General features: G+C 39.9%; 106 protein-coding genes and 3 pseudogenes (1 of these 109 running past the window's edge). 63 read left to right on the top strand and 46 right to left on the bottom strand.

Features of this window, described 5'->3' with window-relative positions:
• The 7 genes and pseudogenes from ACIPUA_RS18505 to ACIPUA_RS18535 form a co-directional block, all read right to left on the bottom strand.
• Positions 1-387: pseudogene (locus ACIPUA_RS18505) on the bottom strand (IS1 family transposase); the annotation flags it as partial.
• A 215-nt stretch (positions 388-602) separates the two neighbouring features.
• Entirely contained in the window at positions 603-1,205 is a 603-nt protein-coding gene (locus ACIPUA_RS18510; protein ID WP_140183065.1) for a protein-methionine-sulfoxide reductase heme-binding subunit MsrQ, read from the bottom strand.
• Complete coding sequence (gene msrP, locus ACIPUA_RS18515) at positions 1,205-2,212, bottom strand: protein-methionine-sulfoxide reductase catalytic subunit MsrP (protein ID WP_070925334.1); 1,008 nt, start codon at positions 2,210-2,212, stop codon at positions 1,205-1,207. Before msrP ends, ACIPUA_RS18510 begins: the two co-directional genes overlap by 1 nt.
• 125 nt (positions 2,213-2,337) lie before the next feature.
• A complete protein-coding gene (locus ACIPUA_RS18520) occupies positions 2,338-3,705 on the bottom strand; it encodes a heavy metal sensor histidine kinase (RefSeq protein ID WP_281111465.1) in 1,368 nt (455 codons plus the stop codon).
• The gene (locus tag ACIPUA_RS18525) at positions 3,702-4,373 is read right to left on the bottom strand and encodes a heavy metal response regulator transcription factor (protein ID WP_281111464.1); all 672 of its coding nucleotides are present in this window, start codon (positions 4,371-4,373) and stop codon (positions 3,702-3,704) included. Before ACIPUA_RS18525 ends, ACIPUA_RS18520 begins: the two co-directional genes overlap by 4 nt.
• A gap of 149 nt (positions 4,374-4,522) precedes the next feature.
• Complete coding sequence (locus ACIPUA_RS18530; RefSeq protein ID WP_281111463.1) at positions 4,523-4,699, bottom strand: hypothetical protein; 177 nt, start codon at positions 4,697-4,699, stop codon at positions 4,523-4,525.
• A gap of 5 nt (positions 4,700-4,704) precedes the next feature.
• Positions 4,705-5,855, bottom strand: a protein-coding gene (locus tag ACIPUA_RS18535) for an IS3 family transposase (protein WP_423731166.1) whose coding sequence is annotated in 2 segments (ribosomal slippage) — positions 4,705-5,579 and positions 5,579-5,855 — 1,152 coding nt in all. Because the reading frame shifts where the segments join, the coding sequence is not laid out codon by codon here.
• A 115-nt stretch (positions 5,856-5,970) separates the two neighbouring features.
• Between ACIPUA_RS18535 and tnpA the strand changes: the two genes are divergently transcribed.
• The 3 genes from tnpA to tnpC are packed head-to-tail and all read left to right on the top strand — an operon-like array spanning position 5,971 to position 8,230.
• Entirely contained in the window at positions 5,971-6,291 is a 321-nt protein-coding gene (tnpA, locus tag ACIPUA_RS18540; protein ID WP_281111476.1) for an IS66 family insertion sequence element accessory protein TnpA, read from the top strand.
• On the top strand, positions 6,288-6,641 hold the full coding sequence (tnpB, locus tag ACIPUA_RS18545) for an IS66 family insertion sequence element accessory protein TnpB (RefSeq protein WP_281111477.1): 354 nt from the start codon (positions 6,288-6,290) through the stop codon (positions 6,639-6,641). Before tnpA ends, tnpB begins: the two co-directional genes overlap by 4 nt.
• 59 nt (positions 6,642-6,700) lie before the next feature.
• On the top strand, positions 6,701-8,230 hold the full coding sequence (gene tnpC / locus ACIPUA_RS18550) for an IS66 family transposase (protein WP_449060042.1): 1,530 nt from the start codon (positions 6,701-6,703) through the stop codon (positions 8,228-8,230).
• A gap of 163 nt (positions 8,231-8,393) precedes the next feature.
• On the opposite strand, the gene dcm is transcribed toward tnpC, so the two are convergent.
• From dcm to ACIPUA_RS18575, 5 genes are all read right to left on the bottom strand, one after another.
• Positions 8,394-9,668, bottom strand: coding sequence for a DNA (cytosine-5-)-methyltransferase (gene dcm / locus ACIPUA_RS18555; protein ID WP_281110701.1), 1,275 nt, complete (start codon positions 9,666-9,668; stop codon positions 8,394-8,396).
• Positions 9,669-9,745: 77 nt separating this feature from the next.
• Positions 9,746-10,468: an Eco47II family restriction endonuclease gene (locus tag ACIPUA_RS18560; protein WP_281110702.1), complete on the bottom strand. Its 723-nt coding sequence runs from the start codon at positions 10,466-10,468 to the stop codon at positions 9,746-9,748.
• A 783-nt stretch (positions 10,469-11,251) separates the two neighbouring features.
• Complete coding sequence (locus tag ACIPUA_RS18565) at positions 11,252-11,407, bottom strand: hypothetical protein (protein WP_281110703.1); 156 nt, start codon at positions 11,405-11,407, stop codon at positions 11,252-11,254.
• Positions 11,408-11,475: 68 nt separating this feature from the next.
• The gene (locus ACIPUA_RS18570) at positions 11,476-12,693 is read right to left on the bottom strand and encodes a hypothetical protein (protein WP_281110704.1); all 1,218 of its coding nucleotides are present in this window, start codon (positions 12,691-12,693) and stop codon (positions 11,476-11,478) included.
• 32 nt (positions 12,694-12,725) lie between these two features.
• Complete coding sequence (locus tag ACIPUA_RS18575; protein ID WP_281110705.1) at positions 12,726-12,950, bottom strand: helix-turn-helix domain-containing protein; 225 nt, start codon at positions 12,948-12,950, stop codon at positions 12,726-12,728.
• 189 nt (positions 12,951-13,139) lie between these two features.
• Between ACIPUA_RS18575 and ACIPUA_RS18580 the strand changes: the two genes are divergently transcribed.
• Positions 13,140-13,490, top strand: coding sequence for a DNA-binding protein (locus tag ACIPUA_RS18580; protein WP_281110706.1), 351 nt, complete (start codon positions 13,140-13,142; stop codon positions 13,488-13,490).
• A 25-nt stretch (positions 13,491-13,515) separates the two neighbouring features.
• Here the strand turns inward: ACIPUA_RS18580 and ACIPUA_RS18585 are convergent, their stop codons facing one another.
• Both ACIPUA_RS18585 and ACIPUA_RS18590 read right to left on the bottom strand, forming a co-directional pair.
• The gene (locus tag ACIPUA_RS18585; protein ID WP_281110707.1) at positions 13,516-13,779 is read right to left on the bottom strand and encodes a helix-turn-helix transcriptional regulator; all 264 of its coding nucleotides are present in this window, start codon (positions 13,777-13,779) and stop codon (positions 13,516-13,518) included.
• 229 nt (positions 13,780-14,008) lie between these two features.
• The gene (locus ACIPUA_RS18590; protein WP_281110708.1) at positions 14,009-14,608 is read right to left on the bottom strand and encodes an inovirus-type Gp2 protein; all 600 of its coding nucleotides are present in this window, start codon (positions 14,606-14,608) and stop codon (positions 14,009-14,011) included.
• A gap of 844 nt (positions 14,609-15,452) precedes the next feature.
• On the opposite strand from ACIPUA_RS18590, the gene ACIPUA_RS18595 reads away from it, so the two are divergent.
• The 4 genes from ACIPUA_RS18595 (at position 15,453) to ACIPUA_RS18610 (ending at position 18,981) form a co-directional block, all read left to right on the top strand.
• Positions 15,453-16,607 (top strand): hypothetical protein, encoded by a 1,155-nt coding sequence (locus tag ACIPUA_RS18595; RefSeq protein WP_281110709.1) that lies wholly within the window; start codon positions 15,453-15,455, stop codon positions 16,605-16,607.
• A 62-nt stretch (positions 16,608-16,669) separates the two neighbouring features.
• Positions 16,670-17,557: a GTPase family protein gene (locus tag ACIPUA_RS18600; protein ID WP_281110710.1), complete on the top strand. Its 888-nt coding sequence runs from the start codon at positions 16,670-16,672 to the stop codon at positions 17,555-17,557.
• Positions 17,558-17,625: 68 nt separating this feature from the next.
• Positions 17,626-18,054: an antirestriction protein gene (locus ACIPUA_RS18605; protein WP_281110711.1), complete on the top strand. Its 429-nt coding sequence runs from the start codon at positions 17,626-17,628 to the stop codon at positions 18,052-18,054.
• 90 nt (positions 18,055-18,144) lie between these two features.
• On the top strand, positions 18,145-18,981 hold the full coding sequence (locus ACIPUA_RS18610; protein WP_281110712.1) for a DUF932 domain-containing protein: 837 nt from the start codon (positions 18,145-18,147) through the stop codon (positions 18,979-18,981).
• Between the two features lie 142 nt (positions 18,982-19,123).
• Here the strand turns inward: ACIPUA_RS18610 and ACIPUA_RS18615 are convergent, their stop codons facing one another.
• Entirely contained in the window at positions 19,124-20,452 is a 1,329-nt protein-coding gene (locus tag ACIPUA_RS18615; protein ID WP_281110713.1) for a DUF726 domain-containing protein, read from the bottom strand.
• A 479-nt stretch (positions 20,453-20,931) separates the two neighbouring features.
• Between ACIPUA_RS18615 and ACIPUA_RS18620 the strand changes: the two genes are divergently transcribed.
• On the top strand, positions 20,932-21,813 hold the full coding sequence (locus ACIPUA_RS18620) for a toll/interleukin-1 receptor domain-containing protein (RefSeq protein ID WP_281110714.1): 882 nt from the start codon (positions 20,932-20,934) through the stop codon (positions 21,811-21,813).
• Positions 21,814-22,071: 258 nt separating this feature from the next.
• On the opposite strand, the pseudogene ACIPUA_RS18625 reads toward ACIPUA_RS18620, so the two are convergent.
• The 3 genes and pseudogenes from ACIPUA_RS18625 to ACIPUA_RS18635 all read right to left on the bottom strand — a co-directional run.
• Positions 22,072-22,226, bottom strand: a pseudogene (locus ACIPUA_RS18625) (IS3 family transposase); the annotation flags it as partial.
• Positions 22,227-22,458: 232 nt separating this feature from the next.
• The gene (locus ACIPUA_RS18630; protein ID WP_449059995.1) at positions 22,459-22,887 is read right to left on the bottom strand and encodes a FidL-like protein; all 429 of its coding nucleotides are present in this window, start codon (positions 22,885-22,887) and stop codon (positions 22,459-22,461) included.
• Positions 22,888-22,958: 71 nt separating this feature from the next.
• A complete protein-coding gene (locus tag ACIPUA_RS18635) occupies positions 22,959-23,780 on the bottom strand; it encodes a winged helix-turn-helix domain-containing protein (protein WP_129466555.1) in 822 nt (273 codons plus the stop codon).
• A 1,158-nt stretch (positions 23,781-24,938) separates the two neighbouring features.
• Between ACIPUA_RS18635 and ACIPUA_RS18640 the strand changes: the two genes are divergently transcribed.
• The 15 genes from ACIPUA_RS18640 (at position 24,939) to ACIPUA_RS18710 (ending at position 38,329) form a co-directional block, all read left to right on the top strand.
• A complete protein-coding gene (locus tag ACIPUA_RS18640) occupies positions 24,939-25,229 on the top strand; it encodes a helix-turn-helix domain-containing protein (RefSeq protein ID WP_048605919.1) in 291 nt (96 codons plus the stop codon).
• A gap of 136 nt (positions 25,230-25,365) precedes the next feature.
• Positions 25,366-25,935, top strand: coding sequence for a fimbrial protein (locus ACIPUA_RS18645; protein ID WP_048605920.1), 570 nt, complete (start codon positions 25,366-25,368; stop codon positions 25,933-25,935).
• A 132-nt stretch (positions 25,936-26,067) separates the two neighbouring features.
• Complete coding sequence (locus ACIPUA_RS18650) at positions 26,068-26,535, top strand: fimbrial protein (RefSeq protein ID WP_129466554.1); 468 nt, start codon at positions 26,068-26,070, stop codon at positions 26,533-26,535.
• 40 nt (positions 26,536-26,575) lie between these two features.
• A complete protein-coding gene (locus ACIPUA_RS18655; RefSeq protein ID WP_230233214.1) occupies positions 26,576-29,083 on the top strand; it encodes a fimbria/pilus outer membrane usher protein in 2,508 nt (835 codons plus the stop codon).
• A gap of 40 nt (positions 29,084-29,123) precedes the next feature.
• Complete coding sequence (locus ACIPUA_RS18660; RefSeq protein ID WP_042845648.1) at positions 29,124-29,864, top strand: fimbria/pilus periplasmic chaperone; 741 nt, start codon at positions 29,124-29,126, stop codon at positions 29,862-29,864.
• Between the two features lie 25 nt (positions 29,865-29,889).
• Positions 29,890-30,489, top strand: coding sequence for a fimbrial protein (locus tag ACIPUA_RS18665; protein ID WP_181468790.1), 600 nt, complete (start codon positions 29,890-29,892; stop codon positions 30,487-30,489).
• A 17-nt stretch (positions 30,490-30,506) separates the two neighbouring features.
• Positions 30,507-31,025, top strand: a complete 519-nt coding sequence (locus tag ACIPUA_RS18670) for a fimbrial protein (protein WP_042845646.1) — start codon at positions 30,507-30,509, stop codon at positions 31,023-31,025.
• Between the two features lie 41 nt (positions 31,026-31,066).
• Complete coding sequence (locus ACIPUA_RS18675; RefSeq protein ID WP_048605923.1) at positions 31,067-31,615, top strand: fimbrial protein; 549 nt, start codon at positions 31,067-31,069, stop codon at positions 31,613-31,615.
• A 10-nt stretch (positions 31,616-31,625) separates the two neighbouring features.
• Complete coding sequence (locus ACIPUA_RS18680; protein ID WP_181468789.1) at positions 31,626-32,153, top strand: fimbrial protein; 528 nt, start codon at positions 31,626-31,628, stop codon at positions 32,151-32,153.
• Positions 32,154-32,216: 63 nt separating this feature from the next.
• On the top strand, positions 32,217-32,729 hold the full coding sequence (locus ACIPUA_RS18685; protein ID WP_081363975.1) for a fimbrial protein: 513 nt from the start codon (positions 32,217-32,219) through the stop codon (positions 32,727-32,729).
• A 39-nt stretch (positions 32,730-32,768) separates the two neighbouring features.
• Positions 32,769-33,527 (top strand): hypothetical protein, encoded by a 759-nt coding sequence (locus ACIPUA_RS18690; RefSeq protein ID WP_042845642.1) that lies wholly within the window; start codon positions 32,769-32,771, stop codon positions 33,525-33,527.
• Between the two features lie 636 nt (positions 33,528-34,163).
• Positions 34,164-35,429: an S-methyl-5-thioribose kinase gene (mtnK, locus tag ACIPUA_RS18695; protein ID WP_042845640.1), complete on the top strand. Its 1,266-nt coding sequence runs from the start codon at positions 34,164-34,166 to the stop codon at positions 35,427-35,429.
• A 9-nt stretch (positions 35,430-35,438) separates the two neighbouring features.
• The gene (mtnA, locus tag ACIPUA_RS18700) at positions 35,439-36,539 is read left to right on the top strand and encodes an S-methyl-5-thioribose-1-phosphate isomerase (protein ID WP_048605932.1); all 1,101 of its coding nucleotides are present in this window, start codon (positions 35,439-35,441) and stop codon (positions 36,537-36,539) included.
• A gap of 43 nt (positions 36,540-36,582) precedes the next feature.
• Positions 36,583-37,230, top strand: coding sequence for an L-fuculose-phosphate aldolase (locus ACIPUA_RS18705; protein ID WP_042845637.1), 648 nt, complete (start codon positions 36,583-36,585; stop codon positions 37,228-37,230).
• A 94-nt stretch (positions 37,231-37,324) separates the two neighbouring features.
• Positions 37,325-38,329 carry a multidrug DMT transporter permease gene (locus ACIPUA_RS18710; protein WP_042845635.1) on the top strand — a complete coding sequence of 335 codons (1,005 nt, stop codon included), beginning with the start codon at positions 37,325-37,327 and terminating at the stop codon, positions 38,327-38,329.
• An 81-nt stretch (positions 38,330-38,410) separates the two neighbouring features.
• Here ACIPUA_RS18710 and ACIPUA_RS18715 read toward each other — a convergent pair whose 3' ends face one another.
• From ACIPUA_RS18715 to ACIPUA_RS18795, 17 genes are all read right to left on the bottom strand, one after another.
• Positions 38,411-39,415, bottom strand: coding sequence for a sugar-binding transcriptional regulator (locus ACIPUA_RS18715; RefSeq protein WP_042845634.1), 1,005 nt, complete (start codon positions 39,413-39,415; stop codon positions 38,411-38,413).
• A gap of 397 nt (positions 39,416-39,812) precedes the next feature.
• Complete coding sequence (locus ACIPUA_RS18720; RefSeq protein ID WP_131680053.1) at positions 39,813-41,456, bottom strand: thiamine pyrophosphate-binding protein; 1,644 nt, start codon at positions 41,454-41,456, stop codon at positions 39,813-39,815.
• Between the two features lie 41 nt (positions 41,457-41,497).
• The gene (locus ACIPUA_RS18725) at positions 41,498-42,967 is read right to left on the bottom strand and encodes an aldehyde dehydrogenase (RefSeq protein ID WP_042845632.1); all 1,470 of its coding nucleotides are present in this window, start codon (positions 42,965-42,967) and stop codon (positions 41,498-41,500) included.
• A 13-nt stretch (positions 42,968-42,980) separates the two neighbouring features.
• Positions 42,981-43,772: an aspartate dehydrogenase gene (locus ACIPUA_RS18730; protein WP_042845630.1), complete on the bottom strand. Its 792-nt coding sequence runs from the start codon at positions 43,770-43,772 to the stop codon at positions 42,981-42,983.
• A gap of 10 nt (positions 43,773-43,782) precedes the next feature.
• Positions 43,783-44,577 carry an SDR family oxidoreductase gene (locus ACIPUA_RS18735; RefSeq protein ID WP_042845628.1) on the bottom strand — a complete coding sequence of 265 codons (795 nt, stop codon included), beginning with the start codon at positions 44,575-44,577 and terminating at the stop codon, positions 43,783-43,785.
• A 10-nt stretch (positions 44,578-44,587) separates the two neighbouring features.
• Positions 44,588-45,427 carry an alpha/beta fold hydrolase gene (locus ACIPUA_RS18740; RefSeq protein ID WP_042845627.1) on the bottom strand — a complete coding sequence of 280 codons (840 nt, stop codon included), beginning with the start codon at positions 45,425-45,427 and terminating at the stop codon, positions 44,588-44,590.
• Between the two features lie 15 nt (positions 45,428-45,442).
• Entirely contained in the window at positions 45,443-45,955 is a 513-nt protein-coding gene (locus tag ACIPUA_RS18745) for a cupin domain-containing protein (RefSeq protein ID WP_042845626.1), read from the bottom strand.
• 24 nt (positions 45,956-45,979) lie between these two features.
• Positions 45,980-47,260: an MFS transporter gene (locus tag ACIPUA_RS18750; protein ID WP_048605944.1), complete on the bottom strand. Its 1,281-nt coding sequence runs from the start codon at positions 47,258-47,260 to the stop codon at positions 45,980-45,982.
• Positions 47,261-47,281: 21 nt separating this feature from the next.
• Positions 47,282-48,496 carry an NAD(P)/FAD-dependent oxidoreductase gene (locus ACIPUA_RS18755; protein WP_449059996.1) on the bottom strand — a complete coding sequence of 405 codons (1,215 nt, stop codon included), beginning with the start codon at positions 48,494-48,496 and terminating at the stop codon, positions 47,282-47,284.
• Positions 48,497-48,500: 4 nt separating this feature from the next.
• The gene (locus tag ACIPUA_RS18760) at positions 48,501-49,427 is read right to left on the bottom strand and encodes a VOC family protein (RefSeq protein ID WP_048605946.1); all 927 of its coding nucleotides are present in this window, start codon (positions 49,425-49,427) and stop codon (positions 48,501-48,503) included.
• Between the two features lie 110 nt (positions 49,428-49,537).
• On the bottom strand, positions 49,538-50,314 hold the full coding sequence (locus ACIPUA_RS18765) for an IclR family transcriptional regulator (protein ID WP_042845622.1): 777 nt from the start codon (positions 50,312-50,314) through the stop codon (positions 49,538-49,540).
• Positions 50,315-50,343: 29 nt separating this feature from the next.
• Entirely contained in the window at positions 50,344-51,099 is a 756-nt protein-coding gene (locus ACIPUA_RS18770) for an SDR family oxidoreductase (RefSeq protein WP_042845621.1), read from the bottom strand.
• Positions 51,092-52,132: an aromatic ring-hydroxylating oxygenase subunit alpha gene (locus ACIPUA_RS18775; protein ID WP_230233209.1), complete on the bottom strand. Its 1,041-nt coding sequence runs from the start codon at positions 52,130-52,132 to the stop codon at positions 51,092-51,094. The genes ACIPUA_RS18770 and ACIPUA_RS18775 overlap by 8 nt, the downstream gene beginning before the upstream one ends.
• A 58-nt stretch (positions 52,133-52,190) precedes the next feature.
• Positions 52,191-52,499 carry a recombinase-like helix-turn-helix domain-containing protein gene (locus tag ACIPUA_RS18780; RefSeq protein WP_042845619.1) on the bottom strand — a complete coding sequence of 103 codons (309 nt, stop codon included), beginning with the start codon at positions 52,497-52,499 and terminating at the stop codon, positions 52,191-52,193.
• A 2-nt stretch (positions 52,500-52,501) separates the two neighbouring features.
• Positions 52,502-52,816, bottom strand: coding sequence for a Rieske (2Fe-2S) protein (locus tag ACIPUA_RS18785; RefSeq protein ID WP_042845618.1), 315 nt, complete (start codon positions 52,814-52,816; stop codon positions 52,502-52,504).
• Between the two features lie 419 nt (positions 52,817-53,235).
• Positions 53,236-54,582 carry an MFS transporter gene (locus tag ACIPUA_RS18790; RefSeq protein WP_449059997.1) on the bottom strand — a complete coding sequence of 449 codons (1,347 nt, stop codon included), beginning with the start codon at positions 54,580-54,582 and terminating at the stop codon, positions 53,236-53,238.
• A gap of 72 nt (positions 54,583-54,654) precedes the next feature.
• Positions 54,655-55,533 (bottom strand): SMP-30/gluconolactonase/LRE family protein, encoded by an 879-nt coding sequence (locus tag ACIPUA_RS18795; RefSeq protein WP_048605952.1) that lies wholly within the window; start codon positions 55,531-55,533, stop codon positions 54,655-54,657.
• A gap of 556 nt (positions 55,534-56,089) precedes the next feature.
• Here ACIPUA_RS18795 and ACIPUA_RS18800 point away from each other — a divergent pair.
• The 4 genes from ACIPUA_RS18800 to dmsD are packed head-to-tail and all read left to right on the top strand — an operon-like array spanning position 56,090 to position 60,712.
• Positions 56,090-58,534 carry a DMSO/selenate family reductase complex A subunit gene (locus ACIPUA_RS18800; protein WP_042845937.1) on the top strand — a complete coding sequence of 815 codons (2,445 nt, stop codon included), beginning with the start codon at positions 56,090-56,092 and terminating at the stop codon, positions 58,532-58,534.
• A gap of 14 nt (positions 58,535-58,548) precedes the next feature.
• Positions 58,549-59,166, top strand: a complete 618-nt coding sequence (locus tag ACIPUA_RS18805; RefSeq protein WP_042845616.1) for a DMSO/selenate family reductase complex B subunit — start codon at positions 58,549-58,551, stop codon at positions 59,164-59,166.
• 1 nt (position 59,167) lies between these two features.
• Positions 59,168-60,019, top strand: a complete 852-nt coding sequence (locus ACIPUA_RS18810) for a DmsC/YnfH family molybdoenzyme membrane anchor subunit (protein WP_449059998.1) — start codon at positions 59,168-59,170, stop codon at positions 60,017-60,019.
• Between the two features lie 57 nt (positions 60,020-60,076).
• A complete protein-coding gene (gene dmsD / locus ACIPUA_RS18815) occupies positions 60,077-60,712 on the top strand; it encodes a Tat proofreading chaperone DmsD (RefSeq protein WP_042845935.1) in 636 nt (211 codons plus the stop codon).
• 61 nt (positions 60,713-60,773) lie between these two features.
• Here dmsD and ACIPUA_RS18820 read toward each other — a convergent pair whose 3' ends face one another.
• Positions 60,774-62,180 (bottom strand): cytochrome c peroxidase, encoded by a 1,407-nt coding sequence (locus ACIPUA_RS18820; protein ID WP_131680060.1) that lies wholly within the window; start codon positions 62,178-62,180, stop codon positions 60,774-60,776.
• Between the two features lie 595 nt (positions 62,181-62,775).
• On the opposite strand from ACIPUA_RS18820, the gene ACIPUA_RS18825 reads away from it, so the two are divergent.
• Positions 62,776-64,503, top strand: a complete 1,728-nt coding sequence (locus tag ACIPUA_RS18825; protein ID WP_042845613.1) for a lysophospholipid acyltransferase family protein — start codon at positions 62,776-62,778, stop codon at positions 64,501-64,503.
• A gap of 70 nt (positions 64,504-64,573) precedes the next feature.
• Here ACIPUA_RS18825 and ACIPUA_RS18830 read toward each other — a convergent pair whose 3' ends face one another.
• On the bottom strand, positions 64,574-65,842 hold the full coding sequence (locus ACIPUA_RS18830) for a cytosine permease (protein WP_042845612.1): 1,269 nt from the start codon (positions 65,840-65,842) through the stop codon (positions 64,574-64,576).
• Between the two features lie 702 nt (positions 65,843-66,544).
• Between ACIPUA_RS18830 and ACIPUA_RS18835 the strand changes: the two genes are divergently transcribed.
• The 3 genes from ACIPUA_RS18835 (at position 66,545) to ACIPUA_RS18845 (ending at position 69,936) form a co-directional block, all read left to right on the top strand.
• A complete protein-coding gene (locus ACIPUA_RS18835; protein WP_226619137.1) occupies positions 66,545-67,207 on the top strand; it encodes an ABC transporter ATP-binding protein in 663 nt (220 codons plus the stop codon).
• A gap of 62 nt (positions 67,208-67,269) precedes the next feature.
• On the top strand, positions 67,270-68,202 hold the full coding sequence (locus tag ACIPUA_RS18840; protein WP_370661197.1) for an ABC transporter substrate-binding protein: 933 nt from the start codon (positions 67,270-67,272) through the stop codon (positions 68,200-68,202).
• A gap of 72 nt (positions 68,203-68,274) precedes the next feature.
• On the top strand, positions 68,275-69,936 hold the full coding sequence (locus ACIPUA_RS18845) for an ABC transporter permease (RefSeq protein WP_166686578.1): 1,662 nt from the start codon (positions 68,275-68,277) through the stop codon (positions 69,934-69,936).
• A 57-nt stretch (positions 69,937-69,993) separates the two neighbouring features.
• Here the strand turns inward: ACIPUA_RS18845 and yghU are convergent, their stop codons facing one another.
• Positions 69,994-70,836, bottom strand: coding sequence for a glutathione-dependent disulfide-bond oxidoreductase (yghU, locus tag ACIPUA_RS18850; protein WP_042845605.1), 843 nt, complete (start codon positions 70,834-70,836; stop codon positions 69,994-69,996).
• Positions 70,837-71,322: 486 nt separating this feature from the next.
• On the opposite strand from yghU, the gene ACIPUA_RS18855 reads away from it, so the two are divergent.
• The 7 genes from ACIPUA_RS18855 (at position 71,323) to ACIPUA_RS18885 (ending at position 80,263) form a co-directional block, all read left to right on the top strand.
• Positions 71,323-72,840: a class I adenylate-forming enzyme family protein gene (locus ACIPUA_RS18855; RefSeq protein WP_042845604.1), complete on the top strand. Its 1,518-nt coding sequence runs from the start codon at positions 71,323-71,325 to the stop codon at positions 72,838-72,840.
• A gap of 69 nt (positions 72,841-72,909) precedes the next feature.
• Positions 72,910-74,478 carry an acyl CoA:acetate/3-ketoacid CoA transferase gene (locus tag ACIPUA_RS18860; RefSeq protein WP_042845603.1) on the top strand — a complete coding sequence of 523 codons (1,569 nt, stop codon included), beginning with the start codon at positions 72,910-72,912 and terminating at the stop codon, positions 74,476-74,478.
• Positions 74,479-74,504: 26 nt separating this feature from the next.
• Positions 74,505-75,242, top strand: a complete 738-nt coding sequence (gene fabG, locus ACIPUA_RS18865; RefSeq protein ID WP_048605961.1) for a 3-oxoacyl-ACP reductase FabG — start codon at positions 74,505-74,507, stop codon at positions 75,240-75,242.
• Between the two features lie 8 nt (positions 75,243-75,250).
• A complete protein-coding gene (locus ACIPUA_RS18870; protein ID WP_042845601.1) occupies positions 75,251-76,435 on the top strand; it encodes a thiolase family protein in 1,185 nt (394 codons plus the stop codon).
• A 121-nt stretch (positions 76,436-76,556) separates the two neighbouring features.
• Positions 76,557-77,897: an MFS transporter gene (locus ACIPUA_RS18875; protein ID WP_042845599.1), complete on the top strand. Its 1,341-nt coding sequence runs from the start codon at positions 76,557-76,559 to the stop codon at positions 77,895-77,897.
• A 33-nt stretch (positions 77,898-77,930) separates the two neighbouring features.
• Positions 77,931-79,094: a glycerate kinase gene (locus ACIPUA_RS18880; RefSeq protein WP_042845597.1), complete on the top strand. Its 1,164-nt coding sequence runs from the start codon at positions 77,931-77,933 to the stop codon at positions 79,092-79,094.
• A gap of 14 nt (positions 79,095-79,108) precedes the next feature.
• Positions 79,109-80,263: a CdaR family transcriptional regulator gene (locus tag ACIPUA_RS18885; protein ID WP_042845596.1), complete on the top strand. Its 1,155-nt coding sequence runs from the start codon at positions 79,109-79,111 to the stop codon at positions 80,261-80,263.
• A 12-nt stretch (positions 80,264-80,275) separates the two neighbouring features.
• Here the strand turns inward: ACIPUA_RS18885 and narL are convergent, their stop codons facing one another.
• Together narL and narX are read right to left on the bottom strand one after the other, a co-directional pair.
• Positions 80,276-80,932 carry a two-component system response regulator NarL gene (gene narL, locus ACIPUA_RS18890; protein ID WP_042845594.1) on the bottom strand — a complete coding sequence of 219 codons (657 nt, stop codon included), beginning with the start codon at positions 80,930-80,932 and terminating at the stop codon, positions 80,276-80,278.
• A 21-nt stretch (positions 80,933-80,953) separates the two neighbouring features.
• Entirely contained in the window at positions 80,954-82,681 is a 1,728-nt protein-coding gene (gene narX, locus ACIPUA_RS18895; RefSeq protein WP_449059999.1) for a nitrate/nitrite two-component system sensor histidine kinase NarX, read from the bottom strand.
• Between the two features lie 331 nt (positions 82,682-83,012).
• Here narX and ACIPUA_RS18900 point away from each other — a divergent pair, with 331 nt between their 5' ends.
• The 13 genes and pseudogenes from ACIPUA_RS18900 (at position 83,013) to ACIPUA_RS18960 (ending at position 99,905) form a co-directional block, all read left to right on the top strand.
• The gene (locus ACIPUA_RS18900; RefSeq protein ID WP_042845590.1) at positions 83,013-84,416 is read left to right on the top strand and encodes a NarK family nitrate/nitrite MFS transporter; all 1,404 of its coding nucleotides are present in this window, start codon (positions 83,013-83,015) and stop codon (positions 84,414-84,416) included.
• 69 nt (positions 84,417-84,485) lie between these two features.
• Entirely contained in the window at positions 84,486-88,247 is a 3,762-nt protein-coding gene (locus tag ACIPUA_RS18905) for a nitrate reductase subunit alpha (RefSeq protein WP_048605966.1), read from the top strand.
• Positions 88,247-89,788 (top strand): nitrate reductase subunit beta, encoded by a 1,542-nt coding sequence (gene narH, locus ACIPUA_RS18910; protein ID WP_048605968.1) that lies wholly within the window; start codon positions 88,247-88,249, stop codon positions 89,786-89,788. The genes ACIPUA_RS18905 and narH overlap by 1 nt, the downstream gene beginning before the upstream one ends.
• The gene (gene narJ / locus ACIPUA_RS18915) at positions 89,785-90,507 is read left to right on the top strand and encodes a nitrate reductase molybdenum cofactor assembly chaperone (protein ID WP_048605970.1); all 723 of its coding nucleotides are present in this window, start codon (positions 89,785-89,787) and stop codon (positions 90,505-90,507) included. Before narH ends, narJ begins: the two co-directional genes overlap by 4 nt.
• A complete protein-coding gene (narI, locus tag ACIPUA_RS18920; protein WP_042845582.1) occupies positions 90,504-91,181 on the top strand; it encodes a respiratory nitrate reductase subunit gamma in 678 nt (225 codons plus the stop codon). The genes narJ and narI overlap by 4 nt, the downstream gene beginning before the upstream one ends.
• A 308-nt stretch (positions 91,182-91,489) precedes the next feature.
• A complete protein-coding gene (locus ACIPUA_RS18925) occupies positions 91,490-91,675 on the top strand; it encodes a hypothetical protein (RefSeq protein ID WP_449060000.1) in 186 nt (61 codons plus the stop codon).
• Positions 91,676-91,687: 12 nt separating this feature from the next.
• Positions 91,688-92,449: pseudogene (locus ACIPUA_RS18930) on the top strand (D-2-hydroxyacid dehydrogenase); the annotation flags it as partial.
• Positions 92,450-92,479: 30 nt separating this feature from the next.
• Positions 92,480-93,289, top strand: a complete 810-nt coding sequence (locus ACIPUA_RS18935; RefSeq protein ID WP_004259316.1) for a class I fructose-bisphosphate aldolase — start codon at positions 92,480-92,482, stop codon at positions 93,287-93,289.
• A gap of 36 nt (positions 93,290-93,325) precedes the next feature.
• Positions 93,326-94,366 carry a zinc-dependent dehydrogenase gene (locus tag ACIPUA_RS18940; RefSeq protein ID WP_042845579.1) on the top strand — a complete coding sequence of 347 codons (1,041 nt, stop codon included), beginning with the start codon at positions 93,326-93,328 and terminating at the stop codon, positions 94,364-94,366.
• 20 nt (positions 94,367-94,386) lie between these two features.
• Positions 94,387-95,889, top strand: a complete 1,503-nt coding sequence (locus ACIPUA_RS18945; RefSeq protein ID WP_042845578.1) for a xylulokinase — start codon at positions 94,387-94,389, stop codon at positions 95,887-95,889.
• Positions 95,890-96,023: 134 nt separating this feature from the next.
• Positions 96,024-97,346: an MFS transporter gene (locus ACIPUA_RS18950; protein WP_449060001.1), complete on the top strand. Its 1,323-nt coding sequence runs from the start codon at positions 96,024-96,026 to the stop codon at positions 97,344-97,346.
• A gap of 80 nt (positions 97,347-97,426) precedes the next feature.
• On the top strand, positions 97,427-98,572 hold the full coding sequence (locus tag ACIPUA_RS18955) for a glycerate kinase (RefSeq protein ID WP_449060002.1): 1,146 nt from the start codon (positions 97,427-97,429) through the stop codon (positions 98,570-98,572).
• Positions 98,573-98,747: 175 nt separating this feature from the next.
• Entirely contained in the window at positions 98,748-99,905 is a 1,158-nt protein-coding gene (locus ACIPUA_RS18960) for a sugar diacid recognition domain-containing protein (RefSeq protein WP_449060003.1), read from the top strand.
• Between the two features lie 75 nt (positions 99,906-99,980).
• Here the strand turns inward: ACIPUA_RS18960 and ACIPUA_RS18965 are convergent, their stop codons facing one another.
• From ACIPUA_RS18965 to ACIPUA_RS18990, 6 genes are read right to left on the bottom strand one after another with little or no spacing between them, the layout of a single operon-like run.
• Entirely contained in the window at positions 99,981-100,631 is a 651-nt protein-coding gene (locus ACIPUA_RS18965; RefSeq protein ID WP_449060004.1) for a 3-oxoacid CoA-transferase subunit B, read from the bottom strand.
• Positions 100,631-101,287: an acetate CoA-transferase subunit alpha gene (gene atoD, locus ACIPUA_RS18970; protein WP_042845929.1), complete on the bottom strand. Its 657-nt coding sequence runs from the start codon at positions 101,285-101,287 to the stop codon at positions 100,631-100,633. Before atoD ends, ACIPUA_RS18965 begins: the two co-directional genes overlap by 1 nt.
• A gap of 13 nt (positions 101,288-101,300) precedes the next feature.
• Complete coding sequence (locus ACIPUA_RS18975) at positions 101,301-102,482, bottom strand: acetyl-CoA C-acetyltransferase (protein WP_042845570.1); 1,182 nt, start codon at positions 102,480-102,482, stop codon at positions 101,301-101,303.
• Positions 102,479-103,312 carry a BKACE family enzyme gene (locus ACIPUA_RS18980; RefSeq protein WP_395346753.1) on the bottom strand — a complete coding sequence of 278 codons (834 nt, stop codon included), beginning with the start codon at positions 103,310-103,312 and terminating at the stop codon, positions 102,479-102,481. Before ACIPUA_RS18980 ends, ACIPUA_RS18975 begins: the two co-directional genes overlap by 4 nt.
• A gap of 16 nt (positions 103,313-103,328) precedes the next feature.
• Positions 103,329-104,585, bottom strand: coding sequence for an MFS transporter (locus ACIPUA_RS18985; protein ID WP_449060005.1), 1,257 nt, complete (start codon positions 104,583-104,585; stop codon positions 103,329-103,331).
• A gap of 14 nt (positions 104,586-104,599) precedes the next feature.
• On the bottom strand, positions 104,600-105,373 hold the full coding sequence (locus tag ACIPUA_RS18990; protein WP_449060006.1) for a cyclase family protein: 774 nt from the start codon (positions 105,371-105,373) through the stop codon (positions 104,600-104,602).
• 320 nt (positions 105,374-105,693) lie between these two features.
• Between ACIPUA_RS18990 and ACIPUA_RS18995 the strand changes: the two genes are divergently transcribed.
• From ACIPUA_RS18995 to ACIPUA_RS19045, 11 genes are all read left to right on the top strand, one after another.
• Positions 105,694-106,374 (top strand): TetR/AcrR family transcriptional regulator, encoded by a 681-nt coding sequence (locus ACIPUA_RS18995; RefSeq protein ID WP_042845564.1) that lies wholly within the window; start codon positions 105,694-105,696, stop codon positions 106,372-106,374.
• Between the two features lie 1,262 nt (positions 106,375-107,636).
• Complete coding sequence (locus ACIPUA_RS19000; RefSeq protein ID WP_449060007.1) at positions 107,637-108,164, top strand: fimbrial protein; 528 nt, start codon at positions 107,637-107,639, stop codon at positions 108,162-108,164.
• Between the two features lie 79 nt (positions 108,165-108,243).
• Entirely contained in the window at positions 108,244-108,795 is a 552-nt protein-coding gene (locus ACIPUA_RS19005; RefSeq protein ID WP_048605971.1) for a fimbrial protein, read from the top strand.
• Positions 108,796-108,815: 20 nt separating this feature from the next.
• Positions 108,816-111,506: an outer membrane usher protein gene (locus ACIPUA_RS19010; RefSeq protein ID WP_071548645.1), complete on the top strand. Its 2,691-nt coding sequence runs from the start codon at positions 108,816-108,818 to the stop codon at positions 111,504-111,506.
• A 34-nt stretch (positions 111,507-111,540) separates the two neighbouring features.
• Entirely contained in the window at positions 111,541-112,293 is a 753-nt protein-coding gene (locus tag ACIPUA_RS19015) for a fimbria/pilus periplasmic chaperone (protein ID WP_449060008.1), read from the top strand.
• Between the two features lie 13 nt (positions 112,294-112,306).
• Complete coding sequence (locus tag ACIPUA_RS19020; RefSeq protein ID WP_071548644.1) at positions 112,307-112,888, top strand: fimbrial protein; 582 nt, start codon at positions 112,307-112,309, stop codon at positions 112,886-112,888.
• Positions 112,881-113,438, top strand: a complete 558-nt coding sequence (locus ACIPUA_RS19025) for a fimbrial protein (RefSeq protein ID WP_071548643.1) — start codon at positions 112,881-112,883, stop codon at positions 113,436-113,438. Before ACIPUA_RS19020 ends, ACIPUA_RS19025 begins: the two co-directional genes overlap by 8 nt.
• Positions 113,439-113,446: 8 nt before the next feature.
• A complete protein-coding gene (locus ACIPUA_RS19030; protein WP_181468784.1) occupies positions 113,447-113,935 on the top strand; it encodes a fimbrial protein in 489 nt (162 codons plus the stop codon).
• 2 nt (positions 113,936-113,937) lie between these two features.
• The gene (locus ACIPUA_RS19035; RefSeq protein WP_071548641.1) at positions 113,938-114,468 is read left to right on the top strand and encodes a fimbrial protein; all 531 of its coding nucleotides are present in this window, start codon (positions 113,938-113,940) and stop codon (positions 114,466-114,468) included.
• A 16-nt stretch (positions 114,469-114,484) separates the two neighbouring features.
• Positions 114,485-115,327, top strand: coding sequence for an MrpH family fimbial adhesin (locus ACIPUA_RS19040; protein ID WP_449060009.1), 843 nt, complete (start codon positions 114,485-114,487; stop codon positions 115,325-115,327).
• A 14-nt stretch (positions 115,328-115,341) separates the two neighbouring features.
• Positions 115,342-115,343, top strand: a 2-nt sliver of a protein-coding gene (locus ACIPUA_RS19045) for a helix-turn-helix domain-containing protein (protein ID WP_042845554.1). 271 nt of this gene lie beyond the right edge of the window; a 2-nt sliver of its 273-nt coding sequence is all that appears in the window; the start codon is cut by the window's right edge — 2 of its three bases fall inside, at positions 115,342-115,343; its stop codon lies off the right edge, out of view.

The raw sequence follows: 115,343 nt of genomic DNA on the forward strand, positions 1-115,343 counted from the left end.
GTTCCCAGGCATACCAAAGCCAGCGTTGTTGTTTCTTATTAGCCACAAAAGACCACTGTTCATCGACTTCACAAAGGAGTTCAATGTGCAAATTATCAAGCGGTAAAGACGTTACCTGCTTCGGCGAGAGTTTTTTAAAGTACGAACAACCGCATTAATGCTGATATGAAGGGCCCTAGCAGTATCACGAATACCGGCATTATTCATCGTGAGGTCGATAATTTTATCTTTAGTTCCGGGTTGGCAAGCACGATATTTATAATCGAGTTGGAAGCTTCGGCAGCAATCTTGGCAACGATAACGTTGATGACCAGTGCTACCTAATCCATGTTTTTTCACTGGGAGCGTTTGTTGACAAAATGGGCACCTTACATCGACTTTAGCCATGAATATTCTCCGATAAATTACCCTATATTACAGGTTAATCACCGGATTGAATACATGACCTAAATCTTAATGATTTTATTTTCATGTTGAATAAAGAGCTTAATAGAGATAATGGGTACTATCATTATTAAATTAGGCCATAAAACTTAACAAAAATAGTAATAAAAATCATTACTAAACACCTATACTTTCAAAAAATAACGCAATATCAATCGTTATTTATGCTTTACTATTAAATTTTTATATCGATAAGCAATGGCAGCCATAGTCAAAATAGCATATAAAATAGGCTCTGGCGTCATTGTTTTCATCGATAAAACATAGTGGAAAATAATCATTAATAATGTTGGATAAAGCAAATAATGGATCCTTTTCCACCACATCCCTAGTCGTGATCGAATACAGCCAAATGAACTTATCGCCATTATAAATAAGCTCAACCAACATACAGCGCCTATTACTAAATATAAATGTGAAAAAACTTCAGAGAAAAACAATGACAGATTATTCCAGCCAATCTCTAGTAATAAATAACTGCATAAATGCAATAGAGCCCAAACAAAACACCATAATCCAAGTAATTTACGTGTCTGAAAAAGCGTATTAAATCGCAAAAAATGAGCCAATATAGGGATCAGTGCAACCGTAATCAATAAGCGCAATGCAATGAGCCCTGTAAAATGTTGAATATCTTTCGTAGGTTCAGCTCCTAAAGCCTGACTATTTATTGCATAAACCAACCATAATAAAGGCAATAACGCCGCAGTATGAGCAATAACTTTAGTGATCAAAACAGCTGCACGATTTTCTGTCAGCATTAAAAATATCTCCGTAGATCCATCCCTTTATAGAGATCAGCGACCTGCTCACCATACCCATTGAACAATAATGTTGGCTGCCGATTTACTTGTCCAAAGCCACCTGAACCAATAAAACGTTCAGTTGCTTGAGACCAACGTGGGTGGTTTACCTGTGGATTTACATTTGCATAAAATCCATATTCACTTGGTGCAGAAAGATTCCATGTTGTTGGCGGAATATCGCTAGTTAAACGAATTTTTACAATTGATTTAATACCTTTGAATCCATATTTCCATGGCACAACCAGACGAATAGGAGCACCATTTTGATTTGGTAATGATTTTCCATACACTCCAGTTGCTAATAATGTCAGTGGATTCATCGCCTCATCAATGCGTAAGCCTTCAACATAAGGGTAATCTAATCCACCGCCAATAAAACGACTTTTTTGACCGGGCATTTCTTCGGGTGCATAACGTGTTTCAAACGCAACATACTTCGCATGACTTGTTGGCTCAGCAAGTGCTAATAACTTCGCTAATGGAAAACCAACCCAAGGGATCACCATCGACCAAGCCTCAACACAACGCATACGGTAAATACGTTCTTCTAAAGTGAATTTATTTTGAATATCATCTAGATTTAACGTCATTGGTCGGTTCACTTCTCCTTCAACAGTCACCGTCCATTCATCTGTTTTCATCGTATGTGCATATTCAGCAGGATCTGATTTATTCAATCCAAACTCATAGAAATTATTATAACCAGTCACTTTATCTTCTGGTGTCAATATCAAGGATGATTGATATTCTTCAGGTTGAATAAATGTTAAGACCTTTCTATCTACCTGCGGAACCGTAGATTTGTCATCACTAAACCATGAAAATAAATCCGCTTTAACTGCGGATGATAATGCAATTCCCGACACTCCAACCCCTAACAATTTAAGTAGTTTTCTACGTTTCATAAAAAATACAGATTCAGGGGTAATTTGTGACGAAGAAATTTTATCTCGTTTTTTCATGGTGCTCTCCATTACTCAAAAACATGGGCCGTGGTTTAAAAAGAAAACATGTTCTTTCTATATCATGCCTGTTATACCTGAAGAAAAAGAGAAAACACTGACATTAAGATGACAAATTTGTCATCTTAATCATTATCATAAGGAAAATTCAAAATGAGCGTACTTTGCCCTGCCTGATGCCTAAAAGCGACGCAGCCACCATGCAACTCAATAATCGCTTTAACAATTGATAGCCCTAACCCGCTACCTTCAGAAGTTCGTGAATTATCTCCTCGCCAAAAACGTGTAAAAATTTCTTCGCTATCTGGCAGCACTTCGCCATGATTCACAATACTAATAGATAGCGTATTGTGCTTTGCTGAGATATTAGTGATTACCTGAGTATGAGGCTGAGCATATTTAACTGCATTCGAAATGACATTTATTAATACTCGAACCAACAACACGCGATCTGCATTAAGACTTAGTTTTGATGGATGACATAACAAAACAATATTTTTTTCTTCAGCGTAAACAGAAAATAGCTCATAAACTTCATTAACCAGATCAAACAGCGGCAGTACTTCTCGTTTTAGTGCAATATTTCTATTTTCCGCACGAGCGATAAACAAAATACTTTGAATTATCTGTGCTAATTTATCTAACTCTTCAATATTACTGGCAATCACCGATTCATATTCACTAACACTGCGTGAGCGCTGAAGAACAATTTCATTTTGCACCCGAATAGCATTAATGGGTGTTCTAAGCTCATGAGCGAGATCATCAGCAAGCTGAGTTAACTTAACAAAATCTCCCTTCAATCTTGACCGCATAATGTTAAGTGATTCCCCGAGCTCTTTTAACTCCTTCGGAAGCAGTGCGATTTCGATTGAATGATTTAATGACTGAAGATCGGTATTGGCCGTTGTTTGACTAAGGAACTGTATATCACGTAGCCCTTTTTTAATTAACCAAAGACTTAATAGCCCCATTAAAATAATTGAGATCAATGAGATCACTAAACTTTGTGTCAAATACTTAGCTAACACACTATCACGATCCACTGATGCCTTAGCTAATACGATATTCAAACGCCCCATCGGTGCATCAATATTAAAATTTACGGCGGAAATAGGGATCCCTGAAGATGTTCGCCAATGAGAAATATTATTTGAATCAAGAGTCTCTAACTGTACTAATTTTAGATGGCCTGAAGTCAACATATCAGCATTTGTCGCAACAATGATCTGATTTTCAGCATTTTTTATTTGGATAATGTCTTGTCTCATATCCATCATGCGCTGGAAATACATAGGTAGTGTTTTGATATCTATACCGCTTGCGATCAACTTTGCCAATTGATCTGTACGATTGATAAGTAAGTTATAATCTCGCTCGATCAATTCATTTTTCAAGGAATGATAAAGTACCCAAGTCACCAATCCTGCATTGACAATCATAAGTAAAATAAAAGAAAGAATGAGCTGAAAGCGGAGTGATTTTTTCTTCATACACTTGGCCTATTACATCGATATCCCATACCACGGATGGTTTCTATTAATTTAACGTCATAATCATCATCAATTTTTTTTCTTAATCGCCTGATAGCAACATCAATGATATTTGTATCGCTTTCAAAATCGATTCCCCATACCTCACTCGCAATCAGCGTTCTTGGTAATATTTCATCAGTATGCAAGACAAAGAAAAGTAATAATGAATACTCTTGGCGAGTCAAAATAATCTTATTTCCTCCACGCTCAACATCATGGCGAGTAAGATCTATTTTTAAATCAGCTAATTCGATATGAGTCGAAGAATGTTGGTTAACTTTAAGTTGATTTTTAACCCTTGCTAATAATTCAGAAAAAGAAAAAGGTTTAACCAAATAATCATTAGCACCTAATTCAAGCCCTTTAACCCTGTCATCAACCGCATCCCTTGCCGTTAAACAAATTACAGGCACCGATTTAGAAGTACGTAATATTTTTAAAATATCCCAGCCATTCATCCCCGGTAGCATAATATCTAATATTACCAACTGATAATCGTTTTCAAGCGCAAAATAGAGGCCATCTCTGCCGTCTGATGCAATATCAACAACAAAACCCGCTTCTTCTAATCCTTTTTTAACCCAACTTTGGGTTTTAATATGATCTTCAATCAATAGTATCTTCATGCCACCCCCAAGTTACTGTGAACACTAATTTACCTGAAGAGCAAAAACGAAACTAACAACTTATCTTAAATTAATTAGATTCCCATTGCGAAACATAAGATATCGCCACTATTTGTAAATAGCAGCAAATAGCTCAGATGACATGTAAACTACCGAATAAATAACTCAATAAGACAAAAGTCATGTGCTGTTTGAGAACCAATAACGTATTGCAATGACTTTCCATCATTTTCAACCAATGCAGTTTCAAATAGCGTTAATTGGCGCTGCTCACCATTAACATAAAGATCAAGTTGATCCGTAGCATTAAAAATTGTTCTGCGCAACTAAATCAGGACACTTTTCTTAAGGAATTTTGTTCATACTCAATTGGGGGCAGATCACCGTTGGCAGTATGAAGCCTTTCTAGGTTGTAATAGCGCATATATGCGATAACATCTTCTTTCATCTGTTTCCGAGTCGGCTGTGGGATTTTCAGTACCCAATCGTGTTTTAAACTGCCAAAAAATCGTTCTACAACGGCGTTATCCCAACAGGCTCCAACATCACCCATGCTTGCCCTAATGCCATAGCTTGTTAGCAAGCGGCGATATCGCTTACTCGTATATTGAGAGCCTCTATCACTATGAAAGACTAAGCCGTTTTCGGGCTGGCGTAAGTTATACGCTTTCATCAAGGCTTTACTGACTAAATCTGCCGTCATTCGTTTATCGATGTGCCAACCCACAATACGGCGTGAGTATAAGTCCATCACGATGGCTAAATACATCCAGCCTTCCCCTGTTTTTAAATAGGTCACATCACCCGCCCACACTTCGTTAGGTGCGTGAGGATTAAAATTTTGATTGAGCAAATTATCGGCTACGGCATCACTGTGTTTGCGTTTTGTGGTGACTTTGTAAGCAACGCGCTGAGTGACGACTAGGCCAAGCTGAGCCATTAGCTTTTGAACGCCATAAGCACTCACGCTAAAGCCCTCTTTGCATAACCGTTTACGTAACGTTCTATAACCTAAGCTATTTCGACTCTGTTCAAAGATAGCTTTGGCTCTGCGGTACAGGCTAAGTTGTTCTGCGGTGATCAATTTTGCTGGGCGTTTAAGCCAAGAATAGTAGGCAGAACGACTTATTTTCATTAACTTGCAGAGCTTCAGCACGGGAAACTGTGAAGATAATTGCTTAATCGTTTTAAACGCTACTTGGTTTCCTTTAGCAGGAGGGCGCTGGCTTTTTTTAGGATCTCTTTCTCCATCCTAAGTTCTTTATTTTCTTTTCGAAGCCTTAATAGCTCAGCTCTCTCATCGGCATTCAAGCGGCTACCGGATTGTTCAGCGTCGAATTTTGCTTTCCAGTTATAAAGTAATTTATCGGTGATCCCTAATGAAGCTGCCGCTTTTGGGACGCTATAACCTTGTTCGGTGACTAATGCGACCGCTTCTTGCTTAAACTCAGTAGTATAAAACCTGTTTGTTCGTTTTTTCATTTAACACCTCAATAATTGGATTATATTCCATTATTGTAAGCGCGTCATAAACCCCACATTCTAATTAATCTCGGTACGTCCTAAGATCAACTCTCCAACCTCAAGGAGATTTGAAATGAGAAAGCGGCTCACCAACCAAGAATGGCAACGACTTATCGAGCAATCTGAATCGAGTTCGCTGCCAAAGCGCACATTTTGCAAGCTTAATGACCTTAACCCTTCTACGTTTTATGCCAAACGTCAACAGTTGTTGGGCACAGGGCAATCTCAAACAGGTGGCTTCATCAAAGCCGAAGTCGTTGAAAAAACAACACGCACCTCAATGACTCACGCTCCCGTTGCCAGCATGACACTCTTCATTAATCACGTTAAACTTAGCATTCCTCAGGAAACCCCTGCGGTTTACTTAGCTGAATTAATCGTGGCGCTGTCATGAACAGAATGTTGAGAGCCCCGAATGTTTACCTGTATCGGGAATTCGTGGATTTTAGAAAGTCCATCAATGGTCTGGCGGCCATTATTGAGGCTGAAACCGATTTACCCTTAGGCACAGGAGCGTTATTCCTGTTTACTAATAAACAGCGTGACAAAATCAAAGTGTTGTATTGGGACAAAACGGGCTTCGCCCTGTGGTATAAACGGCTGGAAAAAGCTAAATTCAAATGGCCTACTCAAGAGAAAAAACAGGTGTACATCCTGACTCAATTTGACTTAGATAGGCTGTTATCTGGCTTCACCATAATCGGCCATAAACCGATAAAAATAGACGGTTTTACAATGGGTTAATCACGATAAAAGTCAGTTATGCCAAGCCTTGGCGTGGTGTTTTTAGTATCATGAATGCCATGAAAAAGACGCCCGATATTAATCCAGAAAGCCAAAACATTGCCGAACTTCAAGCGATGGTGAAAACCTTAGTGTCGGAGAAAATGGCGTGGCAGCAAGAGCGCCAATCCCTCATTGAACAGTTCAAGCTTGCTCTTGAGCGTCAGTTCGCTAAACGCTCAGAAGCGTTGACGCCTTATAATGAAGCGCAAGGTGATCTCTTTAATGAGGCTGAATGGGAAGCCGCTAAAGAAGAGGACGTTGTGACGACCACGACGACGGTCACAAAACGCCGCGGTAAACGCCAACCGTTGCCTAAAAACTTACCGCGTGAAATCGTTGTTCTTGACCTTGATGAGCACGATAAGCAATGCCCTTGCTGTCAACATACGCTCCACAAAATCGGTGAAGACCGCAGTGAAAAGTTAGCGTTCACGCCCGCGGAATTAAAAGTGTTGGAATATGTACGCCCGAAATATGCTTGTCGTCAATGTGAACAAACCGCTGAGACAAGCCCTATTCACCAACAGCCTGCGCCAGAGAGTCTCATCCCGAAAAGCTTCGCCACCGAAAGCCTACTGACCAATATCATTCTGGGGAAATATCAGTATGCCCTTCCGCTGTATCGTCAGGAAACCTTGTTCACTCAATCGGGTATTGAGTTGTCGAGAACTACGATGGCAAGGTGGGTGATCCAGGTGAGCGAGAAGTTCAAACCTCTGTATAAAGCGCTGAAAACGCACTTGCTTGAGCAAGTAGTGGTTCAAGCCGATGAAACGCCGCTCAATGTGCTTAAGGAAGACAAGCAATGTTACATGTGGTTGTACTGCTCAGGAGCCGACTCCCCCGAAGCTACACGCTCAGACATGAAGAATATCGTCTTATTCGACTATCAAAATAGTCGCGCGAGAGCTTGTCCAGTGGGCTTCTTGGGTGATTACGCGGGCTATCTGCAAAGTGATGGCTACGGTGCTTATGATGGATTAACGCGAGTGAGCAATGTGGGTTGCTTCGCGCATGCACGTCGTAAGTTCATGGAGGCGAAGAAGCTTCAGGGTAAAGGTAAATCGGGTAAAGTCGACGTGGCATTAGCGAAAATCCAAAAGTTGTACGCCCTTGAATCTCGATTAAAATACGCTTCGGTAGAAGAACGTTGGTCTGAGAGGCAATCGAAAGCCAAACCGATGCTCGATGAACTTTATGACTGGTTAACCTCACAGAAAGTCATCGAATCGAGTCCGCTTGGTAAAGCCATCAAATACACCTTGGGTCAGTGGCCTAAGTTGATACGCTATGTTGAAGATGGGCATTTATCTATCGACAACAACCGTGCGGAACGCGCCATCAAATCGTTGGTCATTGGCAGAAAAAACTGGCTTTTTGCTAATAATGCACATGGTGCCGATGCCAGTGGGCTGCTGTACAGCATCATCGAGACAGCAAAAGCTAACGGGCTAATCCTCTACGATTACCTGGTGAAATGTATGAAAGAGCTGGCGAAGTCAGAGCCAGATATCAACTCACTTCTTCCCTGGAACTTCTTACATTAAAACTAAAGCGCTCCGTGGGATCATGGGGCGCTTACGTTCTACCTAAGAGACCTATCAGATCAAGTCTGAATTAATACACTTTAATGATTATGTTAAATATTCTAAGCTGGTGGCTTAATTTGAATAGCCACCTCAATATTATATTTTTGATGATAGCTAGAGTCTATGCAGAAAGAAGTGCTTGATCATGGAGAGCAATGGGTTCTTTCTGTTCTAAGTTATTAAGTGCGCGTACTAAAGAACGACCAATTGCATAAGATAAATTAACAGGCACAGCATTACCTATTTGCTTATATTTAGCCGTCATTGGCCCCGAAAACTCCCAATCGTCAGGGAACGTTTGGATGCGAGCATATTCTCTTACTGCTAATGGTCGTGTTTCTTCTGGGTGACAGCGTTCTGTCTGTTTTTGAGCAGGCGAACAAGTTAAGGTTAAACTCGGTTCATCCCAAGATAAACGCCTCGCCATACCTGTTTTTCCACCACCTAAATAATAACTTTTCTGCATGTATTCTTTCTGAAGTTCTTCAGGGAGGTCACGCCAATACCCTCCTTGAGGTACCAAAGATAAAATTTCTTGTTTTCTTTTAGGATATTTTTGACCATCTGATTTAGGTACATCTGTTGCAAATAGTTCACCTGCCTTCAATGCATCACGCATTGTCATGACTCTGTGGTAAGGCGAAGGCCAATAATATTCAATTGAATCAACTAAGTCTTTTCTAATCGCGACCAAAATGAGTCTTTCACGTTTTTGGGGTACTTGATAAAAAATAGCTTTCAGTACTTTAGGATCAACCAATGAGTAACCAATTTCATCAATTGTATTAGTTATTGTTTGTAAGGTTTTACCATCGTCGTGATTTAGTAAACCTCTAACATTTTCTGCTAATAAAATTTTAGGTTGTACCTCTTGAACCGCTCTTGCAAATTCAAAAAATAAAGTTCCTCTGGTATCCTCAAATCCCATTTTTTTCCCTGCATAAGAAAATGCCTGACAAGGAAAGCCCCCCGCCAAGACATCAACTTGACCTTTGTATTGAGAAAAATCGATACCAGAGACATCACCTTCGATAACATTCCAATCAGGTCTATTTAAACGAAGGGTATTACAAGCATGCTTGTCAATTTCATTTAACATGACAGCGGATAATCCAGCTTTTTCTAAACCTAAAGCCATACCACCTGCACCAGCAAAGAGCTCTAATACAGTAAACTTTTTAACTGGCTTAGTTTGCAATTCATTTTCCCAATTACTTTTATAAAGTGCTTGAATTTCTTCAAATTGCATAAGTTGCTCTTTTTCGTAGTAACGATAGTTATTATCAGGATTACGTTTAGATTTTAATTTTTTGCTTGAATCCCAACGCCGTAAAGTCTCTTTTGTAACACCTAAAAGGTCTGCAACTTCAGCGATAGAAAATTCATCTTGTAACATAATAGTGATTCCTGATAATCTTGATCATGGTTACAACTGTATATATAGTCATGTTAAATGTCAAACGTTGATCATGGTTATTTACCGTAGGCTTCAGTAAAATAGCTCATAAATAATTCGACATCAGGAATAGCAAAATCTTTTTGTCCATAATACTGTCGATAAACTATTTCGATAACTTTAGGTAATGCTTCATGTAATTCTTTTAAAGCATCCACTCTTCCCGTCACGATGTGATAAAAACTTGCACCATCAATACTTCTAATCAAAGGGTTTACAGGACACTTAGTGCCAGTTCCTTTATCTGATGGAATGAACGGCTCATTATAACGGACAGGTTTTCTAGGAATGATATTAACAAAATAAGCGGTAAAATCCTTAAATTGACTATGTTTAGGGGAAACTTGGTCATCTAATGATTTATACATTGCAGCAAGGTTACCACCTGTTACGGTATTATATTTATTCTTAGATTCTGCAATAATTTTCTTATCATAATTGACTAAATCTACAATTCCACCAGTACCTAAATCACTCCAACCATCAACATAACCTAATATTTTTTGATGGAATGTGCCCACATGATTTTGAATGGTTTTTTGACACTGCCTAGCCATTTCGGAATTTCGCCATTCTTCATGACTTTTGAAGTCAGAGGCTTCAAACAGAGCACCAAATGGATCAATAACATTTTTATTGAATGATTTTTCAGCATCTTGTCTTTTTTTTACGGCTTTATCTAAAAGGTATTTAACTTCTTTTATTAAATCTTCATCAGATATATATGCTAGAAAAGGCATTGTAGTTCTTCTCTGTAAATAATGAATGCGTTTAAATTAAGGTTATTGTGTAATGCATTGATTCAGTTGATTATATCTAGACTGTGAAGTCTAATTTATAACATACTAAATTTAAAAGAGAATAAGCATAACATACATGAATAGAATGAACATTAAGGAGTGTTTCTGTTGTGATGGATTGCATATATTTTTGCAAAACAAATAAGTACTTAACTAATAGCGAAACGTGTGTAGCGATGTAATGGACGTCCCTCTGCGTAAGTTTTGCCATACTTATGCTGATTTTATTCACAGAGGTACTACATCATGAACGAGATTAAAGTTAATGGATTTGAAGTCGGAATATCAGCAAAATACAGTTGAAGTATAGATAATTCGGGTAATATTGTTCATGATATTCCCCTATTCATTTATTACCATTCGAAAAGGGGCTGTTAACTGCATTTTTCAATAGTAACAGATTCACTAAACGTCAGATGCCTATTACCATGAATGGAGATCACCTAATAATGGGTCACATCCATGAAGATCGGGTAATAACATTCGCTTTTGTCGCCAATTTTGTTGTCACTCATCTTGGGTCAATTGGCAGTCAATCGGAGAATAAGTCGTCTGTTGCCTCCCGGCTTACAACAGACGGCTGCATAACATCCAGTCTGAATAAACATTGGTATTATATTGCCTATTTAAAGCAATATAACGCGACCAACCAAACAAGCAGTCCAATCACCCACCATTTAAAGATAGCAATACACTGCTTTTTAAAAAAACGTTTTAACATGGTTAGGCATCCCGAGCGATTAACAAGTACAATAGTCCTGCGAGTATCGGGTCAATAATAATCCCTAAAATAAACCAAGCCCAAAATGAACGTCCACCGCTTGAAGCAACTATTCCTAATAATAAAGCGAGCCCGATCCAAAGTAATATTAATGGCATTTTATTATCCTTTATTGAGTCAATTCGATATCAAGTCGTAAAGGGGATCATTCCCCGGTCGGTTATTTTTACTCAACACGCCACAGTGATTGTGCCTCCCTGTCGATTTGCTGAATAAATGTGTTGAGACCAGGTCGAATATATTCCTGATAGTAAGATTGAATGATATTGTCAAATTGGGGATCCCAATTGGCTTTGTAGGCGAAACGAAAACAATACGAAGGAGCAAAAGTCATAGTATTTCCATCCGTTGACGTAAAAATAAAATCACAACTTGCTACGGTAGGTTGCTGCTCTTTGATAATAGAAAAATCAATACGTTGTTCTAATTTTGTTAGCTGTGATTGTTGTTTTATTTCAGAGATACGTTGCTGGAATCGTTCTTTGAGTACAACATAACTGGCGTCTCGTTTATCCATTGCCTCGCGTGTACGTGTATATTTTGCGATATGCTCATGAATATCCGTCATTGCTAATTCATAAGGAACTTGCTTAAAAAATAGATTACTGAAAGCATAATTAATGCGTCTATTGATATTGCACGGAAATTTTTCACTAAAATCACTACAAATCACACCGTTGTTATCTTTGGTATCTAAGCCCGTATTATTACCAGCTAAAATCGTTAAGGCTTGTTGCTCAATGGATAGTAGCGTTTCGATTGTCTTTACAACGTAGGTATCTTTAGTTAAGTCAATTTCATCTGATTGATTTACCGGCATGCCGTAGGAATTTATTTGGATAATGTATTGTTTCTCTTCCGTGTCCTTAAAGAACTCTTTAGGCAGTTCGAAATCATGAATGGCTTTTGAGGTATCCTGCGTATTTCCTACTTTATAGTTGTTACGTAAGTACTGTAATAACTCATTTTTCAACTGGTTATATGTGATGGAAATACCACTATCAGACACCTCTTTTAATCCCTTATCGCCGTTTTCTAGATAAAATTTCGATAATTGAGCCTCTTTATTCTGTTCATTAAAATGATGTGCGTCATTACTAAGGCGCTCCCACGCCTGCTGCTCTGATTTGTTGATATTGCGTGTAATCAGCTGATTGGCAGCGTTAGGCGATATTTGGCAAGTATAGCGAACGATATCACGGTGGCGTTCATCGTTGACAGTCTCCCATTTTACCTTTTCACATACTGAACGGTGGTCAAGGGCATTACCGACCGTAATCGTATTATCATTGAATGTGACCATCTCTTTGACCTGTTGAATGTTGGTGTTATCACCACATCCTGCCAATAGTAGGTTAGCCGCTAAAAAAGTCATTTTTTTCATTTTTTGTATCGTCTTGTCTTATCAAGTAAGCATTACGCTTTTTTCATTTTTTGAGGATAACGAGAAGGCCATATTTCATGCGCAGGGACACCAATAGCATCAGCGATGATTTGTTCCGCGCGGGGATAAGGCGCTCTTAATGCATTACGTAAAGTCGATGCTGACAACCCCGCAGCAACAGATAACTGTGCCAATGAAAGCCCTTGCTTATGTAAGGCAGCAACAATATCGGCACGATGCCAATCTGTTTCTTGCATGGATAACTTTTCCTTTTCATTGAATTGTGAGAACCTAGCAGTTACACCAGAGTGTAACCGCATAGGGTAATTGTTCATGTTAGTTAATAGATTAGATCGAAACATGGATTCAATCAAATGTTATTTTACTTTAGTTAACACTCGACAATGCCAATGACCGTTATCCATGAATTAAGGTATTGAATGACAATGAAAATAAGTAAAGAATGGTTTCTCGCTAAAGAGCTTGTTCATATTCCGGGTTTTCCGACAACACCACAAGGGGTTAACAAACGAGCTCGTTTAGAGAATTGGAAGAAACGTGCTGTAGCAGTCCCTGGCGCTAGAGGCCGTTCATTTGAATATCACATCGATAATTTTTCAACGGAAATTCAAGCTGTACTTAATCAATCTGAGTTTCTTTCAAATAAGCAGGGATTAACGGTACAAGAACAGGAATGGTTAACCTTATTTCGTTCGTTATCTGAATCAGAGCAAGCTTCTCTGCTGTATACGCTAAGACGTAAAGGAATTGAGTGGTTGATAATACAACGTGAATGAGTCTAACGTTGCCACATTATTGCTATTAAGCAACTTGTTTTAGTTTTAAGTCGATAGGCGCTTCACCTCTTGATGCGCTGATTTGCTGATTCAGCCATTGTTCGACTTCACTTTTAAACCAGCGTGAGCTGCGTCCAAACTTAATGGGTTTGGGAAACTCACCTTTCTGTATCAGCTTATAAAACCATTTATCAGTTAACCCTGTGTATTGGGTGATAAATTTCATGTCAATGAGTGGGTTGGTTAACACTAAGTCATCTGTATGGTTAATTGAAGTATTACTGGTCATCGTTTGTTTCTCCTAAAAGTGAAAAGGAGAAGGATTCGAAAGGGTTAATGAATGCGGTATGAATCCTTCAAACGATAACGCGGGGCTGTAAATTATTTTTTCCCATTAGGTTTGTTTCAGTTGTTGAGCGTTCATCGTGCAAGCAACATTATAATACCAACATTCATGATCCCCCTTTAAAGCTCACGATAGCCATTCTACGAGGTTTAACTTATCTAACTGATATTCTCTACTCCGTTTGTTTAGAACGGGATGAGCGGCGTTTACGGTGACGAGAACGCCCTGTTGGTTTGTAGGATGATAACGTTGAGAGGGTGTAAACCGGTTTATCTCCCTTTTGTTCTGATTTGGCTAAATAATTCACTACGTATCGCATGTCTGCTCTACCTGCCTCATGACGATAATCCACAGGAAAACGAATTGATGCCTGATAGTCCTGTTTATCGGGGCAATGGTAGAGATAGCCTTCACCCTCAGTGATTATCTTCCAGAGTTGATTCATTCGTTCACAGAATGCCCATTTCTTACGATGCTGCTGACCATTCACATAAATGACTGCATGGGCATGTAACCCTCTATCTAGGCCATCTTCAATCACCCATGCATGACCAATGATGCCAGAGACCTCTGAGAGTCGTAACATGAGAAGGGTCATGTCTGTGGCTAATTGGTGAATATCGCCGTAGCGATAACGATCGGTTTTTTCTCGCCAATGGAAGTCGGTACGTATCATCAGTATTTTGGAATAGCGTTGAAATAAATCCGATTGATGTCGATACAATGCCTGTTGTAAATGTGGAATAGGGGTATAGCGAGATACTGAGTTCATCACGTTAGCTCCGTTGTTAAATAGGTTCAACGGATAAGTGCTAGCTGTAAATTTTTCAGTATCAGAATGGGATAAAGATTTTTTCTATATTCATTGTTGAGGCATCGTTAGGAAGAATACGCCCCTAGGTTGGTTTCTATTTTTAACCCTAAGGGGTGAGAGGGTTAACGTAACGGTTATTAGGGGCGTGGTTGATGGGGTGTTCAATGTTGAATTATTCACTTCGTGTATGCTCATTACTATGGCAATAATTCAATGGAGAATTTTGATAAGAAAATATGATTAAGTAATGCTAATGAGTTAATGCTTCTTTATAATAATATTAATAACCTAATCGTTTCATAAAATTGGTATTTTTATGTCTTCGTTTTTATGACTGAAATCCGAGCCTTTATTCTCATTTATAGCTACCAATTCATTATCTGAATACGGTAAACTGAGTTGTTGCTTACCATCATTTTATACGATTTTTCCTCATCAAGTATTTTTAACCTATCCAAGATTTTCTTTGCTGGAACTGATTGCTTTGCAATTCATATCTCAAGTCTAAGCATATCATGAAAGTAAGTGTCCCTTTTTTTAATGCTAAAAAAGTCATCGACCCTTGCGTAAAACCTCATGCACTATATTAGAAACCTAGTAATATTCAATGACACTCTAATATCCAATATCAATTTTGATGTATTTTACACCATGAAAATTAGATTTTAATACCATCATTATTTACATTATAAAACGTAAAAATCAATATTTATACCCATGAATATTTTCTGTGTATGTGATACCTTTTTAATCAGACAATAAAAAATACTGCTCAAAATAATAGTGATGAAGGATAGCGTTGATGACAAATGAACTTTTTAGTGATTTAAATTTTTTGGGGTTGGATTCCAGAGGGAGGGGGATAAAACGCCAAGAGTTTTCATTGGAAGAACTGAGTGATAGGTATTCATTCATCTCCTTTAATAAGTCAAATAAAACAGGGGAAAAATATATTATTCAGAATTTACAGGAGCAGTTTCAGAAGGAATTAAAAATCTCAAAATCATTAGAAGAATTGATGGAAATGAATGATAGACTCTCTGGTGGAGGAAACTCTGACCGCTATATTTTTAAAGCTTTGAGCAGCGACATACGAAAACAGGTGAAGCAACAATTAAGAATTAAACGATCTTGCTATGACAAACTGTATACCCATTATTGCCATGTCAAAAAAGAGAATAAAAAGGATACAATAATGATGTTGCCTGTACTGTTAGGGCTAGATGATGCTATTATTTTGGGGCGTTCCATCTACTTAAGCGATACACCAACGGCTTCGCTTAGTACGACGATAATACTTAGTGCTGTAAAAACATTAAATTCATCTTTCAATAAAATGCTCAGAAGACTAGGTAAGAGAAAAGCCTATAGTGTGTTCAAGGCATGTTCCCATGTTGTTTTACTCGGTGAAAGGAATATTCCTTTCCTACAGGTTATATTTTATTACACTGGTGATATTACAGATTACTTTATCCGTGATATGGCAAGAGAATGGTGTATAGTAAATGAATGTAATGTTTGGCTAGACTACGTTAGATTTGATAGCGAACTTTCCCCTGACTGGGATAATGAATATGATGAATTTTGCCGACAAGGTTATTACTCTGAAGGTCAAGAAAGGTATCAAATTGATGCTGCTATTCGCAATTTAATTCTCCCCTTCTCAAAAGAATATACTGACATATTCATCCCTAAAGAACAAAGCTCAAAGTACAGAAAACATACTAATTATCTTATAAAAAAAGTGACAGCGGGTAAGATTAAGATAGATCCTCACTTTGACGATAAAAAAAGGAAAAAGTTTGTCTGTAACATTAAAAATTCACCTCGCTATCATCTTTACTACCTTGAACAAGTGGCTAAACAGTTTACTAAAATCCCGACTGTAACGGGACCAACGTGTAAAAAATTCACTTATCAAAAAGGTTATATACCTAAAAAGTCTAATAAATCTTAAATACATATTACTTCCTTGAAATACAAAGGTATTTAGCCTTTAACCGACGAAAGGAAGTCATTATGAACAAGAACCAACCCTTTACAGCCTCACCGTTTGAGGCTGTGCTTGCTCCCCTCCCGACCACCATAAAACACCAACTACAACACAAACTCACTGAACTTATCCACTACTCGCCCAGCATTGGTTTAATGGGAAAAACAGGTGTCGGTAAATCCAGTCTGTGCAATGCCTTGTTCCAATCAACCTTATGCCGTGTCAGTGCTGTGAGTGGGTGTACCCGTTCAGCCCAGCGGTATACGCTTTCATTGTCAGGCCGTGATATTACCTTTATTGATTTTCCCGGTGTGGGGGAATCACGCGATTACGACAAAGAATATCAACAACTTTATCAGGCTGTGCTACCGGAGTTAGATTTTATTCTTTGGATCCTTAAAGCCGATGATAGAGCATGGTCAGCGGATGAAGCCTTCTATCAATACTTGGTCGAGCATTGTCATTACTCCCCTGAACGATTTCTCTTTGTTCTGAACCAAGCGGACAAAATAGAGCCTTGCCGAGAGTGGGATATCCACCAGCAACAGCCATCAGAGAAACAGCAGCAACATTTAGTGGAAAAAGTCAATCAGGTGCAACAAGCCTTTAATCCTATCCATCCTGTTGCGATCATTTCAGCTAATGAAAACTACCAGTTGGATAAATTGGCTGAAATATTAATAAATGCACTCCCCGCACAGGCAAGTAGTGCCATTGCAAGGCAATTGAAAACAGACTATTGCTCTGAAACGGTGATTTCTTCAGCTAAACAAGACTTTGGTCATACCGTCGGTGGCTTGATAGAAGAATTGATCGAGGTTTTACCTGTCCCAAAGCCCGTTAAGCAGGTCATGAATCACGTCAGAGAGCGGCTCGTTTCGGTGGCTGTTTCTTTCTGGCGGTGGTTATTCTAAATTTATTTACCTTATACAGACGCGAGCTTCGGCTCGCGTTTTTTGTTCCCACTATCAGGAATTGAATTATGCCTACATTACACCAAGCTTCACCTATCACATGCAAAACGGTTCCCTCATCTCGTCGTGATAACTTTTGGTATCAATATTTTCATACCGTACCGTTATGGATAAAGTTAGAAGGTCAGATATTTCATTTAATGGATACCTTTTGTGATGACTATCAAGGTGCATTCTGGGAGTTTTGTCAGTTATCCAATCAAGGGGCATTTATCTACCCTATGTTGGCAGAAAAGGAATTAACCCTGTTTAATCCACACAATGGGAATGAAGCCACCATGAGCCCTGAAGCTGCTGGGGTCGCTATTTGCTTGATTGTTTTCAGTCTTTGGTCATTTAAAACCGAAAGTGAAGTGATGGTTGAACGATTTTACCAGCTTCGTGACTATGCTATGCAACATGCTGAAAGTGCAGAAATATTTCATCTTATTGACTGAATGAATTCGTCCACTATCCCTAATGCTTCATCCCACCCGCCAAGCTATTAACTCATTCTATTGAACATTGATATCTAAAGGAAATTCATTATGACTCGTTTAGCTTCTCGCTTTGGTGCGGCGAATAGCATTCGTCGCGACCGCCCACTGACCATCGAAGAATTATTCCGTACTGTACCGAGTGTTTTCTCTGAAGAAAAACATGAATCCAGAAGTGGCCGATACACTTACATCCCAACCATTACTTTGCTTGATAGCTTACAAAAAGAAGGGTTTTATCCGTTCTTTGCCTGCCAGACTCGTGTACGTGATTCCAGTCGTCGAGAGCACACTAAGCATATGTTACGACTTCGACGCCATGACCAAATCACAGGTATTCAAGTACCTGAAATCATTCTTTTAAATAGCCATGATGGTTCAAGCAGTTATCAAATGTTACCGGGGTTATTTAGAGCAGTCTGCCAAAATGGTCTAGTGTGTGGAGATACCTTTGGTGAAGTGCGTGTGCCACACAAGGGCGATGTCGTTGGGAAGGTAATTGAAGGGGCTTATGAGGTGCTAGAAACGTTTGATGCGGTAGCTGAAAAACGTGAACAAATGCAATCAGTTATGTTACCGCCACCAGCACAGCAAGCCTTGGCGCATGCGGCTTTGACGTATCGTTTTGGTGAAGAACATCAACCTATTACCGAGGAACAAGTATTACAGCCTCGTCGCTGGGAAGATAAGAAAGATGATTTGTGGACGGTATACCAACGCTTGCAGGAGAATTTAATCAAAGGCGGATTATCGGGCAGAAATGCTAAAGGTAAACGCGCTCGCACGCGTTCAGTGAATGGCATTGATGGGGATATTAAATTGAATAAGGCACTGTGGGTGATGACAGAAAAGATGTATGAGTGTTTTTCTGGAAGAGAACGAATATAAAAGCTTAGCACATCGTTTTTCATAAAATGATGTGCTTGCTATCTATTTGCAGACTGAAATGTGATTAAACAATAAATAGTTATAGAGTTAAGATAATAATTAAATAACAGATGGTTATCTTAACTCTATAAGGTAGAAATATCTAAACGGTTGCGTGTATTTCCGTAATACGCTGATGGATCGTGGAGTAATTTTTTTTCCAATCAAAGTGAGAGTTGACGATATCGGAACAATCTACATTGATGATCTTTGTTGAATTGGTTTCTATAGGGCTATAGCCAATAGGATTACTTAATTTTAGATTTGCTGTCTGGTACATCCATTTCAAGATACCATCATTGGTAGAGTAGCAGTTGTATATTTTACCATTTACAAGGCTAGCTAAATTCTCCCAACTTGCAGAGTCATTACCGACAGCACCACCCAATAAATATATATTCTCAATGTGGATGTTATCTGAATTAAGCCGTTCACTATTGCTTTTTAATGATTCAAGAAGGTAATAAATCACTCTAGAGCCAAGTGAGTGTCCTGCAAAGTCATAATTTTTACTATTAGTTCGTGAAATAATGTCAGCGAGTAGTGCCCCCGTTTTTCCTGCTCTGTGCATTGACACATGCCAATCGTTCGCTAATGCGGTATAGCCAATGGAGGCGACACTCGCTAGCATGGCTAATCTTGCCGCGGCAATTTTTCCTCCTCTTGCTCCAATATTGCAAATTGCAGCTGCGATTTTATCTTTCTCGAAAGGATTCATTAAGGTCTTTCCTAATTTCTTATTGGTAGAGGAAGACCAATTGACACCGTACATTTTTGTATTTTTGTTTATTTTCTTTTGTTGTTCTATCCAGTCAGGGAAATTAATTTCTTCTTCCTGTAAAAAACCATTGATAAATAAAGTTTCTTTATTTTCAGTAGAATCATGTAATTTTCTTATTCTAAATGAGGAGTCTTCACTAATATATTTGTTCGTGATTGCACCACCTATAGTTCCCCCTAATGCTGCGCCACATGCAGTTATAATTAGCGTACCACCGGCTACAGAGCCACCAATAGCAGCAAGTGAAGCATTTGCTAGAGCGGCTCCACTTAAAGTAGAAATTAGCGTTCCAGTTCCCGCAGCTCCTAATACTCCAGTTGAGCCCAATGCAGAGGCAACAGCAACTGATGCCGTTCCTGCGGTAGCTACAGTTGCTGCTCCGACAGCTATCGCTGTTGCAGATATTTTCCCAACTTTGACTAAATTTATACTGTCTCTTTTTATGATTTCGTCATAGTCACTTATTTCATCTATTGAAATATTGAGCCTTTCGAATGAGCCAATAGTTCCATCGTGCTCGGCGCAAAATTCGTCATCCCAGCTTGCATATTGGCTAATCAAATTTGTAACAATATTTTTATCAACGTTATCTTTCTTGAGTTGCTCCTCAATTTCTTGTTTCTTCTGGTCTGATAGTTCACCTTTAGTCATACATTGACAGCCAATGCTTCTACATTCTAAAGTGAAGTTCTGACAATTCTCACAAACATAAACGTTTCTTCTTAGGTAATTCTTTTCTGTGATTTTTTGATTGCTTTTTTTAAAGCAATGAGAACAATATCGTTCCGATAGCATCGTCATTAATGAAGTCCTATAAAATAAATTTATCTGATTCTATCATTAGGAATATTTCATTATTTTTTTGATTGTAAAAAAATATTATCGAGTTCATATAAGTGGCATTACTAGTAGGCTACAGTATTTAAATAGTGGAATTGTTTGCTTCCTAAGTCTCGTTTTAACTTGTTGACTCAGTGTTGAGCATTGCTTTTGAGCAGTTATAATGCAAAATATCAGCAAGTGTTTTTTTAGGAGCTGACCACGTTTATGACTACTCTTGTATTCTCTTATTCACATGCTGATGAATTATTACGGAATGAGCTTGAAAGCATTTATCTCCTTTGAAACGGATGGGGAAAATAACTACATGGCATGATCGTCGTATAGTGCCCGGTCAAGAGTTTGAGCATCAGATCGATAAATATTTTTCTGAAGCAGATATCATTTTATTGCTTGTCAGTAGTGATTTCATTGCTTCAGATTACTGTTATCAAATAGAAATGCGTAACGCATTAGAACGCCACCATTGTGGAGAGGCCGTAGTGATTCCCGTGATCCTTAGAGAGTGTGCTTGGCATGAATTACCGTTTGGAAGCATTATGGCTGCTACCATCGATGGTAAGCCAATTACCAAGTTTGCTACTCATGATGAGGGGTATGTACAGGTTGTAAGTGCAGTTTCCCGCGCTATTGCAGAGATGGAAAAGGAAAAACCACAACTGAGTAAAAATATTCATTCCTTTGCTCATTCTGATCCTCAGACTATTGATACCATATTTACACCTCGTTCCAGTAATCTTTCTTTACCAAAAAAATTTACAGACCTAGATAAAGATAGAGCCCGTAGAGAAGGCTTCGAATATGTAGCTAAATACTTTGAAAATACACTCACTGAGCTAACGAAGCGGCATTCTGAAGTAGAGGTAGAGTTCCATCAGCCAGATGCAAATTCATTTACCTGTAGTGTGTATATTAACGGTCAAAAATCAGGACAATGTGGGATTTGGCGTGCGAGTTCTCATAATTTCGGAATAGGAGACATCTGTTTCAGCTATGATGGTGTAACTCTAAATAGTTTTAATGATAGCTTAAGTGTTAATGATAATGGTCAAACACTTGGTTTTTATAGTTTAATGGGGGGATATGGAAAGAATGAACTCCTTACAAACGAAGGTATGGCAGAGTACCTTTGGGATAAATTCTTTACTCCTATCCAACAGCGTTATCGTTAAATCAGCCCGTATCAGAGCTAAGGCTTTTGATACGGGTAGTCATTAAAGTTCATTGAGTATACATTTAAGTATACAAAAATTTATTTATAAATATATATCAAATAAAAACAATGCATTGCCTATTAAAAGCGAGTCCGGCCTTCGCACCATAAGAACATCAAGAGGCATCAATCGAGGTCTTTTTTGTATCTGAAATCCAGTGCTTGCAAGGCTTGTCCTTACTTTTGATGCTAAGATCAACTCAGATCGATTACCTGCATGCCCAATCATGTATCGGGTGATTTGGTGCTGAGTTTCAACAAAGCTTTGATAGCCTATTTATTATACCCATTCCGTTTTTAAGCACCTAAAACGCGTTTGATTGGCGCATTGTCCCAGCAATTGCCTTGTTGAAATAAACTTTGCTTTAACTGGTTAACTCATTTATCCATAGTAAATTTACTAGCACTTATAGCGTTAGTAGCTTTGAGTACGGAATAGCTCTGGTCAAGGGAAAAACTAGTCTCAAATTAAATTCTGCACTGAAATTACGTCGAGTTTGCATTGTCATATAGGTCACCTTGAACTAATAACACCTCTATTCAGGTAGCCAATTGACTATGACACTTCAGTCCGTATATCTTCTCTCAATATGCTTTATTGATATCAGATAGGAGGCAACTCGTTTTCTTTTTGTTCCCCACAAATAAAGTAAGGGCCAAATGCACTGGAAAAGAGATACCTTCCAGGGGAGATTTGATTAATCTTCGAGTAACTGGTTGTACCAAAAGAAAATGCTTTTAAATAGTGATTGAATACTTCATCACTCACATTATCATTTTTTGCCTTTCTCACTAATGTAATTTTCGTTTTGATATTATCGATTTCATCAATAGTCGAGTTAGTATAGTGAACGACTCTATTCACGGAATAGGTTTTATCCGTGGAAATTGAACCAACCAACTTTATATAGCCGCTATTATCCTTTTGATGGACGATCCTTAAGTCAATTTCATATCCAGCTTTAGGGTATAAGGGAGACTCAAAATTTGAGTTAATTTGTGCACTACAGTATTTGTTGTCCTCTACAGTCACAGAATAAAAAAATAGGCCAACTGACAATAATGCAATGACACAAAAAAATAGTAATTTTTCTCATTCTTAACCTACCAATTTATTCGAGTTGAAATACATATTTTATTATCTTCGCACTTAGTCAGTAGGGTTTGTTTTTCTACTTGAGCATTACTATGGTTACTGTAGTAATAAAAAATGGCACTGTTATTACATTGTAAATTAAACTCTTTTACATGTTTATCAATATCTTTTGAATTATTTTTATCGTCAAAATTACTGTTAAATGAATAAACAGGGCACGACCCTATTGTACTGACAAGGTACGTGTTAACTTTGTCAAAGCTTAATGCACCAAAAAATAAATTATACATTGAAGCCAGTGTTAAAATGACGCTTAAGCCAAGTATAATTTTCAATGAGAAATTACGCTTTAACGTATAACATACTCGGGGTTTAGCTATAACGGAAGATACCGCGACTTGATTATGTGTATTAAGCTCAATTAAAGGTAGTTTATCCCTTCCATCAAGTTTTTCTGTATCTCCTTTTTCTTCACTATGGCGAACAAGCTCGGTGTTACGTTGTGTAATAATGAGTTCTGAAGATAAAATAACACCTTTTTTAGGAATATTTAAAATTGCATTATCTATCTCAAGGTGCTGATAAAGTAGTTTTCGCAGAGCACTGATATATTGGTTTAATGTATTAATTGAGGCAGTCAAACCATGCTCATCCCAAACTTTTTTTAAAAGTTCTTCTCTTGGGATGATCATGTTATTATTTTCGACTAATACTCTGAAAATACGATTTAAAATAGGTGTAAGCTTGGCCACTTCGCTGTTTGAGCCTAGCTGAATTATCTCACCAGTTTCAGAATCATATTCTATACAATTGTTCAATATATATATCATTGTTTATAATTTTTACTCTGTTAAAAATGATTTTTAAGTTTATAAATTTCACTTACAGTCAGTCTGTTAATTATATTAAGCACTACCTCACGATTTTACAACACATTGATTTGTGGTTTTCTTAATCTAAAGCATGAATGATTGATTTAACAATTAATATGAATAACAACCAAATTATTACACGAAAATGGAGTGATGTCAGTTAGAAAGGAAGGTTTTCAAAGAGGTGAGCTAGCTGTTTAGTCTAAAAAAATAAATTTTTTAGACTTATAGTTTTAAGTTTTAATAAAGTTTGGTTTTTTAATTCGATTTATAAGAAGTACTTTTTTACACCTAGAATACTATAGTCATATGATCCTACTCTGGGGATAATTAAAATTTAATAAACAATGGGTTACCTGTTTTCCGTGTTTGTATCTACTTTGAGTTACACTAAATAATCCCCTCTACATTCCAACATTTCTGTTGAAATGATTCATTTATTCCATTTCCTTGTTTTCTTTAGACAGAAAGAACGAGTAAGTAAAATCACCTTTATAGATGAGCTTTGTTAGGCTTTAAAATTTAGCTACGGTACTAATATGACAGAAAAGCAAAAGTCTTATTTACCCCTTCAGTTTCTTTGTAGGTAGTCTTAAAACAAATATCTATTTTATCAACTAAAACTAAAGGTAATATTTATTCTATAGTGTAATTGTCATATTTTGACTATCTATATAAGTTATTTTAATAAAGTTATCATATATCTTTTATTGAATAACTGTAACAAATTGCAAGTATGATAGGTGAAGATATGAGTACTAAATATTAAATCTGACAATGTTAACGAAAACATAATTTATAACGTGATTAACTAAATTTATTCAACCTATTGATATATAAGATTATAATAACTTATAATTAATTTTAATAGGTTATAATATATATTTTTATATTTTTCAATAGGTCATACCTATCTAAAGGCTCGCTTTTCATTGCTTAAAACACTTTTACTCCAATATTGGATAAATCTATAGTAAGCGACATCAAATGAGTTGAGTTAAAAAATACTCCTCCGTTAAATGACTTATTATTATATTAGAATTTATTATTTAGAATCTGGCTATGGTTTTAAGCTAATCGATTATTGATTAAAATATATTTTTAGGAGACTTGGCTATGTTTGTAGAAAATGTAGATAAGATAAAAAGTGAAGTTAAATATATCAATGGATTAGATATTACAAAAGAAACAGGTAAGTTTTTAAAATCAGCTAGAATAGAAAAATGTTTGTCTGGTACTGAAGTTGGAAAATTATTATACCTGAGTCAACAGCAAGTTTCTCGTTATGAGAATGGGTTGTGTAATATATCGATCGATATGCTAAATAACTATTTGCATGCACTTGGCAAGGATTGGTCTGATTATTATTACTACGTTATTGCAAATAATTTTTCGAACAAAATTTAATTGTCTAATTTTAAAATTTATTTCCTTAATTAGAGTAATTAAGGGTTTTACTCATGCCTATAAATAGGTATGAGCTTAGTGTCAATGTTAATAATCATTCGGTTATTAATTTATTTTAATTTATATAGGTAAATATATGAAAAAGTTAGTTATCGCAACAATGGTTTTTGGTGCAATGAGTACGTCAGCATTAGCAGTTGATGCAGGTACTGGTAAAGTTCATTTCAGTGGTTCAATTATTACAGCGCCATGTTCAATTGCACCAGGTGATGAAAACCAAGAAGTACCATTAGGACAAATTTCTAATACAACACTTGAATCAGGTGGTATGTCTTCAGCTCAACCATTCGCAATTAAACTGGAAGGTTGTACTTTAAATGCAAAATATAAAGGTACAAATGAAGATGGTGAAGAAGTCGAATTAACTTACAATAATACTGTTAATGTAAAATTCACCGGTACTGAATGGGTTAATTCTGGTAATAATACTGGTTTAATTCAAATTACTGGTGATGGACAAGGTGCTGGTGTTAAATTAATGACAGTTTCAGGAAATAAAATTGACCTGAATAGCTCTACAACCCAAAACTTTGTTGCAGGCGATAATTCACTAAGATTCCAAGCTGCTTTGCAAGGTGTTTCAGGTGCACAAGTTAACCCAGGCAAATTTGAAGCAACTACAAACTTTGTTCTTTCTTATAACTAAGTTTCTGCAAAATATTAAGTGCTGACCTACTAGGAAAACACTAAATACTAAATAAAGGACATACCACCAATGATTGTTATCAGGAAAATCACGGGCTTCCTAATTTTATTAATTATAGGAGCCAATAACTCTTTGGCTGATAACAATACTATTATTGGTAAGGTAAATATGCAAGGAAGCATTTTAGAAACAGCATGTGCTATTTCAATGGACTCTTATGACCAATCAATAGATATGGGTGTAATTCCAATGAGTCTTATAAATCAATATGGTAATAGTCCAATAAAGTATTTTTCAATTAAATTAATTGGTTGCCATTTAGAAACGTTATCAGGAAAGCATTGGAATTATTTCACCTTAACATTCGATGGACCAGCCAAAAATAATTTGTTCGAATTATTTGGTCACGCAAAAGGAATATCATTGTCTCTAGAAGATGAAAAAGGAAATTTAATATATCCCAGTATTCCTCTTAAAGAACACTCAATAATACCTGGGGAATCAAACTTAAAATATGGTGTGAAGCTTATGAGAAATGGTTTATCTCTAAAGTCAGGTGGATATAGAACAACAATAAAATTTAAAGTTGATTATCACTGAAGATATTTGAAATTTATTTTTGGGTAGTCAGGAAATTAATATGCCTATTAAGCAAAATAAAATACGACAATATATATTAAAAGGCTTGATCATATCAATGCTCTATAGCAGTATGCTGACTACCACATTTGCTAGGGTAATTGAATTTAATACTGATGTATTAGATGTAGAAGATAGAAACAATATTGATTTAGAACAATTTAATCGTATTGGATTTATTATGCCTGGTACGTATAACTTGAAAATTAATATTAATGGTCATTCATTATCTGAAATGTCAGTTATATTTAATGAAAGTGAAACTTCAGATTCAGGTAGTGTGGCTTGCCTTTCCCCAGATATTGTCGAAAGATTAGGGTTAACAAAAGAAGCCTTAAATAAAGCATTATGGGAACAAGGTGGTCAATGCTTAAATTTAAATAGTTTAGATGGTATGTCTGTTGAAGGGGATCTATCTACCTCTTCACTTAATATTAATGTCCCTCAGGCCTATTTAGAACAAATTTATGAAAACTGGGACCCTCCTAGCCGTTGGGATCATGGTATTTCGGCTTTATTATTTGACTACAATATAAATGGAGCAATTAACGATTCGCTTGAACAAGATCAAACATCATCATCTTTAAGTGGGAATGGTGTAGCGGGTGTTAATTTAGGAGCATGGAGATTCCGTGGTGAATGGCAATCTCAAATCAATCGTACAACTGGAGAACAAAAAACAACTCAACATAATTTTGATTGGAATCGTATCTATGCTTATCGAGCGATAGCCGCTTTGCAAGCAAAATTAACTCTAGGTGAGGATTTTTTAAATTCAGGTGTATTTGATGCATTTAAGTTTATTGGGCTTGGATTGCAATCTGATTTGAACATGCTGCCGCCTAACTTACGTGGTTATGCACCAGAAATAGTTGGAACAGCAAAGACAAATGCCACAATTACTATACGTCAGCAAGGAAGAGTGATTTATGAAACACAGGTCGCTCAAGGCCCATTTCGTATTCAAAACCTCAGTGATGCAATTACAGGAAAAATGAATGTTACAGTTGCTGAGCAAGATGGGACCACACAAACATTTGATGTTGATACCGCCAGTCTGCCCTTTTTAACACGGCCAGGTCAGGTTCAATATAAATTTGCAACGGGAAAACCTATTGATAACCAAGGTCACCGTCAAGGCGTGAGCTTCGGTATGGGAGAATTTTCATGGGGAGTCAGTAATGGCTGGTCATTATTTGGTGGAATATTAGGTAGTCAAGACTATAAATCAACATCTATTGGTATTGGTCGTGACCTGTTGGTTTTTGGCGCGCTTTCATTTGATATCACGCAGTCTATTGCAAATATTCCTAACGATGGTTCGTTAAAAGGTAAATCTTATCGTCTGAATTATTCAAAGCGTTTTGAGGAATATAACAGTCAAATTAACTTTGCTGGTTATCGTTTTTCAGAACGAGATTTTATGAATATGAGTGATTTTTTAGATTTTCGAGTAACAGGTATGCGTTATGGCTCTAGCAAAGAATTATATACGTTATCAATTAATAAGAACTTTATTGAAAGTGGTCTTTCTTTGTACTTTAACTATAACCACCAAACCTATTGGGACCGACCAGCCAATGATTATTACAGCTTAATGCTATCAAAATATTTTGATATAGGCAGTTGGAAAAATATTAGTGCAACTGTTTCCGCAAATAGGCAGCAAACAGACTCAAAAAGTGACGATAGCATTTATTTTTCAGTCTCTATACCTTGGGGAAGCTCTGCAAGCCTCGGTTATTCGATGGATATAAGTCATGACAATGTTTCAAATAATGCATCCTATTTCGATACATTAACAGAAAGAATGAATTATCAATTTAACATCGGAAACAATCGTAAAGGCGCGACAACAAGTGGGTACTTTTCATATCAAGGAAATGATGCTTGGCTTTCTACTAACGTTAGCTATGCGATGAATCAGTATCGTGCCGCTGGGTTTAGTGCAAATGGCGGATTAACAATAACACCAGAAGGTGGGGCATTCCATGGTTCTAGCCTTGCAGGGGGAACTCGGCTCTTGGTTGATACAGATGGTGTTCCTGATATTCCTATTCGTGGCTCAGGTATTGCAGTTAAAACGAATTTATTTGGTAAAGCAGTCATTAGCGACATGAGTAATTACAACCGAAATAATATACAAATTGATTTAAATAACTTACCCGATAATGCAGATGCGCAGCAGTCAGTGCAACAAGCAACATTAACGGAAGGAGCCGTCGGTTATAGACACTTTGATGTGTTATCAGGATTAAAAGGTATGGTCGTTATCAGGTTAGAAGATGGGACATATCCCGCTTTTGGTTCCCAAGTTAAAAATAGTAAAGGGCAAAACACCGGTATTGTCGGCGACGAAGGGAATACCTATTTGAGTGGAATTAATGCCGATGAAGTAATGCGAGTAAATTTATCTTCTAACCAAGAATGTAAAATTGTTTTTCCCAAAAAGTTGGATGACTTATCGGGAGGGTTATTGGCACTTTGTGTTCGAGAAAATCACCAATAATCTAATGTCTAAATAAAGAAAAAGTAAAGGTATATAAATTATGAAATATAAATTATCCCACAGTTTATTAATAGGGCTATCCAGCATTTTATTGGCAAACATGTCTTTCGCTGGTGTTTCTTTAGATCGCACTCGCATTATTTTTGACGGTAATCAAAAATCTGTCACTTTAAATATAAACAATAATAATCCTGAGCTACCTTACTTAGCTCAAGGTTGGTTAGAAAACCAAACTGGTGAGAAAATTACTAAGCCATTAGTTGCGTTGCCACCAATTCAACGTTTAGAGCCTAGTAAATCTAGCCAAATTAAAATTGATTTAATGCCAACGATAAACGAGTTACCACAAGATAGAGAAAGCCTATTCTATTTTAACTTGCGCGAAGTGCCACCTAAAAGTGATAAAGATAATGTATTGCAAATTGCGTTACAAACGCGAATAAAATTATTTTATCGCCCAGCAGCTATCGTTCCAAAAGATGATGAAAAACCATGGCAAGAAAAAATCACATTAGAGAAATCAGGACATGAGGTCATTGTCAAAAATCCAACGGCATATTACGTCACAATTTTAAATGCATTTTCAGACAGATTAAAAACCGATCCAAATGATTTTGCTCCAATAATGATCGCACCATTTGGTAGCGAAAAATTAGGTGTAAGTACAAGTGTTTTAGGTAATAACCCCGTACTGATTTATATCAACGATTACGGTGGTAGACCTGAATTACATTTCCGCTGTCAAGAAATGAACTGTCAAGTAGAAGAACAGAAATCCTGATACTCTTTAAGAAAAGGAATATAAGATGAATGTCTTTCAAAAAAAATGGAATCCTGTTCTATTACTATTTTCTATATCGGGAATGACATTTGCAGAAAATCAATTTCCAATTAATCATTGGGATGTTGATGGGCAGCATGGGCAAGTGCATGTGAAAGGAATACTAACAGAAAGTCCGTGTCGTATTGCAATGCATTCAATGTATCAAGATATTGAAATTAGCGATTTAAAAACAGGAGATTTTCCCAGTATTCATTCTATGGGAAATGAGTATCCGTTTTATATTGAACTACTTGATTGCCTTGCAACACCCGTTAACATGCTAGATCCGTACTCTGGTAATATGACATGGAGTAATGACCAACCTGGGTTTTCAATAAGGTTCGTCACAACTAAAAGTGAAAATATGTCGAAGTATATCTCAATTAGAGGTATTGAAGGCTTAGGCTTAGTACTGAAAGATAAACAAGGAAATACTATTACTCTAGGGGAATATACAAAACCTAAATTAGTTCCACAAGGGCAAAGTATTTTAACTTACAGTGTGATTCCTGTTAGAACCTCGATGAATATGACGCCAGGTAAATTTTCATCGGTTATTAACTTCCAATTAAATTATGATTAACTCTGAGTAAAATTCATATGAAAGAGAGTATAAGTATTTTAATAATTTCGACACTAGTATCTATTTTGAGTATACAAATTCCATCTGCATTAGCAGCGAATTCTGTAAGGATTAATTTCAAAGGAAACTTAATTCAAAACCCACCTTGTGAAATTACAGGGTTAAATGGTAATGAAATTACTATTGACTTTCAAGATATGGTTATTAGAAATATAACTGGAATGAATTATATACAGGAGATTAAATATAAATTGACTTGTGATGCGCCAAATAATACAGGGCTTTCATTAAGTATAAAGGGGACTGCTGCTAGTTTTAATACAAATTTACTTACAACGAGCAATACAAATTTAGGTATTTCATTTTATAGTGGATCTACAAATTTATCTACAATTCGTGTAAATCTTGACCCTATAAAGTTTCCAAATAGCCGTCGAGACCCTATCTATGCTAATCCAGTAATTAATGCTAAAGCAGCTAATATTACAGCGGGTAGTTTTACTGCAACTGCAACGCTTTTAGCGGAGTATGAATAAGGTTAAAATTTATTATTCAGTGTATCTATAAAGGTTTTCCTATGATAAAAAAAGTTAACATTTTCGCTAAGATGATAAACTATTTCTTATTTATATTTTTAATATTAAATAGCCCTAATGTTTTTTCTAATAACTCTACGAGCTTATCATTTAAAGGAAATCTTATTGATACACCTCCATGCGATATTTATGGAACAGAAGGCATCAATAAACCAGTTAATATTCAATTTAGTAAGATAGCGATTCAACGTATTGATGGTAAACGGTTTCAAAAAAATTGGTCTTTAAATATTGACTGTGGAGCTAATTTAGGCAGTAACGTGTCTTTAGAGCTAAATTATATGGGGAACCCAGTATTATTTGATGAAAAAGCATTAGAAACTTCCCGAGCTGGTATAGGGATTCGTTTATATAACGCAACAGATAGTACCGTTATTGCTCCGAATGATAAGAAAAAACTTACTATGACAAATAATGGTAGATTACAGATTCCGCTATATTCTATACCCGTAAAAATAGCCAAGCCTATTACACCGATAATAGAAGGGAAATTTACAGCAACAGCAACAATTTCCATTAATTACCCATAAGGAAATTAATATGAAAAAAATAAACTCTGGCCTATTTTTGGGTTTTCTAATGATGCTATGCGCAGCCTCATTTGGAGATAATAATAATACAGTTCAGTATGAAGGCACGTTAATTTCATTACCTTGTACAATAGATGAGAGTACGCCAACTGTAGTTGAGTTTGGTGTTATTGTTGATAAACAGCTTTATTTACATGAAAAAACATCACTAAAACCATTTTCTATTATTTTACAAGATTGTGATGTATCTATTGCCAATACAATTTCACTATCAGTTCAGGGTACTGCTGGTAATGTAACTTCGGATGGCTATTTAATGCTAAATCCTAGTAGTACAGCGAAAGGTGTTGTCATAGGTTTAATGGATAGCTCTGGGAAAAAGATACCTATGAATTCAGTGTTATCTCCTATTGCCATTTCAAATGGAAAAATGGCGATTCAATTAAATGCCTTTGTTAAAATTGAAAGTCAAAATGAAACAAAAATAATACCTGGTGAGTTTACGGCTATGCTCTATTACACCTTGGATTTCAATTAATATACAAGTAAATTTTAAAAATGTCGTATTTTAATTCTAATGAAAGACCAATAGGTGATTTAAATGAATAAATCTAGAAAATGTAAAAGGGGATTTGTAAATGGTATAACATCCATACTTATATTTCTTGTTAATTTTAACGTTAATGCTGCAATATTTAATACGAATGTTAGTGTGATTGTTTTACAGCAGACTTGTGATATCACATCATCGATAAATCCAAATCAACCTATTACTATTGATTTTGGTGATATTTCTGTACCTAAAATTAATGGTTTAGAATATCAAAGGGAAATTCCTTTTAATTTAAATTGTTCTGATGGTGCAAATAACCCTGCATTAAAGCTACGAATAGTTGGGAGTGATGGCATATATTCCACAATGTTAGGGACAAGTAGAGATAATTTATCAATTATATTCCGATTTGGAAATAATATATTAAATTTAAATGGCTGGGCTAATTTTAATTACAGCTTAAGACCCAAGTTGACAGCCGCGCCTTTTACAATGAGCCATAGCACATTGACTGGCGGCTCGTTTACTGCAAGCGCCACTTTGGTGGTTGAATACCAATAATAATTAAATGGTTATTGAAAATTGAAGGTAATATTTATTATGCCAAAAGTTATTTTTATTCTTATTTTTTTATTTTCGGGCATCGCTCACGCTGAGCGTACGATGCTTTCAAACGTCAGTCAATCAGCCGCTTTATTAGTTACCGCTTCGTGGTTTACAACTGGAAGCAATAATCCTGCTGAAAATACAGTAATACCTTGTGCAGGTTCTCTATGTAGCTATGGTGTGGTTTTATACTATGAAAATGGAAGTGTTACGGATTTTAATGGTCGAAGTATACCTGTTACAGCAGGAATGACCTGGAAGATGGCGAATGATGCGTTTATTCGTCGATTTGGTGCAACAGGAATAGCAGCATGGCAATGGAATTGGCAACCAAGCCAATGGGATGTTTGTATAGGCGCAATCCCTGCAAGGCCTGGTGGATTAGGACTAGGGAGGCCTTTTTCAATTTATAGTTCCCCTTGTACACCAGTACCGCCTGTTAATGTTCAATGTAATGTAAATGGTGATGCTAATATTACACACGGTACTTTAAATGCTGGGCAAGTTAATGGGCATACAGCAGAAGCAACTATTCAACTAAGCTGTAATCGAGCCGCAACAGTTTCAATTGAAGTCCCATCTCCAGATATTGATTTAGGTGGCGGTGTAAAATCTCGTGTTAGTGTCACAAACGGTAGTCGTATTTCGGTTGCCAATTCAGTGGCCTTAAAAATTAAATCGGTATTAAGCGGCACAGCTCCAACAGCAGGACAGCATTCAGGTAGCACAGTAATTGTATTCAATATTGTTTAGTTTAGAGAAGAAAAACTATTTAGAAAATTGAATGCCATGCAAAACCAGCCCTACCTAAATATACCTACGATCCCCTCCTGATGAGGGGGGAATGTGAAATCCCTCATTAGGGAGGATGATGTATATCAGTACTTAATCATTTATTTTGGTGTGTATTTATGTAGCTAATGAATTTTCAATATGGGGAGATTTGTGGGTATAAAAATAATGACTAAAAATAGAGTATTTAAATAGCAAATACTCCGAATGAATATAGCTAAAAGCCCCTCTTTTTACTCTAATAATCTATATATACCTAGCCATGACCACCCCGCCTTAAAATCACATTCAGTTTTATCCTTAAAAATGAAGCGTTCGTAAATTAGATAAGAAATATTTAGCGCTCAATACTGAGAAAATTTAATCACTGTAGCAGTGAGGATTACCCTCTATATGGCTATACAAATGAACTGTATATAAAACATAAGATAATCATGCTTAGGGTGGTTTTTATCGTATTTAGGCTAAATATTACCTGTATCTCAATTTATCGGCTTTCAGAAAGTGAACATAGATCACATTAACTTTTACAATTGATAATGTATACTTTGCATATGTAAAGTGTAAGGCGATTAAACAACAGTAAGGGGATTTGTTATGTTGGACTCAATTCCAGCAGGCTACAAGCCGCTGACGTGTGAAACACTACCAATTTATTTAGCTTCCAAACTGACTTCGTCATGCGAGTTAGGTGGAGAGCCTAATCAATGGAAAGTAAATGAAGTTGGTGATGGTAATTTGAATATGGTGTTTCTTGTTGAAGGGACACAAAAAACAATTGTGGTAAAACAGGCACTACCATGGGTCAGGGCTGGAGGGGAAAGCTGGCCATTGTCCCTGACTCGAGCAGGTTTTGAATACAATATTTTATCTCAAGAAGCTCGCTGTGCAGGCCATGAATTAGTTCCTGAAGTCTATTTTTATGACCAAGAAATGGCACTGTTTGCGATGGAGTACCTTTCACCTCATATCATCCTGCGTAAAGAAGTGATGGCAGGTAAAAAATTCCCAAAACTTGCTGAAGATATTGGGACATTTATTGCCAAAACTCTTTTTTATACCTCAGATATCGGTATGAAGGCCGATCAGAAAAAAGCGCTGACCGCTCAATTCGCCCTGAATCATGAGCTTTGTAAAATTACTGAAGATCTGATCTTCACTGAGCCATATTTCAATGCCGAACGTAATAATTGGCTATCCCCTGAGCTAGACCAAGCAGTAGAAAAGATGTGGCAAGATAAAGAAATGATCCAAGTTGCCATGCGTTATAAATATAAATTTATGACTGAAGCACAATCATTGTTACATGGTGACTTGCATTTAGGCTCAGTAATGGTCACCGAGAGTGATACAAAAGTTATCGACCCTGAATTTGGATTTATGGGACCAATGGCGTTTGATATTGGTAACTATATTGGCAATTTACTGATGGCTTTCTTTTCTAGACCAGCATGGGATGAAAATCCATCAAGTCGTGTTGAATATCAAAACTGGTTACTTGACCAAGTCGATTCAACTTGGTCTGTTTTTGTTCGAGAATTCCGCCAATTATGGAATACAAAAACACAAGGGGACGCGTGGCCTTCAGAACTCTATCAACATGAACTCGGCCGCCAAGCTTTACAGGAAGCCCAAGACCAATTCTTTGCCACACTACTTGAAGATTCCTTAGTCAATGCGGGAATGGAAATGAACCGCCGCATAATTGGATTCGCAGGGGTGGCAGAGTTTAAACAAATTAAAGACATTGCTCTTCGTGCTGAATGCGAAAAACGCGCACTTACCATGGCTCGCGAGCTTATTGTCAATGCTAGTCTTTATAAAGAGATGGCTTCAGTTATCCAATTAGCTAAAAAACAGTAAGAGGAATTCATGAATATTGAAGGGAAACACTATCGTACAGTTTGGGTTTCTAAAGATGGAAAATCAGTAGAAATTATCGACCAAACTAAACTGCCTTTTAAATTTGAAGTACTCACGCTCGATTCCGCACAAAAAGTAGCAACTGCTATTCAAGAAATGTGGGTGCGTGGGGCGCCTTTGATTGGGGTTGTTGCTGCTTACGGAATGGCACTAGGTATGCAACAGGACCCGAGTGATAAAAATTTACAATCAAGTTATGACTTGTTAATCAAGACCCGACCTACTGCTATCAATTTAAAGTGGGCACTCGATAGAATGATGGAAAGCTTGAAGGATGCTCCTGAACAGACGCGTAGGGACATTGCTTGGGAGCTTGCCGGAAAACTGGCCGATGAAGATGTCGAGTTGTGTGAGCAAATTGGGCTCCATGGCGTAGAAATTATTCGGGAAATCGCGAGTAAAAAACCGGCAGGCAGTGTCGTAAATATATTGACTCACTGTAATGCAGGCTGGCTTGCCACGGTCGATTGGGGGACCGCACTTTCGCCAATTTATAAGGCTCATGAAGAAGGGATTCGTATTCATGTTTGGGTAGATGAAACTCGCCCGCGTAATCAAGGTGGCCTTACTGCATTTGAATTGGGTTCACACGGAGTTCCTCACACATTAATTGCTGATAATGCCGGTGGTCACCTGATGCAGCATGGCGAAGTGGACCTATGCATTGTTGGTACTGACCGAACCACAACGCAGGGGGATGTCTGTAATAAAATTGGAACATATCTAAAAGCGCTGGCGGCTTATGATAATCAAATTCCATTTTATGTTGCGCTCCCATCTCCAACTATCGACTGGACGCTTAAGGATGGGAAAACAATCCCCATAGAGCAACGCAATGGTGCTGAACAGTCACATGTATATGGGATCAACCCCGAGGGTGAACTAAGTTGGGTTAATACTGCGCCGGCAGGCACCACATGTGGTAATTACGCCTTTGATGTCACGCCTGCTAAATATATTACTGGATTGATCACGGAGCGTGGTGTTTGTGCAGCGAATGAACCTGCATTAACCAACATGTTCGCCGACCTAAAAAATTCGGTTATTTAATTGAGTGTGCATGGGGTATATGCACGCTTTCTAAGGAACTAAGATGGAAAGACTCAAATTAGCGGCAGATATTATCGTCACTTGCCAGGAAATGAATGCTTCTGGGTTGAATCAAGGGACGTCGGGTAATGTCAGCGTGAGGTATCTTGATGGAATGCTCATTACACCAAGTGGTATACCTTATTCGAAAATGACACCCGATATGATTGTTTTTGTTGATGGTCAGGGGGTATCAGAGTCTGGAAAAACACCATCAAGTGAATGGCTCTTTCATCTGGCTTGCTACCAAGCCAGACCTGAATTAAATGCGGTTATTCATACACATGCGGTGAACTGTACCGCGGTATCCATAATGAACCATGCGATCCCCGCAATTCATTATATGATAGCGGTGACAGGGACGGACCATATTCCTTGTATTCCATACCATACATTTGGTAGTGCTGAGCTTGCAAACAGTGTGTTTGAGGGAATCAAATCTAGCAAATCACTTTTGATGCAACACCACGGCATGATAGCGATGGAAACAACACTGGAAAAAGCGTTGTGGCTTGCTGGAGAAACAGAAACTCTAGCAGATCTCTACATCAAAATAGGCGGACTACACAGCAAAGTTCCCACTTTATCTAAAGAAGAAATGACAATAGTCATCGGTAAATTTAAAACGTACGGTTTAAAAACTGACGCTTAAATTCAACTTGTTCTCATCTATAGCAGCCATTTTATAAAATGGCTGCCAACCTCTACCTATAACGATTAATTATAATTATCCCAAGGAGTTATTCATGTTTATCGTGGAATCATATCCTATAGCAATAATTATGTGTTTTATCACGATGATTTGTTGGGGGTCATGGGCTAACACAACAAAACTAGTCAGTAATAAGAAATGGGAGTTCCCTCTCTTTTATTGGGACTATTCTCTCGGTGTTTTATTCTGTTCTCTATTATTTGCTTTTACTCTCGGGTCAATTGGTGAAGAAGGCCGTAGTTTTATTTCTGATATTCAGCAGGCGGATATCAATATTATCTTTCTTCCTATATTGGCAGGTATGATTTTTAATGTTTCAAATATTCTTCTTGTTGCTTCAATTAGTTTAGCTGGTATGGCTGTTGCATTCCCTGTCGGTGTTGGGCTTGCATTAGTTCTCGGTGTTATCACAACTTATATTGGTAGCCCTCAGGGGGACCCAACTATTTTGTTCTTAGGGGTTGCTTGTGTAGTCGCCGCAATCATCCTAACTGCGATTACTTACAGCCGTGTTACTCAATCATCGGATAAAAGTCGCCGTAATAAAGGCCTGATAACTGCTATTTTTGCCGGTATCATTATGGGGTCATTTTTCCGTTTCCTCGCTCAATCGATATCAGGTAATTTAAGTGAACCAGAAGCGGGGTTGATGACACCTTATTCTGCACTTGTATTATTTGCTTTAGGTTTGTTTTTATCTAACTTTGTCCTTAATACACTGGTAATGAAAAAACCAATCGTAGGAGAACCAGTTAAAGGGAAAATGTATTTCTCTGGTAGCTTAAGGGACCATCTCTGTGGTTGGTTGGGCGGAATCATCTGGTGTATTGGTTTAGGGCTGAGCCTAATCGCATCAGGGCAAGCAGGGTATGCAATATCCTATGGATTAGGGCAAGGAGCTACTATGATTGCCGTGATTTGGGGGGTATTTGTTTGGCGTGAATTCGCCAGCGCACCAGCTGGCACGAATAAGTTACTCTTAGCTATGTTTTTGCTGTATATCGCCGGTATTGTCCTTATCATAGCGGCAAATCAGTAAATATTTTGCCCCATTATGTCTATAGTGGGGTAAATATTCTTTTTTATTAGGTGGGCCGTAAAAAGTGCGGCACCTTGCTCTTTAGGATGGGGATGAATCAACGTTGGGCAGCTCGCAGGATAATAAAAACTCAGCTGTTCCTTCATCAACAATAAGGTCTGTGACATAGCCGCCGAGTAATGCCCCTAAGGTTGCAGCATAGCCGTTCTCGCCCCCAGCCAGAAATATTTTACGCTCAATTTGCCTTAATTGGGCAAGGCTTATTCCTAGTATCCGTTGGTCAACTTCAGCAATAACAGGTACTCCATTTTTGTCGTAGAACCGGCCACAAATGACGCCGACGGCCCCTGCATCTCGGTAGTTTTGCATTTCTTTTTTGCTTAGGACACCGACTTGAATTAACGGGTTTTCATCCAGTGCGCTTCCTACAACAAAGAAGGCTTTTGTGCAGTGAGTTAATACTTCAAAATTAGCACGAATGATGGGTTCAGCTTGTAATTCCATGGCTAACCTTGCACTGGAGACAACCGCTGGGACATGAAGAGAAGCCACTTTCCCTGACAGTTTAAACGCTATTTGTGACGACGATTCGAGGATTGTCAGGTCTGGCTGAGAAGGCATGGAACCTAGCATCTGGATCACGGTGACATTTTTACATGAATTTGGTGTCATCGTTTTGCTCATCTCATGGATGGTTCTTCCCCAAGCAACCCCAAGAACGTCATTGTTCTCGATAACTTGGTTTAAATACATCCCTCCAGCACGGGAAAGTCTGGAACGCATCAATTTTGAGTCTGTTCGTTTTCCGGCATGCTCGCCATCAGGCACAATGATAACTCGATACAAACCAAATTTATCACGAATACGTAAAGCGGCATCAATTGAGCCAAAGACATTGGTATCTAAATTGATCTGAACTAAACCATTTTCTCTAGCAGTTTGTAGATATTTGACGACGGTGACACGCGAAAGGCCCATTAGGGCAGCGACTTCAGTCTGGCTTTTGCCTTCCTGATAATATAGCCATGTTGCGTGTAATACAGGATCATCATTGAACAAGCTGCTGTTTACTTGCTCTTTACTCATTATTGTCTCCTGGCATCATTTGGAAAAGCCTAGTTTAAACTATAAGAATATTACAGCCAGTCTTTCTCAAGGTTGTTTGCTTTTTTGAGCGGGCAAATCATTATTGGGTTAATTCGTGAATAGAACAATAAAATTTAGAAACGATGCTTTGTATTATAAGGAAAAAATGGTGATGCCCTAACTTCTATTTAAATATAATTTCCACTATCCACTCTCAATGTAAAATACATAATAACCTAACAAATACTAACCTGTTGTCAGGAGCGGATTTTTTGCCATATTGAGCAAAATGTGGTGAATCAGCTAGGAAAGTAATTTGTATCAGACATAGGAGAGTTTTTTGTTTAATGGATTTGTAAAGCGCGACGGAGTGCCGCGCTCGATAAGAAGTTAGAGGTTAAAATAGTTTTTTCTGCGGGGGGCCCGAGAAATTCATTTTACCGATATGATTCATTAATACTTCAACGACAACTGGCCGCTTTAAAGCAACAGCTTGATGAAGTATAGGTTGGAATTCGCTGGGTTTATCTACCGTTAGGGCGGTGATCCCCATCGATTGTGCTAGTTGGCTAAATGATGGTGTTAATAACTCATTATAATATTGGCGACCTGAGAAATATTTTTCCTGAATACCACGCATGACACCATAACCTTGGTCATTCATGATTATCAACACAATCGGTAGTTGTTCTTGAGCCATAGTCGCAAGCTCACCGACCCCTAACATCAAGCCGCCATCCCCAACTAAGCCAATCACTGCGGTATTTGGGTTGGCTTTCGCACTACCAATGGCCATCGCAAGGCCTAAGCCAATGGCACCCGCTAAGGAATGAATATTGTGCATCGGCTGTGTAGCTTTTAATAAACGGCTGCCCCATAAGCTGCCTGATACAGTAATGTCCCGCACAAAAATACCATGTTCGGGTAAGGCTTGCTCGACAGCATCACTGAGTTCACTGTATGGCCCGCATTGTGCCCTTAATTGCTGTTCTGCCAACTGAACGGCTTGTTGTATTTGCTGTTTCCATGCAGAAGAAACTGGGCGGTTAGCTTGCTCAATTTTATCGGCAAGCGCATTAAGCAGGCCTTTACAATCCCCTGTGATATTGAGGTCGGCTAAGTAATTGCGGTTTGCCGCTAACGGGTTAATATCAATTTGGATGATGGGGTGAGGTAATGGTAATGACCAAGTTTTAGTCTCATTACTGCGTAACCGGGAGCCCGCGACCAGCGTCAAATCACATTCACGCATTAATGTCTCAATTGAGTCCGCATTATGAAAAGCACGCAGGCTGAACGGGTGATCATCCGATAAAATACCTCTTCCATGGGTACTGCTGATCACGGCGACACCTTGGTTAGCCAAGCGTTTAACGGCTTCTACCGCCTGCAATGCACCGCCACCGACCCACAATAATGGGCGCTGTGCATGCTGAAGTTTGTCCCAAATGGCTTCTATTTGTGATGAGCAAATTGCGGGCAAAGTTGGCACAGAAAGCGGGGCACTTAATAAGGACAATGGCACTTGGGCACTTTGAATATCAATGGGGATTTCAATCGAAACAGGGCCACACGGGGCGGTTTGCGCAACTTGGATTGCTTTATGCAGTGTCGCCACCGCTTGTTCTGGTGTATGTACACGGAATGCTTGTTTAGAGCTTGAACGCAAGAAACCCAGTTGATCCGCTGTTTCATGAATAAACCCTGCATCCATATCTAAATAGGCTTTTTCAACCTGCCCAGTAATGTGGAGCATTGGTGAACAAGCATTCATAGCTTCAATCATTGACCCCACTGCATTTCCTGCTCCAGCCCCCGTACTCGTTAGCGCGACACCTAAGCCACTAAAACGGCTGTGTGCATCGGCCATCGTTACTGCCCCGGCTTCTCCACGGCTTGGGGTAAAGTCAATTTTAGCACGACGGCCAATCGCATCGGCAATAGGTAAATTGTGAATAGAAATAACCCCGTAAACCGTTGTGACTTGGTATTGTTCAAGTGTTCTGGCGATAGCTTCGCCAACTGTAATCATTTCAGACATTGTATTCTCCTAAATGCAGCCGTAATCCTTTAACGGATAAGCTATTCACACCAACGGTTTGGTTGTGGGTTAAGTGCCAAAAAAAGGCTTTTTTGTTGCATATAGGCTTTTAGGCTTTCTAAGCCTTTTTCTCTGCCAATGCCACTTTCTTTAAAGCCCCCAAATGGGGTTGAGATGGAAAAAACTTTGTAGGTATTGACCCAAACTGTTCCTACATCAAGGGCATCCGCCAGTTTAAAGGCGCGAGTATAGTCGCGAGTCCAAATCCCCGCAGCCAGCCCATAAACGGAATCATTAGCTTCTTGGATCAATGTGGCTTCATCATCAAAGGGGATCACCACTAAGACGGGGCCGAAGATTTCTTCTTGGCAAACACTAGATTGATTACTGAGGCCTTCAATAATGGTCGGTAAGAAATAATTGCCATTTTGTAGTGCGGGGTCTGTGGGAACGGTACCGCCAAGGCGAATATGACCGCCTTGTTGGACGGCTTGTTCAACGTAGGTTTTGACGCTATCACGGTGAGCCGCTGAAATTAAAGGCCCCACATGGATGCGTTCTTGCCTTGGGTCGCCAATAATCAAGTTCTGGGTTAATTGGGTTAATTTTTCCATAAAAGGTTGGTAGATATCGCGGGCAACAAATAAGCGAGAACCTGCGATACAAGCTTGTCCCATTGAACTAAAAATACCGTAACAGACTCCATGAGCGGCAATGTCTAGGTCAGCATCTGCTAGCACAATTGTTGGGGATTTCCCACCCAGTTCGAGGGAGGTCGTGATCAGTTTATCAGCCGCAATATGAGCCAGTTGGCGACCCGTGTTTGTCCCCCCGGTGAAAGAGATTTTTCGCACTAACGGGTGGCGAACCAATGCATCACCCACAATAGAGCCTTTTCCCGGTAATACGCTGAGTAAGCCACTTGGTAACCCTGCTTGTTCAAAGAGTTCTGCCAATTTTAATGAAATTAGTGGCGTGGCTTCCGCAGGTTTTAAAATAACCGCATTACCTGCGGCAAGCGCCGGAGCAATTTTTTGCATATCGCTGGCAATGGGGGAGTTCCACGGTGTGATGGCGGCGATCACTCCGATGGGTTGGTAAGTGCTTATTGTCATCAAGTCTGGTTGGCGCCGAGGTGGAAGCTCCCCTCCAGAAACCTCACAAACGGCGGCAAAATAACGTGCGGTGGCGGCTGCGCTCATGACTAAACCACGCGCTTCAGCCCACGGCTTCCCGTTGTCCAAAGTTTGTAATTGCGTTAAGGTTTCACGCTGCTCATCAATCAATGCGCTGACGTTATATAAGATAGCCGCGCGTTGATGCGCAGGCATATTGCGCCAGGTAGGTTCTCGCCAAGCTTTGTCCGCCGCGTTTACGGCGTCTTGGACATCTTCAAGGCTGGCACTGTTGAGAGTAGCAACGACATGGTTATCACCCGGAAAACGTGATTGCATTTCAGGTCCACGACCTTGTTGCCATTTTCCCCCCACAAAAATATCCATTTTATTCATGATTAGGCTCCTATTAGCTTACCTGTTGCTCAGCAATACGGCGGCAAATTTCAACGGCACTTAGGGCTGCAAGCATAGATGTCTTTGGGTTTGAAGGTAGGGGGTTGCCATTTAACTCAATAGAAAAATGCCCGAAATCCCCTCTTACATCAATTTGATGCGAATTTTTGGTGGTGTCCGGATCAACGATGAGTTGTACCTGAGTTGCATCCATACCTATGCCATACAGTGCAACGGTAGCGGCAACATTAGCATTGGCTGGGAAGTTCAAGGCAGCTTCTCGCGCACTACCACTAAAAAAGGCGGTAGCTTCAGAGACACTCGATAAGTCGATATAACGCTCAGCAGCACCATTGCGCCAACTGGCAGGGCTTTTACGTGACTGATAAATGACGTGGGTAATGTTCGCCTCTTTGGCTGCTCGTAAACCATCAAGCCCAGCAACCGCGCCTGAGAGAGGAATTAGTTGGCTTTGATGACGCTTTGCTAATGTGGTTAGTGTGTTTTCGAAAGTGGCATCAGCCAGTACACCAGTGGAAATAATGGCAAGAGTCCAGCCCCTTTGTAAAATGGTTGGCGCATACTGCTGTACCGCTTGATGACCAGCACACTCCAACACTAAATCGGGGTGTTCGTTAAAGTCATCAAGGCTATCAATAGGGAGCACCGCGCCCTTGAAGCGTTCTTGTATTGCGTTATGGTGATGAGGGCGAGCCACAACCCAGCGAAGGGTTATTCCACTAGGTAAACGAGCAATCACTTCTTGTGCCATTGCACCATAACCAATCAACATTAATGTTTTCATAATTAACCCTTTAAATGTGATGGCTAAAGCCACCCGAAATATCTAAAGCGGCACCGGAGGTAAACGAAGCCATCGGTGAAGCTAAAAAAACTAAGGCACGGGCTGGTTCTTCTGGTTTCCCCAAACGTTGCATCGGGATCCCTCGCTTGTTAGCGATATCGCCAATCCATTGCTGCCAATCCAAGCTTTTATCACTCCGGTTTTCGAAACGACGCCGCCATTGGTCTGATTCGACCATACCGAGCAAAATTGAGTTAACGCGTATCCCTTTGGGTAGCAATGTTTTCGATAAATTTAATGTCATGTTCAACAGAGCAGCGCGTGCGGCAGATGTGGCGACCATATGGGGCTCGGGTTGTAACGCTAATAACGAATTAACACAGGTAATTGACGCAATATTGGATTGTTCTAAGAAAGGTAAAAAAGCATTTACTGGGTTAATGACACCAAATAATTTTAATTGTGCTTCATGTAACCAAGCGGCTTCAGGAGTGTCAGCATAGCTTGCAACATAGCCTTGACCCGCATTGTTAATCAGAAGATCAACTTGCCCATAGTGTTGATAAACATGTTGAGCGAAGTTTTCTGTTTGTGCCTTATCGAGGACATCACAGCGCTGTGCGATAAATTCCCCTTGAGGGTAGAGAGACCGTAATGTATTGAGAGCGTGTTGTAGTTTTTCAGTATCTCGACCACAAAAAGCAACTTTACAACCTTCGTCGAGTAACAGTTTGACTGTTGCAAAACCAATACCAGAGCTCCCTCCAGTCACGACAGCAATACGATTATTTAACTGTAAATTCATAAGGATTCCTTTATTCGACTGGGTTGTATACCGTCTCTAAAAATTGTTTCAAATGGTGATTAAACTGTGTGGGGGTATCAAGGTAACTGGCATGTCCCGCTTGTTTAATCAACCAAAAAGGGCACTCTTGTTGTATCGCGAGCTGCTGTACTTGTTGTGGTGGCGTAATGGTGTCATCAGCGCCTGCCAGTATTTCGATTGGCCCGTTATAACCCTTTAAATACAAACTAATATCGTCATGGGCTAACATCCATGCTGCCGCAAGAAAGCCTTGGGGATTAAGTTTTTCCATATTTTGTTTCACCCAATCGATTTTTTCTGGGGTTGCATTGGGTGATAGTAGGGCGGCGGCTCGGTTTTCAGCATAGGCTTGTAACCCTGAATTAGTTACAATCATCTGCCGTTGTTGATACACGGAAGCTTGCTGTTCAGGGCTTTTAGAGGCATAGCCTTGAGCTGGATTAGCTAAAAATAACCCTTTTACTTGCTGAGAATATTGTGCGGCAAAAGCGCTAGCTATCAAGGCTCCGAGTGAATGCCCGACTAAAACGACCTGTTGTATTTTTAGGCTATCTAAAAAAGCTTTTAATGCTGTAGCATAGTCAACAGCAGTTGGTTTCGCTGTGTTGAGCATTGAGCTGCCCGAATAGCCGGGAGCATCCCAGCTATACAGTCGATAGTGGTCGGTCAGTGATGAAGAAGCCAGTTGGCTTACCCATGAGGCCGAGCCAGAGCTGATCCCGTGCAATAAAACGACGGCATGCCCATGACCTGAACAGCGCCAATTAAGGCGGTATTGGCCAAAATCAGCCAGTTGTTGTGCAGGAAGTTTTTCGATTGGCAAATTCATCACTGATAACTCCGGTTAGTTACGTTTCACTTTAGATAACGGGTGGTCTTCTGGGTAAGTCGGGATTGCAGGCTTTTGTGTGCCAATCATCACGCACATTAATGCCTCTTCCTCTCCATGATTAAATAGACCACGGTAAATCCCCGCTGGAACAGAAATTAGGTCACGTTCTTTGAGAACCGTTTCATACTCTTCGTCACCATCACGAACAAATAGCGTAATAGTGCCCTTCAGCATGAAAAACACTTCTTCAACATCAGGATGTAAATGTAAGGGGCCTTCACATTTGGCGGGTAATACCATGGTGGAGAAAGTGAAGTTCTCTGCGGGGACGGTATTCACGTCATTAGCAACACCTGTTGCACCAGTACCGATGTAGCGCATTTGGGCACGACGATATTTAGGGTCGTAATCAGCTTGGAATTTCAAGGCGTTCCAGTCATATTTACGGCCTTCAAGGCGAGCAATTCGTGATTCTATCCATTGTGCCATTGGGATATCTTGGGGTTTGATTTGAGGTTGTGACATAGCGTTATCTCCTACACAGAGTGATTAGTATTTTTTCAGTAGAGGCAGAAGTAGTAGGCTGCCGACTAAACCAATAATTACGATAAATAACAGCCCGCTATCCATAGTGTGAGTGGCGGTGATCAGCACCCCCATCAGCAGAGGTGCCGCCGCGCCAGCGAGGTTTCCTAGGCCATTGAATATGCCACCGGCCAATGCACTGACTTGTTTTTGTGTGACTTTAGCGAGTAGAGCGAAGATATTGGGAGCACCTGCTCCCCACATAAACATGCTAAATGCCATCATGAGGATGATGCTGTAGGTATCAGTGAGGAATAGCACTCCAGCTAAGCCCAATACCGCACCTAAGAGAGATACAAAACACACTAAAGCTCTACGGTCATAGCGGTCAGACAACCATGCGCCTATTCCTTCGCCAAACAACATGGCGATAAAGGGGAGAGAGGATAAGACCCCTGCATGCTCTAAGTGGATTGATTTCCCTTTAATTAAATAGCTTGGTAACCAGCCATTCATCCCCCAAAGATAAACAAGAAAAGCGATGTTAAACAGGCAGATAATCCAAAAATGGCTGTTTTGGAATAAGCGTTTTTTATGGGCTTGTATGGTCGCGAGCTGTTCGGCTGATCGTTTTTCACCCGCTGAGTTTTTGGTTTGAGCCTGACGATTTACTAAGTTAGGGTGACGGATACCAATCACGACTAGCCACCAAACGGGTACGGTAAAGGCCGCCATTACAAAGAAGGTACTTTGCCAGCCAAAATTATTCAGAAGATATAGGGCGATAGGGAAGCCTAGAGCCGCTCCAATTGGAGTTCCAAGTAACCACATCATGGTGGCGCGAGCCTGCATCTTAGGTGGAAATGTGCGGCGTACAATGGCGTAAGCAATGGCTAGCAGGGGGCCTTCAGCAATACCGAGCAAGATCCTCAGAAAAACCATCGTGCCGTAATGATGCGTAAACCCCATGAAAATCATTAAGAAGCACCAACTGCTAATCATAAACAGTAGCATTTTGGTTGGGTGGAATCGGTCGCCAATTCCACTAAGTAACATTGAGGAAACGCCATAAGCAAATAAAAATGCGCTCATCAGCAGACCTAAACGTGTTGGATCAAAGTCAATGCCAAGTGCCTGCTGAAACTTTTCATCTGAAAACAGAGCTGCAATACTGATTTTGTCGAAGAAAGCGAGCAATACACAGGAAAATAAGCCAATTGGGATTAACCAATTAATTTTTTCAGGGATGTCTTGGGCTTGTTGGTCATGTTCCTTGGCTTGTAAGGTAATGCTTTGATTAGCCATATTATTTCTCCTTGCTGTACACTATTTCAGTGACATCAGTGAAAATGTTGGATCAGCAAGTTCAGAAGGATCCAGTTTGCGGTGACTTTGCATCCAACGCTTACCTAGCTTGATAGCGCGTGCATCATTGAAAGCAATCATTTGCACCAATTCATTAGTGTCATTCAGGGAAAAATGGATCTCTGAGTTTGGTGTATAGCGCTGGATGTGTTGTTGCGCTTGCGAAGTTGGTATGCCCAATATTTGAATATTATCTTGGTATTGATCCGACCATAGCCAAGCTGGTTCATCAAACCCTTCTGATTGCGGGTTTAACATGGCTTTTGCCGTCGTGATGGCTTGGTTTTGTGCGTAAGCCCAAGATTGCAGACATAAAGAAAGTGTTGGATGACAAGCCACGTCGCCAGCAGCGTAAATATCAGGGTGTGAGGTTTGCCCTTGGTCATTGATAACAATACCATGGGTGATATCAAGCCCAGCCTGTTTGGCGAGTTCAAGGTTTAATTCAACCCCAATCCCCATTACGGCTAGGTCGAATGTTTGCCATGGTTGCTTCTGGCAAGTGATTTGTAAGCGAGTCACTGACTCCCCAAGCTTAATGTCACCACAATCCGTAATGATATGTACGCCAGCTCGGGTATGGCGCTGTGCCAATGCTTCAGAGACATTTTGTGGAACGCTGCGTTCGCATAGGCGGCTTTGACGCTCAAAAATTGTGACATCTATTCCCATTTGACGTGCAGAGGCAGCGACCTCCAAGCCAATCCACCCGCCGCCAATGATGGCAATTTTCTTTGACTCAAGGAGTGCTGAGCGTAGTTGTTGTGCATCGTTCCATGAGCGTAATGCGAAAACTTGTGGGTGTTTTTGCCAATCATTGGAGAGGTAACGGGGGCGTCCACCTGTGGCGAGTAACAGTTTTTCAAACGTTACAATACGACCATCATTGAGGTGAACATATTTTGTTTTTGTATCAATCTTAGTGGCTCGCACTGGGCGAAACCATTGCAAATGTAAGGCTTGGGTGGCTTCTTCACTAAATAACCGCGACAGCGCAAAGCTTTCTAGTGTGAGTGCGGCCTTTGATAGCGGTGGGCGTTCATAAAAGTCATGATCTTCATCGCTGATAACAGAAATTTGGCCTTGGTAACCTTCATCTCGTAAGGTTTTTGCCGCCCAGCCACCTGCTTGCCCACCGCCAATAATGACAATACCACCTTGGATTAAGGAATTCATAGGGTTACTCCTTTACCGGTTTGACTTGACGACGGGTTTCATAATCTAGACCGCCTTCCACCGCCCACTCGGTGAATGAAACCAGTGAATGTTCCAGTTCGCGAGGCTGCCATTTATCCGTCAAGAAATCGTCATTGGTGTAATATTCAAAGGCGCCACCGGTCGGGCTGTTAACGTACCAAAAATAAGCCGATGAAATCGGGTGGCGACCAGGACCAATAAAGGTGCTCCATTGCTGCCGGTTCATTGCTAAGCCACCGCCAATGACTTCATGGATATCACGTACGGTAAAGGCAACATGATTAAGGCCGCTGCCACGGTGTGGTAATTTGAGTAGGAATAAATTGTGATGGCAACCATTAACTTGAGCACGTAAAAAGACAGCACGGTCGATATAACGGTCAGAGACTTGAAAACCCAGCTTTTGGCAATAAAAGGCTTCTGTGGACGGTAAGTCGTCGACAAAAAATACCACATGGCCCACATTAATTGGCGTTGCTTTTTCGTAAACAGGGCTAGGTTGATCAATACGGCGAATATCCCCCCATTGGTTGATTGGTGAGATTTCTATTTCGACGCTCTGTTGCTGAGTGACGGTAAAAGCCACTGTCATACCATTCGGGTCACGGCATTCGGCGCCATCTCCAGTAAGTTTGAAACCATCACAACCCTGAATGTTTTCGATGATTTTATTGAGTTCAGTGGCATTTTCCGTCCCCCAAGTTATTCGACGCAGGGTTGAGCCTGTTTCAAAAGCAGGGGGAAGTGTAGGGTCTTGATGGTCAAAAAGTTGTATTTTTGCCCCAGAGAGCGTCGAAAATAATGACGGGTTGACCGCGGTAACCTGTAGGCCAAAATCATGTAAAAATTTTTGGCAGTTAGGGATGTCTTCGACACCAAATTCTAATTTTTCTATTCCAATCACTGACATAGCAAAGTCCTCTGTAGATTGGTGTTATTGCCAAAGGCACCTTTTGGGCAAAAGGAGTCTGAGGCTTATGGCAATAAACCTAAAAATGTAGGGTAGATAATTGCTTAACGCTAAACGGCTTTTGCTTGGTTCATACCACCAATAAATTCAGTCAATCTTTGCGCGGCATAACTCACTTCATTTTGTAATCGCTGGCGTTCCTGTGCCGGAATACTGTTCATCGGTACCATGATGCTAATCACCGCCTCTACGCCATTAGCTTGGTTGTAGACGGGGTAAACAATGGATGAAATCCCCCGACGATAAAATGATTCGCCGATCACGTAGCCACGCAATTTGTCGGCTTGGATCATTTGCCAGAATTCGTGTTTACTGCCTGCATTGTCGGGTAACTCATCGTGAGGGTAGAGTGCATCAAATTCCGCACGGTTCAGCCCACTAAGTAGCATGCGCCCAAGTGAGGTACGATGCGCGGATAAACGTGTTCCGACACTGACGTGGTTAATTTTTGATTCGGCACCACTAACCCGAGCGATATAAATAATATCTGTGCCATCGCGGATAACTAAATGGCTGTTACATTGGCTACGGTCTCTCAATTGTTCGATAATGGGTTGACCTAATTGAGTTAAATCTAACGATGCAATATAACCAAGACCAAGACTTAATACTTTTCGCCCCAGAGAAAAGGCCCCTGTGCGTGGGTGTTGGACGAGAAAATCCAAATGCACCAATGTTTGGATAGCCCGATATGCCGTAGCCTTTGGCATATCGACTAAGCGCAAGATTTCAGCAAAAGTTAACTCACGATGTTGCTGAGCGAGGAGAAGAAGAAGTTGTAACCCTTTTTCCAAACCCGGTATTAAATATTTGCATGTTGAACTCATTGCCTTAACCCCTTAGCCAACTTGGTTAGTTAATTAAAAACAAAGCCACCATTAACGGGAATTAATTGCCCTGTGACAAAATTAGCCATTGGTGAAAGTAGATACAACGCGGTGCCTGTTACGTCTTCAGGGATTTGTTCACCTTGTAGTGCTCGGCCATTTTCATAAAGCTGGTGGCGCTCAGCAGGGACATATTCTGTTGCTTCAACTTTGGTAAGCCCCGGTGCAATAGCATTCACACAAATGCGGTGAGTACCAAGTTCGCGAGCCATTGAACGAGTCATACTGATAATGGCCCCTTTACTGGCGACATAAGCCATTAGCTTTGGTGCACCCCACAGTGCAGTATCGGAGGCAATATTGACGATTTTTCCATGGCCACTGAGTTTTAAAAATGGCAAAGCCGCTTTTGTGACTAGCCATGTTCCTCTGACATTGACGGTCATGACGTTATCCCACAGTGCTATGTCATACTCATCCAGTAACTTGCCGCCTACACCTGTTGCAAGAGCTGCGTTATTGATCAAACCATCAATAACCCCTTGCTGACCGATGATATCGAATGCATGCGCTATTGAATCAGGGGAAGCAAGGTCAAGCTGAACACCTTGTGCATCAAGGCCTTGGTTACGGAGTGTTTCAACGCTTTCTTGTAACCGTTGTTCTAGGATGTCACATAAGACAACATGAGCCCCTTGCTGTGCTGCGGCTTGGGCAAAACTAAAGCCAAGCCCTCTGGCTGCCCCAGTGATCACAATCCGTTTGCCCACTAATAAGTCACGCATTTTCAGCTACCTTGCTGTTTATTAGGTCAAATTGTTTTTTCGCTTCACGCTGCATTATCCGGCGTAGGCGCGATAGCCCCACATCATGTTGGTAGAGGAATTCTCTATTACGTGCGTTAGGCGCAAGGTTTTCTAAAATAACGCGGTCTTGTTCTAAGACATCCCAGTGCAACCCTTCTAGACGATTGCGGTACATAAAGCGCCATAAATCACGTTGCCAATCTTTGACTTTGCGGATGCGCCAGAAGAAGACCCGAGTATGATCACGGTCTTCAGGAACGACCATACCGATAATCCAAAAATGCCCACCCGGCCCAAAACGTTTTTGATAAGGAATGGATAAGCGCATCCAATTTGCGCCTGTGCTCGCAAATTCGACCCAATCGAAGTTGACGCCAATTTGGTCATTTTTACGGAAAATGAAACCATTTTTTGTCGCTTCAAGGAGCATCTCTGACTGTTTGTCTCCTTCAGCCATTGAATGTGATGATGAATGGAGGTAGGTTCCGTGCATGGGGTCCATTACGTTTTCTAACGCATACTGGTAATTGCATTTCCATGAGGCAGTACATAGGAAATGACTGTGATTTTCGTCATCCGCTAATTCTTCAGGGAACTCAAGAGCGGGTGGGGTTTCACCTTCAATGACAGCAAAGTAGAGAAAAATAGCCCCATGAATTTCTTGAACTGGGTAGGTCTTTAAGCATTTTTGCCCTTCAAGCGGACATTGGCTGACCGCTGGAACATCTTTAACGACACCGTCGCCACCGACTTCGACGCCGTGGTACCAGCAAGCAATGCGTTCACCTAGGTTCCACCCCATTGATAATCGAGCGCCACGATGTGGGCATCTATCTTCAAGTGCGTGAAGTTGGCCTTTATCATCTCGCCATAAAACGATTTGTTCTTCGAGCCGAGTGATGCCAATAGGGTTACTGCTTACTTCCCAACTGGATAATACGGGATACCATTGTCCACGTAACCCAACATCTAAATATTCTTGAGAGTTTTGAAGTTGTGTATTGGTTGTCATGATTTGCTTCCGTTTATCAAAGGCGTTTTAATTATATTTTCTGAGTAATGCCAAGGTGTTAATAACCATTGACGAGAAGAAATTCTCGGAAACTGCTGGAAGACCAAAGGTGACCTTGTCGGTCATATATTTGCAGCTGGTTTAATGCGCTAACTAATTCATCAAGGGTTTCAGTGCCTGCTGCAAATAGAGTCTCAAGTGCCGAAATTAGAGTGGTCTCATATTCATCAGGTATACGTGAACGGGTTTGCCAAACAATATTGGGGGCACTTCCCGGTGCTTGAATACTGCCTTTCCCCCCTTCACGGGCAGGAATGATTTGGTTATTTGCAGGTAAATAAGGATTAAAATTCTGAATGGGTTCCATTTCTACTCCTCAATTAAACTGATTTCGATTTGGTTTTCGTGAACTCGCGTTTGGTAGGTTTTTAAGTCACGACCTCCTGGTTCACGTAAACATTTTCCGGTTTTGATATCGAAAATGGCTTCATGTAGTGGGCATTCAACTTTTCCATCTTCTACAAAACCTTGACTTAAAAGGGCATAAGCATGCGGGCAAACATCTTCCAAGGCGTAATATTGGTCCTCAACCAAGAAGATCCCAATCTCGGCATTATCAACTTTGGCGGAAAAAGGAAATTCTTCTTGAACCTGTGATACATCACATACCGCAATCCAGCTCATTGTTTTCTCCTTTTAAATGTGGGTAACATTTTGTTTCATATATAAAACATTGTTTATTATTTAAAACCAGATTAATTGTATGGACGATTATTAGTCAATCAAATGTTGGTTTTATGTAAAATAATCGTTTCAAAATGTGGGGTGTGTCTAGGTTATGGTGATGTTTTGTTTCATATAAGAAACCCAAGCTGACATACGCAGAGTAAAGTGCAGACTAAGCTGGTCGTGTTAGAAAAGGTGAGAGAATAGGGATGAGAGAAGAGGGGGAATAAAATTAAAATGGCGCCTTATTTAGACGTCACTAAAAAAGCGTTTCACGTATAGTTAAAACTGATTGAAGAAATAACTTAATGACGTTTAAGTACAAAACCACTTATATACAAAGTGGTTCTATACTTACTATTGTCAAAAATGAAGCGTTAACTTGCTACTGGGGTTTGATGTTTGTTATTTAATGGTGCATGGGTCGTAAAGAGTTGTAATATAACGCCTAATAATGCGCATGCAGCCATCGCAAAGAAGGTATAAATATAGCCTAAAGAACTATTCCAACCCCCGCCTAAATTGATTAACCAGCCCATTAATAACGGTGATAACGCACCGCCAATAAACATTGATGTGGTAATAATACCATTTGCTGTGGATATGGACTGGTCATTTGCATTATCTGATGCCATGGCATAGTAAATAGGCCAAACAGCGTTAGCGACTAAGCCAAAAAACAGTTGTATTGCGATGATTTTTGGCATTGAGGTTGCGAAGTAAAATAAAGCAATCCCGATACTCATCCATAAACCACAGATGATCAATGTTCTTTTTCTGCCTAAGATATCCGATAACCATGGCCAAACAATTTGCCCAACCACGCCCGTCAATGTAAAAATAATACTCAAACCCGCAGAAGCCGCTAAAGATAACCCCGAAACATGATATAGATAAGAAGGTAATACCATGCTTATCCCCATATAGACGATTTGAGTTAATAGGGTATTCCCTGCGGTTAAGGCAATATTTCTATTTTTTAGTGTTTTCAGGAAAATTTTTAACCCTTCACCTTTTTGAACTTGAGTACTGCTATTCTCAGCAGGTTTTGTCATCCCTGACTTTTCAATATGTTGATATAATATTGAAATCCTTGCAGCGGTAGAATATTTTGCCCAAAAAATCATAATAGGCAGTGCGACGATTAATGGAATAAAGAAACTATAGCGCCAATTTGCTTCGCCAAATTCAGAAATAATAAAGCTTGCGACAACGCCACTTAATAAAGCCCCAATAGGATAGCCCGTATGGTGTACACCGAGAGCAAACCCTCTTTTTTCTTTAGGCCACCATTCAGCAGTATTACTGACGCCAACAGGTTCACCCCAGCCTGCACCTAAATTAACCCCAAAACGCAATAGAATAAAATAGGTTAAGTTATGGCTAATTGCTTTAAAACCTGAAACAAATGAAATTGCGGTATAACCTAAAACTAAAGGAACTTGAAAACGAGCTCGTTTCCAACCGGAGCCATATCGGTCACTTAATACAGAACCTGGTATGTCAAGAATAGCGAGAGCTATCATGATAATAGCAACAATATTACCCCACTCTTCAGGGCTTAAATTAAACTCTTGAGAAATAACCGGACCTAACCTTAAAATCATTTCTCTATCATAAGCATTCAATAACCAAATAAGCCAACATATGAATAATGAAACCCATGAATAGCGATGTATATTCTTAAAGGATATTTTATTATTTGAAACATTATTTTTAATCATAATTATAGCTCTTTTATAAGTATAATAATTTGAGGTTAATTGATATTAAATTTTGATTAGCAAATTGTTTATCTACCCACCAAATCTTTTTTCAGCTATGCCCTTTACACCAAGATTATGTATTGAGAATACGCTTCCTCTTAATTGACCATCTTCAGGGAAGCGAGGTAATGGTGGCCTTGCCATTGAAGTAACATATAAAATATCTAAATTTTCGCCGCCAAAAGCGACGCTGGTGACCTTTTTAACTGGCATTTCGATAATTCTGTCAATATCGCCGTCGGGGTTATATCTCACGATTTTCCCTGCATAAACGAGTGCATTCCAAAGGTAGCCTTCACTGTCAACAGTTGCTCCATCTGCAGCGCCTCCTGTTGATGTATCGACTTTGCAGAATGTCTGGCGATTATTAATATTACCTGTCGATACGTCATAATCATATTTCCATATTTCCCCTGTCCATGTATCAGCAAAATAAAAAATATCACCGTTTGGTGACCAACAAGGTGCATTAGAAACAATAATGTTTTGTTCTATTTTATGGAGTGAGTGGTCTGTATTTAATCGATATAACGCCCCTGATGGGTTATCTTCTTGCATGTCCATAGAGCCGACAACAAAGCGTCCTTGTCTATCGACTTTTCCATCATTAAACCTATTGTTAGGTTTGTCACTTTCAGGTGCGTGCAGAAGATGAGTTTCACCTGTTATAAAGTCAAGAATATATATTCCTTTTTCTAGGGCGACTATAGCCGAATGACCGTCTTTGCATAAAGCCATTGAGCCTATTTTTTGCCTAACATCCCAACATTTAATTTCAGTTCCTTTTTCTGTACATGAAAATACTCGTCCATCTAAGCTATCAATCCAATATAAACGTTGTTGTTCTACATCCCATATAGGGCCTTCCCCTAAATTGTTTTTTAAATCCAATAATATATTTATTTTCATTTTTCAAATCCTACTAATGACATTATTTAAACTAGGGTTATTTAATGGGTTTCGGGAGTGTGATTACTTACACGATTGGGTTAATTAGTTATAGAGAATCTTAATAGTAGGGGAATAACGCTGGAATAATGTGAAGATGGCAATGTTTATTATATATTCAATTGTTAAATCATTTGTTCATTTGCACAATGAAATAAAATTTAATATTGAGGAGGGTTCTTATATTTTTTTATTCTAATAGTTATCTAAAATAAAATCAATTGACTTAAATTAAATGTATAGTTAGGCATATTAACTAATACTTCTTAATAAAGGTAATAGATTAATCGATATTAAATTAACTTTTTAACAGAAAGTGGATTAACTTTATAAATTTAACTTTAGTTATTTTTTGTGTCAATAAACCTTATATTTTGTAATGGATTATTGATCGCGCACAAGGCTCCATTCTGACCTGTCTATAGAATAACCATTGAAATTACATAACTTAGCTAAATACAAAAAAATTTTAATAAAGCTATTTAAACTTTAAGAAGCAATGTTAAGTGAGGCAGATATGGATAAAGCATTATCTGATAGGTTGCTCCAATCGGAAATCAGCCGTAGGAAATTAATGCAAACAGGTACTGCAGGTGGGCTAGCGCTTGCCAGTGGTGCATTAAGTTTACCCTTTTGCAGTGCCGCGAATACGAATGAAACTGCATCACAAACAATGACACCCAAGGAAAAAATTGTTTGGAGCGCATGTACGGTTAACTGTGGTAGCCGTTGCCCGTTACGGATGCATGTGGTCGACGGTGAAATTAAGTATGTCGAAACCGACAACACAGGCGATGATGTTTACGGAGACAAACATCAGGTAAAAGCGTGTTTACGTGGTCGCTCTATGCGCCGCCGCGTGTATAACCCTGACCGCTTGAAATACCCAATGTTGCGTGTTGGTGCGCGAGGTGAGGGGAAGTTTAAGCAAATTAGTTGGGAAGAGGCCTACGATTTAATCAGTGACAATCTAAAACGTATCATTGCCGATTACGGTAATGAAGCGGTCTATTTGAACTATGGTACGGGGACTCTAGGGGGGACGGTTGCTCGTTCGTGGCCGCCGGCCAACTCACCTATTGCACGCCTAATGAATTGTACAGGTGGTTATTTAAACCACTATGGCACATACAGTACGGCACAAATTAGCTGTGCGATGCCTTATACCTATGGCAGTGGGGCAGGAAACAGTGTTTCTGATATCGAAAACTCTAAGTTAGTGGTGCTATTTGGTAATAACCCAGCTGAAACGCGAATGAGCGGTGGTGGTATTACTTATCAATTAGAGCAAGCGCGTGAGCGTTCGAATGCACGCATGATTGTTATTGACCCTCGCTATACTGATACGGCAGCAGGGCGCGAAGATGAATGGATACCGATCCGACCTGGTACTGATGCTGCATTGGTCGCGGGGCTTGCTCATGTGTTAATCACAGAAGACATGGTTGACCAACCTTTCTTAGATAAATACTGCGTTGGGTATGATGAGAAAACCCTCCCTGCGGATGCGCCGAAAAATGGCCACTATAAAGCGTATATTTTAGGTCAAGGGGATGATGGTGTAGAAAAAACACCACAATGGGCTGCGCAAATCACCGGTATTCCGGCTGATAAAATCATTAAACTCGCGCGTGAAATCGGTTCAGCAAAACCAGCTTATATTAGCCAAGGTTGGGGGCCTCAGCGCCATTCAAATGGTGAGCAGACAGCGAGAGCTATTGCGATGTTGCCGATTTTGACTGGCAATGTGGGAATTAGCGGGGGGAATACAGGGGCCCGCGAAGGGAATTACGATATTCCATTTGAACGCATGCCAACCCTTGAAAACCCAGTTAAAACCAGTATCTCTGTATTCTTATGGACAGATGCTATTGAACGCGGCCCTGAAATGACCGCAACTCGCGATGGTGTTCGGGGTAAAGACAAACTAGATGTGCCAATTAAATTTATTTGGAACTACGCGAGTAACAGTTTAATCAATCAACACTCAGATATTAATAAAACACATGAAATTCTTCAGGATGATAAAAAGTGTGAAATGATTGTTGTGATTGATAATCATATGACGGCTTCGGCAAAATATGCAGACTTAGTCCTGCCAGACTGTACGGCCTCGGAACAAATGGATTTTTGTTTAGATGGTGCTGCCAGTAATATGGGCTATGTCATTTTTGCCAGTCAGGCAATTGAACCTCGCTTTGAAAGTAAAACTGTGTACGAAATGTGTACGCAAATTGCACGTCGTATGGGGGTGGAAGAGAAATTTACCGAAGGGCGAACACAAGAAGAGTGGTTACGCCATTTATATGAAATTTCAAGAGAAAAACTGCCAGAACTCCCTGATTTTGAGACCTTCCAGCGACAAGGGATCTACAAAAAAATGAATCCGCAGGGACATGTGGTGGCACACCAAGCCTTCCGACAAGACCCTATTGCTAACCCACTAAATACGCCATCGGGCAAAATTGAGATCTATTCATCACGCTTAGCGGATATCGCGAAGACATGGACATTGGATGAAGGCGACCTGATTTCTCCTCTCCCAATGTATTCTCCTGGCTTTGAAAGCCATGATGACAAACTTACGGATAAGTATCCTTTGCAACTTAGTGGTTTTCACTATAAATCACGAGTTCACTCAACTTATGGCAACGTCGATGTGCTTAAGGCAGCTTGTTTACAAGAGATGTGGATTAACCCGATTGATGCAAAACGTCGCAACATCAAAAATGGCGATATGGTACGTATTTTTAATGATAGGGGTGAGGTTCATATCAATGCCAAAGTAACACCAAGGATTATACCGGGGGTGGTGGCGATGGGGGAAGGGGCTTGGTATGCACCAGATGAAAACAAGATAGACCACGGTGGGAGCCTTAACGTATTGACCACGCAGCGTCCGTCACCGCTGGCAAAGGGTAACCCTCAGCACAGTAATCTTGTTGAAGTGGCTAGGGTATAGGGAGGAGATAAATCATGACAACCCAATATGGTTTTTATATTGACTCAGCCCGTTGTACGGGGTGTAAAACATGCGAATTAGCCTGTAAAGATTACAAAAATTTATCTCCTGAAGTGAATTTTCGACGTATTTACGAGTACACAGGGGGAGATTGGCAAGAAGATAACGGTGTATGGCATCAAAACGTCTTTAGTTACTACCTGTCAATCTCCTGCAACCACTGTGAAGACCCTGCGTGTGTCAAGGTGTGCCCGAGTGGTGCGATGCATAAACGTGAAGACGGCTTTGTGGTCGTAGATGAAAGTGTCTGTATTGGCTGCCGTTATTGCCATATGGCTTGTCCATATGGTGCACCGCAGTTTAATGCGGAAAAAGGTCATATGACAAAATGTGATGGCTGTTATGAGCGAGTGGCAGAAGGGAAAAAACCGATTTGTGCAGAATCTTGCCCACTGCGAGCCCTCGATTTTGGTCCTATTGACGAGTTACGTAAAACTCACGGCAATTTGGCTGAGATAGCGCCATTACCTGAAGCGCATTATACCAAGCCAAATATTGTGATTAAACCTAACGCCAATAGTCGCCCTGTCAATGATACGACGGGTCATTTAGCCAATCCACGGGAGGTCTAAGATGGGCAACGGATTACATGAATGGCCGCTGATTTTATTCACCGTTTTAGGCCAAAGTATAGCAGGTGGTGCGATTGTGACCGGACTTGCATGGCTATCGACTGATGATAAACAGCAAAAACAGCGCATTGTTAATGCCATGCTAGTGCTATGGGTGCTAATGGGGCTAGGCTTCTTAGCCTCTATGATGCATATGGGGTCACCATTACGGGCCTTTAACTCGATGAACCGTGTATTTGCATCTTCATTAAGTAATGAAGTGCTGTTTGGTTCAATCTTTTTTGCCCTCGGGGGGCTTTGGTGGCTGCTATCTGCGCTGAAGAAAATGCCTGAGGGGTTAGGTAAAATTTGGTTGATCCTTACAATGCTAATGGGGTTAGTCTTTGTCTGGGCTATGACTCGCGTCTATATGATTAGTACTGTACCGACATGGGACACGCCACATACCACTATCGGCTTCTTTATGACGGTGTTTGTGGTGGGGCCTATCTTAGGGAGATTGTTACTGCGAATCGCTAAATTTCCCCTTCATAGCGGTAAGTTAGCGGCAATCAGTATTATTGCCTATATTGTGACTATCGCATCGGTGTTACTACAAAGTGGTGAAATAGCGCTAATCGCTAGCTCAGTACAAAAAGCGAGTGATTTAGTCCCTGACTACGGCTTATTGCAAATGATCCGTTTAGTGGCTACAAGCCTTGGCTTGTTGTTGTGGATCTTGCCAATTTTCCGTCAAAGTCAACCTTCTGCGGTAAGTTTGTTGATCGGCACATTATTGGTGTTGTTTGGTGAATTGATTGGACGTGGACTATTCTATGGTTTACATATGACAGTCGGTATGGCTGTTGCTTAATAGTAAACTTTTCAGCGTAGGGGGGTCCCTACGCTGACCACCGCAGAGACAATGAATATGCAAGACACGCGATTTCTTGAACAGGTAGCAATTACTGGACGCGTTCTCGGTTCTTTATTTTATTTCGCCCCAGATAGTGAAAATAATACGGATATTGTTGCTATTTTGCAGGAACCGACATGGCATGAAGAATGGCCATTTGACTTACCGTCTTTAACTACCATAAGTCAATTTTTTCAGTCCAGTATTCACGATGAAGAACCCTTGAACGAAGCCTGGCAGCGTTTATTTATCGGGCCTTATGCTTTACCAGCTCCCCCTTGGGGCTCAGTTTGGTTAGATAAAGAAAATATTATTTTCGGTGATTCAACTGTTGAGCTTCGTCAATGGATGCGTACAAAAGGCATTGAACCTGTGACGACCCAAAAAGAGCCTGAAGACCATATTGGCTTGGTCTTGATGTTAGCGGCTTGGTTAGCAGAGCAAAATAGGCGAGACGATCTTGAAGAGCTACTCGCGTGGCATCTTTTACCTTGGTCTGAACATTTTTTGGATACTTTAGCGGATACAGCAGACAGTGCTTTTTATATTGCAGTAGCGAAATTGACCAAAGAGACGCTTGCTGGCTATCAGCAACAAATCACACAGCCTGTTTTAGCAAAAACAGTGTATTACAAGGAAAACGCCGAGTAAAAAATAGCACCATCCAGTTATAGGGTTGGTGCTATTGGTTTCTATTAATTGTTATTGTAGCTTAGGGTGTTTTTTCGCCTTGTTGTACATAAGGTGTATACACACCCGTTAAACTTTTCAAGAAGGCCACAATATCATCGACATCTTTTTGTGGGAGTTCTTTACCCACTTGATAACGCAGCATCAGTTTAACGGCTTCGTCTAAGGTTGCCACATCACCACGGTGGAAATAAGGTGCGGTTAGCTCGACATTACGCAGTGTTGGGACTTTCTGACGTAGCTTATCGCGTTCATCGGAAGTCACATTCATACGGCCAATATCTTGTGCAGTTATTTCACCGAATTCATAATCTTTCTTCAAGCCTAGAGGTTCGAAAGAGCGACCGCCGAGAATAATTCCCCCATGGCAAGTTGCACATTTATTCTCTTTAAATAGTTGGTAGCCATGTAATTGTTGAGCGGTCAGTGCACCGTTATCGCCTCTTAACCAATTATCGAATGGAGAATCCGGGGTAATTAATGTTTTCTCAAACTCGGCAATGGCATCGGTAATGGTATCGCCTGTAAAACCTTCAGGATAGACGGCATTGAAATCGCTTTTTAAAACAGGGTCCTGATCCAATTTAACAATGATTTCATCCCAAGATTTTGAGGCCATTTCAATGGGGTTTAATGGCGGCCCACCGGCTTGAGCTTGTAAGTCAGGTGCTCGTCCATCCCAGAATTGCTCAACGTTAAATACGGAGTTAAATACTGTTGGTGCATTGATAGGTCCTACTGCACCGCCAACACCAATTGATGTTTTACGACCATCAACCCCGCCGGCATTTAGCGCATGGCAATGGGCACAAGAGATAGTACTATCGCCAGATAGACGCGCATCATGGTAGAGGCGGAAACCTAAAGCGACTTTTTTGTCATCGACTTCCAGTGATTTGGGAATAGGCTGGATTGGTTCATTACGATGTTCAGCAGCCATATCTTCACTTGCGTAATGTTCTGCTCGTTGCTTGGCTATCCAATCAAGAAGTTTAGTTCGTTCTTCATCACTGACACTGCTCGCCCAATGAAGTGCGACATAGCGAGTTGGCGGCATCGTGTGGTTCTGCATAACCCACTCAATTTTGTTTAATTCACTTTGTGGAACAGGTTCTCCAGCGATAAGAGCAGCGCGTGCGGCTTCGAGGTTAAATGATTTATAGCCGAGTTGAATATCATATTCCATCAATTGTTTTGCGATGGGGAATGATGCATAGGCGGGTAAATCAGCTGATGGAGTATGGCAGTAATCGCATCCTTTTTCGTCAAAAAAACGGAGGACTTGATTATTTTCTGCAATTTTAGATGTCTGAATGTCATTATTTTGTCTACGTTGATTATCGTGATACCAAACGTAACCAGATAACCCAAAATATCCGAGTAAAAGCAAAAATATGACAGCGACCGTAATGCGAGTAAGCTTTTTCATTACACTATCCTTGGAAGATTGCGGTCAAATATATTTAAATATTTTTAATTAATATAATTCTACAGCCGGACTATGATGGATAAATAAAGCTGAAAGGTTCTTGATTTTTATCAACGATGGCCATCGGTTTAAACGATTGCTGAAATAAGATTTGCCTATCAATCAAACTAAAAAGAAAAATAATCAATTTTAATTATTGTACTTGATTGAATTATATGTGAATTAATTTTTAGCTTACATCATGATGTGAGAAAGTCTAAATTTTAAAAACAAGTTACCTTTAATGATGGCTTCCCCTTTATTTTTAATTAATCTAAGTAAATGCAAGTAGAAAAATATATTTTTATGCTTTTTTGATATTGTTGTAAATTAAATGCATATTTTAATATTGAATATAATATGTAAATTTTTTCTAATTTTTAAAATAAATTCTATTTTCTCTCGTTATTGTTGTATCGGAATAATTGTAAAATATATTTATTAACCCCCACTGACATTATCTTTTTTTATCGCTTCATTATTTTGTCATAAAAAAGACATTTCATTGTCATGAGCCTGACTTAAGTTCCTTGTAACTAAGCTAGGAGATAGCATTATGTTTAGTGTCGATACCTTGCTCCACGATATTTACCCACAGCAGCTACCTTCAGTATGGAAGCGTCGTATATTGAAGCGCTTGCTTTTCGAAAAGGAATTTAATCAATTTGCGCTTAATTACCCACATTTAAAAGGTTTTGACCTGATAGAACAGGTTATGGAGTACTTTGATATTCGCAGTGAATTTGCCGAAAGAGATTTAGAAAATATCCCTACTCAGGGGCCAGTTGTTTTAGTGGCAAATCACCCGATTGGTTCTTTGGATGGCCTCGCGATATTACGAGCGGTGGCTACAGTTCGTCCCGACGTTAAAATCGTAGCTAACCAATTTCTGAGTTATATTGAGCCGCTAAGTAGCTTGTTTATTCCTGTTGACAATATAAAGAGTAGAACCAGTCGCCAACAAGTTTCCAATATGCAACAACATTTGAATAACCAAGGGGCTTTGATTATTTTCCCTGCGGGGGAGGTTTCTAGGGTTAGCCGCAAAGGTATACGTGATGGACATTGGCGTAGTGGTTTTTTGCGTTTAGCAGCGAAAGCCCGAGCTGTTATTGTTCCCATTCATGTTCAAGGGCGTAATAGTTATTTATTTTATCTCACCTCGATGGTTTATCGCCCTTTATCAACGTTAATGTTAGTCAGGGAAATGTTTAAGCAACAAGGTAAACAAATAAAAATACGGATTGGTGGGCGTATACCATTTACACATTGGCATAATGGGCATATGAAGGCTCATGAATTAGCAGAACGATTTCGTCGTCATGTGTATTTACTGGGTAAGGGTAAAGCGGGGTTATTTACTAGTGAATCAGCCATTGCACTACCTGAAGACCGTTCAGAATTAAAAAAAGCGTTAGTTGCTTGCGAGCATTTGGGGACATTGCCTGATGGCAAAATGATTTATCTTTATCAACGAAATCAAGATATCAGGTCGCCTATACTTCGTGAGTTAGGCCGATTACGGGAAATTGCTTTTCGCGCTGTCGGTGAAGGGTCTGGAAAACGTCGTGATTTAGATAGCTACGATGATGACTATTGTCATCTGATCCTTTGGGATGAAGATGAGCTGGATATTGTGGGTGCCTATCGTTTTATCCCAACTGAGAAACAATTGGCTGTGAAAGGGTTAGCCGGTATTTACAGTTATAGCTTATTTCACTATGACCAAAAAATGTTACCTATTCTTGCTCAAGGGATTGAGTTAGGAAGAAGTTTTATTCAGCCTAAATATTGGGGCAAACGAGGTTTAGATTATTTATGGTTGGGAATAGGCGCCTATTTAGCCAAGTACCCACAATATCGTTATTTATTTGGTCCAGTGTCTATTTCTGGTGCGATGCCAGTAGCTGCAAGGGATTTATTAATTGCATTTTATCGGCTCTATTTTTCTGCAAAACAGACAATGGCACAATCACGCCAGCCTTATCCCGCTTCCTTACCGCAAGTGCTTGCCCAATTTGCGGGAGATAACTACCAAGAAGATTTAATTAAATTAAAGAGCTTACTCAATAATATCGGTTGTTCGATTCCGACACTTTATAAGCAATATACAGAACTGTGTGAGCCTGGGGGCGTACAGTTTATGGATTTTGGTTCAGACCCAGCTTTTAATGACTGTGTTGATGGTTTGATATTAGTCGACTTAACTAAATTAAAGCCTACACGCTATCAACGGTATGTGGGGGGACATTTAACAGGGAAAAGAGTCGCCACATCATTGTAATGAATCATAATTAAATGAATCCGATTTGAGAGGGGGATTGGGGGAATAGTTCTCCCCCAATTGTGTTTATCTATTTAGTGAAATTATGGCCAATAAGGTAGATGAGCGAAGAAGATATTAACCCTGCAACCACGACTGATAACTCAGGAGCGTAGGCATTCACAATTAATGCAATTCCTGATGCTAATATCCAAGAGATAAAAGCTAAAGGTTGCCAATTTTTTGACTCATCATTTTTTCTTTTTAAGACTAATTGGTCCATGATAATAATTGCCGCAATAGGTGGAACAATCAATCCAAGTAAATTTAACCAAGTTTGGAATGCATTCCAAATCCCTGTCACCGCAACGATAATCCCAATCACACCAAGGATAATCGTTAAGGTTCTCATTTTTCCTTTTGTAATATGTGACCAACCAACAGCACCATTGTATAAACAATGAGTACAGCCCACGCCTAAGTTAACAAAAACAAAAATGATAGCCAAAATAGAAAGTAACGGGCTAGCATTGGCTAGGATCGTAATAAAATCTCCGCCAGTCACTTCTGGGTGTAATACCACTCCGGTGGCTACAATTATTGCGCCAATCACTTCTGCAAAGAACTTGGAAATTGGGAAGGCGGTAAATGCAGCTAAAAAACCTTGTTTACCATTTTTTGCCCAGCGGGTGAAATCTGCGGTCATGGTACCTGAATCGGTAAAGGTGGAGAAGATCATCGTTACAGCGACACCGAATGAAAGTACGCCAGCACCAACCGCAGGCTGATAATTAATAATATCTGATGAGCCATTTTTCATAGCAATAACAACAGAAATAATGCCGAGGATTAAATACATCGGGGCTGCAATATAGCCTAGAAAGGCTAATGCTTTTATGCCTATGAATGTGGCTCCAACATAAAGCACACCACCTAAGATAGTCATCAGTAATAGGTTCTGTCCAAATGAACGAAACATTGTGTCGCCAGTTAGGCCAACCATCAGAGCAAACCAACCTATAACGACGGTTGCCAGCAACCCTGAAACTGCAATATATCCACGCTGTCCAAATGTTTTTTTAGCCGAAATAGCAAAATTTTCCCCGGTTTTTCCTGCTAAATAACTTAAGGAACCAATAACTAAACATAAAAGTAAATTACCCACGAGGATTGCAGTGACCCCCATTTTGAAACCGAGCATTGCTGTAACGACACCGCCAATCACTGCGCTGGTTAATACTAGAGGGAAGCTGTACCAAACGGCAGAAACGGAGGCAAAGCTTTTTCGATGTTCAATAGGGACTGGGACATGTTCATATTCGGAATCTAATAGAGCATTTTCTTTTTCTTTATTTGACATATTAGGTGAACCTCATTTTATTAAAAATAATTGGAGTACCTATAAAAATAAATTTTTAAATATTTATTGTTCTAATATTTATGGTTTATTAATAATGGCGAAATAGAATCTATTGTTAATAAATAAATTTATTAACTTGTAATAAAAATGTTTTTCTTGGTTTTTTTATGATAAATCAAGCATATCAATAGTCAGTAGTGAATAGAATCCATTTGAAATTAATTCATCAATAAGGTGGGTGATTGTTGATCTTTTTTCAATAAACAAGGTTTTATGTGATTGCTAACATCATTAAATAAGAAATTAATATTGTTTTTAGATGGTTTGTAAAAAATTCATTAGAGTTAATATTACTCTCATTAAATAATAATGTTTAAATTGTGATTAATATCAAATTGCGTGTTTTCTTATTGTTATTTAACTGTGTTTTTTATGTTTCTTTTAATTCGTAAAAAGTACTTTTATTCTGTCAAAATGGAATATTAATTTTTTATGATGCCATATGAAAATGCGATCTTTGCATGAATTAGGCTGTCATCATCCAATCATAAAATTGTCATCAATTTGACGTATTCAAGCCGTAGCATCATCCATAACGATTAAGTCCCAAAGAGGATACAAATAGTTATGCGACAAACTCTCTCTTCCTTGAGTGAGTCTCCCTGTCTTTTGCCATGTAGGCAGGAAACGGGGGGCTTACCGATGATCTCAATTCAACGTTTATCTCAGGCATTTTCACACCAATATGTACTAAATGGCATCGATTTATCTGTAGAAAAAGGCACGATCCTTGCGCTACTAGGGCCTTCTGGTTGCGGTAAAAGTACTTTGCTTAAATTATTAGCGGGTTTATTACAACCTTCTGGCGGTGCGATTTATTTTGGTGATCAACTGGTGGCGAATTCTCAACGCCTTGTTCCTCCTGAAAAGCGCAATCTTGGCATGGTATTTCAGGATTATGCGTTATGGCCGCATATGAGCGTATTTCAAAATGTGGCATTCCCTTTGCGTATGCGCGGTTTCAGTCGTCCAGAAATCGAAAATCATGTTATGGAAGCTTTAAAGCGTGTGGGGTTAGTGGATTTTGCTAAGCGGAAACCCGCTGATTTATCAGGGGGGCAGCAACAACGTGTTGCCTTAGCTCGCGCCATTATTGCTGAGCCTAAAATTTTGTTATTCGATGAGCCTTTGTCAAATCTTGATGTTGCATTACGCCAATCACTTTGCGCAGAAATGGCTCAATTACTAAGAGCATTAGGGACTACCGCTGTATACGTAACACATGACCCCGCAGAGGCTAATGCACTAGCTCATCAAGTTGCACATATGCGCAATGGAAATATTGAAAGTTTGATCACATTATGAAGAGAGAGACCGCTATGCAAAATTTACTGTCAAAGAACCGATTTTCACTAAAGGGTATCACAATGAGTCTTGGCCTTTCCTGTGCATTATTTTCCATTCCTTCCCAAGCAATTACGGTTTACACCGCAGGGCCTGGTGCTATGGCGAAACAATTGGCGGCGGGGTTTGAAAAACAAACAGGCACTAAAGTGAATGTTTTTCAAGCAACAACCGGGAAAGTAATGGCAAGGCTTGAAGCTGAACAAGCGAATCCCCGTGCTGATGTGTTGATTTCTGCATCATGGGATACGGCAGAGGATTTGCAACAAAGAGGTTGGCTGTTGCCTTATGAAAGCGCAAATGCCCAGCAAGTGCCTGCACGTTTTAAAACACCTTATTATGTCGCCCAAGGTGTTTCTGCATTGGGTATTGTGTGGAATAGCCAAAGTGGCACACCAAAACCTACAGATTGGCAGGATCTTGCTCAACCTGCTTTTAAAGATAAAGTCACGATGCCTGACCCTGCACTTTCTGGTGCATCATTAGATTTAGTCTTAGGGTTACAAAATGCCAAACAACAGGCTGCTTGGACATTATTTTCTGAATTAAAAGCCAATGGAATGGTGATTTCTGGGCCGAATGCGCAGGCGCTTACTCCTGTATTGCAAGGGGCAAAAGCGGCAGTATTTGGTGCGGTAGACTATGTGGCATATAGCAGTATTGCCAATGGTGAGTCGATTGAAGTCATTTTCCCTAGTAGCGGTACGGTAATTGCGCCTCGCCCGATGATGATTTTAAACAGTACTAAGCAACCTGATGAAGCCAAAGCCTTCATTGATTATGTATTATCTCCAGAAGGGCAAACGATAGTCGCTAACGCTTGGTTAATGCCTGCTAGGGCTGATATTGAAGGGAAGCGGCCTGATTTTTCAACACTCAAATTATTACCAGAAGCAACAGTAGATAACGCAGAACGTAGTGAAGTGCTAACGCGTTTAAGCGCACTTTTCCGTTAAATAATGCAACAAGGTAATTTTAATTAGCAAACCGCTGGGTATGCATAATACCCGGCAGGAGTGTTGTTTCTAATGATAAAAATTCGTTTTTTACCTTTATTGGTGCTCATTGCATTAATCATTTTAGTCGTGATCCCTTTGAGCTTCATTATTTTACAGGCGGTTTTCCCCCAATTAGGGCAGGGAATATTTGAACAACCATTCGAACCAATTATTCATTTACTGAATGAGCCAGAGCTTCCACTGTTATTGCAAAATACTTTGTTGTTAGGTGGTGGGGTCGCTGTCATCAGCGCAATGATTGCTATCCCTTTAGGGGCACTACGAGGCTTATTTAATATCCCTTTCGCAAAAGGCTGGGATTTACTGTTTCTAATCCCTTTTTTGATACCACCTTATATTGCGGGGTTATCATGGATGTTAACTCTGCAACCCAATGGCTATTCTCAGCAGCTTTTTGGTCTGAGCCCAGGAAGTGCCATTTTCTCATTAGGTGGCATGATGGGGATTATGGCTTTAAATTTATTCCCCGTATTGTATTTTGCCGTATCGAGAAGCATGGCTGCGAATGGTAATAGACTTGCTGATGTGGCTCAGGTTCATGGCGCTACCCCTTGGCAGGCCTTTTTTAAAGTGACGTTGCCGTTATCATTACCATCGATTGCCGCTGGGTTACTACTCATTTTTACTCTAGCGATTGAAGAATACGGTATCCCAGCAGCAATTGGTGCGCCTAATGGTATTCGAGTATTAACGACGGATATTGAACAACGCTTAGCGGATTGGCCAATTGATTTACCCGGTGCAGCATCGTTATCACTGGTGCTGGCGAGTATGGCAATTTTGGCTTATACCTTACAGCGTTCTATTGTTTCTGGGAAAAATGTTGTCACGACGACAGGAAAAGCGGCAGCACAAGTGACTCGCTCGTTAGGTGGCTGGCGTTGGCCAGTTGTTGGGATATTTACATTTACTGCTTTTTTGGCGGTGGGAATGCCTTTATTAGCGATGTTTGGTACTGCATTTTCCGCCACGGTTTCAGGTGGATTGGCTTGGGATAACCTGACGTTAAGGCATTTCTCAGGGCTAATTGACTCGCAAACAGAGGCTCTTTCAGCATTGTTGACCAGCGTTTCTTTAGCGACTGTAACAGCAATATTGACAGGGATATTAGGTTTCTTATCGGCTTGGATCGTTGTATCACAACGTATTCGTGGTGCTGCTGTTATCGATGCGCTTTCTTTACTGCCAATTTCTATTCCTGGCATTGTTATTGCGGTAGGGATGATTTTGGCTTGGAACCAGCCCTTTTGGCCTATAACACCCTATCATACATGGGGGATCTTACTACTTGCCTATAGTTGTTTGCTTCTTCCTTACCCTGTACGTTATTGCAGTGCCGCATTAACCCAAATCGGCGGAAGTTTAACGGATGCTGCAAGGGTACATGGTGCTTCAGCTATCACGACATTACGTTTGGTACTTTTCCCGTTGGTATTACCGAGTTTAGTCGCAGCCATGATGTTAGTTTTTGCCGTGGCTTCTCGAGAGTTAGTTTCTTCATTATTGCTAGCCCCAGCGGGTATGCAAACCGTATCTATTTTTGTTTGGCGTCAGTTTGAACAAGGCTCGATAGGTAGTGGGATGGCAATGGCCTGTTTGGCGGTATTAATTAGCTTAAGCTTAATGCTGTGCGCACAATGGGTAGAACAGCGATATAGCAGAAAGTCATAAAATAAAGCGCAAGTAAGTTTGTGAGTACTTACTTGCGCGAAAGAGTCATTTAATACATTACTCGCTAATATCACTCGCATCGTGGCGTTCGCGGACTTGTTGTGCCGGGTCACCTTGTAGACGGTTCACTCGGCGTCCACGTTGCACGGCTGGGCGTGCATAAACTTCATCGGCCCAACGAATAACATTTTTATATTCATGGACAGATAAAAACTCAGCCGCATCGTATAACCAGCCTTTTACTAGAGCACCATACCATGGCCAAATTGCAATATCTGCAATCGTATAGCTGTCACCGGCGACATATTTATGGTTGGCTAAGCGCTTGTCTAATACATCGAGTTGGCGCTTGGTTTCCATCGCAAAACGGTTAATTGGGTATTCGAATTTTTCAGGAGCATAGGCATAGAAATGCCCAAAACCGCCACCTGCGAAAGGCGCTGAACCCATTTGCCAAAATAGCCATGAGAAGGTTTCGGCACGCTCTGGTTGGGTTGTCGGTAATAACGCCGAAAATTTTTCGGCTAAATACGTCAGAATCGAACCTGACTCAAATACTCGAATAGGTTCTTCGCCGCTTCTATCTACTAATGCGGGAATTTTTGAGTTAGGGTTAACTTCAACAAAACCAGAACTAAATTGGTCGCCTTCACCAATATTAATTAGCCAAGCGTCGTATTCTGCCTCTTTAATGCCAAGGGCTAGTAGCTCCTCTAACATGATAGTGACTTTTTGTCCGTTCGGCGTTCCTAAGGAATATAGCTGTAGTGGGTGCTTACCTACAGGTAATGCCTTTTCGTGAGTAGCACCAGAAATTGGGCGGTTTATATTCGCGAATTTTCCACCATTGCCTTGTTCCCATTGCCAGACTTTAGGGGGAACATAAGGGGAGTTTGCCATGAGTTATCTCCTTAACCGTTTTAAAGGGGGCGATTTTTCTCTTCAATAATCTTATGTTGAATGATCTTCACTGTAGCAATCTGCGCTGAATTCGCCACCTTTTTATCGTATTTTACTGCGGGAGGTGCTTGAACCGCACAGAATGCATGAAATAGCCACCTAAGAAAGTCAGTTAGTCATTTACACAAAGATTACCTTTAGGTGGGGGGATTGTTCATGCGCACAATAGCGAGTCAATAAATGGGATGAATATACTTAAGACTGAGGTTTGAAAATCATACCCAAAGTCAAATAGTTCAAATTATCATCATCTTTAACGCCAAAAAAGGCACTTAAGTAAAAAATAATTAACAAACCGATTGTGCAGATAGCTAACTTAAATAAAAAAAAGATGTGAACAATATGTGAACATTGGCACTAATTTATGAGGTGGCATTTTATACATTGATAGTATATCAGCCATATTCAGTTGTGTTGGAGTGTCTCATGCTTGCATCAAATTCAAATATTTATCAAAGCTTATTAAATAGAGCAAAAATACAACCAGATGCTATAGCCATTGTATTTGAAGAGCAAAATTGGAGTTATCACCAGCTACTGGTTAAAGTAAACCAAACGATGCATTGGTTAACATCCAGTTTGCAATTGAATAAAGGTGACCGCATTGTATTAGGTTGGGGAAATACCATTGAATTCTGCCAATTATTTTATGCTGCTGTGGGGTTAGGGCTGCAAGTTATTCCTTTAAGTACTAAAATGAAAGAGTTTGAAGGAAAAGAACATGTACTGAATATCAATGCGAAGGCAATTTTTTGGGATGACAGTTATCAACCTTGGCTAGCTCCATTAAGTGTAAAAGGTATGAGCCTTTCACAATGGCGTGCCTTAACATTAACTGATGAAATTAACTTTATTAATCAGGTTGACAATGATGACCCTGCTGTAATTATTTTTACTTCAGGTACAACAGGTGCCCCTAAAGGTGCTGTTATTACCCATAAAAATATATTATCTGCAATATATGCATATCAGGAAACATTACAGTTATCTGAGAAAGATAAAACAATACTTGCTGTGCCTATTTACCACATTACAGGGCTTTCGGCTATTTTAGCCTTATTTATTCATATTGGTGGGACAATTTATCTACATAAAAAATTTAATGCACAAGAGATTATTTCCACAATTGCGAAGTCGAATATAACATTTTTACATGGTTCACCAACAGTATTTATATTATTAATTCAAAAAATAAAAGAAAATAAAAGTATCAATTTAGAAAGATTTAATACATTGCGAATGATTGCATGTGGTGCGGGCCATTTAAATGAAGGCACAATTAAAGAATTATCATATATTTTTTCAAAGACATCTATTCATTCTATATATGGCTTAACGGAAACATCGTCTCCTGCAACAGTTTACCGTGACGATATTCGTAGCAGTAATAAAAAAGCAAGTTCTGGTACGCCGGTACCGGGGATTCAAGTGGCGATCCGTAATGAAAAAGGTGATGATCAACCCGCAAATAGTACCGGTAATATCTGGGTTAAAGGGGATGTTGTGATCCAGCGTTATTGGCCTGATTGCCCTGCGAATAAATCTTCATTTAAAGATGGTTGGTTTTTTACTGGGGACATCGGTTATATGGATGATGAGGGCTACCTTTATATTCAAGATAGAATTAAAGATATGATTAACCGAGGTGGTGAAAAAATATATTCCATTGAAATGGAGGACCTTATTTCTAATTACCCTGGTGTCAATGAGGTTGCTGTTATCCCTATAGAAAGCGCAATTTATGGTGAAGAACCGATCGCATTTATTATTCCAGAAATGCAAGTGTGTTTAACCAGTAAAGAAGTTATTGAATGGCTAAAGGAGCGGGTTCCAAATTATAAAGTTCCTATAAAAATTATATTTACACGTAATTTCCCTAGAACTTGGAATGGGAAAATAAGTAAAAAAGATTTGAAAAAACGATATTACTCTTTAAATAACTAACATCTAAATTAGTTTTTAATTAATCAAATAAAAGGCTACGAAATATTAGCCTTTAGGCAGGTTTTTATCATGAATAATAAATTTATCTCTAAACAGGAAGCCGCTAAATTAATTAATGATGGCGATACAGTTTGTACTGTGGGAATGACCTTAACGAGTGCTGCTGAATCTATTTTATCGGCAATTGAGCAACGTTTTTTATCTGAAGGCTCTCCAAAACAATTAACTTTAGTCCATGCGGCAGGGCAATGTAACCGTATTCGGGGTAATCAACATTTTGCTCATCAAGGAATGGTGAAACGCATTATTGGTTCACATTGGGGGTTAGCCCCTCGCTGGATGCAGATGATCAACGATAATCAGGTTGAGGCTTACTGCCTTCCTCAAGGGCAGATGGTGCATTTATATGGTGCGATGGCGGCTGGTCTACCGGGGCGCTTGTCCAAAGTTGGGCTAGGGACTTTTATCGACCCTGACTTAGAGGGGGGAAGAATGAATGCGAAAACATTAGCGCTTCCGTCCCTTGTGGAGAAAGTTAATTTCAAAGGGGAAGCGTGGTTATGGTATCCCGAAATTCCATTGGATGTTGTCGTGATCCGCGGTACACATGCGGATACTAAAGGTAATTTGACCACAGATGAAGAAGCCATGTCGTTGGAGGTATTGCATGCTGTTTTAGCGGCAAAACGCTTTGGTGGGAAAGTCATTGCTCAGGTGAAGTATTGTGTTGAAGAGGGGACTTTGCACCCGAAGCGTGTCACTGTTCCAGCCAGTTTTATTGATCATATTGTGGTTTGTGATAACCCTGAAGAAGATCATCGTCAGTCCTCAAGTTGGTTCTTTGATCCCACATTGTGCGGCGATATTCGAACGCCAGTGCAGCAAACCACGCCGTTACCTCTTGATATTCGTAAGTTGATCGGGCGCATTGCTTGCCGTTATCTCACGGAAAACTGTGTGATCAACTTAGGAACAGGGATACCTAACGATGTGATCGGTTCAATTATCCAAGAAGAAAATGCGACCAAACGCGTAGATATCACTGTGGAATCTGGTATTTGGGGCGGTGTTCAAGCGGGGGGAATCGATTTTGGTATTGGCCGCAACCTTTCTGCCATGATCAGCCACCAAGACCAAATGTTGTATTACAACGGTGCAGGGGTAGATATCACCTATATGGGCGCGGGGGAAATGGATGCCAGTGGCCATGTTAATGCTACTTTGCTTGGCAATATTTGCCCGGGTGCAGGTGGGTTTATCGATATCACGCAGAATGCTCGTCACGTCGTTTTTTGCTCAACATTTACGGCTAAAGGGTTAGATATTCGTTGTGAAAATGGGCAGTTAAAGATTATTCGTGAAGGTGATATCCGCAAGTTGGTGGATAACGTTAGGCAGATTTCTTGGAACGCAGATGTGGCGCGTCAGATTAACCAAACTATGCATTTTGTCACGGAGCGTGCGGTATTTACCTTGGGTGAGAAAGTCCCTGTGTTAGTAGAAATCGCCCCGGGAATTGACCTTGAGCGTGACATTCTTGCTCATATGGATTTTGTACCAGAAATCTCCCCTGATTTAAAAGTGATGTGCTCTTCATTATTTAAAGAAGCGCCTTTTGATCTGATTTCATATTTATAGTCTCAATATTAAAGAGGGATTTACGCATGTTAGTCAAAAATAAAGTTGCCATTGTTACAGGATCAGCGAGAGGGATAGGGTTTGCCATTGCACAAGTATTGGCAGAAGAAGGTGCAAAAGTGGTGATATCTGACCTTTCGATGTCCTCTGGCGAAGAAAGTGCGAAGCAATTACAAGAAAAGGGTTATGAAGCTGTTTTCATCCCATGCGATATATCGAAGCGTGACCAGGTTAATGAGTTGTTTTTAAAGACAAAAGAACATTTTGGCACCATTGATGTATTGGTCAATAACGCAGGGATAAATCGTGATGGCATGCTGCATAAATTAACCGATGATGATTGGGATAAAGTTATCGATATCAATCTAAAAGGTACGTTTAATTGCATGCAAGAGGCTGCAAAACTCATGCGCGAACAAGGCAGCGGACGCATTGTAAATATTTCATCTGCAAGCTGGTTAGGGAATGTTGGGCAGGCAAATTATGCGGCATCGAAAGCAGGTGTCATTGGCCTAACGAAAACGGCCTGCCGCGAATTGGCACGTAAAGGGGTCACTGTGAATGCGATTTGCCCAGGGTTTATTGATACCGATATGACTCGTGGTGTTCCCGAAAAAGTGTGGGACATCATGATCAGTAAAATTCCAGCAGGCTTTGCAGGCGACCCGCGTGATGTCGGCCAATGTGTGGCATTTTTGGCTTCCGATAAAGCGCGTTATATCAATGGCGAAGTGATTAATGTTGGCGGCGGCATGGTGCTGTAGGAGGAAATATGAAACAAGCAAATGACATTGTGATTGTAAGTGGTGTGAGAACGGCAATTGGGACGATGGGTGGTAGCTTTGCGAACACTCACCAACATGATTTAGGTGCGTTAGTTATTCGTGAAGCGGTAAAGCGTGCAGGGATCGCCCCTGAAGATGTTAATGAAGTGATTGTGGGGAATGTGGGGCAAATCGCAGAAAGTGGGTTTATTGCTCGTATTTGCCAATTGCGAGCAGGCTTACCAAAAGAAACGACCGCGTATTCTGTTAATCGCCAATGTGGTTCAGGGTTACAAGCGTTAGCTGATGGCATGATGTTGTTACAAACTGGTCAATCAGATGTGGTTGTGGCTTGTGGTACAGAAAATATGACCATGCTGCCTTATTACCTGCGCAAAGCGCGTTACGGTTATCGCATGGGGAATGATGTTTTAGAAGATGGCTTAACGTCAATTCTTACTTGGCCTGAAGGCCCATATCATAATGGTATGACCGCAGAAAATGTGGCCGAGCAATTTCATATTTCCCGTGAAGAAATGGATGATTTCGCATGGAACAGTCAGCAAAAAGCATTGAAAGCCATTAAAGAAGGCTATTTTCAAACGCAAATTTTGCCAGTTGAAATCGCAGAAGGGCGTAAGGGAACGCGTATTTTTGATACGGATGAACACCCGCGCGATACACCACGTGAGAAGCTTGCCAAATTACGTCCCGCATTTAAGGCAGATGGCGTGATTACTGCGGCTAATTCATCAGGGATTAATGATGGAGCCGCTGCGTTAGTCATGATGCGACGCGAAGAAGCTGAAAAACGGGGTTTGAAACCTAGAATGAAAGTGGTTGATTGGGCCGTTGCGGGCTGTGAGGCTGCCATTATGGGGTTTGGCCCAGCACCTGCAACACGCCGCTTGATGGATAAACTCAAGATGGACGTCAAAGATATTGACCTTATTGAGTTAAATGAAGCTTTTGCCGCACAAGCAATCGCAGTGATGAATGATTTGTCGTTAGACAGTTCTCGAGTCAATGTGAATGGCGGCGCAATTGCCCTTGGTCACCCTGTTGGCGCTAGTGGAGCAATCCTACCTGTAAAATTAATGTACGAAATGGAGCGTCGTCAGGTTTCTACTGGGCTAGTGACCATGTGTATCGGTGGTGGTCAAGGGATATCAATGTTGTTTGAAAAAGAATAAGAAATATTGCAAGCAGAAAGCCCGACGTGGGGCGTCGGGCTGTTGCTGAAGTAATAACAACAGGTAAGTCACTTATGACGAAGAACTATACCTGTTTCACCACAACATGAGGATCTTATCTATGTTTTCTACAAATGCAAATTTAGATTATGTTGCGCAGGGTAAAAAAACGAACGCAAAGATATATCGCAACCTGATGCCTTTACTGATCTTAGCTTATATTATTAGTTTTATTGACCGAACAAATATTGGGATGGCAAAGCACTCCATGTCAATTGACTTAGGGCTGTCAGCAACTGCATTCGGTATTGGTGCAGGGCTGTTCTTTCTGACCTACTCGATTCTTGAGATCCCAAGTAATTTGATTATGGAAAAAGTGGGAGCGCGGTTTTGGATCACACGGATCATGATCACTTGGGGGTTATTATCTGCTGCGATGGCATTTGTGACCGGGCCTACCTCATTTTATATTTTACGCTTATTACTTGGTGCGGCTGAAGCAGGGTTATATCCCGGTGTTATCTTGTATATGACATATTGGTTTAGCCAAGAAGAGCGTGCCAAAGCAACAGGGCTATTTTTACTTGGTGTCTGTTTAGCCAATATTATCGGTGCGCCGTTAAGTGGCTTATTATTAAGTATGGATGGCTTATTAGGTTTCCATGGTTGGCAATGGATGTTTGTTATTGAAGGTTTACCTGCGGTGATCTTAGCTTTTGTTGTCTGGTTTGTTTTACCCAATAAACCTGAAGATGCAAAATGGTTAGATGAGGATGATCGCAATTATATTAAATATAAACATGAACAAGATAAAAACAGTATTAGTGTGAGTAATAGTAAATTTTCACTGATGGCAGCATTTAAAAATAAAGCCTTCATGATGATTGTCGCAATTTATTTTACTCATCAATTTTCAGTTTATGGCTTAAGTTATTTCTTACCAACAATTATTGGAGAATATGGCAAGTTAACACCAATTCAAATTGGGTTATTAACAGCTATACCTTGGATCTCAGCAGCGATTGGTGGCATTTTTGTGGCAAGAAAAGCCAATACACCTCGTCGTTCATCGCGCATTTTAATTTCAGGTTATGCCGTTATGGCTATCGGACTAGTGATTGGCGCTATGGGCGGGCCTGTTGTCGGTTTAATTGGATTCTGTTTAACCGCATTTATGTTTTTTGTTGTCCAATCTATTATTTTCTCGCTTCCACCAACCTATATGAGTGGCAGTATGCTGGCAGGTAGCTTGGCATTGTTAAATTGTCTGGGGTTATTTGGTGGTTTTCTTGGCCCATTTATTCTCGGATTTTTTGAGGACTATACTGGTACTGCTACATCTGGATTATGGTTTGGTGTTGGTTTACTTGTTATCGGCACCATTATCGCCTCACGGGTCAATACTGGTAGTATAGGGGATAGTGCAAAAGTGGAAGCTACTACCTCAATACAAGTAAAGTAATACAACATCGCCATTTACAATAGGAAAGTCTGCATGAAAATTGTTATCGCACTTGATTCCTTTAAAGGAAGTTGTTCAGCACAGCTTGCGTGTCAGGCTGTTGCAGAGGGTTTCGAGCGTGTATCCTCCGAGTTGGATGTGACGTTATTACCTATCTCTGATGGTGGAGAAGGTTTGTTGGAGTCACTAGAGCACAGCCCAGTATTATCAGGTGTCACACCTTATACTTTTAATTGTACTGGCCCATATGGAAGTAAGGTTGATGCACGATTATTAGTATTAGAAGGAAAGACGGCCTTTATTGAAATGGCGCAATGTTGTGGTTTAGAACTGGTTCAAGCAGAACATCGTCAAGTTGAAAAAGCGTCGACTTATGGCTTAGGTGAAATGGTAAAACATGCACTCGATTTAGGGTGCACACGCATTATTATCGGTATTGGTGGAAGTGCAACTAATGATGGTGGTGCGGGTTTTGCACAAGCTTTAGGCGCAGAGTTTTATGATAATGACCAACAGCTTATCGAATTTCCCATTAATGGCGAAAATTTGATAAATATCGCAAAGATTAACTTTGATAAATTCGATCCTCGTGTAGCGGATGTCGAATTTAATGTTTCTTGTGATGTTGAAAACCCGTTATTAGGTAAAAATGGCGCAACCTATATTTATGGCTCACAAAAAGGCGCTGATAAAGCGATGTTAGATAAGCTTGAGCTAGGCATGGCTCATTACGCTCAATTAATGACAAAAATTACAGGGAAGGATTTCTCATTGGATGCGGGGAGCGGCGCTGCTGGCGGATTAGGGGCTGGGCTACGTTGGTTTGTTTCCGCTAAGCTTGAGAAGGGGATCGACTTGGTGTTGGGGCTACTTGGTGCGGAGTCGTATATTCAGCAAGCCGACCTTGTTATCGTTGGGGAAGGGCGGCTTGATAGCCAAAGTGCCAATGGTAAAGCTCCTGTTGGTGTCGCTCGTATGGCAAGTCATTATGGGGTACCAACAATCGCACTATGTGGGGGGTACAGTGAAGATAGCCGTATTTTATATCAACATGGTATCACTGCCATGTGGTCACTTTGTCCGGGGCCAGTTTCCCTTGAGCAGGCAATGGTTAATGGAGAACGTTATTTAGCTGATACGGCTGAAAATTTGTTACGTACTGTATTATCTAGCCATAGTAAGCAAATAAAACATTAAGATGAGGCGGTAATATGCTACTGACTGAAAAATTAGCTAATGATATTGTCACTCGTGCAATGGGGATAATCCATCACAACGTCAATGTGATTAATAGTCAGGGTGTAATTATCGCCTCAGGTGAAAAAAAACGTATTGGTGAGACTCATGAAGTCGCGGTGGAAGTTATTCGCTGCGGTAAACGGATCACCATTTATAATGAAAATGAGGCGAGTCGCTATTCCAATGTCGCGCCTGGTATTAATCATCCAATTATGGTGGCAGATAACGTTGAATTAGTGATTGGTGTCAGTGGTGACCCGGTTATTATTCAACGTTATGCCGAATTAGCAATACTCACAGCAGAGTTATTAATTAAACAGGAAATTGAGCGGCGTAGTATTAATTGGCAACATCGTTTACGTGATATGCTATTTGTGCAATTTATTGAAAGCACTACGCCAATGCAAGGTCGTAGTGCTTTATTGAAATTACACAATTCGGGTTTTTCATTTTCGTTGCCTACAATCCCGGTCATTATTAATATAGAAGCGATTCAATATCGGCCAGAAATTCTGGATTCCATTATTACTGAATTGTCAGCAATGGAAAAAAGTGATGTATTACTATTAAATAGCCGTGAAATTTTGATGTTATTTCCATCAACATTTTATAAAAACGAATCCTTTATTTCTCATCTACATTTTATTTTAGATAGTCAACTTAGCCAGTACTATATTGGTGTTGGGGTTCAAGCTGATACGGAAGAACATGTGAGAGATGCTGTTCATTTCGCACGTTCAGTCATTGATGTAGGGCGGTTAACAGTTCCTGAGAAACAAGTGTTTTTATTTAAAGAAATGGCCTCTCTGTGTTTATTTAATGAGTTGGAGAATAGCTATTTATTTAATTTTTTCTTAGATATTTGCAATAAAATATTATTACATGACTCGGGGGATATCTTGCTTGAAACCCTAGAGTTATTTTTATCGCAAAATGGCGAGGTTGGCAGCACGGCGCAACAGTTAGGTATTCATAGAAATACATTAAGTTATCGATTACAACAAATTAAAAAGCAAACAGGCTTAGACCCGACAAAGTTTACTGACCTTATTCAACTGTCTGTTGCTATGCATGGCTATCGTCGGCGTTATCCGAAACAACAGCCATGGTTGGATGCGTTAACTTGATCTCAATGGGCATTATTTTTGCTGTAAAACAAATATTGCAGCTTCGACCCGTGACTTTAAATTTAGTTTTTTCAATAAATGTTTTACATGTACTTTTACTGTACTTTCTGTGATTTGCAATTTATTAGCGATCAGTTTATTTGAAAGGCCTTGTGCTATTAAGTTTAAAATACGGGTTTCTCTTGGGGTCAACGACGACAAATTATGGTCCGCAGAGGTTCGATTGTCTCTTAATGATTCAGCTAATACGGTGGCAAGAGTAGGGCTAACTACCATTTTACCGCTGGCGGCTTCTTTTAAGGCAACAATCAGTTTTTCAGGTTCCATATCTTTTAATAAGTAACCGTCCGCCCCCCGCTTTAAAGCATTAATTAAGTCTTCGCTGTAGTTTGAGACAGTAAACAATATAATTCGGCCAGAAAGTTCTCGGCTACGCAAATCATCAAGTACTTCAAAACCATTCATACCGGGCATATTGAGGTCTAATAAAATTAAGTCAGGGTCTTGTTCTTCGGCAATTTTAATACCTGTCACCCCGTCATCAGCTTCACCAATTACCCGTAATGTGGGCTCTAAACTGATTAATTGCTTAACTCCGTTACGTAGCATTGGGTGGTCATCAATAAGTAAAATGGTGGATTGCCCAATGGTGGTATTTTTATTTTTCATGAACGAGTTGCTCCAATTTGGTTAAGACACACTCACAGGGAATATGACATTAACAATGGTTCCCCCTTGAGCTCTTGGGGTAATAGAATATTCCCAGTTTAAGCTTAGGGCTCTTTCTCTCATAATAATCAGCCCATAATGATTATTTTTTGCAGGCTGAAGTTGAATGCCTTCCCCATTATCTTCAATCATTACCGTAATTAGCCCTGCATTTTCGACTAATGAAACCTGAGACCAATTAGCATTAGCGTGCTTTAGGATATTACTCAAGGCTTCTCGAATTATTTGTATAATATGGATAGCTTGATGTGGTGAAATACTTTTTGCTGGGATCTGATAATTTAAACCAATGTCAAAACCAATGCGTTGGCTAAATTCTTGAATAGTGCTCTCTAAAGAGGGCAGTAACCCAGGCTCTGTTAGTTTTAACCTAAAGGTTGTGAGTAATTCACGTAATTGGCTATAAGCCGAGTTAATTTCATTGCGCATTTCATGAAGTAAATCTTGATGCTGTTTGGGGAGTGGTCCGGGTTGCATTTGCAGGTAGCTAATTTGCATTTTTAAACAAGATAATGATTGTGCAATAGAATCATGCAGTTCTCTTGCGATAGCGGAACGTTCATCCATAATGAGCAATTGTTGCTGTTGTTCTAGTTGGTGCTCCATCGCTAACATACCCGCGATTTGCTTTACTAGCATGAGAACTAAATTATTTTGTTCATCAGATAATTGCTGATCTATTGCGATCTCCGCCAATATCACACCGTAACGGTGTAAGTTATCGGAGATATCCCAAGACATTATTGTTGTGGGTTGTATGGTTTCTGGTGATAGAAGGCCGCCACAATGGAATTCATGAAAGCAACGGTCATTATCTTCTTCATATAATCGTAAACTAATATTTTGTAATGGTGTTAGGTTCTTGAGTTCAACCAAGACTTTTTCTAATCGGTTTGCTAATGGTTCAATGGAATGTAATATGCGATTAGATTGATACAAATACAGTAGTACTTTGTTTTTACTTTGGAGATCGGCGGTTTTTTCTTCGACACGTGATTCTAGCTGGTGGTAACTTTGTGCTAACTCGTCTGACATTTGGTTTAAAGTTTGCCCAAGGGAGCTTAATTCATCTTGTTTTTTACCCGCAGAAAAACGCTGACTAAAGTCCTTATGGCTAATGGCATTGACCATATTTAATAGTTTCAGCCAAGGGTAGTAAATTTTTTTTCTAAGATGGCATATGGTAAGCAAAAGTAGAAATGCGACGAGGGCAATAAAAACCATTTGTGTTATTGAGACATAAGTTATTTTTCTCTCTGTTTTTTCATCAATATTACGGACTAACTCGTCGAGTTTATTAACAAACGTAATGACTTCAAAGCGGGCATCATTTGGTGACGTTGCATTAATAAGTGCGGGTTTTAAATTTGTTTCCCAATAATGATAAAGCTGAGTAAATTGGTCTGTTAAATTTTCTACCTCGATCACTTGAGTTAATTCTTGGCTTAATAAGTTGTTTTCGAGTTCGTTTAAATAGGTATCGGAATATGGGGTTAATGGGGTGAGAGAAAGCAAATGGTAACTTTGCATTCGTAATGCGCCTGATTTATTAATTGCGTGAGCATTTCCTTGAACGCTGGTAATCATACTATTAGAAATAGCCATGCCAATAATACCGAGTACGGCAATCAATAGCATTAACCCGATGACTTGGTTAATGATTGAAAATCGGTGATAAGTCGTTGGCATAAATAATTCGTTCCTTTTTATTTGGTTATTCATTCTTTTCTATAACGTGGGTATTGTTCCTCTATTGTGCAAAATTGAATATGCCACTTCGGTGTTACTCCTTAATATCCCGCTGAGTCATTTCGCCTAAATTCAAACAGTAAAAACGGCCATTTAACGAATTTTATTTATTTAATTCAAATGATTAAATGGTTGTACTCCCCATACTCCTCTGGTGGTTTATCCAAAAAACGCACAAAATTTGATTTAAATCTGTCTTGATTTAGATCAGCTTCGCGGCGACATATTCGCCACACACTGCGATAAGAAATTGTGTTTATCGGGGTGATTTATGTCTCAACGAGATAATGTTAATAGTGGAGTTGCACAGCAAAATGCCAATAGTGTTATTCAGGACTGGCGTCCTGAAGAAACGCAATTTTGGCAGCAAACAGGAAAACGAATTGCAGAGCGTAATTTGTGGATTTCTATCCCTTGTTTGTTGCTCGCATTTTGCGTCTGGATGTTATTTAGTGCCGTTGCAGTGAATTTAAACAAAGTGGGTTTTAACTTTACCACTGACCAATTATTTTTATTAACAGCATTGCCTTCAGTGTCAGGGGCTTTATTACGAGTACCTTATTCTTTTGTTATTCCTATTTTTGGTGGGCGACGCTGGACAGCCATTAGTACGCTATTTTTGGTGATCCCTTGTATTTGGCTTGGCTACGCTATCCAAGACCCAACTACGCCTTATCAAATATTTGTCATTATTTCCCTTCTTTGTGGTTTTGCTGGGGCTAATTTCGCATCGAGCATGGCGAATATCAGTTTCTTTTTCCCAAAAGCGCGTCAAGGGGGAGCACTAGGTCTGAATGGGGGGTTAGGTAACTTAGGTGTAAGCGTAATGCAATTGGTAGCACCATTTATCGTCGGGGTGGGTGTTTTTGCCTTTGCGGGTGGAACTGGGGCATTACAGCCCGATGGTTCAACCTTATGGCTAGAAAATGCCGCTTGGGTTTGGGTGCCATTTTTATTGTTATTTACAGTGATGGCATGGTTTGGCATGAATGATTTAGCGGCGAATAAAGCGTCATTAAAACAGCAATTGCCAGTGCTTAAACGCGGCCATTTATGGATTTTGAGCCTGTTGTATCTTTCTACCTTCGGTTCATTTATCGGTTTTTCTGCTGGTTTTGCCATGCTTTCTAAAACCCAGTTTCCCGACATTATTATCCTCAAATTTGCCTTTTTTGGCCCTTTCCTTGGTGCATTAGCTCGTCCATTAGGCGGCATGCTGTCAGACCGCTTTGGTGGAGTCAAAGTGACTTTCCTTAACTTTATTGTGATGGCGATTTTCTCTGGCTTGCTATTTTTTACCCTACCTGAAAACGGACAAGGTGGTTCTTTTGGCGCTTTTTATGGGGTGTTTATGGTGCTGTTTTTAACCGCTGGGTTAGGCAGTGGCTCTACTTTTCAAATGATAGCCGTGGTCTTTCGTAAATTAACTATGGATAAAGCCATTGCCCGAGGTGCTTCAGAGCAAGAAGCACAAAAAGAAGCAGTAACAGAAAGTGCCGCAGCATTGGGTTTTATCTCAGCAATAGGTGCCATCGGTGGTTTCTTTATTCCAAAAGCGTTTGGGACCTCCTTAACGTTGACTGGGTCTCCCGCCGATGCAATGAAAGTGTTCTTTGTGTTTTATCTTTCCTGTGTGTTTATCACCTGGCTAGTTTATGGGCGTACACATAAATAATAACAAGCAATAAAGATTAATTTTAAGCAATGTACGGCGCGAGTCGCCGTCTCTTTGGAGGCAATCCGAATGAGCAAGTTTTTAGATAGATTTCGTTATTTCAAGCAATTAGGTGATACCTTCTCAGGTGAACACGGCCAAGAGTTAAACGTAAACCGTGACTGGGAAAATGGTTATCGTAGCCGTTGGCAGCACGATAAAGTGGTGCGCTCTACTCATGGCGTTAACTGCACAGGTTCTTGCAGTTGGAAAATTTATGTCAAAAATGGTCTTGTCACGTGGGAAACGCAACAAACTGATTATCCTCGCACTCGCCCAGATCTACCCGACCATGAACCAAGAGGCTGCCCGCGTGGCGCGAGCTATTCATGGTATTTATATAGTGCTAATCGCGTGAAATATCCGATGGTGCGTAAGCGCTTACTTAAACTGTGGCGCGAAGCAAAAGCTGAACATCAAGACCCTGTCAATGCATGGCTTTCTATCATCAGTGATCCGCAAAAGGCGCAAAGCTATAAGCAGGCGAGGGGACGCGGGGGCTTTGTGCGTTCAAGTTGGCAAGAGGTGAATGAACTGATTGCCGCAGCAAATGTGGCAACTATCAAGGAGTTTGGTCCCGATCGCATTGTCGGGTTCTCTCCAATACCTGCGATGTCAATGGTTTCTTATGCGTCGGGAGCGCGCTATTTATCGTTGATCGGTGGTGCATGTTTGAGCTTCTACGACTGGTACTGTGACTTGCCGCCTGCATCACCCATGACGTGGGGTGAACAAACAGACGTACCAGAATCCGCTGACTGGTATAACTCGTCTTATATTATTGCTTGGGGATCTAATGTTCCGCAAACTCGGACCCCAGATGCCCATTTCTTTGCAGAAGTACGTTATAAAGGAACAAAAACGGTCGCAGTGACGCCAGACTACGCGGAAATTGCCAAATTATGTGACCATTGGTTGAACCCGAAACAAGGGACAGATAGCGCCATGGCAATGGCGATGGGGCATGTGATCCTCAATGAATTCCATGTCAAGCGTGAAGCCGAGTATTTCCGTGAATATATACGCACATATACGGATATGCCAATGCTGGTTATGCTCGATAAACGTGATGATGGCTCTTATGTGGCAGGCCGGATGCTGCGAGCATCTGACTTAGTTGATTCTTTGGGAGAAGAAAAAAACGCCGAATGGAAAACTATCGCCTTTGATGAAGAAACAGGCGAATTGTGTGCACCACAAGGGTCGATGGGGTTTCGTTGGGATGGTAGTCAGAAATGGAATCTAGAACCTAGGGCAGGGCAAGATGCTCATGACATTAAAATGAAACTTAGCCTTGCAGATATGCATGATGAGTTGGTGAATGTAGGGTTCCCGTATTTTGGTGGTTTAGAAAGTGAACATTTCCAAAGCGTTGAACTGAAAGACGTCTTACTGCACAAATTACCCGCGAAACGTATTCAGCTGTCCGATGGTCGTGAGTCTTTGGTGACCAGTGTCTATGATTTGATGCTTGCTAACTATGGTATCGACCGCGGGTTTGGTGATGAAAACTGTGCGGTTGATTACGATGATATGAAAGCCTATTCACCTGCTTGGGCGGAAAAAGTCACCGGTGTTAGCCGCCAAAACATTATTCGTATTGCCCGTGAATTTGCAGATACTGCTGAGAAAACCCATGGCCGTGCGATGGTGATTGTGGGGGCAGGGATTAACCATTGGTATCACATGGATATGACCTACCGTGCGATTATCAACATGTTGATCTTCTGTGGTTGTGTTGGGCAAAGCGGCGGCGGCTGGTCACATTATGTTGGGCAGGAAAAATTACGTCCACAAACAGGTTGGTTGCCATTAGCATTTGGACTTGATTGGCAGCGTCCACCACGCCATATGAACAGCACGTCATTTTTCTATAATCACTCAAGCCAATGGCGTTATGAAACGGTAAGTACTGAGGAATTATTATCGCCTTTAGCAGATAAAAAAGCCTTTAATGGTAGCTTGGTGGATATGAACGTACGTGCCGAACGTATGGGCTGGCTACCCTCAGCACCCCAGTTGAATGTGAACCCACTGAAGATTGCCAAACAAGCACAAGAAGCGGGGCTTTCTCCCGTTGATTTTACTGTTAACCAGTTGAAAGAAGGAAAGATCCGCTTTGCTTCGGAACAACCGGATGACTCACAAAATTTCCCTCGCAACTTGTTTATTTGGCGCTCTAACTTACTTGGTTCTGCTGGGAAAGGTCATGAATATTTATTGAAATATTTATTGGGAACTGAAAACGGTATTCAAGGCAAAGACTTAGGTCAACAAGGAGGCGTAAAACCACAAGAAGTTGAATGGCAAGATAAAGCTGCTGAAGGAAAAGTTGACCTTGTTGTGACATTAGATTTCAGAATGTCGAGTACTTGCTTATTTTCTGATGTCATTCTCCCTACAGCGACGTGGTATGAAAAAGACGATATGAATACATCAGATATGCATCCGTTTATTCATCCGTTGTCAGCTGCTGTTGACCCAGCTTGGGAATCAAAAAGCGATTGGGAAATCTATAAGGGTATTGCTAAAGCCTTCTCGGCGGTTAGTGAGGGGCATTTAGGTCAGGAAATCGATGTGGTGACTCTGCCTATTCAGCACGATAGTGCGGCAGAAATGGCCCAAGCTTTGGATGTTAAAGATTGGAAAAAAGGCCAGTGTGACCTGATCCCAGGTAAAACAGCACCGCATATTATGTGTGTTGAACGTGATTATCCAAGTACTTATGCACGCTTTACCTCTCTTGGCCCACTCATGGATAAATTGGGTAATGGGGGTAAAGGCATCAATTGGAATACACAAGATGAAATTGATTTCCTGAAAAAATTAAATAAAACCCAGCCAGAAGGTGCAAATCAAGGCCGCCCTAAAATTGAAACGGCAATTGATGCTGCAGAGGTCATTCTAACCTTAGCGCCGGAAACCAATGGGCAAGTTGCAGTGAAAGCGTGGGATGCGTTAGGTAAGGTGACTGGGCGTGACCACACCCATTTAGCGCGTTATAAAGAAGATGAAAAAATCCGTTTTCGCGATATTGTTGCACAGCCACGTAAAATTATTTCCAGCCCCACATGGTCAGGCTTAGAAGATGAACATGTGTCTTACAATGCTTGCTATACCAATGTTCATGAAATGATCCCTTGGCGTACGCTAAGTGGTCGCCAACAACTTTATCAAGACCATGAATGGATGCGTGCTTTCGGGGAAAGCCTCGTCGTGTATCGCCCACCAATTGATACGCGGGCGGCTCAGCCATTAATGGGCAAAAAGCCTAATGGCTTCCCTGAAAAAGCACTGAATTTCTTAACTCCGCACCAAAAATGGGGTATCCACTCAACTTATAGTGACAATTTATTGATGTTGACATTAGGGCGTGGTGGGCCAGTGGTTTGGCTTAGCGAAGAAGATGCCCGCGAACTGGGTGTTGAAGATAACGATTGGATTGAAGCGTTTAACAGTAATGGTGCATTAACCGCCAAAGCGATCGTTAGCCAACGTATTCCTGATGGCATGATCATGATGTATCACGCCCAAGAACGGTTGATCAACTTACCCGGGTCTGAAATTACGGCTCAACGTGGCGGAATTCATAACTCTGTCACGCGTGTTTGCCCGAAACCGACCCATATGATCGGCGGCTATGCGCACCTTGCTTATAGCTTTAATTACTACGGAACCGTGGGTTCTAATCGTGATGAATTTGTGGTTGTTCGTAAAATGAAACAGGTTGACTGGCTGGATGGTGAAGGTGATGACTACCAGCAGACCTTGAGCGGAAAGGAGAAAGCATAATGAAAATTCGTTCTCAAGTCGGCATGGTATTAAACCTTGATAAGTGTATTGGTTGTCACACTTGTTCAGTGACCTGTAAAAACGTGTGGACCAGCCGCGAAGGTGTTGAATACGCTTGGTTTAATAATGTCGAAACTAAACCGGGTATTGGTTATCCCCATAATTGGGAAGATCAGGACAAATGGAAAGGCGGTTGGATCCGTACTATCAAAGGTAAATTAGTGCCGCGAATGGGTAACAAAGTTGGGGTTTTATCCAAAATTTTTGCCAATCCCGATGTCCCTGCATTAGATGATTATTATGAGCCATTTGATTATGACTATGGTCATTTAAAAAATGCCAAAGAAGGTAAACATGTGCCAACGGCACGTCCGCGCTCTTTGATCACGGGCGAGCGAATGAGCAATGTAATAATGGGTCCCAATTGGGAGGATGATCTGGGAGGCGAGTTTTCTAAACGCGCACAAGATAAAAACTTTGAGCACATTCAGAAGGAAATGTATGGGCAGTTTGAAAATACCTTTATGATGTATTTACCTCGTCTTTGTGAACACTGTTTGAACCCTGCTTGTGTGGCCACGTGCCCAAGCGGTGCCATTTATAAGCGTTCTGAGGATGGCATTGTACTGATTGATCAAGATAAATGTCGCGGCTGGCGTATGTGTTTAACTGGTTGCCCATATAAAAAAATCTATTTCAATTGGAAAAGCGGTAAGTCAGAAAAATGTATTTTTTGTTATCCACGCATTGAGTCTGGGATGCCAACTGTTTGCTCTGAAACCTGTGTTGGTCGCATCCGTTATTTAGGCGTGTTGTTATATGACGCAGATAAAATTGAGTCAGCAGCTAGTGTGGAAAAAGAGACCGATCTTTATCAAAGCCAGTTGGATGTTTTCTTAGATCCCCATGATCCGCAAGTGATTGCCGAGGCGGAAAAACAAGGGATACCATTGAGCGTGATTGAAGCCGCACAAAAATCCCCAGTGTACAAAATGGCAATGGAATGGAAGTTGGCACTGCCATTACACCCTGAATATCGTACATTGCCGATGGTTTGGTATGTGCCGCCTTTGTCACCCATTCAATCTGTTGCAGATTCAGGGCTATTGGCAAGTAATGGGGTATTACCCGATGTAGAAAGCTTGCGCATTCCTGTGCAGTACCTTGCCAATTTATTAACGGCGGGGGACACCGAGCCGGTATTATTAGCACTGAAACGGATGTTGGCGATGCGCCATTATAAACGTGCAGAAACCGTTGAAAACCAATGTGATACTAGTGCACTAGAGCAAGTGGGTTTAACTGAATCACAGGCTCAAGAAATGTACCGTTATTTGGCGATTGCGAATTATGAAGACCGTTTTGTGATCCCATCTAGTCACCGTGAATTAGCACGTGAAGCTTTCCCTGAAGCTAAAGCTTGTGGTTTTAGCTTTGGTGACGGTTGCCATGGTAGTGATAGCAAAACAAATCTGTTTAACAGTAAACGTATTGATGCCATTGATATCACACCAAAAACAACACAGGAGAAAGCACTATGATGACGTTAAAAGTGATTTCTCGTTTATTAGAATACCCTTCAGAGGCGCTTTGGTTACATCGTGATGAACTGATTGAGGCATTAGAACAAGCAGATGAATTACCGATAACTCGGGCGATCCAATTGATGATGTTTGTACGTGAATATCTTAATGAAGAATTGTTGGATATGCAGGCACAATATTGTGAATTATTTGATAGAGGCCGGGCAACATCATTATTGTTATTTGAGCATGTTCATGGCGAGTCTCGTGACCGTGGCCAAGCTATGGTCGATTTAATGGCGCAATATCAACAATATGGTTTACAGATTGATTGCCGCGAACTTCCTGATCATTTACCTATTTATTTGGAGTATCTCACGGTCTTACCCACAACAGAGACCGTTGGCGGTTTGCAGGATATCGCCCCTATTTTAGCGCTCCTTGGTGCAAGGCTGAAGCAACGTGAAAGTCGTTTTGCCACATTGTTTGAAGTATTACTCGAATTATCAAATAGTGAAATTGCCACCGAGCAATTAACCGAAAAAGTGGCTTTGGAAGCGCGTGATGATACTCCACAAGCACTGGATGCAGTTTGGGAAGAGGAGCAAGTGAAATTTTTTGCTGATGAAAAAAACTGTGGTGGGGAAGTTACTGCCCATCAACATCGTTTTGCCAATGCCGTCACCCCACAATACTTGGATCTCGGCTCTAGCAGCCATGTAGGAGTGCAAAAATGAATTTTCTCAATCAATTTTTCTTCGACATCTATCCATATATTGCTGGTACTGTGTTTATTGTGGGTAGTTGGTTGCGTTATGACTATGGGCAATATACGTGGCGAGCAGGTTCTAGCCAAATGCTCGATAAGAAAAACATGCGCTTAGCATCAAATTTATTCCACGTGGGTATTATTGGTATTTTCGCAGGGCACTTTTTAGGGATGTTAACCCCACATTGGATGTATGAATCTTTCTTGCCAATGCATATAAAGCAATTAATGGCGATGATTGGTGGGGGCGCTGCAGGTGTGATGATGTTAATTGGTGGCGCGATGCTATTGAAACGCCGATTGACTAACCCTCGTATTCGCGCAACATCTTCTTTTGGTGACATCATGATTATGGTGTTGCTAGTGGTACAAGTGTGTTTAGGGTTACTGACTATTCCATTTTCAGCGCAACATATGGATGGTAGCGAGATGTTGAAACTTGTGGGATGGGCGCAGTCCATTGTGACATTCCATTGGGGGGCTTCAAATTACCTTGAAGGCGTTGGTATCGTGTTCAAGCTGCATATTGTGTTGGGGATGACGATATTTTTACTCTTCCCATTCTGCCGTTTAGTGCACATTTGGAGTGCACCTATCGAATACCTGACTCGTCGGTATCAATTGGTGAGAAATCGCCATTAAGTTCAGGCTTCACAAGGATGTGAGCCAGTACATTGCTCTTGTGTAACTTGTTCTTATATCAACAACAAATGTGGCCATTTTGGCACCCCATCTCATATGAGATGGGGTTTTTTGTTTGTGTTCTTATAAAATAATAATCTTGTGATCGAATTCATAACAAATTGTGCATCTTCACAATTATATTCAATTTTTCACGTTAAAAACTAGTCATTCTTACAATGCCTTCCTGATAAGTGAACTATATAATTTAATTAAATCAAAAAGTCTAATTGATATTAATTTTATTGATTAATTGGGTGGTAATAAAAATGACAGTTAAAATCGTGTTTCTCGATTATGAAACTTTCCCTGAAGGAATAAATATTAAGAAAATAAATAAAGAATATAGTTTAGAACTGTATGGGAAAACATCGGAAGATGAAATTATTGAGCGAGTAAAAAATGTAGACATTATTATTACCAATAAAGTAAAAATTACTAAAAAAGTTATTTAAGCTGCAAAGCAACTTAAATTTATTTCTGTCGCTGCAACAGGAACAGATGTGATTGATATTGGTGCTTGTAATGAGCGTAATATATTAGTTTCTAATATCAGAAATTATGCAATAAATACGGTTCCTGAGCATACGTTTACCTTGATTTTAGCCTTACGTCGTAACTTATTAGCCTATGCACAATCAGTACGAAATGGTCGTTGGCAAGAATCAGGCCAATTTTGTTATTTTGATTATAAAATTAATAATTTATCTGGTTCGACGCTTGGTATTATTGGTGATGGTGTCTTAGGTAAGGCAGTTGCTGATATCGCAAAAGCTTTTGGTATGAAGGTGCTATTTTCCACATACAAAGGCACGAATAATATGGGCCCACTATATACACCATTTGAAGATGTTGTTGCGAAAAGCGATATTATTTCTATTCATTGTCCACTACTGAAATCCACCAAGGATTTAATTAGCTTTCCAGAATTCGAGCAGATGAAACCATCTTGTATTTTAATTAATACTGCACGAGGTGGGATCGTTAATGAAGAAGCATTATATGGCGCTCTAATAAATAATAAAATATTAGGTGCTGGGTTTGATGTTTGTCTTTCAGAACCACCTGAAAAAGAAAGTTATATGATGAAATTAACTCAATTATCAAATTTTATTCTTACCCCTCATATCTCCTGGGCTAGTTTTGAAGCGATACAAACCTTATCAGACATGATGATGGACAATATCGAAGCCTTTTTATCTGGCCATCCTCAAAATTTAGTTAATTAATTCACTCATTGATTTAAAGAGGTCATCAATATGTTTTTAGGAAAAGAAATCCGTTTAAAAAGATTATTAAATAAAAAATCTGGTCGTCTTCTTGCAATTACCATGGATCATCCAATTACACGTGGTGTATTACCGGGAATTGGTGATATTAAATCCGTCATGAAACAGGTTGTTGCGGGCGCACCTGACGCTATTACGATGCATAAAGGTATTATTGAAAAGGTTTATCCTCCGTATGTCGCTTCCGATGTTTCTATCATCATGAAAGCGACAAGTTACTCCATACCTTACCATGAAGCTTATGACACACCGGTTGCTGACGTTGAAGAAGCCATTCGTTTAGGTGCAGACGCAATTTCAGTCGGCTGTATTATGGGCGGGCCAGAACAGGCACAGCAATTGACATTTTTAGGCCAAGTATCGAAAGCTGCTGCTTCCGCAGGACTGCCTTTAGTCGCACACATTTATCCAAAAGGCCCAATGATTGAAGACAGTTTTGATGCGAAAAATCTCGCTTACTGTGTTCGCGCAGGCGCAGAGCTAGGTGTCGATATCATCAAAACACTCTGGTCTGGTTCCCCTGAGACATTTAAATCTGTCGTGGATAGCTGCCCAGCTATGGTTGCTTTAGCTGGTGGTGATATGGGGAGCGATCTTGTTAGCTTCCTAACAAATACACGTAAAGCATTAGATATTGGTGTTGGTGGTGTGACGTATGGGCGCTTCGTATGGCAGCACGAAAACCCAACAGCAGTCATTAAAGCTCTGAATGCATTAATCAATGATGATTGTTCGGTTGACCAAGCTATCGCGGAATATAAGCAAGCGGGTGGCAAATAACTAACGTTCATAGCTGTTATGCATGGGGAGGAAAAAATGAAAGCAGCGGTATTGTATGCGCCTAATGAACTTAGAGTGGCAGACGTTAAATATCCACAAGTTGGTAAAGGTGACGTGGTTATTAAAGTCAAGGCAGCCGCGATTTGTGGAACTGACGGACGGATTATTTCCGGTAAAAAAACCAAAGGTGTGCGTTACCCTTCTGTAATAGGACATGAATTTTCAGGGGAAATTGTAGAAGTGGGTGAAAATGTGACCGACCTAAACGTCGGTGACGCAATCGCAGTTGACCCTGTCGTACCATGCCGTTCTTGTGTTTATTGTCGCATCGGTAAAGAAAATGTCTGTTTAAACCGCCAAGCAATCGGCTATGAATTTGATGGCGCTTTTGCGGAATATGTTCGAATACCAGAGGTTGCTTTGTCATCGGGTAATGTCTTTAAGATACCGCAAGGAATGTCTTTTGAAGCTGCAGCATTAGCAGAGCCGTTAGCTTGCTGTATCAATGGACAAAAAAATGTGGGTATTGAGCTCGGTGATACGGTGGTCATTATTGGTGCGGGGCCTATCGGGTTAATGCATGTGCAACTTGCACGTTTCTCAGGTGCGACAAATATTATTGTTAGTGAACTCAATGAACAACGCCAACAGGCTGCGTTAAATTGTGGTGCTACACGTGTCGTCAATAGCCAGCAAGAAAACTTACTAGATGTAGTAAAAGGCTTGACGGAAGGGGTGGGCGCAGATGTGGTAATTATTGCTATTGGCATCCCTGGATTAGTTAATCCTGCATTGGAACTCGCTAGAAAAGGAGGACGAGTTAACTTGTTTGCCGGCTTTTCAAAGGATGATATGGCGCAAATTGATGTCAATATTATTCACTACAACGAGCTTATTCTTACAGGAGCCAGTGCGTTAAGTCGAGAAGGATACCAGCAAGCCTTGACACTGATTTCTTCGGGCTTAATTGATATCGAGAAATTAGTGACTCACCGATTTGCTTTAGATGAGATCAACGAGGCCATGGCAACCGCTCAAAAAGGTGACGCGATTAAAATTATTATACATAACAATTAAAAGCAGGCGTTGGAGGCAGCATGATGGACAGTGTCTATTTGGGAATTGATGCAGGTAGCAGTAGTGTGAAGGTTTGTGCGTTTAATTTTCATGGAGAATTATTGGCAAAGGCTTCACGTGATACCAATATTATTTCCAAATCTCCCAAAAATCATGAAATTGACTTAAATGACTTTTGGAAAAAGACCGCAGATGCAGTCAAAGAAGTGACTTCTCAAGTAAAGAATATCGTATCTGTGAGTTTCTCTGTTGCTTGCCCAACGCTGGTTTTATTGGATAAACATAATAAACCCGTCTCAAATGGGATTACTTATCTTGATGGGCGTTCTGAAAGCTTCATACAGCAAACACTCGGGGAAAATATAACGCATGTTCGGGCGCTTTCTTGTAATAGTCCAAGTCCGTCCGCATGTTGGGTAGGAACGTTAGGATGGCTACAAGAACAACAGCCGGAATTAATGCAAAAAGTTCATAAGGTTGTGCTACTTAATAGTTTTTTATCTTTAAAGTTAGGGAGTCAAAAAGCTGCTATTGACCCGACCCAAGCCGCGTATTCTGGCGCTGTGGTTTTGTCTAAAGCGCCTAAGTGGTCAAAAGAACTATTAAGGTATTGGAAGTTTAATCACGATATTTTGCCGCCGATTTATCAATGCACTTCTGTGGTTGGTAAAGTGAGTAAAGAAGCCGCTCAAGAAACAGGATTAAAAGAAAATACGCCAATTATTTTAGGGTCGGCAGATACCGCTGCTGCTGCATTTGCAGTCGGGTTACTTGACCCTGAAACAGCTTTTGAATCAACAGGAACATCGGGAGTCATAACGTTTTGCTTAGAAGAGCCAAACTTTGACCCTCGTTTTATGAACCGGTACCACATAGTCCCCAATCAATGGTTGGCTCATGGGGCGATGTCGACAACTGGGGGGACATTCAGTTGGCTAAACCAGGCTGTTTGGCCGGAAGTTAATGACCATGAACAGTTGGAGATCTTTTCAAAATCATCAGTACCTGGTGCTAATGGCTTAATTTATCTGCCTTATTTAGCTGGAGAACGTAGCCCTATTTGGGATGTTAATGCATCGGGAGCATGGATAGGCTTACGTCTAAATCATACTCGCGATGATATGGTCAGGGCGGCATTTGAAGGTACAGCATATGGTTTAAAACAGATTTTGAATATTGCTAATGAAAAATGGGGAGTGATATTAGATGAATTACTCAGCGTAGGGGGAGGATCACGTAATACGTTATGGACTCAAATTAAAGCGGATATTCTTCAGGTTGAATATAATATTGCCCAAACAGCAGACGCAGCCGCTTTTGGCGCTGCAATGGTTGGTGCGACAGGAGCCGGTTTTTTCTGTGGCATTAATGACCCTGATTTACCGATTATAAAAACAGAAGATATCACATTCACACCAAATCAAGATAAAAAAACACAAGATACTTATAACAAGCAGTTTAATATTTACAATGGGCTGTATCCTTTATTAAAAGAAACAATGCATAGCTTGTCGAGTAAGTAAATTAGTTGAAGTAATTTTAAATTAAATAACGTTCCTAAATGTTAATTTTAATGAATTAGCAGGGATCGTTTCATTCTTAAAAAAGCAGGTAATAAAACGTGTATTAAATAATAAACTGCTCTGGAGCGAAAATAATGATAAATTCAAATCCGATTAGACCAAAGACGAATTATCGTTGGGTGGTATTAGCCCTGATTTTTATCGTCTATGCTGTAAATTATGCAGACAGAAGTAATATTGGTGCGGTTCTACCTTTTATTACTGATGAGTTTAAATTAACTAATTTAGAAGCGGGCTCTCTCGCGAGTATGTTTTTCCTCGGTTATGCTTTATGCCAAATACCCGCAGGCTTTTGGATGGCGAAACGTGGGATCAGAGGTATGGTGTCATTATCCATTCTTGGTTTCTCTGCCATGACTTGGTTTATTGGCCTAGCCCAATCGGCCTTTGCTATCAAGTGGTTGCGCCTTGGCCTAGGTATGGCCGAAGCTCCAACTCCTGTCGGGCTAACGTCGACAATTAATAACTGGTTTCCAGCAAAAGAAAAAGCAACCGCCACTGGCGTTTATATTGCTTCAACGATGTTTGCTCCGATTATTGTTCCACCATTAGTTGTTTGGATTGCATTAACTTATGGATGGCGTTGGGTCTTTATTCTGTTCGCTATTCCCGGTATTTTTCTTGCAATTATTTGGTATTTATTTGTTAGAACAAAACCAGAGGAAAGTCGTTTTGTTTCGCAAAGTGAATTAGATTATATTCGTGCCGATAATTCAGAAATTGCAGAAAAGAAAATAGAAGGCAATATTGTTCTGAGTCCTAAATTTAATACGCTAGATAAATTTATTCGTGTTAAATCAGTCACTCCATTAAGTTCAGCTTCCCAAATATTTAAATCTAAAAATATTTGGTGTAATACTATTTCTTATTTCATGATGGTCAGTATTTTATATGGAATATTAACCTGGATACCTTCTTATCTGGTAAATGAAAAAGGCTTTTCATTTATGAAAATGGGCTTTGTTGCATCAATGCCATTTGTTGGTGGGTTTATCGGCTCGATTTTTGGTGGCTGGATCTCTGATAAAGTTTTTGGTCGTCGTCGCAAACCCACCATGCTTTTTACCGCAGTAGCGACGATTGCGATGATGTTAGTGATGTTGAATGTACCCGAAAGCACGAGCACAGTTGCACTTGCCCTTTTCTCGGTTGGTTTGTTCTTGAATATTGGCTGGCCTGCATTTACTGCTTATCCAATGGGAGTCGCTGATAATAATAACTATCCAATTGCGATATCTGTTGTAAATAGTGGAGGAAACTTAGGTGGCTTCGTTTCACCTATGATGGCAGGGTTATTGTTAGATATGACCGGTAAGTTTGATGCTGTTTTCTCTTACTTTGGTATCTGTGCGGTGATTGGCTTAATTATGATCCTCTTACTCGATGAACCGAAATAATAAAAAGTCGTATCAGGTGGGCGAGTACCCACCTGAATTTTTAACTTATTGATAATAAAAATTTCTAAAGGATTATTTTTATGAAAATAGTCATTGCACCTGACTCATTTAAAGAGAGTTTATCTGCATTGAAAGTCGCAACGGTTATTGAAAACGGGTTCAAAGAGGTTTTTCCGCATGCAACTTATGTTAAGTGCCCTATTGCGGATGGTGGTGAGGGTACAGTTGTCACGATGGTTGAGGCTACCAATGGGGAAATCTATCATCTTGATGTTATCGGTCCTTTAGGTACGAGTGTTCAGGCATTCTATGGTTTATCTCAAAATAAACAGCAAGCATTTATTGAAATGGCTGCGGCAAGTGGGCTAGAGCTAGTCCCTATTGAATTAAGAAATCCATTACTAACGACATCATATGGCACAGGAGAGTTGATAAAGGCCTGCCTAGATACTGGGGTAAAGCAGATTATTATTGGTATAGGTGGAAGTGCAACCAATGATGACGGAGCAGGAATGTTGCAAGCACTTGGGGCCAAATTATTAGATTCTCATGGGCAACAAATCAAATTAGGAGGGCAAGCACTTGCCGATTTAGCGAGTATTGATGTCAGCACAATGGACCCGAGGATAAAAGCGTGCCAATTTAGTATTGCTTGTGATGTTTCGAACCCATTAATAGGGAGAAATGGCGCATCTGTGATATTTGGCCCTCAAAAGGGGGCGACAAATGAACATGTTGAAATGTTAGACAAAAATTTAGAACATTTTGCAGATATCATTAAGCGAGATTTGCATGTTGAAGTTCATTATATTGCAGGAGCCGGTGCTGCAGGAGGGATGGGAGCAGCATTACTTGCTTTTCTAAAAGCGGAACTTAAGCCTGGTTTTGATATTATTGCACAAACCTTGAACCTTGAATCACACATGGTAGGGGCAAATTTAGTCATTACTGGTGAAGGCCGGTTAGATAGCCAAAGTTTAAATGGCAAAGTGCCTTTTGGCGTCGCTCAGTTAGCTAGAAAACATAAGATACCCGTTATTGCCATTGTTGGAAGCCTTGGTGATGATCTCAGTCATTTACAACAATATGGTATTAATTCAGCGTTTAGTATTTTACATAAAATCAGTTCACTAAAAGAAGCTCTAAATAATGCTGAAAGTAATTTATTTAATTGTACTAAAAATATTGCAAATACGCTGAATATTAAAATAGATAATAAAAATTGAAATAATAGTTTTGAAATTTAGCTTTGTTTGCTTTATTTTAAATGAGATTTATTTTTCTTGATTTTTTCAAGGAATATTGAATACTGGAGTTTATTAAATCAAAAATAAACATTATTAAAATTTATGATTGGAAAGTTTGTTTCTATTTTACAGCTCCAGTAAAAGAGGTTGAAATATGTATGATTATTGTCTTACCTCCAAATTAGCGCAAGAAATCGTTGATAGAACCATGAAAATTATTGATTGTAATATTAATGTTATGGATGAAACTGGATGTATTATAGGGAGTGGAGATAGTAATAGATTAGGTGAGTTTCATGAAGGTGCTTTGCTCGCAATCAAACAAAAACGAACTGTAGTTATTGATGATGCAACAGCAAATAATTTGCATGGGGTTAAACCGGGGATAAATTTACCTCTTTATCTTAATAGCAAGATTGTAGGAGTGATAGGTTTAACGGGAGAACCTTCTTTAATTAAGCAATTTGGAGAGCTTGTTTCAATGACCGCAGTTATGATGCTGGAACAAGCTGAAATTTATAATCATTTGAATTTGAATGATCGTTTTAAAGAAGAAATTATTTTAGCTTATATTGAAGATGGCACTATACCAGATAATATTACTGAGTGGTCTAAAAAACTTAATATTAACTTCTCCATTCCAAGGGTTGCTATTATTATTGAGATTGATAGCGGCCAGCTAGGAGTTAATAGTGCTTTTAGTGAGCTACAAGAAATTAAAAAACTTATTGAGTATAATAATGCAGATAACTTAGTCGCTATTCAGTCATTAACTGAGATTGTTTATTTGAGTCCTGCTCTAAATCAATTTAATCGTTGGAATATTGATGAGCAAAAAAAGAGAGTTATAAAGTTGGAGTCAGATATTCAAGATTTATTTAAATTACGCGTCAAAATAGCGTTAGGTAATTTTTTTCTAGATCTCCCAGAAGAGGCTATAAAAAAATCATATGAAACGGCAAAGGTTACCATGCAGGTTGGTAAAGCTAAAAAACCACAGTTAAAGATTTATTGCTATCAAGATATTATGTTGCCTGTGCTTTTATATGGATTGAGTTTTAAATGGTCTTCTGAAGAGTTATTAAAACCTTTAAATACATTATTGCATGAGGATGCTAATGGCGTTCTTATTAAAATATTAACGACTTGGTTTAAAAATAACTTACTTGCAAATGAAACCGCAAAAGAACTTTTTATTCATAGGAATACATTAGATTACCGATTAAAAAGAATATCGGATATAACGAAGTTAAACTTACTAACAATTGAAAGTAAAGTCCTTCTTTATGTTGCTTTACAATTAAAAATTTAAACTATATAAAAACTCGTAATATAAATGCCCCCCAATAGGTGAGCTAGTAATTATTGGGGGGGAGTTTATTTATCGTTATAGTTTTATTTCTTTTAGATTATCAGCGATCTCAAAATCAGCATCAGTACGGGCTTTAATGACCTCAACACTGGTTCCTGGTGCATATTCTACCAGTGTGAGCTGCCCACCAATAAAACGAAAAACCGCTAATTCAGTAATAATAGTTGAAACACAATTTTGTGCTGTCAAAGGAAGCTGACATTGACGCAGTATTTTTGCTTCTCCAGTTTTTGTGCAGTGCTCCATCGCAACAATAACATTTTTTGACCCTGTGACTAAGTCCATAGCACCCCCCATACCGGGCACCATTTTCCCAGGAACCATCCAATTTGCTAAATTACCCTGCTGATCGACTTCTAAACCACCTAATACACAAGCATCGATGTGCCCTCCACGTATTAGGGCAAAGGAAAAAGCGCTATCAAAAGTAGAGCCACCTTTTATAATGCCGCAGGGTTGCCCCCCTGCATTGGCTAAGTCAGGGTCGGGATTGTATATATCGACGGGGCAAATACCTAAAAAGCCGTTTTCGGATTGCAATAAAATATCGATACCGTCAGCAAGATGAGCTGCTACCATGGTGGGGAGGCCGATACCTAGATTTACGACATCACCATCTTTCAACTCTTGCGCAACTCGGCGAGCAATAAATGTTTTTGTATCCATTATTGATCTCCTTGAAATAGGCCTGTTATCAGTAGACCCGGAGTCATTATAGAGTCAGGGGCTAGGCCCCCTACTTCAACTAATTGCTCTACTTCTGCAAATACCTTATCAGCGGCTAAAGCAATTAACGGATTAAAATTACGGGAAGCTAAACGATAATATAAATTGCCAACGATATCGCCAGTGTGAGCGTGAATAATGGCGATATCAGCTCGTAATGGGAGTTCAAGTAAATAGTCTTTACCTTCAATAGTTAGCCGCTGTTTACCTTCCTCAACCACGGTACCAACCCCTGTTGGTGTCAGAAAGCCGCCTAAACCGGCTCCACCTGAACGTATGCGTTCTGCCAGTGTCCCCTGAGGTACCAGTTCAACATCTAGTTCCCCAGAAATCATTTGTTTTCCTGTTTCTGGTAATAGACCGATATGTGAACTAATTAAACGTTTAACTCTTTTATTTTCAATTAAAGGAGCAACTCCGATCCCCGGTATTCCTGTATCGTTACCTATCAGTGTTAAATTTTTAACACCAGATTCTAAAATTATATTAACGAGAGCCGCTGGAGTGCCTTGCCCCATAAAACCACCATACATGATGCTCATTCCATCATGAAACTGGCTAATGACCTTATCTTTTTCGATGAGTTTATGTTTCATTTTCATCTCCATCTTAAGAAAGGCGTTCTACAATAACGGAAACACCTTGACCACCACCAACACATAATGTAGCAAGCCCTGTAGTTTTATTTTGCATTGTCAAAGCATGTAATAGAGAAACTAAGATGCGCGCTCCTGAAGCTCCAATAGGGTGACCTAACGCAATAGCACCACCGTTAACATTCGTTTTTTCAGGGTCGAATCCAAGCTCTCGACCTACGGCAATGAATTGCGCGGCAAAGGCTTCATTAGCTTCAATTAAATCAAGGTCATTGATATGTAGACCTGCTTTATCTAAGGCCTTCAATGTTGAATAAACTGGGGCAATTCCCATGACCGCTGGGTCAACTCCAGCTGTTGCGTAGCTACGAATTGCTGCTAAAGGTGTTAGTCCTAAATTTTTTGCTTGCTGACTCGACATAAGGAGCAAAGCAGCTGCTCCATCATTGATCCCCGATGAATTACCAGCAGTTACACTTCCAGTAGGTTCAAATACAGGATGAAGTTGACTTAAGGATTGATAAGAGGCATCGGAACGGATGTATTCATCTTGCTCAAAAATAAGATCTATTTTTTTATGTTTCACTGTTACGGGGACGATTTCTTGTTTGAATGCGCCTTTTTCAATCGCTATTTGTGCTCGAAGTTGCGATTGCAGAGCAATTTTATCTTGCTCCTCACGACTAATATTATAGCGTTTTGCGATGTTTTCTGCGGTGATCCCCATATGGTAACGATTGATAGCGCAGCTTAAACCATCGTGTACAACACTATCGGTTAAGGTTCCGTTTCCTAGCCGATAACCGAATCGAGCTTTATCCAATAAGTATGGCGCAGCCGACATATTTTCCATTCCGCCCGCTAAGACGATTTTATTATCACCTGTACGAATGGTCTGAGCTGCCACTATGATGCTTTTTAGTCCAGACCCGCACACCATATTTAGGGTTGTAGCCGGTGTTGTTTCAGGGAGCCCTGCCTGTAAGGCTGACTGACGAGCAGGGTTTTGCCCAAGTCCAGCTTGTAGTACATTACCTAATAAAACTTCATCCACATCATGAGGTTGAATTCCTGCTCGTTCAATTACGGCTTGTGCCACTATTGCTCCCAGATCGGTGGCTTTGACTGAAGCAAGTGAGCCTCCAAAGCTACCAATCGCAGTGCGTACCGCACTTACGATCACGACATCATTCATAAGGCTCTCCTTTTTAAGGTTAAAATACTGCGTGTTTCATCGGGAGTTGCGGGGGCTCTATCGACTTCATTAGCAAGGCGAACTGCTCGAGCTACAAATTCTGCATTAGATTGTGCTAACCGTCCTTTGCTGTAATAGACATTATCTTCCATACCAACACGAACATGCCCACCCATTGCTAAGGTTGTCATCAGAATAGGCATATGCCCTCTACCAATCCCAAATGCAGACCAATGTGCATTTTCAGGGAGTAAACTACGTAAAAAAATGAGGTTTTCGACTGTTGCAGAGATACCACCAGCGGCACCTAGAACGAATTGATAATAAGCAGGGGTTTTAATAAGGTTTTTCTTTATATAGTACAGTGAGTTATAAAACATACCTGCATCAAAGACTTCAATTTCAGGGCGGACTTCATTATCTATCATTAGTTGTCCTAGCTTCTCTAAAAAAGCAGGGTGATTAATAAATAAGCCAGAGTGTGCCCAGTTCATTGAGCCACAATCATAGGAGGCAAGCTCAGGTTTCAGTTCGACGAGGTGGATCATGCGGGTTTCATCAGTGGCATTTAAATCACCAGATGTGGTGAGGTTAAGAACAATGTCACACTTTTCACGAATTAAAGTCACAGTTTCGCGAAATTTATTAATATCCATTGTTCCGCGTCCTTCATCATCACGCATATGCAAGTGGGCAATAGCAGCCCCTGCTTGCCAGCACTCGTAGACGTCCTCTGCGATTTCCCGTGGTGTCAGCGGAATATTTGGATTATCGTTTTTAGTTGGAAAAGCCCCAGTGGTGGCAACAGTAATTATTGTTTTATTTGTCATATTAAAAACTCTTGAATTAAGCATCTGAATGAGTAGCAATATCTGGTGGGGTGGCTGAATACCTTGATTTATCGATATCTGGTAAGGTAAACATCATCACCCCAGCCAAACAGAAGAAAATTGCACAGATAATTAGCCCAGTGACTAATCCATAGCTCAGGGCAATGAAGCCCATTGCAAATGGGGCAAAAGCGGAAATGCCTCGACCAATATTGAAACAAAAGCCTGCACCCAAAGTACGTACGCGAGTGGGGAACAGTTCAGGAAAGTAAGATCCCATTAAGCCGACAAAGGCAGTAAAAAAGGCATAAACTGGTCCCATCACAAGGAGTGCCGTGTACCCTGTCATATTGACGTAAATAGGTAAGGTTATTGCGGTACCAATAAAAGAGATTATGAGTGCGTTTCGACGACCGATTTTATCAGCCATCACACCGAATACGTTGTAACCAATGAACATGCCAATATTTAGAACAACAAAGAATAGGGACATATTTTCCATAGTAAGTCCGCGGTCTTTAGTTAAAAACATCGGCAACCAAGTGGTACATCCCCAGTAGCCAATTAAACCAAAGCTAGCGACTGTAGTTGCTAGGAAAGTATTGCGAGCCATTTCTTTTGAAAAAATTTCGCTAATTCGAATTTTTTCTCCACGTTGGGTTTGAGCGGCTTTCTCTTTTTTCCAACTTTCGGACTCAGGAACAAAAATAAGAAAATAAAACGCGGCAATAATGGCTCCAGCACCGCATAGAAAGAGAGCTCGCCAACCGTAGGTTGGAATAATTAAATAAGCAAGGAATGCAGCTAATCCAGCACCTGCGGGGAAAGAGCTTAAAACAAAGGAAGCAGCTCGCCCACGTTGTTTTGCAGGCCAGGTTTCAGCAATGTAAGCAACAATAATGCTCCAAACACCCCCGAGGCCTAACCCCGCTAAAAAACGTAATATTAAGATCTCAAACCAAGTATTTGTAAATGCAATTGCAGCGGTAAGCACACTAAATAGCATTAAGCTCCAAAATAGTGTTTTACGTCGTCCATAAGTATCCGCACACCAACCAACAACAATACTACTTAAACCAATACCGACCATTGTCGCTGTGGCAAGTAACCCTCCATCAGCTGTAGAAATACCAAGGTCTGCGATGATGACGGGCATGGCAACGGCAAGTAGAAGAATATCAACAGCATCGAACATGTATCCAAAGAAACCGCCAATGAGCACATGCCATTTTACCTTTTGATTACCTACAGCATTGTCATGAGATTGTGTCATGATGTTATCTCCCGCTAGAGGTCAAACATAGCGACTGCACGGCACCAGCCGGCGCTAGCAGCTTTTATTTTGATGGGAAAACAAGCAATCTTGAAACCAAAAGGGGGTAACTTATCAAGATTCGTCATTTTTTCCATATGATAATATTCGCGTTCAATACCTGCGAAATGCCCTTCCCAAATTAAAGATGAATCACCTGTTTCTTCAAATTCCTCTGCAATTAATGAAAGAGGGCGATCCCAGCTCCATGCATCGGTGCCAACAACTTTTATTCCATGTTTTAATAAATAGAGCGTGGCTTCCCGAGTCATTCCACAACCTGAGTTTAAATAGGCATTGGTTCCCCAATATTTCATTGCACCAGTCTGAATAACGACGATGTCGAGGGGTTTTAAGGTATAGCCAATTCGTGTTAGTTCAGCTTCAAGAATATCAACGGTAATTTTCTCACCATTACCAGGTATGGTGGAAAAGTCGAGTTTGACTCCATCAGAAAAGCACCATTCAAGAGGTATTTGGTCGATTGTACGAGCCGGCTCTCCTTGATTCATCGTCGGATGATAGTGCCAAGGGGCATCAAGATGGGTACCACTATGAGTGGTAAGTTGAACATATTCGATTGACCAACCTAGCCCACTAGGAAGATCTTTTTCTGTGGCAGTAGGGAAAAATTGGCGCATATGCTCGGCACCTTTATCGTGTCCCCAGTAATCTATTTTTGTTGGCATAGAAGGGGGGTCACAAGGTGTTTCATGCTCTATAGTGACACTCAGATCGATAATTTTCATCATTATCCTCATGTTTTTCATTTTATTGGTCGTACGTCCAACCTATATGTAATTTGGACGATCGTCTAAATTTATCTATTGATAACGTGAGGTTGATCGAAAAATAAACAAAGTTGTGATGGAGAGCCCAGTTTAGTGAAATGACTTAATTGAGGTATTTTCGTCATTTACCAGAGGGAATAGGTGGAAATCGAAAAGACTTTTTGAAAAGCTCGGGTATTTTCAATGATGGGCTTTATAATAGTAGACAGAAATATTAATGTGGTAAACGTGGTGAAAATTAATCAATCCTTTTTATAAGGCGCAAGTTACGGACGGCTATGCAAATATCGACATCGGAAAAAATTTTAAATGCTGCAGAAGAGTTGTTTGCTCAAAGTAGCTATGATGCTGTTTCTATTCGGCATATTACACAGAAAGCGGGCGTGAAATTAGCGCTTGCTCATTACCATTTTGGTACAAAAAAAGAGCTGTTTGATGCAGTTGTTAAGCGGCGTATTGGTCTATTGAGCCAATCAAGAATTCAATTACTTAATCATTTTTTAGCTCAAAATGATGATCAACCTTTGCCTATCGATAAAATTGTCCATGCTTTTGTATTGCCCTATCTCTATTGGCATTTGAATGGAGGTGAAGGATGGCGCAATTATGCACGTATAGTTTCTACTTTACTTGGTTATAACCTTTCTTTATTACAAGAGCAATTTGATGCTGGAGCGCACGTTTTCTTGCGAGAACTTCGTCGAACAATGCATTCAACGAAAGAAGAAAAAGTACAATGGGGGTTTGATTTTATGGTTGGCGTTATGTGCAACACATTCTCTGAAGTTGACCGTATTGGTGGTTTAACTAAAGGTTTATGTTCAATAGAAGACAAGGAACAGGCTTGTAGCTATCTCATTCCTTTTATTACATCTGGTTTAGAGCAATTGGCTTCATCACCACAAGCTGATCTTAAAGAAAACCTTGCACTGTTGTCTACCTTAACCCTTTCATTCTAGTCTATAGCATTGAAACTATTGGTTATATGGCCTCTGTTGACACTAAATTTGACTGTATAACCAATAATAGAGAAATCCTATTGAACAAGTAAGCCTCTTTATAATACTTATAATTACTTAATTTGATGTATATAAAAGGTTCAATGTGATTAGCTTATAATATGTGTTTAAGGTTAGGTAATGAAATAATCATGACTTATAAAGTAAGTTACGTGTTTTTTCTTAGTTGTGATAATATGTATTAATGATTTCTGATATTTTTATCATGTAACTATTAATTAATATATAAACATTACGCCTATCTGTTGTTTTATATATTATGTGGTAGTGAGATGAAACTAATTAAATTAAGTAATTTCATTATAAAATTTTAAGCTAAAATAGAGTATTTTAAATTTTCACTAATAAAGATATAGTAATAATGTATCATATATGATTGTGAGAAATTACTTTTAATTACTTTTTGATAAGCCTTGTAACATATTTAATTTATCTTAAATATTAATCCTATCCTTTAATTTGACATGGTGTTAATTTTTTGTTCTAAAGTTACATACCTAATAATCTATGTAATTTTATACTGAATTGTTTCCTGTTATATATTTTATTTAGTACTTGTTTTCTTTGTTATTTGATTTAACTTGTTGATTTTATTTTTACTTTTTTTTGTTTTATTTGCGTTGGTAAATGTGACAAAAAGTAAAAATAGAAATATTATGAAATTATTTTATTTATGATTTTGAGATGTTTCTCATTAATTATTATGCGATATAAATATCGTTTTAATTTACTTAACTTCTCTATAATTTAACTTTTTCTTTAACAGCATTTTTTTTCACTAATGAAAACCTGTTTTATGAGTATAAAAAACTTTATTAATAATATTTGGGTTTATTTTGTGTTTTTTTAATGAAAAACTACGGTTCAATTAGATTTGTTATATCAATTTATCCTATTGCAGTGTATTAATTAGTGTGTTTTTTTTGAATATTATATATATATATCACCAGCTTACGGGTAAAGTTATTAATTAAACCTGAAATTTGACATAACTAAAATGAGGTATAATAATGGCGACGTATTGATACGTTGCTTAATTATTCATTTTATTAATGGAGTTCGATAAAAGGGAATAATTCTCGGTATCAATTTTTTAATGTTTACTTATCAAACATATTTTAAGAAAAAATTAAAATAATCGGATTAATGATAACTCATTATTTTAATTTGTGTTGTCTTTTTATCTAATGGAAATGTATAAAATGAAATTAAATAAACTTGCTTTAGTATTAGGTTTAGGTATGGCTGTTGTTGCTGGTTCTGCAGCTGCAGACCAAGGCTCAGGTGTTATCAATTTTAAAGGTTCTGTCATTGATGCTCCTTGCTCAATCCCTAGTAAGTCTTTAAATTTAGAAGTTGGTTTAGGTGCTATCTCTACTGCTGCATTAAAAGATGGCGGTAAAGGTATTGCCAGCGATTTCAAAATTGAGTTAGAGCAGTGCGACATTTCAGTTATGAAATCTGTACAAACTACATTCACTGGTACTCCAAGTACATCTGTGCCTGATGGTTTAGCTATCGTTGGTACTGCGAAAAACGCAGGTATCGTTATTACTGATGCTAACGGTGACAAAATCAAGTTAGGTGAGAAATCTCCATCTCAAGTTTTATTCTCTGGTGAAAATACTCTGAACTTCCAAGCGTATTTACAAGGCGATGCAGACCAAGCTAAACCTGCAACACCAGGTGAGTTTACTGCAATTGCAACATTTGCACTGAGCTACCAGTAATAAGTATTGCCCGTACAAGGATGTATGGGCCTTAATTTTAATGAATTGTAATAGGTCATTAAGTTGAAATGGAGTCACTATGAATCACTTTGGCATATTTGTCATGGTGCTTTCAGGAATGATATTTGCCCCAATAGCAAGTGCGCAAAGTCAAATTTCTCGGGCACAAAACCAGTTTGAAGGAACTGTGACGATGGACGGCTCAATCATTGAAAGTCCTTGTGCAATTGATGCAGACAGCCGAGATCAATCAGTTAGCATAACGACTGTACCAGTTAGCCAAATAATTCATGATAGAGAAAGCCCCGCAAGTAATTTCTCTATTCATCTGATTAATTGTGTTCTAACGCCGGTAACGCCTGGAAGCTCCAATTGGCAAACTTTCAATATTACATTTGATGGCCCGACAGATAGTCGCAATTTTGATGTTTTCGGACATGCAAATGGGTTATCAATAAAAATTTCTGACATGGCTGGAAATATTGCTATACCTGGGAAACCTATGCCTAGCTTACCCATAACTGTGGGTGATTCTATTCTGCATTATAACGTTCGAGTCGTGCCAAATAATAAGCGTTTAAAACCAGGAAACTACCAGACTACTATCCGTTTTAAGATGGATTATTACTGAGTTATTACTAAGGGACTATTATGGCTCTGCTATTTAAAAGTAAAAATAAAGTATTTAATAACTCAGTAAGTTATTTTTTAACGCCAGTTGCTACTATGGTGTTTATAGCCATTGCTCAGCTAAATTTAGCTAATGCAAATAATGATAGTATTGAGTTTAATACGGATGTTTTAGATATTCAGGACAGAGAAAATATTTCCTTAAATGAATTCTCTCGTGTTGGTTATGTTATGCCAGGAACATATCCATTTAAGATTAACTTAAATGGCCGTGATCTATCGGAAACTTTTGATATTACTTATATTGCTGACCCTAATGACGAGAGTATTTCTAGACCTTGTTTAACACCTGATATCGTTAACCATATTGCTTTACGTAGTGAGTGGAAGAAAAAGATCCAGTTTGATAATAAGGGGAAATGTTTAATCTCAGAAAGTGTTCCAGGTATGACTATGCTTGGCTCTTTAGCAAAAGAAACTGTTTCGATTACTATACCTCAAGCATACCTTGAGTATACCTCTGATAACTGGGAGCCACCTTCTCGCTGGGATGAGGGAGTGCCTGCCCTAATTTTTGACTATAACTTGAATGCTAATGTGACAAGACCTGCTGATTCAGCAAATAGCCAGTCGTTAACAGGTAATGGTACGACTGGATTTAACCTCGGTGCTTGGCGTTTTAGGGGGGATTGGCAAGCAAGTTATAATCGTACTAATGGGCAGTCGACTAATCGTACATGGGATTGGAATCAATATTATGCTTATCGTGCAGTAAAGGAATTGAACGCTAAGCTGACGATGGGTGAGCAATTTTTACGTTCAGGGTTATTTGATTCATTCCGTTATCTAGGGGCAAGCTTGGTCTCTGATGAGAGAATGTTGCCGCCAAACTTACGTGGATATGCGCCTGAAGTAACTGGTGTGGCAAAAACGAACGCAAAAGTGATTATCACTCAGCAAGGGCGTGTTATTTATGAAACCCAAGTTGCTCCTGGGCCTTTTCGTATTCAGGATCTAAATGATGCTGTAAACGGTAAGTTAGATGTACGCGTTGAAGAGCAAGATGGTTCCATACAAGAATTCCAAATGAATACCGCCTCTATTCCTTATTTAACTCGTCCAGGCTCTGTGCTGTTTAAGATCGCAGGTGGTCGACCGAATAATATGGAGCATAAAACTGAGGGCCAAGGGTTTGTTACGGGGGAGTTTAGCTGGGGGGTTTCGAACGGTTGGTCATTATTTGGTGGTGCGCTTACTGCAGGTGACTATAACGCATTATCACTGGGGGTTGGTCGAGATTTACTCGCCTTTGGTGCAATCTCATTCGATATTACAGAATCACGCGCAAAACTAAAAACCGAAAACAAAATTTATACAGGTGCTTCTTATCGGTTAAGTTATTCAAAACGCTTTGAAGATTATGACAGTCAGGTCACATTCGCAGGGTATCGATTCTCTGAACGCGACTTTATGAGTATGAATCAATACTTGGATCGTCGCTATAGAGGTGTAGCACTCGATAACAGTAAAGAGTTGTATACGATTACCTTTAATAAGTATTTTACCTCGGCGGATTTGACTGCATATTTGAACTATAGCCATGAGACCTATTGGAATAAACCGGCAGCAAAACGTTATAACCTATCGATTGCTAAATATTTTGATCTTGGTCGTTTTAAAAATATTAACTTAAGTTTAACGGCATTCCGTAACAAGTTTGATAATAGAAATAACGATGATGGCGTCTACATGAATTTATCTATCCCTTGGGCAGATAGAGCTTCAATTAGTTATAACAATATGATTACGAAAGATGGCAACTCACATACTGTCAGTTATTTCGATTCAGTTGATGACAAGACGAACTATCGTGTTGGAACTGGGGTGAGCAGCCGAGGCCGTGGAACCGTTGATGGTTTCTACACTCGTTATGCTGATTTAGCAACGGTTACCGCCAGTACAAGTTATATCAATGGTGATACCTCTTCAGCAGCACTTTCTTTGCAAGGTGGGGCTACGGTTACAGGTCACGGTGCGGCATTACACCGTATTAGTACCCCTGGTGGAAGCCGTGTGATGGTAGGCACTGAAGGTGTCAGAAATGTTCCGGTCCAAGGTTTTGGGCCAAATACAGAAACCAATATTTTCGGTAAAGCGGTAGTAGCGGATATCAGTGATTACTATCGTACGAATACCAGAATTGATGTCACTAAATTACCTGAAAATGTAAATGCGATTCGAACATCTCAAACGGTTACGTTAACTGAAGGTGCAGTTGCCTATCGCGAGTTTGAAGTTTTATCTGGCGTGAAAACAATGGTGAGATTAGCTTTAGCGGATGGTAGCTATCCACCATTTGGTGCAACCGTAAGAAATGAGAAGAACAGAGAATTAGGTATCGTGACAGATAACGGCTCTGTTTATATCTCTGGTGTGAATCCAAATGAGGAACTCGATGTTTATTGGGATGGAAGCGTGCAATGTAAAGTCCAAATCCCAGAAAACATTATGAGGGCAGAATTTAACTCATTGTTATTACCTTGTACAAATAGCCCAAGCGTTGAACCCGGTTATCTGCCTGCAAAAACGGTTCCGGTTGGCCAATCGACGCCAGTTTATAAGCCAGTTTCAGCCCAACAAGGTGTGGAGCCTAGCCAGCGCTGGTTATTGAAGCCACCAGATATTGCTTACAGTACAGATTATACCGAGTAACCCGAGCTATTCGATTTTTAAACAGTTGGTACATATGAATATTAAAAAAATTGCATTTTTCACTACAACAATTGCGTTATCTACAGTGCTATGTGGCCAAGCAATAGCGGCCATTGCACTGGATAGAACTCGTATTATTTATAATGGTGCCGAAAAAACCATTAGCTTGACCATTAAGAATGAAAACACGGAGCTACCTTATTTAGCTCAAGGTTGGATTGAAGATATTAATGGTAAAAAAATTGAAAGTCCATTAACGGTATTACCCCCCGTTCAGCGCATAGAGGCTGGGGAAAGCAGCCAAGTTAAAATTCAGTCTCTTCCTGATGTTTCTACATTACCTCAGGATAGGGAGAGTGTTTATTATTTTAACCTGCGTGAAATTCCACCACGTAGTAAGGAACCAAACGTATTACAAATCGCTTTACAAACTCGGATTAAATTATTTTATCGTCCAAAAGCCTTGTATGCGACACGTACGGATTTAGAAAACCCATGGCAGGAAAAGATTACGTTAACCCGTAAAGGTGATACGTATGAGGTAACAAATCCAACCGCTTATTTCGTGACTATTATAGATGCAAGTTCAAAAGTTGGGGGCGATACGATCAAACAATTTGAACCATTAATGGTAGCACCAAAAAGTAACGGAACACTTAAAGGAAGTGCAAGTGCACTGGGTGTAAAGCCTATTCTGACGTATATCAACGACTACGGTGGTAGGCCTAAGTTGACGTTTGGTTGCACAGGGAAAACTTGCAAAGTTGAGTCTGCAACTGACAGATAACGGGGAATAACGTATGAAAAGGACTCTCCTGTTTAGCGCTATCGTATTTAGCTTTGCACCAGTGATTGCATCTAGTCTTGATAGCTGGAATATCGATGGTTTACATGGAAAATTGACAGTCAATGGCATGATGACAGAAGCACCTTGCACGATGGATGTGACTAATTCAATGCGCCAAGAAGTGTCTCTAGGGGAGATCCCTTCTTACTCATTGCGTAAACCGGGGGATAGGGCGGAACCTGTTTCATTCAATTTAGAATTTAGAAACTGCATTCGTACCGAAAGCCGAATGCGAGATGTTAGAACTGATACACCACTTTGGGATGCGATGCAACCAGTGATTTCAGTTTCATTTATTGCGGTATCAGACGAACATTTTCCAGAGATGTTGAGTGTAAAAGGTGTTTCAGGATTGGCATTAGAAATTACTGACGCGCAAAGAGAAGATATTAGATTGGGAAGCCAAGGTCGTCCGCAGTTTCTAAACTCACCACAGGGCACGCTTCAGTATTTTGTTACACCAGTGAGAACTCCCGAAAAACTGACGGAAGGAAGTTTCAGCGCCGTAATGGACTTTAAGGTGGATTATGAGTGATTTAAATAAGCAACGATACCTGCTTGCACCATGTCTTGCTGGGATATTTTTTACGTCAATTTCATATGCAGGGTTGCCCGATTCGCGCATGAGTGGATTAGCAAGCGTAAGGAATACAATAACGCCAGGTATGGTAACCATACCCATTACAGGGGTTGTTTTAGCGCCACCACCTTGTGTGATTAATAACAATCAGATTATCAAAATCGATTTTAAAGAAGTGATGAGTACGCGAATCGATGGTTTAGCATACGCAAAACCAGTTAATTATAATATTGATTGTTCTAAAAGACCAACATCACAAATGAAAATGTCTTTAATAGGAAATCCCGCAATATTTGACGCAACGGGAGCAGTAGCAACGAATATTCCAGGGCTAGGGATTGGTTTTCGTTATAACGGGAATAAACTTCATTTAAATGAAGAGATTAAATTTGTTTATCCAAATGCACCCCAATTTGAAGCGGTACCTGTTCGTGATTTATCGAAACCACTGACTCAAGGTGGAGCTTTTCAAGCTGGCGTTACTATTAAACTCGATTACCAGTGAGGAAAAATATGATGCAAAAAATAATGAAAAAAATTCCTCTGTTAATGAGTTTACTTACTATATCAGTAAGTCCAGCTATGGCTGATGATGTAGAGTTTACTGGCACGTTACTCATACCACCACCTTGTACTGTGTTTGAAAATAAAGTGCATATTATTGAATATAAAGATATTGGTTTACATAAAGTGGATGGTGTCAATTTTACGAAGCCAATTAACTACGCCTTAAAATGTGAAGACAACCTAAAAGGTTGGGATTTAGTGCTAACGATCATTGGGACGCCAACAGATTTTGATAAATCAGCATTACAAACCAATATACCGAATCTTGGCATGCGTATTACACAAAATGGTTTGGGCTTTGAAATAAACAAACCACTTAAAATCGACTATGGACAAGCGCCAATTCTTGAAGTTGTACCAGTAAAAAAATTAGGTGTGACTTTGCCTGAAGGAGGCTTTACCGCAACAGGGACATTGCTAGCGGAGTACCAATAATAATGAACAAATTAATTCAATGTGCAGTAGCTGGTGCTCTACTTATTAATATCAGTAGCGCGTTCGCTATACCTGATAACCTAAGAATTATAGGTAATTTAGTGGAAGAACCTTGCACTATTTTGCCCGGTGATGAAAACATCACCATGGATTTTTTTGATACACCCGAGAAGAACTTTTATGCCTATGGTGAAACTCCAGGCAAAGAATTTATGGTTAAGTTAGCTGACTGTGATATCAGCATCGGGAAAACTGTGGAAGTGACTTTCTCTGGGACACCTAATCTTGCGCTTCCAGGGTTTTTGGCTTTATCGACTAGCAGTGTCGCTTCTGGTTTTGCCATTGGCCTACAAAGCTCAGATAGGACACCGTTAGCTCTCGAACAAAAGGGTTCGAAGATAAACCTACAAGATGGCTCTAATCAGTTACGGTTCTATGCATATTTAAAAGGTGAGCCAGATGCTATTACAAATAAGTCAATTAAAGTAGGCCCTTATAGCGCAGTGGCCACGTTTAAATTAGATTATGAATAATAAGGCTGTGACTAATATGAAAGTTTTGTTATCGCTATTAATTGGTGCAGTTATGTTTTTATCTACTGCATCAGCTTCTGTTTTTTCCTATATCACGGAATCAAGACCCGGTAATAGCCCAAGTTATGGGGATGCAGACTATAAGTATGTTATTGCTCGCTGGGACCCTGAATTGCCAACTACGCTTAATCCTTGTTATGGGTGGCCGACATGCTATCTCACCATAAGCCATAAGCATACAGCTGCTGGAACACCGGGGGCTGCAACAGTCGAGTTGGCCGAAATTTCTAAGTATCGGTATATGCGTGATGTTCAGAATATACCTGGTGTTTGGGCAAAGGCGATAGCTCCAGCAGCTCAGTGGGCTGTTCATACCGGAGTTAGGTTACAGAATAATCAAGAGTGTGTGGGGCTGTTTTACCAAGATCAAAAAGGGGTTACAGATAAGGGTGGGTTAATTCCCGGCTCATTATGTGGTATTGCGCCTCCACCGATTGGAGCTTGTAAGATCAACAATACGATCCCAGATATCAACTTTGGTTCCATTAGTGAAGCAGATCTTGCAGGTCAAACAAAACAAGTGAATATTGATGTGACATGCAATTTGGACATGGACGTTTTAGTTATTGCTACAGGGATTAACGTAACTAATGGTCATGTGAAGTTACGCCCAGATGGTAGTTTATATGCTGATTTATATCTGGGCTCAAATGATACTCTAGGAGAGAATGGTTACAAAATTCATATTCCCGCTGGTGGAGTAAGTACTGTCAACCTTAAAGCAGTATTAGGCACCAATGGCAGAGTTGAAGCCGGTAGGTTTGATGGTGCCGCAGCCCTTATTTTAACTGTACCTTAATAAATGGTGAAAATAT

The sequence above is a fragment of the Providencia sp. AGC89 genome (assembly GCF_053543535.1).

What these genes read in the sequence shown, in the direction of transcription:
- ACIPUA_RS18965 (WP_449060004.1), bottom strand. Translation starts at nt 100,631, where the DNA reads ATGGATACAAAAACATTTATTGCTCGCCGAGTTGCGCAAGAGTTGAAA.
- narX (WP_449059999.1), bottom strand. Translation starts at nt 82,681, where the DNA reads ATGCCAACGACTTATCACCGATTTTCAATCATTAACCAAGTCATCGGG.
- ACIPUA_RS18520 (WP_281111465.1), bottom strand. Translation starts at nt 3,705, where the DNA reads ATGAAGAAAAAATCACTCCGCTTTCAGCTCATTCTTTCTTTTATTTTA.
- ACIPUA_RS18710 (WP_042845635.1), top strand. Translation starts at nt 37,325, where the DNA reads ATGTTTATCGTGGAATCATATCCTATAGCAATAATTATGTGTTTTATC.
- ACIPUA_RS18660 (WP_042845648.1), top strand. Translation starts at nt 29,124, where the DNA reads ATGAAATATAAATTATCCCACAGTTTATTAATAGGGCTATCCAGCATT.
- ACIPUA_RS18560 (WP_281110702.1), bottom strand. Translation starts at nt 10,468, where the DNA reads ATGCCTTTTCTAGCATATATATCTGATGAAGATTTAATAAAAGAAGTT.
- narH (WP_048605968.1), top strand. Translation starts at nt 88,247, where the DNA reads ATGAAAATTCGTTCTCAAGTCGGCATGGTATTAAACCTTGATAAGTGT.
- ACIPUA_RS18885 (WP_042845596.1), top strand. Translation starts at nt 79,109, where the DNA reads ATGCTACTGACTGAAAAATTAGCTAATGATATTGTCACTCGTGCAATG.
- dcm (WP_281110701.1), bottom strand. Translation starts at nt 9,668, where the DNA reads ATGTTACAAGATGAATTTTCTATCGCTGAAGTTGCAGACCTTTTAGGT.
- ACIPUA_RS18785 (WP_042845618.1), bottom strand. Translation starts at nt 52,816, where the DNA reads ATGAGCTGGATTGCGGTATGTGATGTATCACAGGTTCAAGAAGAATTT.
- ACIPUA_RS18990 (WP_449060006.1), bottom strand. Translation starts at nt 105,373, where the DNA reads ATGAAAATTATCGATCTGAGTGTCACTATAGAGCATGAAACACCTTGT.
- ACIPUA_RS18925 (WP_449060000.1), top strand. Translation starts at nt 91,490, where the DNA reads ATGACAGTTAAAATCGTGTTTCTCGATTATGAAACTTTCCCTGAAGGA.
- ACIPUA_RS18935 (WP_004259316.1), top strand. Translation starts at nt 92,480, where the DNA reads ATGTTTTTAGGAAAAGAAATCCGTTTAAAAAGATTATTAAATAAAAAA.
- dmsD (WP_042845935.1), top strand. Translation starts at nt 60,077, where the DNA reads ATGCAAGACACGCGATTTCTTGAACAGGTAGCAATTACTGGACGCGTT.
- ACIPUA_RS18790 (WP_449059997.1), bottom strand. Translation starts at nt 54,582, where the DNA reads ATGATTAAAAATAATGTTTCAAATAATAAAATATCCTTTAAGAATATA.
- fabG (WP_048605961.1), top strand. Translation starts at nt 74,505, where the DNA reads ATGTTAGTCAAAAATAAAGTTGCCATTGTTACAGGATCAGCGAGAGGG.
- ACIPUA_RS18590 (WP_281110708.1), bottom strand. Translation starts at nt 14,608, where the DNA reads ATGAACTCAGTATCTCGCTATACCCCTATTCCACATTTACAACAGGCA.
- narI (WP_042845582.1), top strand. Translation starts at nt 90,504, where the DNA reads ATGAATTTTCTCAATCAATTTTTCTTCGACATCTATCCATATATTGCT.
- ACIPUA_RS18580 (WP_281110706.1), top strand. Translation starts at nt 13,140, where the DNA reads ATGAAAATAAGTAAAGAATGGTTTCTCGCTAAAGAGCTTGTTCATATT.
- ACIPUA_RS18830 (WP_042845612.1), bottom strand. Translation starts at nt 65,842, where the DNA reads ATGTCAAATAAAGAAAAAGAAAATGCTCTATTAGATTCCGAATATGAA.
- ACIPUA_RS18835 (WP_226619137.1), top strand. Translation starts at nt 66,545, where the DNA reads ATGATCTCAATTCAACGTTTATCTCAGGCATTTTCACACCAATATGTA.
- ACIPUA_RS19030 (WP_181468784.1), top strand. Translation starts at nt 113,447, where the DNA reads ATGATGCAAAAAATAATGAAAAAAATTCCTCTGTTAATGAGTTTACTT.
- ACIPUA_RS18635 (WP_129466555.1), bottom strand. Translation starts at nt 23,780, where the DNA reads ATGATATATATATTGAACAATTGTATAGAATATGATTCTGAAACTGGT.
- ACIPUA_RS18575 (WP_281110705.1), bottom strand. Translation starts at nt 12,950, where the DNA reads ATGCAAGAAACAGATTGGCATCGTGCCGATATTGTTGCTGCCTTACAT.
- ACIPUA_RS19020 (WP_071548644.1), top strand. Translation starts at nt 112,307, where the DNA reads ATGAAAAGGACTCTCCTGTTTAGCGCTATCGTATTTAGCTTTGCACCA.
- ACIPUA_RS18670 (WP_042845646.1), top strand. Translation starts at nt 30,507, where the DNA reads ATGAAAGAGAGTATAAGTATTTTAATAATTTCGACACTAGTATCTATT.
- ACIPUA_RS18740 (WP_042845627.1), bottom strand. Translation starts at nt 45,427, where the DNA reads ATGAATTTGCCAATCGAAAAACTTCCTGCACAACAACTGGCTGATTTT.
- ACIPUA_RS18720 (WP_131680053.1), bottom strand. Translation starts at nt 41,456, where the DNA reads ATGTCTGAAATGATTACAGTTGGCGAAGCTATCGCCAGAACACTTGAA.
- ACIPUA_RS18855 (WP_042845604.1), top strand. Translation starts at nt 71,323, where the DNA reads ATGCTTGCATCAAATTCAAATATTTATCAAAGCTTATTAAATAGAGCA.
- narL (WP_042845594.1), bottom strand. Translation starts at nt 80,932, where the DNA reads ATGAAAAATAAAAATACCACCATTGGGCAATCCACCATTTTACTTATT.
- ACIPUA_RS18690 (WP_042845642.1), top strand. Translation starts at nt 32,769, where the DNA reads ATGCCAAAAGTTATTTTTATTCTTATTTTTTTATTTTCGGGCATCGCT.
- ACIPUA_RS18960 (WP_449060003.1), top strand. Translation starts at nt 98,748, where the DNA reads ATGTATGATTATTGTCTTACCTCCAAATTAGCGCAAGAAATCGTTGAT.
- ACIPUA_RS18780 (WP_042845619.1), bottom strand. Translation starts at nt 52,499, where the DNA reads ATGGAACCCATTCAGAATTTTAATCCTTATTTACCTGCAAATAACCAA.
- ACIPUA_RS18775 (WP_230233209.1), bottom strand. Translation starts at nt 52,132, where the DNA reads ATGACAACCAATACACAACTTCAAAACTCTCAAGAATATTTAGATGTT.
- ACIPUA_RS18810 (WP_449059998.1), top strand. Translation starts at nt 59,168, where the DNA reads ATGGGCAACGGATTACATGAATGGCCGCTGATTTTATTCACCGTTTTA.
- ACIPUA_RS18725 (WP_042845632.1), bottom strand. Translation starts at nt 42,967, where the DNA reads ATGAATAAAATGGATATTTTTGTGGGGGGAAAATGGCAACAAGGTCGT.
- ACIPUA_RS18975 (WP_042845570.1), bottom strand. Translation starts at nt 102,482, where the DNA reads ATGAATGATGTCGTGATCGTAAGTGCGGTACGCACTGCGATTGGTAGC.
- ACIPUA_RS18570 (WP_281110704.1), bottom strand. Translation starts at nt 12,693, where the DNA reads ATGAAAAAAATGACTTTTTTAGCGGCTAACCTACTATTGGCAGGATGT.
- ACIPUA_RS18600 (WP_281110710.1), top strand. Translation starts at nt 16,670, where the DNA reads ATGAACAAGAACCAACCCTTTACAGCCTCACCGTTTGAGGCTGTGCTT.
- ACIPUA_RS19040 (WP_449060009.1), top strand. Translation starts at nt 114,485, where the DNA reads ATGAAAGTTTTGTTATCGCTATTAATTGGTGCAGTTATGTTTTTATCT.
- ACIPUA_RS18585 (WP_281110707.1), bottom strand. Translation starts at nt 13,779, where the DNA reads ATGACCAGTAATACTTCAATTAACCATACAGATGACTTAGTGTTAACC.
- ACIPUA_RS18770 (WP_042845621.1), bottom strand. Translation starts at nt 51,099, where the DNA reads ATGCGTGACTTATTAGTGGGCAAACGGATTGTGATCACTGGGGCAGCC.
- ACIPUA_RS18800 (WP_042845937.1), top strand. Translation starts at nt 56,090, where the DNA reads ATGGATAAAGCATTATCTGATAGGTTGCTCCAATCGGAAATCAGCCGT.
- ACIPUA_RS18985 (WP_449060005.1), bottom strand. Translation starts at nt 104,585, where the DNA reads ATGACACAATCTCATGACAATGCTGTAGGTAATCAAAAGGTAAAATGG.
- ACIPUA_RS18605 (WP_281110711.1), top strand. Translation starts at nt 17,626, where the DNA reads ATGCCTACATTACACCAAGCTTCACCTATCACATGCAAAACGGTTCCC.
- atoD (WP_042845929.1), bottom strand. Translation starts at nt 101,287, where the DNA reads ATGAAACATAAACTCATCGAAAAAGATAAGGTCATTAGCCAGTTTCAT.
- ACIPUA_RS18755 (WP_449059996.1), bottom strand. Translation starts at nt 48,496, where the DNA reads ATGAATTCCTTAATCCAAGGTGGTATTGTCATTATTGGCGGTGGGCAA.
- ACIPUA_RS18905 (WP_048605966.1), top strand. Translation starts at nt 84,486, where the DNA reads ATGAGCAAGTTTTTAGATAGATTTCGTTATTTCAAGCAATTAGGTGAT.
- ACIPUA_RS18840 (WP_370661197.1), top strand. Translation starts at nt 67,270, where the DNA reads ATGAGTCTTGGCCTTTCCTGTGCATTATTTTCCATTCCTTCCCAAGCA.
- ACIPUA_RS18845 (WP_166686578.1), top strand. Translation starts at nt 68,275, where the DNA reads ATGATAAAAATTCGTTTTTTACCTTTATTGGTGCTCATTGCATTAATC.
- ACIPUA_RS19005 (WP_048605971.1), top strand. Translation starts at nt 108,244, where the DNA reads ATGAATCACTTTGGCATATTTGTCATGGTGCTTTCAGGAATGATATTT.
- ACIPUA_RS18525 (WP_281111464.1), bottom strand. Translation starts at nt 4,373, where the DNA reads ATGAAGATACTATTGATTGAAGATCATATTAAAACCCAAAGTTGGGTT.
- ACIPUA_RS18510 (WP_140183065.1), bottom strand. Translation starts at nt 1,205, where the DNA reads ATGCTGACAGAAAATCGTGCAGCTGTTTTGATCACTAAAGTTATTGCT.
- tnpA (WP_281111476.1), top strand. Translation starts at nt 5,971, where the DNA reads ATGAGAAAGCGGCTCACCAACCAAGAATGGCAACGACTTATCGAGCAA.
- ACIPUA_RS19015 (WP_449060008.1), top strand. Translation starts at nt 111,541, where the DNA reads ATGAATATTAAAAAAATTGCATTTTTCACTACAACAATTGCGTTATCT.
- ACIPUA_RS18705 (WP_042845637.1), top strand. Translation starts at nt 36,583, where the DNA reads ATGGAAAGACTCAAATTAGCGGCAGATATTATCGTCACTTGCCAGGAA.
- ACIPUA_RS18735 (WP_042845628.1), bottom strand. Translation starts at nt 44,577, where the DNA reads ATGAATTTACAGTTAAATAATCGTATTGCTGTCGTGACTGGAGGGAGC.
- ACIPUA_RS19010 (WP_071548645.1), top strand. Translation starts at nt 108,816, where the DNA reads ATGGCTCTGCTATTTAAAAGTAAAAATAAAGTATTTAATAACTCAGTA.
- ACIPUA_RS18995 (WP_042845564.1), top strand. Translation starts at nt 105,694, where the DNA reads ATGCAAATATCGACATCGGAAAAAATTTTAAATGCTGCAGAAGAGTTG.
- ACIPUA_RS18680 (WP_181468789.1), top strand. Translation starts at nt 31,626, where the DNA reads ATGAAAAAAATAAACTCTGGCCTATTTTTGGGTTTTCTAATGATGCTA.
- yghU (WP_042845605.1), bottom strand. Translation starts at nt 70,836, where the DNA reads ATGGCAAACTCCCCTTATGTTCCCCCTAAAGTCTGGCAATGGGAACAA.
- ACIPUA_RS19025 (WP_071548643.1), top strand. Translation starts at nt 112,881, where the DNA reads ATGAGTGATTTAAATAAGCAACGATACCTGCTTGCACCATGTCTTGCT.
- ACIPUA_RS18765 (WP_042845622.1), bottom strand. Translation starts at nt 50,314, where the DNA reads ATGAGTTCAACATGCAAATATTTAATACCGGGTTTGGAAAAAGGGTTA.
- mtnK (WP_042845640.1), top strand. Translation starts at nt 34,164, where the DNA reads ATGTTGGACTCAATTCCAGCAGGCTACAAGCCGCTGACGTGTGAAACA.
- ACIPUA_RS18760 (WP_048605946.1), bottom strand. Translation starts at nt 49,427, where the DNA reads ATGTCAGTGATTGGAATAGAAAAATTAGAATTTGGTGTCGAAGACATC.
- ACIPUA_RS18745 (WP_042845626.1), bottom strand. Translation starts at nt 45,955, where the DNA reads ATGTCACAACCTCAAATCAAACCCCAAGATATCCCAATGGCACAATGG.
- ACIPUA_RS18945 (WP_042845578.1), top strand. Translation starts at nt 94,387, where the DNA reads ATGATGGACAGTGTCTATTTGGGAATTGATGCAGGTAGCAGTAGTGTG.
- ACIPUA_RS18820 (WP_131680060.1), bottom strand. Translation starts at nt 62,180, where the DNA reads ATGAAAAAGCTTACTCGCATTACGGTCGCTGTCATATTTTTGCTTTTA.
- msrP (WP_070925334.1), bottom strand. Translation starts at nt 2,212, where the DNA reads ATGAAAAAACGAGATAAAATTTCTTCGTCACAAATTACCCCTGAATCT.
- ACIPUA_RS18955 (WP_449060002.1), top strand. Translation starts at nt 97,427, where the DNA reads ATGAAAATAGTCATTGCACCTGACTCATTTAAAGAGAGTTTATCTGCA.
- ACIPUA_RS18610 (WP_281110712.1), top strand. Translation starts at nt 18,145, where the DNA reads ATGACTCGTTTAGCTTCTCGCTTTGGTGCGGCGAATAGCATTCGTCGC.
- mtnA (WP_048605932.1), top strand. Translation starts at nt 35,439, where the DNA reads ATGAATATTGAAGGGAAACACTATCGTACAGTTTGGGTTTCTAAAGAT.
- ACIPUA_RS18615 (WP_281110713.1), bottom strand. Translation starts at nt 20,452, where the DNA reads ATGACTAAAGGTGAACTATCAGACCAGAAGAAACAAGAAATTGAGGAG.
- ACIPUA_RS18875 (WP_042845599.1), top strand. Translation starts at nt 76,557, where the DNA reads ATGTTTTCTACAAATGCAAATTTAGATTATGTTGCGCAGGGTAAAAAA.
- ACIPUA_RS18750 (WP_048605944.1), bottom strand. Translation starts at nt 47,260, where the DNA reads ATGGCTAATCAAAGCATTACCTTACAAGCCAAGGAACATGACCAACAA.
- ACIPUA_RS18645 (WP_048605920.1), top strand. Translation starts at nt 25,366, where the DNA reads ATGAAAAAGTTAGTTATCGCAACAATGGTTTTTGGTGCAATGAGTACG.
- ACIPUA_RS18620 (WP_281110714.1), top strand. Translation starts at nt 20,932, where the DNA reads ATGGGGAAAATAACTACATGGCATGATCGTCGTATAGTGCCCGGTCAA.
- ACIPUA_RS18980 (WP_395346753.1), bottom strand. Translation starts at nt 103,312, where the DNA reads ATGACAAATAAAACAATAATTACTGTTGCCACCACTGGGGCTTTTCCA.
- ACIPUA_RS18870 (WP_042845601.1), top strand. Translation starts at nt 75,251, where the DNA reads ATGAAACAAGCAAATGACATTGTGATTGTAAGTGGTGTGAGAACGGCA.
- ACIPUA_RS18675 (WP_048605923.1), top strand. Translation starts at nt 31,067, where the DNA reads ATGATAAAAAAAGTTAACATTTTCGCTAAGATGATAAACTATTTCTTA.
- tnpC (WP_449060042.1), top strand. Translation starts at nt 6,701, where the DNA reads ATGAAAAAGACGCCCGATATTAATCCAGAAAGCCAAAACATTGCCGAA.
- ACIPUA_RS18900 (WP_042845590.1), top strand. Translation starts at nt 83,013, where the DNA reads ATGTCTCAACGAGATAATGTTAATAGTGGAGTTGCACAGCAAAATGCC.
- ACIPUA_RS18565 (WP_281110703.1), bottom strand. Translation starts at nt 11,407, where the DNA reads ATGCCATTAATATTACTTTGGATCGGGCTCGCTTTATTATTAGGAATA.
- tnpB (WP_281111477.1), top strand. Translation starts at nt 6,288, where the DNA reads ATGAACAGAATGTTGAGAGCCCCGAATGTTTACCTGTATCGGGAATTC.
- ACIPUA_RS18640 (WP_048605919.1), top strand. Translation starts at nt 24,939, where the DNA reads ATGTTTGTAGAAAATGTAGATAAGATAAAAAGTGAAGTTAAATATATC.
- ACIPUA_RS18665 (WP_181468790.1), top strand. Translation starts at nt 29,890, where the DNA reads ATGAATGTCTTTCAAAAAAAATGGAATCCTGTTCTATTACTATTTTCT.
- ACIPUA_RS18730 (WP_042845630.1), bottom strand. Translation starts at nt 43,772, where the DNA reads ATGAAAACATTAATGTTGATTGGTTATGGTGCAATGGCACAAGAAGTG.
- ACIPUA_RS18795 (WP_048605952.1), bottom strand. Translation starts at nt 55,533, where the DNA reads ATGAAAATAAATATATTATTGGATTTAAAAAACAATTTAGGGGAAGGC.
- ACIPUA_RS18940 (WP_042845579.1), top strand. Translation starts at nt 93,326, where the DNA reads ATGAAAGCAGCGGTATTGTATGCGCCTAATGAACTTAGAGTGGCAGAC.
- ACIPUA_RS18950 (WP_449060001.1), top strand. Translation starts at nt 96,024, where the DNA reads ATGATAAATTCAAATCCGATTAGACCAAAGACGAATTATCGTTGGGTG.
- ACIPUA_RS18715 (WP_042845634.1), bottom strand. Translation starts at nt 39,415, where the DNA reads ATGAGTAAAGAGCAAGTAAACAGCAGCTTGTTCAATGATGATCCTGTA.
- ACIPUA_RS18655 (WP_230233214.1), top strand. Translation starts at nt 26,576, where the DNA reads ATGCCTATTAAGCAAAATAAAATACGACAATATATATTAAAAGGCTTG.
- ACIPUA_RS18595 (WP_281110709.1), top strand. Translation starts at nt 15,453, where the DNA reads ATGACAAATGAACTTTTTAGTGATTTAAATTTTTTGGGGTTGGATTCC.
- ACIPUA_RS19035 (WP_071548641.1), top strand. Translation starts at nt 113,938, where the DNA reads ATGAACAAATTAATTCAATGTGCAGTAGCTGGTGCTCTACTTATTAAT.
- ACIPUA_RS19000 (WP_449060007.1), top strand. Translation starts at nt 107,637, where the DNA reads ATGAAATTAAATAAACTTGCTTTAGTATTAGGTTTAGGTATGGCTGTT.
- narJ (WP_048605970.1), top strand. Translation starts at nt 89,785, where the DNA reads ATGATGACGTTAAAAGTGATTTCTCGTTTATTAGAATACCCTTCAGAG.
- ACIPUA_RS18880 (WP_042845597.1), top strand. Translation starts at nt 77,931, where the DNA reads ATGAAAATTGTTATCGCACTTGATTCCTTTAAAGGAAGTTGTTCAGCA.
- ACIPUA_RS18805 (WP_042845616.1), top strand. Translation starts at nt 58,549, where the DNA reads ATGACAACCCAATATGGTTTTTATATTGACTCAGCCCGTTGTACGGGG.
- ACIPUA_RS18825 (WP_042845613.1), top strand. Translation starts at nt 62,776, where the DNA reads ATGTTTAGTGTCGATACCTTGCTCCACGATATTTACCCACAGCAGCTA.
- ACIPUA_RS18685 (WP_081363975.1), top strand. Translation starts at nt 32,217, where the DNA reads ATGAATAAATCTAGAAAATGTAAAAGGGGATTTGTAAATGGTATAACA.
- ACIPUA_RS18860 (WP_042845603.1), top strand. Translation starts at nt 72,910, where the DNA reads ATGAATAATAAATTTATCTCTAAACAGGAAGCCGCTAAATTAATTAAT.